Origin of the sequence: Bradyrhizobium sp. SZCCHNRI3043 (genome assembly GCF_032377735.1) — a bacterium.
GTDB lineage: Bacteria > Pseudomonadota > Alphaproteobacteria > Rhizobiales > Xanthobacteraceae > Bradyrhizobium.
In genome coordinates, this window is the sequence record NZ_JAUHID010000011.1 from 1 (window position 1) to 112,073 (window position 112,073).

The following is a 112,073-nucleotide window of genomic DNA, read 5'->3' on the forward strand; positions in this document are numbered from 1 at the left end:
CAACGCGGCCATCGCATCCCCACCTCGCGTGTCGTGACGATCGCGCGCTACGCCCCTCTGCGGTGAGGCGGGATGCGGGGAGATAATCATGATTTCCGATAAAGCGCAAGGTATTTATATTTTTCGGAAGCTAACCGCATTGCCTCTCGCCTTGTGGCCCAGTTCAAGAACGGGGCTGACGTGCTGCCTTCGATGGAGCAGCAGGAGACGCCGCTTGTGACGGCGTTCGACGCCAACGGTTGGATCTACCAAACCTGGACCTATAACAGGCACGACGTCGGCACCACGCCCGGCTTCGACGGCGACACCGCCAAGGCGCTGGCGTCGATCAAGGCCAAGACCCTGATCCTCACCGGTACCAAGGACCTGCGCAGTCCCGAGTTCGAGTCGATCGAGACGGGGCAGATCAATTTCTGGATGGTGTGGCCGAAGGCGGGCAAGCGCTTCCACTATCACGCGCGGATGCCGAAGGGGCGGACGTATTGAGTTGGGTGTCTCGCCGAATCAATTGAGGCGGCACGCAACGTGTCAAACGGTGAAACCCGTTTGTACGAAACAGCAAAGCACGATCGAGCACAGGACTCGACCGCCTTCCACGCAATTAGACTGCTTCCGGAAAACCCCGGGTCAGCTCGCTTCATCGGTTTCAGTATCGGTGCCAGCCAACAAGTCCAATAGCGCGAGAAAACTTACCGACCTCGATGTTAACTGATAGCGGAGTTTTTCCCCCTTGTGCTCGATCCGCTGGGCAAACTCAGGCACCGCCTTGAGAGCTCGATTTGTATTGTATTTTCGAACTGGAGCTCCGACTTTGCCGGTTAATTTGGAGATCTCCTCGCATGTTGCTGAAAGTCCGATCTTTTTGAGCGCGCGAAGCGTTCTATGTAGCTCGCTTAAGTTGTTCGCCGAGTTCGGTCGGCGTGCGCGGGGTGTAGTCGTGATCTGGTCAATTGCATCTCTGATTTTGCTGCAATACTGTTCTCGGCCACTGTCATTAGTAATAACGATTTCGGCGATATCGTTCGCAATACGCATAATCCCGAACTTCTTTTGATTCTCATCTTCATTTAGAAAAGCCTTTGACGTCGAAAAATCTCCATCGCGAGCTCTACGAATGTGTCGTTCAAAGCGAATCCTCGAGTCGGCGTCGATGAGTACGATGCGAGCCGCTGGAAAGCGCCGCTTTAGAAGCAAGAGTTCCTCTGGCGTCCGTAGTCCGGTGACTACGCTAAGTCTAGAGTCGTCCTTCTCAATATATTCAGCGATTTTGCGAGCAACAATGTCCCAGCCCATTTCACTCAGAAAAGCTAGAGCCTCATTTGAATCACTTGGTATGGCGCCCGATTCCTGGCCTATTCCTCGAAGTACCGTACTGGCCTCGTAGACCCGCACTGAGTCGTAATTTGCCATGTAGTCACTAAAGGTTGTCTTTCCGGAACATTTCGCGCCAACGACTAGTATGACGTGACGAGGAGTCTCCTCAATCAGAGAGAGCTGCTCCGGTCCAAAACTTACGGATTTTCGAGTCGTATAGAAGTTTGGTCTGAGATTGACCGCGGCGTTGAGTTGTTCCAGTGTTCGAAGGAGATCAGTCAAGGCTTTTGCGCGGAAATCATAATGGAGAGACTCTTCGAACTCCATTTCTCCCAAGCGCTTTTCCGAGCCGTGGGGGATGATCCAGCCGTTGAAGGTGTGAGGAGTCAGCCAAGGATATTGAACTGATACATCAAATCCCGGCGGACTATCGGCTATTTCTCCCGAAGTCTCGCCGTGAAAGAATAGCGGTGCTGGCAGTGTGGGAATATAAAAAGCAATGTCGGAGTTTACCTTAGCTCTTCGGTTATTGCCCTTCCTCCTCAACTCCCGATCGACCGCATCAAATGTTGTTTGCGGAAACCATTCCTTGACGCCAAGTCCAGGAAAGTCTTCGCTGCCACTGAAGGCGTCAATTCGAACCGAAGTGTCCTCCACAAAGAAAATCGATCGTACTCCAAATTCGGCCTTAACTTGATTTACGGCTCGAGTTAGTAAGCCAGTGGTACCTAGTTGATAATTTTCATCGTATGGCTCATTCTTCCCCCGGAAGTGCTTTAGCTCGTAACCGTGTCTCATAAAGAGTAGGCGCGCTTGCAGCAGCTTTTCTGTATTGGAGGTGTAGAAGAATACGTTGAGTACACGATCGTACTCGAAGGCATTCCCATAGTTGGGGCGTTGGCGTTTCATGATGACTCAATTGAGAAGCCGTCGTTGCTTCCTAAGAAGGTGCCAAGATATTCTGAGTTTGTTCGTTGGCAAATTTCTACTATGCTTTCGCGTGCGCCGTCGTCATGTTTCTCAGAAATGCAATAGATCAAAGGACCTAAGCTACTCAGGCCGACGGCGGCCCCGGGCAGAGCCTGAAGAGCGACGAATGTCTGAATTGTGCTTTTCGATTGGACGCCGAGTTCCTGGTACTTGAGACCAACGGAGTGCACTCCCTCAAGGGAGACTTTTAGTAGAGATAGATCGTTCATGCTAACAGCTGGAACGACTCCGTGGTACACGAAAGACATGGTCTGAAGCGCGTCATCTGCCGAGATCGGAGTCTTCGACTTAAAAAAATCGATCTCATTCGAGCCAGCGAAAGTGGTTGTGCCTGCCAAAACAAGACTTACTACCCACCGGTCCGGAAAGGACCATCGAGCAAGCATGGGAGGCGGCTGGTTGGGCTGTTGAACTGCTCCAGACGGTAAAAATGCTCGTGGCTGAATTGGTGGATGTCCTCCGTCCCAGGCGAATCCGCCGCAGAAGAAGAGATTTACGCCAATCCCAGATGCTCCGCCACGTCCTGATAGTTTCCGAATCTCAGTCGATGAAAGGCCGAGGTCCTTTAGTCTGTCTACCGCAGCAATAAGAGAGAGAAGGAGCGTCGTCTTAGTTCCAAGCCCGATATGTTGCTGTGGGACTTTCTCAAGCTCGGCCGTAAATCCTTCGGCGCCTCGCGCTACCAGTCGGCATATTGTTTCGTCTATGTCATGGAGCGCCCGAGCGTCGAGAGAGGATGTGCCAATCAACTGTATTCGATCCGAGTCTTCAACTAGCCAGCGTGTGACCGGGCCGGTGAGCGAGAAGCCTACGCCGCAATAACTTCTCGCGGAGATGCCTGCGAGATCGACTAGGCAAATATGAATTCGAGGGTGGGCGGTTATTCGCAAGCGCATCTTAGTCGGCGATTGGTCTGCTAAATTGATCGTTCTCCCAAAGATGGTCAAAATGTCCCCTGATCGAGTCGTAGAGGAAGCCCCCTTTTCTCACGAGCAGTGTTGGCATATTGCGACTTTGGCTTGCGATCAGATATGGTCCCCAAAACAAGTCGTCATCGACACGGAAGATGTTTATCGAGGGAAGAGCTCTTAGGAGCTTTACTTGAAACTTAGATCTGTTGAGATTCGTCGACCGTCGGATGGTTGTCGCGAACGCTTCTACATCTCTCTTTATCTCCCCGTCGTTGTTTCCTTCTTCCTTGTCCCTCAATGAGGCCAAGTTTATTTCGATTGACGGAAAGTCTGGGTCTAAGAGAAGTATTCGGAAGCTCGTGTGAGTTGAGAGCTCTTCGAATTTGCTTCCGTAGTCTTCGCGGAAACTGGCTAGTCCAAATCCCAAAATGTCGACTTCTTTGGCTCCGCGTAGTCTCGAATGATATTCTTCTCGAATGCTAATAGACCTTGTTGGAAAGATGCGGCGCAGGCCGGCGGCTGCTATTAGGTCGAGTCGGTCCTTCATGTCTTGAGAGACATACACGTAAAGAAACAGTACCTCTCCTGCGATGCCGCTTGCGATGAGCGACCCCCCAATTCCTAGTAAAATGTCCGGATGGTCAAATTGGCGCGAGACCACAGTAAGGAATATGCCGACGACCAATATTACGACATGGCTGAATATCCAGAACAGATTTGACGGAACTAACAACTTCATCGACATTTCTTCTCTAAGAAAATGCCTGAATATACTTGAAGTAGACGGGCTTGCTAGTGCGCGTTCTGGGCGATACGCCCGAAATCCCCATATTTAGCGATAATGGGGTAACCTAGATCCCCGTAAAATCACGGCTCATCGCTTCTTCCACCCGCCGCGCTTTCCCGGCGCGCCACCGGTCGAGCGCGGAGCCGGACCGAATTCGCGGCCGGACTCGCGGGAGTTGGTCGGCTGGATGATCTTGCTGCGGCCGCCGAACGGTTTGGGCGGCAGCTTGGCGTTGGGGCGGTAGGGCAGGGATTCCGGGCCGTGCATCTCGTCGAGATGGGCCTGGCGACTTGGCCTCCGCTCGATTGATCGTTTAACCCGTGACGTGAAGCTCTAGGCCGGCTTGCTTCTGCAGATAGCCGATCACACTAAAGAGGTTCCTGGCTTGCGGATTTCCTTGAGGTCCGAACATGCGGATCAAGCTCTTGGGCGGTGTATCGATCGCTTCGCCCAGTTTCTCGAAACCCACAGTTGCCTTGATGTAGTCCCGCAGGATGACCTTTCCTGTTTCCATGTCGCCGCTGAGCATCGCGTCGATCCCCTCGCGAAGCAGCGCTTCGGCAAAGGTCTTGTCTGCCTTGGCTTGGCTCTGAACCAACTCCTTGAAGCTTTTGGTCTTTACCATCACTCGTCTCCGCTCAGCGTCGTCCAAGTTTGCTCGACTTGTAGTCTCGCCAATATCCCCGCGCTGTGTCGATATCGCGTTGCTGTCGCTTCTTCGTACCGCTCGTCAAAAGGATCACCAGCGTTTCGCCATCGCGGCCGAAATAGACCCGATAACCCGGGCCGAAGTCGATTCGATATTCCAACACGCCTTCTCCGACGGATTTGACGTTGGAGAAGTTGCTCTGCTCCATGCGGGCGATTGCGCGGGCGACTTTGGCGCGGGCAACCGCATCTAAATCCGCAAACCAATCAGCGAATGGCTCACCGCCATTTGCACTGACGTAGTAGCGGATTTCGGTCATCTTCTATGGGTAACATATGTGTTACCCATGCGCAAGCTATGGCAGCTAGGACGACTTCCGGTATCACCGCTTCTTCCACCCACCGCGCTTGCCCGGCTGGCCGCCGGTCGAGCGGGGGGCGGGGCCGAATTCGGGGCCGGACTCGCGGGAGTTGGTCGGCTGGATGATCTTGCTGCTGCTGCCGAATGGCTTTGGCGGCAGCTTGGCGTTGGGGCGGTAGGGGAGGGATTCCGGGCCGTGCATCTCGTCGAGATGGGGCTTGTGGACCTTGGAGCCGCTGCGCGAGCCGCCGCTCATGATATCGTCGAGGGACGGCACGAGCGGGTCGCGGGGCTTCACCCCACCCCGGCCGCCTTTGGCGGCCGACCCTCCCCCTCCAGGGGAGGGTGAAGAGGAGCCGCCTCGCGAAGACGCGCCGCCGCGGCCCTTCATCGCTGCTGTCGGGAGGTTGGCGGCGTCGCCGTATTTCTTGGCGCCGGCGTAGGCGCCGGCCTTGCCCTGGACGGTGCGCTGCTTGGCGGTGGGGTCGTCGACGACGGCAAGCTCGGTGGCGCGCAGGCGCTTGACCTCGTCGCGCAGGCGGGCGGCTTCCTCGAAGTTCAAATCGGCGGCGGCTTCGCGCATGCGGGTTTCGAGATCGGCCAGCACCGCCTCGAAATTGTGGCCGATCGAGATGACGTCGTCGGTGGTGGTGCCGCCGCCGGTCTCGATCAGCACGTGGTCGCGCTCGTAGACCGAGTTGAGGATGTCGCCGATCGACTTCTTGACGCTCTCCGGCGTGATGCCATGGGCCGTGTTGTATTCGACCTGCTTCTCGCGGCGGCGGTTGGTCTCGGCGATGGCGCGCTCCATCGAGCCGGTCATCTGGTCGGCGTAGAGGATCACCTTGCCGTCGACGTTGCGCGCGGCGCGGCCGATGGTCTGGATCAGCGACGTCTCGCTGCGCAGAAAACCTTCCTTGTCGGCGTCGAGGATCGCGACCAGCGCGCATTCGGGAATGTCGAGGCCCTCGCGCAGCAGGTTGATGCCGACCAGCGCGTCGAACGCGCCGAGGCGCAAGTCCCGGATGATCTCGATGCGCTCGATGGTGTCGATGTCCGAATGCATGTAGCGGACGCGGATGCCCTGCTCGTGCAGATATTCGGTGAGATCCTCGGCCATGCGCTTGGTCAGCACCGTGATCAGCGAGCGATAGCCGGCCTGCGCGGTGGCGCGGACCTCGCCGAGGAGATCGTCGACCTGGGTGCGGGCGGGGCGGATGTTGACCGGCGGATCAATGAGCCCGGTCGGGCGGATGACCTGCTCGACGAACACGCCGCCGGCCTCGTTCAGCTCCCAGCCGCCGGGGGTCGCCGACACCGCCACCGTCTGCGGCCGCATCATGTCCCACTCCTCGAAGCGCAGCGGGCGGTTGTCCATGCAGGAGGGCAGGCGGAAGCCGTATTCGGCCAAGGTCGCCTTGCGGCGGAAGTCGCCGCGGAACATGCCGCCGATCTGCGGCACGGTGACGTGGCTCTCGTCGGCGAACACCAGCGCATTGTCGGGGACGTATTCGAACAGCGTCGGCGGCGGCTCGCCGGGCAGCCGGCCGGTGAGATAGCGTGAGTAGTTCTCGATGCCGGCGCAACTGCCGGTCGCCTCCATCATCTCGATGTCGAAGGTGGTGCGCTGCTCCAGCCGCTGCGCCTCGAGCAGGCGGCCCTGCGCGTGCAACTGGTCGAGCCGGATCTTCAGCTCCGACTTGATCGACTTCATCGCCTGCACCAAAGTCGGGCGCGGCGTCACATAATGCGAATTGGCGTAGACCTTGATGAACTCCAGCTCGTCCTGCTTGTGGCCGGTGAGCGGATCGAACTCCTCGATATTCTCGACGGTGTCGCCGAACAGGTTCACGCGCCAGGCGCGGTCCTCATAGTGCGCCGGGAAGATGTCGATGACGTCGCCCCGCACGCGAAAGGTGCCGCGGGTGAAATCGTGCTGGGTGCGCTTGTATTGCAGGGCGACGAGGTCGGCGATGAGCTGGCGCTGGTCGATGCGCTCGCCCTTCTTCAGCGCGAAGGTCATCGCGGTGTAGGTCTCGACCGAGCCGATACCGTAGATGCAGGACACCGAGGCGACGATGATGACGTCGTCGCGCTCGAGCAGCGCGCGCGTCGCCGCGTGGCGCATCCGGTCGATCTGCTCGTTGATCGAGGAATCCTTCTCGATATAGGTGTCGGTGCGCGGGACGTAGGCCTCGGGCTGGTAGTAGTCGTAGTACGAGACGAAGTACTCGACCGCGTTGTCGGGGAAGAAGCTCTTGAACTCGCCATAAAGCTGCGCGGCGAGCGTCTTGTTCGGCGCCAGGATGATGGCCGGGCGCTGCGTCGCCTCGATCACCTTCGCCATGGTGTAGGTCTTGCCGGAGCCGGTGACGCCGAGCAGCACCTGTGTGCGGTCGTTGCGTGCGATGCCCTCGACCAGCTCCTTGATCGCCTGCGGCTGGTCGCCCTTCGGCTCATAGGCCGACTTGATCTCGAAGCGGACGCCGCCTTCCGACTTCTCGGGGCGCGGCGGCCGGTGCGGCGTCCACACCTTGAGCGAGCCGTCGTCCTTGCGGAACTCGGGACGGCCGTCGCGGATCAGCGACTCCAGCGCTTCCGCCGTGGCCTTGACGCCGAGCGCCTCCATCTTGTTGCGCGGCGGGCGGGCGAGGGCCTCCTCGTCGTCCTCGGCCGTGGGCAGGCCAAGCTGCCGCGCCAGCTCGGGATCGAGCGTCGGGATGGTGGCGGCGGTGCCGTAATTGGCTTGCGGCGCTTCGGCGAGGCCTGACTCGCCAGCGTTGTCAAAGGGCGCGTCTGCATGCGCTGCGGCGCTCCCTCCCCCCTTGTGGGGGAGGGGTGGGGAGGGGGGTACTCCGGCACGAGCTGTGTCTGAGTCGTCGGCCAACGCGGGAGGGGACTCAGGTCGCGCCGCCACGCTCTCCTCCTCTCCCCCTTGGGGGGAGGAGGCGGGGGTGGATTCACGGGCAGTGTTGCTTGGGGCACCCCCCTCCCCAGCCCTCCCCCACAAGGGGGGAGGGAGCGCAGCGTCCTGCTGGGCTGAAGCTTGTGACGTGTCACGGACGGACGAACGCCCTCCCACCGGCTGCGGATTCGGCCGCAGCGGGATCGGGCGATCGGACGTGTCGCCGGTCGCAACCTCAGCGCTCTTGCCGCGCGTCGACGCCCGCGCGCGGTGCGCGGCGGCCTCGCCGCCGCTGCGGCGGTCCCAGGAATTGTCCGGCGGAGGCTTCAGTCCCGTTGAGGAACCGATGCCGCTCTCGCCGCGGTTGATGGCGGGATTGAGCAGCTCGGCGAGCGCGGGCGCGATCGGCTGCACGTCGGGCCGGTGCGCTTTCGATTTCGGAGTTCGGCCAGGCTTCTTGGGGGTGTCGGGGGTCTTCGCCATGGCCCGAATATGGGACGGATGACGCCGACTTGAAAGAGTGATCGGGCGCCGCGCAGCGGCCTTGCTGACAGCATGGTGGCAGCAGGACGGCCCGAGATGCGCCTGCACGCGGAAGGCCACACGAGATCAGCGAGCGACTCGCGAGCCGTGGCGCGCGCGATGGCGCTCCAGCGACCCCTCGCTGCGGTTCAATGCCGGGTCGGCTGCTCGACGATGTCGAGATGCACGCCGTGGCAGGCGACGCATTGCAGGGCCCAGTACTCGGAACCGCCGCGGCCGTTGATGACGCTCAGGACGCTCAGCTCGGCATCGCAGTCCGGGCATCGCGTACGCACCGAATAAGCGAGGAGTTTGACGGCAGGCTCAGCCATGAATTGCAGTCCGCATTACGAATACACTCGGCATTTCGAATTGGCGTTTGGATTGTTGGCTTGGAACCGTCTGGCCGCGCGGATGGACTCTCGGGGACTTCACTCTCGAAGATTGTTCCACGTCGCGCTATCCGTCTTTTCCCGGGGGGCGGTCGATATCCTCCGTTGCATGCTCGAAGCGACGGCCTATCAGTTGGCCGTCGTCAGTCCCACCGCTTGCGGAAGCGGTCGATGTGGCTCTTGGCATCGGCGATCGCCATGTCTGCATCGGACCAGGCAAAGCCGACTTCGAGAGACGGGAACGAAACACCATTGATCACCACCGGGGTCATGTCCGCGCGGCGGATCCGCGCGTGCCACAAGCCGCGTCCTGCTTCGAACGGCTCGATGGCGAAGTCTTCGTACAAGTACGTCATTGCGCAGTCCTGGATGTTCCAAACTGCAACAACAGCATGAGTTTGTCCGGGCATTTGTGAACAGGTTCACACGTCAGCGTCTTTTTTGATCGCGTCCCTCCGCTGAGAATTCCGGGTCGCGGGTTGCGACGCTGCGCGCATGATCCAGCGCCGGAACGCGGCGAAATCACGTTGGCCGGCCTGGAAATGGCGGTAGACAAGATACCAGCGCTCGCCTTTTGGGACGGTCAGTGCGAACGGTGCAACCAGCCGTCCTGCCGCGAGGTCATCGTCGATATAGGGACGGATGCCCATCGCGACGCCGAGCCCGTCGATCGCGGCCTGCAGCGCATGCCCGTAATACTGGAACTCGGTGCCGCGCGCGCTGACGCGGGTGACGCCCGCGGCCTTCAGCCACAGCGCCCAGTCCTCGGCCGCATGCGACACTCGCAGCAGGCTCGGGCCCTTGAGGTCGGCCGGTTTCTTCAAGGTCGCGGCCAGCCGTGGCGTGCACACCGGCACGAGATCGGCGGCGAACAGCGGCTCGGCGACGAGACCCGGCCAGGCGCCGTGGCCGAGCTTGATGCCGCAGCTCCAGTCGTCGCCGAACGGCACCGCCGCCCCGCCGGTGGTGATGCGGACCTCGATGTCCGGCTGCTCGGTGCTGAAATCGGCGAGCCGCGGGATCAGCCATTTCATCGCGAAGGTCGGACCGACGCCGAGCGTCAGCACGCGCATCGACGACGGCGCCATGATCTGCGCGGTCAGGCTCGACAGCGCATCGAAGATCGGCGTCAGCCCGCTCTGATAGGCGCGCCCCGGCGCGGTCAGCGCCAGGCGGTTGGCCTTGCGCTCGAACAGCACCACGCCGAGCCGCTGCTCGAGCAGGTTGACCATGCGGCTGATCGCGGCGGCGGAGACGTTGAGCTCGCTGCCGGCCGCGGCGAAGCTGCCGGTGCGCGCAGCCGCCTCGAATGCCTTGATGCCGTTGAGGAACAGCAGCCGTCTCATCGAGCCCTCAGGAAAACTGATGGAGGGCAAGATAACTCGGTTTGTGCGGCCGTCGCCAGTGCGACAATCTGCATGGCGAGGAGATCAGCCATGACACCAGCCCTGATTGCAGCGCTCGGATTGCTGATGGTGGCGACGGCGTTCCTGTCGGGCCTGTTCGGCATGGCGGGCGGGCTGATCCTGATCGGCGTGCTCTTGGCGATCATGCCGCTGCCGGCGGCGATGGTGCTGCACGCGGCGACGCAGATGGCGTCCAACGGCTGGCGCGCCGTGCTGTGGCGCCGGCACATCCGCTGGCGGCCGGTCGCGGTGTATCTCGTCGGTTGCGCGCTGGCGCTCGGCCTATGGTCCCTGGTGCGCTACGTGCCTGACAAGCCGGTCGCGCTCCTGCTGCTCGGCGTCACCCCGTTCATGGCGCGGCTGATGCCGGCCGGCCTCAGGCCCGATCCGGACAGCGTCTGGCAGGGCGCGATCTACGGCACGATCTGCATGGGGCTGATGCTGATGACCGGGGTGTCCGGGCCGCTGCTCGACACGTTCTTTCTCGGCGCGCGGTTCGACCGCCGCGCGATCGTCGCCACCAAGGCGACGTGCCAGGTCGCGAGCCACCTCACCAAGCTGATCTATTTCGGCGGCATCATCGATCAGGCCGCGGGCCTCGATCCCGTGCTCGCGCTCGTCGCCGTCGGAGCGTCGATGCTCGGCACGAGCCTGGCGCGGCGGCTGCTGGAGGCGATGAGCGAGCAGCAGTTCCGCACCTGGGCCCACCGCATCATCACGGCGGTGGCGAGCTACTACATCCTCTATGGCGGCTGGCTGCTGCTGGCCGCGCAGAGCTCGGCGGCGGCAGAGTGAGGCGAGCATGGCCGTATCGGCAGACCCCCTGGTGCTCGACTTCGTCGAATGGATCGCGCGCGCGCCGCGCAGCCATGCCGAGGTGGTGGCGACGTGGCGAACGAGCTGCCCGCGGCTGACGGTGTGGGAGGATGCCGCCGATCTGGGCTGTGTCACGCGCCAGGCGATCGCGGGCGTCGGCATCTTCGTCATCGTCACCGACGCCGGCGCGCAGCTGTTGCGCGACAACGGCCGCGTCGCGCGCTAGAACGGTCCGGACTTGGAGGAAAGACCGGGAATGGCAGTGAAGCTGTATGAACTCGTCGGGACCGATGCGGGCCGCCCATTCAGCCCCTATTGCTGGCGCACGCGGATGGCGCTGGCGCACAAGGGCCTGAGCGCAGAATCGATTCCGTGGCGCTTCACCGAGAAGAGCGCGATCGCGCCGCATGGATCGGAGAAGGTGCCGGTCATGCTCGACGGCGACCGCGCGGTGGCCGACTCCTGGGCGATCGCCAACTACCTCGAGGACACCTATCCGGACCGGCCGTCACTGTTCGGCGGCGCCGGCGGCCGCGCGATGGCCCGCTTCCTCAATGCCTGGGGTGACATCGCCATCGTCGGCGGCATCTTCCCGCTGATCATCGCCGACATTCCGAAGAACCTCGCCGCCGAGGATGCCGACTATTTCCGCAAATCGCGCGAGGCGCGGTTCGGCAAGAGCCTCGAAGAGGTCATGGCCTCGCGCGACCAGGCGGTCATCGGCTTCCGCAGGTCGCTGGAGCCGCTGCGGCAGACCTTGAAGACGCAGGCCTTCATCGGCGGCGATACGCCCGACTATGCCGACTACATCGTGTTCGGCGGCTTCCAATGGGCGCGCGTGGTGAGCCCGTTCCGGCTGCTGGAGGAGGGCGACAGCGTCCATGCCTGGCGCGAGCGGCTGCTCGATGCGTTCGACGGGCTGGCGCGCAAGTCGCCGGGCCACCCGGTCTAGAAACGCGGCGGCCGGCGCTCGCGCCAGGCCGCCAGCCCATCGGTGAGATCGCGGCTGCCGACCAGGCTCGCGAACTGCTCGCTCTCGACCTGCAGCCCTTCGCCGATCGCCATGTTGAGCCCGCGCGTCGCGGCGGTGATGATGCCGGCGATGGTGTCCGGCCCGTGGCGGATGATGCGCTGCGCCAGCGCGCGCGCCGCCGGCAACAGCTCGTCGTGCGGCACGACGGCGTTAACGAGGCCGATCTCCAGCGCGCGCTGCGCCGGGAAAGCGTCACCGGTCAGCAGCAGCTCGAGTCCGCGCTTGCGGCCGACCAGCCGCGGCAGCCGCTGCGTGCCGCCGAAGGTCGGCGGCATGCCGAGCCTGATCTCGGGCTTGGCGAAGCTGGCGCGCTCGCTCGCCACCGCAAGATGCACGGCCTCGGTGATCTCGCAGCCGCCGCCGAAGGCGAGCCCGTTCACGGCGGCGACGACCGGCTTGCGGAACGCCTCCAGCCGCGCCGTCATCGCCTGGCCGCGCCGCACGAAGTCGCGCAGCGCCGCGGCGCGCCCCTGGCGGACGCTTGCGGTGAATTCGTCGATGTCGGCGCCGGCCGAGAAGGCGCGTTGTCCCGCGCCGGTGAGGATCACGGCCCTGACGCCGGCATCGGTCTCGAAGCGGTCGAGCGCGGCCATCAATCGATCGATCAGCGCGTAGCTGAGCGCGTTCAGTCGCTCCGGCCGGTTCAGCGTGATCGTGGCGATGCGGTCGGAGATGTCGAGCAGGATGAGGTCGGTCATGGCGTCTCGCAGGCTGGCGGTTGGAGCAAGCGAAGACTAGGCGTCGCGGCAGCCGAGGTATATTCACTGGTTAGTATACATTGACCGAGACCGAGCGCCGCCATGCCCCGATCCTCCGATCCCACGCCCGCCCGCATCGTCGCCGCCGCGAGCAGGCTGTTCTATGCCGAAGGCATCCGCGCCGTCAGCGTCGATGCGGTGGCGGAAAAGGCCGGCGTCACCAAGAAGACGCTGTATTATCATTTCCGCAGCAAGGACGATCTCGTCGCGGCCTATCTCGCCGCGCGCGACCAGCCGAACCTGGAGCTGTTCAAGCGCTGGTTCGACGAGACCGAGGGCGCGCTGCCCGACAAGATCGCCGGGATATTCAATCAGCTTGCGCGCGCCGCGCGGCATCCGAAATGGCGCGGCTGCGGCTTCCTGCGCACCACCGCGGAGCTCGCCAATCTGCCCGGCCATCCCGCGATCAGGATCGGCGCCGTCCACAAGAAGAAGTTCGAGGCCTGGCTGCAGGCGATGTTCGAAGAGCAGGGAATTGCCGAAGCGGGCGAGCTCGCGCGGCAGATGCTGCTCCTGCTCGACGGCGCGTTCGCGGTCGTGCTGCTGCATCGTGACGCCAGCTACATGGAGACCGCGGGCGCGGCGGCACGGACGCTGGTCGCGGCGGCGCTGCCAAAGGGGAGGCGATATGCTTCCCGCAGGACCGTCAGCCTGCGCAGCCGCGTCCCCTGACCCGCTCGCCGCGAACGATCGTCGCGACCATCTGGCTGGCCATGCCGTCGAAATCGGACGGCTTGATGTAGCCGGCGGCGTAGGCTTCCTGGGTCAGGCGTTCGATCCGGCGATCCTCGGCGGTCGTCCAGACGCCGGCGATGTAGGCGGCGCCCGCCGGACCATAGGTCTCGGGATAGCGCTCGTTCTGATTCTGCCGATGATAGTAGTAGTGGTTGAGGCCGCTGATGAAGCTGTCGCGCTTGGCGCCGCAGCGGTCGCTCCACGCCAGATCGAGCGCCTTCAGCGCGTCCTGGCGCTGCGAGCGCCGGGCGTCCTCGGTGTATTTCTCGTGGTCCTGAAACTCCGCGCCCGTGACGGGCGGAAACGCAGCCGCCGCACTCGGCGCGTCGGTCAGGAACAGGCGTCCGCCAACCTGCCAGACGAGGATGGCTGCAATGATGAAGATGAGCCGGTTCATGGCAGCGCTCGTTTGCTATCGCCGGTCCCGTTGCGCCTGCCGGATACGGCACACCGACGATTCGTCGGACCAGAGACCGGGTCCGGCGAACATCGGGACGTCCTCGCGCACATCCGCCGGAAAGTCCGCCTTGGTGATCCCCTTCTCGTCGAAGGCTTCGAACAAGGCCTCCTTCACGCGCTGATCGAGCGGCGTGCCGACGCTGTCGGCCGCCTCCTGGAGCGATTTGTCCGTGCAGATTTTTGCACCCCAGAACTGCCGCTTGCAATCCAGCTTGGCGACATAGGCGCGAGTATAGGCCGTCAGTGCGTCCACCAGGTTCTGCTTCATGGTCTTGTCGCATGGCGACAGCTTGTAGGCCGTCGCGGCCTGCAGCGCGTCCATGCGCAACGCGTCGAGCTTGGGATTCTTGTCGCTCTGCGAGGTATGCTCCGCGAGCCACGCCTTGCGCTCGAACTCTTTTGCCTCCGGGCCGCCGAAGGTCCTGTCCACCAGGGGAGATAGAGGCGTCACAACGGCCCCGCTCTCGCGCAAGGGCGCAGCGAGATTTGCCGCGGTTTCAATCGAAGCCGTCCGAGTCATGCCCCGCCACGGTCCATCCGGAAGCGGAAAGCCTCTCACCGCCCAACTCACACCTGCGAACGCAACCAAAAATGCCGCACCTGCGGCGCCAATAAATCGCAACATGAAAGAAGCCCATCCGCCAACGCCTGTACGGTAGTGCGTGCGGGTTAATGCATCCGATAGGGCCGCCGGCGGCGCGCAACGACGTGAACCGATCGTGACCGTCTTCTGCCGCCTTTGAAGACAATGGCTGATGAATTAGCGGCATGGCCGGACGAGCCTGCCGACGTGACGTCATGTCTTGACGGGCAACACCGAACGGCGCGCGAGCAGCGCGATGGCGGCATCGAGATCCGGTAGCACGGCCGCCGCATTCGCCCGCGAATGATCGTTCGGCGGCACGATGTCCGGCACCATCAGGGTGATCGCGCCTGCGGCGTGCGCCGAGGCGACGCCGGGATTGGAATCCTCGATTGCGACGCAGGCCGGCGCGCGCGTCCGTAGCCGTTCCGCGGCGAGCAGATAGAGGTCCGGATGCGGTTTGGCGCGGGTCACATCGTCGCGCGTCAGGACCGCATCGAAGCGGTGGTCGATGCGGGCGAGGCGGAGATGCTCCGCGGCCGTGCTGCGCGAGGACGAGGTGACGACGGCCTTGGGCAGGCCGACCGCGTCGATCGCGTCAAGCAGCGCGAGGACGCCGCGCTTCAGCGGCATGCCTGCCTGCAGGATCTCGATCGTCTTGGCCGCGAACAGGCGGTTGACTTCGACCAGCGGAAAATCGTCGCCGAAATGGTCGCGCAGGGTCTGCTCGTTGTCGGGTCCGGGAATGCCGATCATCGCATGGCAGAGCTCGACGACGCCGTCGCTGTAGCCGAGCGCATTCAGCGCCGCGATCGCAGCTTCGAGATAGACCTTCTCGGTGTCGAGCAACGTTCCGTCCATGTCGAGCAGGACCGCTTCGACGTGCCAGCGCGTCACGATCCCGCCTCCGGTTCGCCGGCCAGCCTCTTGAGGCAGTTGACGCACAGGCAGTCCTTGAACCGGCTTTGTCCGCTCTTGGGCAGCGGCAGGCGCACGGCCTCTTCGAAGCACCAGCAGGAGCCGCCGGGATCGCAGCTGAACTCCGCGCCGCACGACTCGCAGGTGAGTTGCCGCGCGGTCATGTCCGCTAAACGATTTGTCACGTTCGGAGCCACGTCCGACCAGCCCCTTTTCATGTCCGGTTCATCTGCCGGGGCAAGTATAGTGCGTGACAATCTGCCGCGCCATCGCAGTCTGCGGTCGCGGCAACACAGCGTTTCGGGAGCTCCCGCGATGACAGGCTCGAGGATGTGGCATGGCGCGTGATGCTCGAGCGGCTCTTGTTGCATTGAATCGCTTCGGCTTCGGCGCGCGTGGCGGCGCCTCGGGCGATCTCGTCAATGCGGCGTCGGACCCGCGCGGCTTCGTCAAGGCCGAGCTCGGGCGTCCCAATGGAGCGCTCTTGGAAGCGCCGGGTCTGCAGCCGACGCCCGCACTCGCCGATGCCGTCTTCGCCTATCAGGACGAGGTCAAGCGGGCCCGCGAGGCCGCGAAGTCGGAGGCTGCGCCGCAGGAGCAGTCCAGCCCCACGCGCGGCCTGTCCACGAACGGCGCGGACAAAGCCACGGCCGCAACGCCATCGGCGGCCCCAGCAGCCGGCGCCGACCCTGCACCCGCGATGCAGGGAGCGCCGGCAAAGCCCGCGCAGGCTCAGCAGCCGCCCAACGTCGTCCAGAAGACGTTCCGTGCTGAGGCGCTGGCGCGGCTGCAGCGCGCCGTGCTCGCCGATTGCGGCTTCACCGAGCGGCTGGTGGCGTTCTGGTCGAATCATTTCTGCATCTCCGCAGGCAAGGGCGAGCTGGCGCGGATGTGGGCCGGTGCGTTCGAGCGCGAGGCGATCCGGCCGCACGTGCTCGGACGCTTCGCCGACATGCTGAAGGCGGTCGAGCAGCATCCGGCGATGCTGTTCTTCCTCGACAACCAGGAATCGCTCGGACCAGACTCGCGCGCCGGCCAGAACCGCAAGCGCGGCCTCAACGAGAACCTCGCCCGCGAGATCATGGAGCTGCACACGCTGGGTGTCGGCGGCGGCTACACCCAGGAGGACGTAACCTCGCTGGCGCGTATCATCACCGGCTGGAGCTTTGCCGGCCGCAACAACCGCAACGCGGCGCCCGGCAGCTTCGTGTTCAATGCCAATGCGCACCAGCCGGGGCCGCAGACCCTGCTCGGCAAGGTCTATCAGGATGACGGTCTCGCGCAGGGCGAGGCCGCGCTCGCGGACATCGCCCGCCATCCCTCGACGGCGAAGTTCATCGCCACCAGGCTCGCGCGCCATTTCGTCGCCGATGATCCGCCGCCCGCGCTCGTCGCCCGGCTCGAAGCCGTGTTCAAGAAGAGCGATGGCGACCTCAAGGCGCTGACCTTGGCGCTGGTCGACTCCGACGAGGCCTGGTCGGCGCCGCTGACCAAGATCCGTTCGCCCTATGAGTTCCTGGTCGCCGGCGGCCGGCTGCTGGCGCGCGTGCCGGAAGATCCCGGCTTCTATCTCAGTTCCCTGAACACGCTCGGCCAGCCGCTATGGGCGCCCGCAGGACCGAACGGATTTGCTGATATCAACGCGATGTGGGCTGCCCCTGAGGGCATGAAGCTGCGGCTGGACATTTCCGCGCAACTCGCCGCACGTCTCGGCAACAATCTCGATCCGCGCGACCTGCTCGATCTCGTCGCGGGCGATGCGACTTGGACGGAGACGCGGCGCACGATCGAGCGTGCGGAATCGCGCCAGCAGGCGCTGGCGTTGTTGCTGATGTCGCCGGAATTCCAGAGGAGATGACGATGGACCGGATCGCGACCTCGCTGTTGACCTCGCGACGCCATTTGCTGCTGGCAGGCGCGTCCTTTGCGGCCTGGGGCTATCTGCCGAAATTCGCGCGGGCCGCCGGCCAGCGCGACCCGCGGCTGATCGTCGTGATCCTGCGCGGCGCGCTCGATGGCCTCGCCACCGTCGCGCCGATCGGCGATCCCGACTACGCCGGACTGCATGGCGCGATCGCGCTGACGACGGCGGGACCAAATCCGGCGCTGCAGCTCGATTCGTTCTTTGCGCTGCATCCGTCGATGCCGGAATTGGCGCGCATGTATCGCGACAAGCAGGCTGCCGTGATTCACGCGGTCGCGACACCGTATCGCGAGCGCTCGCATTTCGATGGTCAGGACGTGCTCGAAAGCGGCTTCGCCGGTCCTGGCCGCGTGCAATCGGGCTGGCTGAACCGCGCAGTCGAGGCTCTGCCGCGCGGCCCCCGCGTCACGGGCGCGCTCGCGGTCGGTCCGACGGCGCCGCTGGTGCTGCGCGGCGCAGCGCCCACCGTTGGTTGGGCGCCGGTGACGCTGCCGCAGGCCGATGACGACACCGCGATGCGGCTGGTCGACCTCTATGCGCATCGCGATCCCGCGTTGGCGGCTGCATTGTCGCAAGGGCTCAAGCTCGAGAAGGTCGCGGTCGGTGACGACATGAAGCCGAAGCCGGGCGGCAACCAGATCGCGGCGATGCGCCAGGTCGCGCGCGGCGCGGCGAAGCTGATCGCCGCGGAGGATGGTCCGCGCATCGCCGCGCTGGCGTTCGACGGTTGGGACACGCATGCCAATGAAGGTGGTGCGGTCGGTCGGCTGGCGCAGCTCTTGTCGGGTCTCGACGGTGCGCTCGCCGAGTTCGAAAGCGGGCTTGGCCCGTGCTGGCGCGATACGGTCGTGGTGGTCGCAACCGAGTTCGGGCGCACGGCAAGGATCAACGGCACCCAGGGGACCGATCATGGGACCGGGACGATTGCGCTGCTTGCCGGCGGTGCGGTGAAGGGCGGACGGGTGATCGCCGACTGGCCGACGCTGAAGATGGCGAGCCTCTACCAGGGACGCGATCTTGCGCCGACGACGGATCTTCGCGCGGTGTTCAAGGGCGTACTCGCCGATCATCTCGGCATAGGCGAGCACGCGCTCGGCCGCGCGGTGTTTCCGGACAGCGCGGCCGTGAAGCCGATCAAGGGGCTCGTAGCGTAAGGCTCGCTTGCGCCATTTCCTGATCAGGCGTCCTGAAGCCTTTCACATTGCGGCATCAGCGGCCGTCGTCGCAGGCGCATTGCACCGCGAAGTCTGCTACTCCTCGACCTGCGGCATTCATCCCTCAGGAGATCAGCATGTTCATCGCCATGAATCGTTTTCGCGTCGCCAAGGGCTCGGAGGCCGCCTTCGAGCAGGTCTGGCTGTCGCGCGACAGCCATCTCGACAAGGTGCCGGGCTTCGTCGAGTTTCACCTGTTGAAGGGACCGGAAGCCGAGGACCATACGCTCTACGCCTCGCATACGATCTGGGCGTCGAAGACGATGTTCGAGGACTGGACCAAGTCCGAAGCATTCCGCGCCGCGCACCAGCGGGCCGGCGACACCAAGGTGCACTATCTCGGCCCGCCGCAGTTCGAGGGGTTCGAGGTCCGCCAAACGGTGGGCAGCAAGACGTAGGACAAAGCCCACCATTGCGATCCGTCTCCGCGACCCGTCTTGGCTGAGCACGGCCGAGCGGACGCTTGTTTTGCGCTGAAGCGACGCGGCGGCCGACAGGACCCGGACGGCCGCCGGTCGTGCGCCCTCGCAAGCCGCTCGCGCCGGGCCTGCTGGCGTCAACAAGGACGACGCCATAGCGAAGCTCCGGCTGATTCGAGCAGGTGCGACGGTGCGCCGAAGCTGAGCAGTCGTAGCCGTCGGCAGACGCGCAGGCGACGTCAGGCGCTCTCGGGAACTGGAGCCTCACGAGGCTGTTATCGCGTGTCTGAAACAGGAAGCCGAATGTCCGGCAGGGCGGGCAGCGCTGACCAGCGCCCTCGGTCGTTCTGTTCTAGCGAAGGCCGGGATGGTTGCTCGGATCGAGACGAACCTTCCGGCATATGACCACCGGTGCCGGCGACATCGTCAGAAGCTTCCCTCCGTTGCAACGTGCCGCCTTCGTCGACGTTGACAGCCTGACCGCATGAGCGACGTGCGCCGCCCTTCCTCGTTCGCAGAGAGATTCGATGATCATCAGACAGCCGCTCAAGGTCCGCACCCCGGAGGAAGTTCTTGGGCTGATCAGCGCGCTGGCCGTCGCCATTTTTGCGGTCATCATCATCGCGCTGCTGTATTTCGGTCGTGACATCCTGGTGCCCGTGGCCCTGGCCATCCTGCTCAGCTTCGTATTGGCGCCGTTGGTCGCGCAACTGCAGCGGCTTCGTGCCCCGCGCGGACTGGCCGTCGTCAGCGTGGTCGTTCTCGCGTTCGTCGTGATCTTTACGCTGGGCAGCCTGCTCGCCACCCAGCTCACCCAGCTTGCCAGTGAGTTGCCGAACTATCAATCGACGATGAGCAACAAGATCCAGTCGTTCCGCGACACCAAAGCCGGGAGAGGGACGCTCGAGCGTGCATCGGACATGCTCAAGGATCTGGGCAAGGAACTCGACAAACCGAAAGAGCCGGAAGCGGCTCGGCCGCCGAGCGGACTGCGAACGAATTCCTCAGTCCCTGTGACCCCGATCCCGGTGGAGGTCCGGCAGCCCGATCCTGGAGCGCTGGACAGTCTTCGCACGCTGATTTCGCCGCTCATTCATCCGCTGGCGACGACCGGCATCATCATCATCTTCGTGATCTTCATATTGCTTCAACGCGAGGACCTGCGGAATCGGCTCATCCGCCTTGCGGGCTCATCGGACCTGCAGCGCACCACGGCGGCGCTCGATGATGCGGCTTACAGGCTCAGCCGGCTGTTCCTCACTCAGCTCGCCCTGAACGGCGGATTCGGCGTCGTGATCGGCGTCGGCTTGTGGTTCATCGGCATCCCCAGCGCCCTCCTTTGGGGAATCCTCGCCGCAGCGCTTCGGTTCGTGCCCTATATCGGCGCCGTCATCGCCGCGGCGTTTCCGCTTGCTCTGGCGGCAGCGGTCGACCCTGGCTGGTCGATGCTGATTTGGACGCTGGCCCTGTTTCTCGTGGTCGAGCCGTTGCTCGGCCACGTCATCGAACCGATGGTCTATGGGCGCAGCACGGGCCTGTCCCCCGTGGCGGTGGTTGTTTCGGCCGCGTTCTGGACCGCGCTGTGGGGCCCGATCGGGTTGGTGCTCGCGACGCCGCTGACGGTCTGCCTGGTCGTCATCGGACGACATGTGGAGCGCCTGGAGTTCCTCGACGTCATGTTCGGTGATCGTCCAGCGCTGTCTCCTCCCGAGATCTTCTACCAGCGCATGCTTGCGAACGATCCGACGGAAGCAGCCGAGAAGGCAGAGGAGTTCTTGAAGGAGCGCTCGTTGATTGCCTATTGCGACGAGGTCGCGGTGAAGAGGCTGCAATTGGCCCAAGCCGACGCCGACCGGGGGGCGCTCGCCTATGATCGCCTTGCAACGATCCGTGACGCCGTCGCCGAGTTGACCGCCGATCTTTCCGATCAGAGTGATGGTCCGCTGGCGAAACGCGAGACCACCAGCGATCCGGAGGCGGCATCGGCCGTCGACAGCTCGGCCAGCAGTGGGGCCATCGACACGATACCCATCCTCAGCAAGGACAATCTCGCCGAAGGATGGCGGAGCGAGCAGCCGGTCCTGTGCGTGGCGGGGCGAACCCCGATCGACGAAGCGGCGGCGGTGATTCTCGCGCAACTGTCGTCGGCGCACGGGCTGGGCGCGAAGGTTTCAGGGGCGGAGGCGCTCTCGACGGCGAACGTCATCAAGCTCGAGCCCGCAGGTGTCGCGATTGCCTGCCTGATCTATATCGGCAATTCCGGCGTCGCACATATGCGCTACTCCGTTCGTCGCTTGAAGCGACGGCTCCCCAGAGCAAAAGTGATGTTGGTCTGCTGCGCGGCCGACGTCGATCAGGAGGCCGCGAAGGTGCTGCAAGAAGCCACCAAGGCCGATCTGGTCGCGGCGAGCATGGGCGAGGCTGTCAGAATGTGCATCGAAGCCGCGCAGGCGAAGGCTTCTCAGCTGGCACCATTGGAGCAGCAGGACACGACGACGAACGTGGCGTGAGACGCGCCACGTCCAACGACCAGGCCCGACAAAAAAATGCGGCCCCGGTCAGAGACGGCGACTGACGGGGACCGCTGAAACGCGTGACCGGTGACGGGGGGATGATCAGGCGCTCGATGGAGCGTAGGCCGGCCCCGTGACGGCGGCGTGACACCGCCCGCTTACAGCGCCTTGCGGTAGACGATGAAGCCCGAGCGCTCGGCGATCTTGTCGTAGAGCGCCTGTGCCGTCCTGTTGGTCTCGTGCGTCTGCCAATAGACCCGCGGCGCGCCGGCCTGACGCGCTTCGCGGTAGACCGCCTCGATCAGCGCCCGGCCGACGCCCTTGCCGCGGGCGGCCTCGCTCGTGAACAGGTCGTTGAGATAGCAGAGCGGCCCGATCGTGGTGGTGGCGCGATGAAACAGGTAATGCGCCAAGCCGATCAGCTCGCCACCGCTCTCGGCGACCAGGGCATGCACCGGCTCGTTGGCATCGAAGAAGCGCGACCATGTCATCGCGGTCACCTCGGCCGGCAGCGCCGTCGGCCCGGAACGGCCGTAGAAGGCGTTGTAGCCGTCCCAGAGCGGCAGCCAGCGATCATGGTCGTCGCGCGCGATGGCGCGCACAGTGAGTGCTTCGTGCATGAAGGATTCGTCGTCCGTTTGAAAATCTCGACGGACCTTCGATACGCGCAGCCGTGTTCGCGATCAATCAGGGATGGGCAGCACCGGTTCGGCGGTGGGCGGCCGCATCAGCTCGACGTAGACCGACCGATCCTCCTCGGTCAGCGGCGAGAGCGAGAGCTCGCCCCGTCGCTCGATCAGGATCAGCAGTGACGCCGCCAGCAGGATCGCGAGTGCCAGGGTCACGGCAACGATTACGACCGTTGATTTCATCGCCATTTTGTGTGCGAGACAATCATCGCCTGTTGTCGCGAAAACCGCGAAGGGTTGTCAAAATGGCTTCCTGCTAAGCGGGCATCGACAAGAGGGCGCGAATCGATACCACCGCAATGGTGACGCTGACACCCAATGAGAGCGTGCTGGCCGCGATCGTTGCGACCACGGCGGTGGTCAGGCCGGGCGAAAGGGTGAGCGTTGCGTGGTCGTGAAAGCCGCTGACGGGCGTGCGGAGCCCTCTACGGTGGTTCGACTCCTGCGGCGACGCGCGGCCGCGGACCCAACTGAACTTCGGAACGGAAGCACAACGCCACCGGGACATGAAGTCGAAATCCCTTACCCATACATCCGCGAGCGAATCACTCGCAGAGGTAAATTCTAAGGTAGCGCTGGGCAGGATTGCGGCGGCAAATCAGCAAAAAAGGCAAGAACATGGCGTTCGTGGTATTTGTTCCCGCCTAAACGTGTATTTTCCCCGCTGTTCTACGGGCGGTCGGTAGTTTTACGGTGAGCATGTCACCCGTAGTCGGCGGCGATGCCGGCTGAATCGATCAGTGCCGGCTGCCAATCCATCGCGACGAAACCGGGTGTCTGTTCGACGCGGCGCAGCCAGTTGCGGATCTTCGGGAAGGTCGACAGATCGAAGTCGCAGCGATCGGCGACGTGCGTGTAGCCGTAGAGCGCGATGTCGGCGACCGTCAGCTGTTTCGCGGCAAAGTAATCGTTGCTCTTGAGATGATTCTCCATCACCTGGAGCGCGGCATAGCCGCGCTCCATCCAGTCCTCCAGCGCATGGGTCTGAAGGTCGCGCCCGCCCTTGACCAGGAGCAGCCAGAAATAGGCGGCGCCGATGTTCGGCTCGAGCGCATGCTGCTCGAAGAACATCCACTGCAGCGCTTCGGCGCGCTCGATGCGCTGCTCCGGCACCAGCGGCGTGCCGCCGGCGACATACCAGAGGATCGCGTTCGATTCGGCGATGAAGCGGTCCTCGCCGACTTCCAGCAGCGGCACCTGGCCGCTCGGATTCTTGGCGAGAAAATCCGGCGTGCGGCTCTCGCCGCGCAGAATGTCGATCTCGATCGCCTGATAGGGCGCGTTCAGAAGCGCAAGCGCAAGGCGGACCTTGTAGCTGTTGCCTGACCGCTGCATCGAATAGAGCTTGTACATCCGGCCGATTTCGAGTTCGAGGAATCAAGGGTTGGACGCATCGCGCATCCGGACGCCAGATCGTCCCGCAATGCGGCCAGACAATGATGCCGATGAGCGCAGGCTGCAAGTGCCGGCGGATGGAAAAAGTCGAAATGCGCTACTGCACTGCACTCTCGAATAACAACTTTCCAATAGATTCAAACAATCGAGATCACGCTTGTGCGATGCGCGCGTGTCCACCGATCTCGACGGCGCGATCGGTGAGTGCGCGGCGCAGGGTCAGCGCGAACAGGGCCATCAGAATGATGAGGCCCAGCGGTATCGTCGTCAGCCCGGCGACGCTGCGCGAGAGTAGCGGCACGATCCAGGCGGCCGCGAGCACGCTGAGCTCGTAGTCGCGAAAGCCGTTCGCGAGGCCGTGCCGGACGAAGAAAATGATCGCAACCGCAACGACCACGAGGTCGTAGTCGAGCACGTAGGGCGTCGCCAGCAGGCTCGCGCTCGCCAGTGCCGAAGCCTTGAGATCGAACGCAGCCTCGCTCTGCCACAGCCAGGCAAGTCCGGCCGCGAGCGACAGCGCCAGCAGGCTTTGCAGCGCATAGGCGAACCTGACATCGGCGCCCCAATGGCGCGCGGCGGAGAATACCGACTGGATCTTCTCCCACCCGGTGCCGCCTTGCTCGAGCACGACGCTCTGTGTGAAAGTCATGGACTGGAAGAAGGCGTGCCAGACCTCGTTGCCGAGCGCGGCGAAGCTGATCGCGATCAGCGCGGCCACCGTGGCGGCTGCAGCAGCGATCGTCGGCCAGCGCGTGCCTGCGAGCAGCGCCACGGGAATGAGGACGCCGAATTGCGGCTTGTAGGCGAGCAGGCCGATCAGGATGCCGGCCGCCCACGGCCGGTCGCGCTCCATCAGCAACAGCGCGCCGCCGAGCAGCGCCGCGGTGAAGAACGCGTTCTGGCCGTGACCGATGTTGACGAACACGGCGGGAAAGGCGGTCGCCACCAGCAGGGTCTCGGAACGCGGCAGGATCGCGCGCATGACCGTGAGGTATGCGAGCAGGCTCGACACGACCCAGAGCGCGAGCCCTCCGGCATAGGGCAGCAGGGCGGTGATGGCGGCGATCGCGAAGAAGAAGGGCGGGTAGTGCCAGCCGAAGAACGGCACGTCGCGGCCATCGAACACGGCCTTTTCCATCGCATGCTGCAGCGGCGGATCGTAGGCATCCGCCGCCTTGCCGTGAAGGGTCAGCACGCCTGCCGCATAGACGTTGGAGAAGTCGGTCCCGATCGGCTTGCCGTTGCGGTCGATCAGCCCGTCGGACAGCGCGATCCAGCCGGCGATTGCCGCGATCGTGACCGCGAGCAGAATCCAGCTGTAGGACTTGATCCGCGTGGCCGTGAGCCAGTCGCCGGATCGCAGGGCGCACCCGATAGTGGTCATTTCGGCCTGAGACTCTGGACAATCGTGGGCCCACGCTAGCGGGGCGGTTTTAACGTTCCCTAAAGTCTTGGGAGCCATGTGCCCAAGCTTCTTGCGATGCCGCGCCGCGGGCCTTAAAAGCAGGCGTTTCCCTGACATGACTGGTCGTGGCCCCGAGGGGGTGATCCACGACGCCTGCATAGGAGCTGATGATGTCCTTTCTCGCCGCTGCGCTCGACCGTGTGAAGCCGTCCGCGACCATCGCGGTCACGGATAAAGCGCGCGTCCTCAAAGCGGCGGGCCGCAACGTCATCGGCCTCGGCGCCGGCGAGCCGGATTTCGACACCCCGGACAATATCAAGGAAGCTGCGATCCAGGCGATCCGGGCCGGCAAGACCAAGTACACCGCGGTCGACGGCATCCCCGAGCTGAAGGAAGCCATCATCGGCAAGTTCCAGCGCGAGAACGGCCTCACCTATAAGCCGAACCAGGTGATCGTCGGCGTCGGCGGCAAGCAGGTGCTGTACAATGCGCTGATGGCGACCATCAATCCCGGCGACCAGGTGATCATCCCGGCGCCGTATTGGGTCAGCTATCCGGAGATGGTGGCGCTCGCCGGCGGCGAGCCGGTGCCGGTGGTCTGCACCGCGGCGCATGGCTTCAAGCTGCAGCCGGAGGCGTTGGAGAAGGCGATCACGCCGAAGACCAAGTGGCTGATCCTGTGCTCGCCGTCGAATCCGACCGGCGCGGCCTATACCAAGGCCGAGTTGAAGGCGCTCACCGAGGTGCTGGTCAAGCATCCGCATGTCTGGATCATGACCGACGACATGTACGAGCACCTCGTCTATGACGACTTCGTGTTCACCACGCCGGCGCAGGTCGAGCCGTCGCTGTACGACCGCACGCTGACCGTGAACGGTGTCTCCAAGGCTTATTGCATGACCGGCTGGCGCATCGGCTATGCCGGTGGTCCGGCGCACCTGATCAAGGCGATGGCGACGATCCAGTCGCAGTCGACCTCGAACCCGTGCTCGATCGCGCAATGGGCGGCGGTGGAAGCCTTGAACGGTCCGCAGGACTTCATTCCCGCGAACAACAAGGTGTTCAAGGAGCGCCGCGACCTCGTGGTCTCGATGCTGAACCAGGCGAGCGGCATCGAATGCCCGCGGCCGGAAGGCGCCTTCTACGTCTATCCGTCCTGCGCCGGCACGATCGGCAAGACGGCGCCGTCGGGCAAGGTGATCGACAATGACGAGGCCTTCGTCACCGAGCTCTTGGAGACCGAGGGCGTCGCGGTGGTGCACGGCTCGGCGTTCGGCCTCGGCCCGGCGTTCCGCATCTCCTACGCGACCAAGACCTCCGACCTCGAGGACGCCTGCAAGCGCATCCAGCGCTTCTGCGGCAATCTGAGGTAATCGGGCAACATCCGTCTCGAAACTCCAGAAGCCAAGTTCCAGGCCGAAAGGCGCCATGCTTTGAACATGGCGCCTTTCTCTTGTCGGTCGATAAGTCTGGTGGCGTAGGGTTGGAGTTCGATGCGGCTGCTTCTGCTGTCGATCATGTTGCTTGTGTCGGTTGCTCCATTCGCGCAAGCCCACGCAAATCGCCCCATGCGCGCCGGTGTGCTTGAGTGCGCGGGACGAAAGACTTCCGGCAAGCTCGTGATGTCCCAGTCACGCCTCCGCTGCGTGTTTCGCAGCCAGGGCCGCCAGCCGGAGCGCTATGTCGCCAAGGTCCGGCGCTACGGCCTCGATGTCGGGCTGACGGATGAGACCAGGATGGCGTGGGCGGTCAGCGCACCGGTCAACGATTTCGGCCGCAGCGAGCTGCGCGGGCGCTACGGTGGATTGTCCGCCAACGCTGCGGCTCTGGTCGGCTTCGGCGGCAGCTTCCTGGTGCGCGACACCGATCGCGCCGCCGCCCTGCAGCCGATCAGCCTGCAGGGGCAGACCGGCCTGAACATCGCTGCCGGAATCACCGAGGTCGAGCTGGTGCCGCTGCTGCCGATCCACCCGAGCCCGAGCCGTTCATCGTCCTATTTCTCGCGCTTCTATCGCTGAGCCGCGGAAGCGTTCGGGCGAACGCGTCGCAATGGCCGGCGCGATGGCGCGTGCTGACGGCGCGGCGAATCTGGTGCGACTGTAAGGCTTGTGGCATAGATGTGATGCCCCGTGATCGTCAGTCCGATCGACGGGTCTGCATCACACGTTCATTTCAGCCGGAGTTTTTATTCATGCGCTCGACCATCCTCGCCGGGCTCGCTGCTGCGGTCGTCCTCTGCACCGGCGGCGCTGCCCAGGCGCAAGATCGCGTGCGGGTCGGCGTCCTCGAATGCCGCGGTGGCGCCAGCGTCGGCTTCATCGTCGGCTCGGTCACCCATCTCGGCTGCGTGCTGCGCGCCGACGGGCTGCCGGAGGATCGTTACGTCGCGACCATCCGCAAGGTCGGCCTCGATCTCGGCATCACCCAGGAATCGCTGCTGGCCTGGGTGGTCTATGCCCCGGTTGCACGGCTCGGGCCGGGCGATCTCTCCGGCGACTATGCCGGCGCCCAGGGCTCGGCCGCCGTCGGCGTCGGCCTTGGCGGCAATGTGCTGGTCGGCGGCTCCGCCAACTCGATCGCGCTGCAGCCACTCAGCGTCCAGGGCCAGGTCGGCCTCAGCGTCTCGGCGGGGCTGCAAAGCCTCGAATTGCGCCCGGGGCGGTGATCTTCCCTTTGCCGTGAATTGCGGGAAGACGGCGCGATCCCCCGCACTGCAGCAACGTTTTTCGCAGGCCGCCTGCTTGCCAAAGCGGCAGCCGAGGCAGAGCATTCGGCTTTGCCGACCCAATCAAGGGCCGAGCTCCACAACGAGGAGGCGGCGAATGGGACAAGACCTGAGAAGTCCCCGCGGTCCACGGTGCATTGCGCTGGTGGGCCCTTTCCAAAGCGGTAAAACCACTCTGTTGGAGGCGATCCTGGCGCGGACGGGCGTGATCCCACGCGCGGGCAGCGTCGACGCCGGCACATCCGTCGGCGATGCCAGCCCGGAGGCGCGTCAGCACAAGATGAGCGTCGCCATGACGGCGGCGACCACGACCTTCATGGGCGACAGCTACACCTTCCTCGATTGTCCCGGCTCGATCGAATTCATCCACGACATGCGCGCGGCGCTGCCGGCGGTCGATGCCGCCATCGTGGTCTGCGAGGCCGACGAGAAGAAGCTGCCGCAATTGCAGATCATCCTGCGCGAGCTCGAGGAGCTGCGCATCCCGCGCTTCCTGTTCCTCAACAAGATCGACCGCGCCAATGCGCGCATCAGGGAGACGCTTGCCACATTGCAGCCGGCCTCGCGCGTGCCGCTGGTGCTGCGCCAGATTCCGATCTGGAACGGCGAGCTGATCGAGGGCTTCGTCGACCTCGCGCTGGAGCGCGCCTTCATCTATCGCGAGCACAAGGCGTCGGAAGTTGTTGGGCTCGAAGGCGGCGATCTCGACCGCGAGAAGGAGGCGCGCTTCTCGATGCTGGAGAAGCTCGCCGATCACGATGACGCGCTCATGGAGCAACTGCTGGAGGACATCCCGCCGCCGCGCGACGCCGTGTTCGACGATCTCGCGCGCGAATTGCGCGAGGGGCTGATCTGCCCGGTGCTGCTCGGCTCGGCGCTGCGCGAGAACGGCGTGCTGAGGCTGATGAAGGCGCTGCGCCACGAGGCGCCCGGAATCGCCGAGACCGCGCAGCGGCTGGGCGTGAAGGACGCGAAGGAGGCGCTCGGCTACGTCTTCAAGACGTTGCACCTGCAGCATGGCGGCAAGCTGTCATTGACGCGCCTGCTTTCGGGCCATCTCGACGACGGCGCGACGCTGCATGCCGCTTCGGGCGAGGCGGCGCGCGTGTCCGGCATCCTGGCTGCGACCGGCGCCTATGACAGCAAGCGCGCGGGCGCCGAAGCCGGCGACACGGTCGCGCTCGGCAAGCTCGATGCGGTCAAGACCGGAGATACGGTTGCGACCGGCAAGACGGCGCCGCTGCCGCTGGCAAAGGTCGAGGCGTGTCCACCCGTGCTGGCGCTCTCGATCGCCGCCGTGGACCGCAAGGACGACGTCAAGCTCGGCCAAGCCTTGCAGCGGCTCCACGAGGAGGATCCATCGCTGACGATGGTACAGAACCCGCGCACCCACGACACGGTGCTGTGGGGGCAGGGCGAGATGCATCTGCGCGTCGCGCTGGAGCGGTTGCGCGACCGTTTCGGCGTCAACGTGAAATCGCATCAGCCTGCGATCGGCTATCAGGAGACCATCCGCAAGCCGATCACGCAGCGCGGCCGCCACAAGAAGCAGTCCGGCGGTCACGGCCAGTTCGGCGACGTCGTGCTCGACATCAGGCCGCTGCCGCGCGGCGAAGGCTTCCGCTTTGCCGAGAAGGTGGTCGGCGGCGCGGTGCCGCGCAACTACATCCCGGCGGTGGAGGAGGGCGTTGTCGACGCAATGGCCCGTGGCCCCCTGGGCTTTCCGGTGATCGACGTCGAGGTCACGCTGACCGACGGCTCCTATCACAGCGTGGATTCGTCCGACCTCGCGTTCCGCACCGCGGCGCGGGTCGGCGTCGGCGAGGGGCTGCCGCAATGCCAGCCGGTGCTGCTGGAGCCGATTCACACCGTTGAGATCGTCTGCCCCACGGAAGCGACCGCCAGAATCAACGCGATCCTGTCGGCGCGGCGCGGCCAGATCCTGTCGTTCGACACCCGCGACGGCTGGCCGGGCTGGGATTGCGTCCGCGCGATGATGCCGGAGGCCGAGATCGGCGAGCTGATCGTCGAATTGCGCTCGGCCACGGCCGGCGCCGGCAGCTTCACCCGCCAGTTCGACCACATGGCCGAGGTGACGGGCCGCGCCGCCGACCACATCATCGCCTCCCACCGCGACGCCGCCTGAGCCGAACGCTCCGCGCCGAGCAGCACCGGCCCGTCATCCTCTCTCGGGATGGCGGGCCGGATCGCGTCGGGACCTTTGCTCGGGCGCGCAGGGAACAGTGGGCGAGGGCCGGTTCCAGCTTGCCTCCGAAAGCAATTTATGATGTATTTTACATCATTGTCTTTGTCTCAGACATCATTTATGGTGTCTGCTACGTGAGGCCATCGTGATCACGTCGTTCCAGATGCGAGCAGCCCGTGCGCTGCTCGGGATAGATCAGAGAACCTTGGCCGAGCTGGCCGGCGTGTCGCTGCCGACGATCCAGCGGATGGAAGCCTCCACGGGCAACGTCCGCGGCGTGGTGGACTCGCTGACCAAGGTCGTCGATGCGCTCAATCGTGCGGGCGTGGATCTGATCGGTGAGCATTCCCGCAGCGAGAATGGCGGGCGTGGTGTTCGCCTGAAGGACCCGGGGCCGCCCCGCCGCATGGGCCGTCAAACTGACATTGTGCGCGATGACGCGAGCTAGGCTCATCGCGCGGCACGGGGCCCCTGGGCGCTTCGTGTGGGACGCATCGTCGGCTGCGCCGCGGCCCGATGAGGCGACGGGAGCGTGATGGGCATGAGCATCGCAAACGAACACCGTTCGCACGGGCGGGTCGGACATCATGAGCCGACCTTCGCCGAGCTTTATTCCCCCAAACTCCTGACGGTCTTGCGCGAGGGCTACGGCCTCAGCGACTTTCGCGCCGACGCGCTGGCGGGCCTGACCGTGGCGATCGTGGCGCTGCCGCTGTCGATGGCGATCGCGATCGCCTCCGGTGTCTCGCCGGGGCGTGGTCTCTACACCGCCGTGATCGGCGGCTTCCTGGTCTCGCTGCTCGGCGGCAGCCGCTTTCAGATCGGCGGTCCCGCGGGTGCCTTCATCGTGCTGGTCGCTGCGACGGTCGATCGCCAGGGTCTCGATGGCCTGCTGATCGCGACGATGATGTCCGGCGTGATCCTGGTGATCGCAGGATATTTGCGGCTCGGCACCTACATCAAGTTCATTCCCTATCCGGTCACGGTCGGCTTCACCGCGGGCATCGCCGTCATCATCTTTGCCAGCCAGCTGAAGGATCTGTTCGGTATCACGCTTGCGGGCAAGGAGCCGGGCGAGCTGCTTCCGAAGCTCACGGCGCTCGCGCATGGCGCGCCGACCGCGAGCATGTCTGCGGTCGTGACGGCCGCGCTGTCGATAGCGATCATCATCGGCCTCAAGCATCTGCGGCCGACTTGGCCCGGCATCCTGATCGCGGTCGTGGTCGCGGCCATCATCACCTTCGCGCTGCAGCTTCCGGTCGAGACCATTGGGACGAAATTCGGCGGTATCCCGCGCGAGCTGCCGGCGCCGGCGTTGCCGGCGTTCTCGCTCGCCAAGGTCCAGGCGGTGTTCCCCGACGCGATCGCCTTCGCACTGCTCGGCGCCATCGAATCGCTGCTGTCGGCCGTCGTCGCCGACGGCATGACCGGCCGTCGCCATCGCTCGAACTGCGAGCTGGTAGCGCAGGGCTTTGCCAATGTCGGCTCGGCGCTGTTCGGCGGCATCTGCGTCACCGGCACCATCGCGCGCACCGCCACCAACGTTCGCGCCGGCGCACGCGGGCCGGTGTCGGGCATGCTGCATTCGCTGTTCCTGCTGGTGTTCATGCTGATCGCGGCTCCGCTCGCGAGCTACATCCCGCTGTCGGCGCTCGCCGCGGTGCTGGTGGTGGTGGCCTGGAACATGGCCGAGAAGCACGAGTTCGCCACCCTGATCCGATCGTCCTGGGGCGATGCCACGGTGTTGCTCGCGACCTTCGGGCTGACGGTCTTCCGCGATCTCACCGAGGGCATCCTGGTCGGCTTTGCGCTCGGCGCCGTGCTGTTCATCAACCGCATGGCGCAGATGACCGGCGTCGAGGACAGCACGCCGCTGGTCGCGCAGGACCGTGCGGATTTCGAGGACAGCGCGCGGGTGCCCTACAATCCCAAGCTCAGCACCGACAAGGACGTGCTGGTCTATCGCATCACCGGGGCGTTCTTCTTCGGCGCCGCCTCGACCGTTGGCACCGTGCTCGACTCGATCGCCGACCGCCGCAAAGCCTTCGTGGTCGATTTCGCCGCCGTGCCGTTCCTGGATTCGACGGCCGCCAACGCCATGAGCCGCGTCGCCGCCAAGGCCAGGCGCCAGGGCATCCGCCTGTTCATCACGGGCGCGTCGCCGACCGTGCGCCGGGCGCTGCTGACCCACGGCGTGCGGCCGCCGCTGGTGCGCTATCGCGAGACAATCGAGCGCGCCGTGGCCGACATCAAGGGCAAGGAGACGGCGCCGGCGGACGTCGCCGATGGGCTCGCCGCGAGCTGACACGCGACCTCAACGCCGCGTCGTCGTTGGGGCCATGGCGCCTCTCGGCCGCTGCGACGCTTTCCCGGGGGGCGACTGCCGAGCCCCAGCATTGACTCCAGCCGGGGCTTGTCCGATGTCACGGCCATGACCCTCGCCGCCAAACCCCGCGCTGCGTGCCTGATCGGCTGGCCTGCCGCGCATTCGCGCTCGCCTTTGATCCATCATCATTGGCTGCACGAGCTTGGCATTGCCGGCGGCTACACCATCGAGGCGGTGCCGCCGGAAGAGCTGGCGGACTTCGTCATGCATCTCGACCGTCGCGGCTTCGTCGGCGCCAACGTCACGATCCCGCACAAGGAGCGCGTGCTGGAGCTGAGCGAGCCGGACGCGCGTGCCCGCGCGGTCGGCGCGGCCAACACGCTCTGGTACGAGGACCGCATCCTGCGGGCCACCAACACCGACGTCGAAGGCTTCATCGGCAATCTGGATGCCGCCGCCCCAGGCTGGGACCGCACCGACGAGGCGCTGGTGCTTGGCTCCGGCGGCTCGGCGCGGGCCGTCGTGTTCGGCCTGCTCGAGCGCGGCATCGGCCGCGTCCACGTCATCAATCGCACCGCGGCGCGCGCACAAGCACTGGCTGATCAGTTCGGCAGCCATGTCGTTGCCGAAGGCTGGGACCGCGTCGGCGCGCTGCTGCCGCGCGCGGGCCTGTTCGTGAACACCACCTCGCTCGGCATGCACGGCCAGCCGCCGCTCGAGCTCGACGTCGAGCTGTTGCCGCAGCAGGCTGTCGTCGCCGACATCGTCTACGTGCCGCTGGAGACGCAGTTGCTCGCGGCGGCGCGGGCGAGGGGGCTGCGCACTGCCGATGGGCTCGGCATGCTGCTGCACCAGGCCGTGCGTGGCTTCGAATTGTGGTTCGGCCGCCGTCCGCAGGTCACGCCCGAGTTGCGCGCGCTGGTCGAGGCCGATCTCACAAGGGCTTGAACGCGGAATAAGCGCAGATGGTCGGCGTCTCATTGATCGAGCGTCCGCGTAGCCCCGCATTGGACGCGGATGATCTTCTCTCGCCCTCGGAGCCCTGCATGTCCGCTCGTCTCGTCCTGATCCGTTCCGTCGCTTCACTCGCCATGGTTGCGGCTGTATCCGCGCTCGCCATTGCCCAGCAGGCGCCGGTGCCGACGCGCGTGCGCGGCGCCATCGAAAGCGTCGACGCCGACATGATGACGGTGAAAGCCCGCAGCGGCGAGATCTTCAAGCTGCGCATGGCCGGTGATCTGCGCGTTTCGGGTGTCGTCAAGGCGCAGCTTTCCGACATCAAGCTGGGCTCGTTCATCGGCGCCACCACGGTGCCCGGCCCGGACGGCGCGCCGAAGGCGGTCGAGATCCACATTTTTCCCGAGGACATGCGCGGCACGGGCGAAGGCTCGCGGTCGTGGGACCTGAAGCCGAATTCGAGCATGACCAACGCCACCGTATCCGAAAGCTCGGTCTCGACCGACGGTCACTCGCTGCTCGTCAAATACAAGGGCGGCGAGAAGCGGGTCGACATCGCGCCGGACACGCCGATCGTGACCTTCGTGCCCGGCGACAAGTCCGAGCTGACGGCCGGCGCCAAGGTGATCGCCACCGTCAAGCCGTTGCCTGACGGCTCGCTCGAGACCAGCCGCGTCAGCGTCGGCCGCGATGGGCTGACGCCGCCGATGTGACCCAGCTCATCTGGAGCGTATGCCGCATCCTGACAAAAGGTGTCGTCCCTGCGAACGCAGGGACCCATAACCCCAGGATGGAGTGTCGGGGCACGCCAGGGTGTCTTAGTCTGAGCAGATGCCCAAACGCACCATGCAGTGGCGCGACCGCCCGAAATAACTGACAGCGGTGGCTATGGGTCCCTGCGTTCGCAGGGACGACAGCTTTTGCTTGGCAAGCGCTTCGGATCATCACGGTGTGAGACCAGCGTCATGCTTTGTCCCAACCGGTTAAGTGTCGATCAATCCGCCAGCACCTTCCGGTCGATCTCGGCCACCGTGTTGATGCCGCACAGGCCCATCGTCGTCAGCAGCTCGTTGCGGATGATGTCGATCGCCTTGGCGACGCCGGCCTGGCCGCCGGCGCCGAGGCCGTAGGCATAGGCGCGGCCGAGCATGCACGACTTGGCGCCGAGCGCGAGCGCGCGCATCACGTCCTGGCCCGAGCGGATGCCGCCGTCGAACATGATCTCGATCTTGTCGCCGACCGCTTCCGCAATGCCGGGCAGCACGTGGATCGAGGACGGTGCGCCGTCGAGCTGGCGGCCGCCATGGTTGGAGACGACAAGCGCCTGCGCGCCGGTCGCGGCCGCGAGCTTCGCGTCCTCGATGTCGTGGATGCCCTTGATGATCAGCTTGCCCGGCCAGATCGAGCGGATCCAGTCGACGTCCTTCCAGTTCAGCGAAGTGTCGAACTGCGCCGCGGTCCAGGCCGAGAGCTTGGTGAGATCCTCGGTGTTCTTCACGTGGCCGGCGATGTTGCCGAAGGTGCGGCGCTTGCCCTGCAGCACGCCCTGCACCCAGGCCGGCTTGGTGGCGAAGTCGAACAGCTTCGACAGCGTCCATTCCGGCGGCACGCTCATGCCGTTCTTGATGTCCTGGTGGCGCTGGCCGATCACCTGCAGGTCGACGGTCAGGCATAGCGCGCTGCACTTCGCGGCGATCGCGCGCTCGACCAGGGCCTTGATGAAGCCGCGATCCTTCATGACGTAGAGCTGGAACCAGAACGGCTTCTCGACGCTGCCCGCGATGTCCTCGATCGAGCAGATCGACATCGTGCTCTGCGTGAACGGGATGCCGGCGGCCTGGGCGGCGCGGCAGGCGTGAATCTCGCCGTCGCCGTGCTGCATGCCCAGGAGGCCGACCGGCGCCAGGATCAGCGGCATCGATGACGGCTCGCCAAGGATCGTCGTCGACAGATCCCGCTTGGACACGTCGACCAGAATGCGCTGGCGGAATTTGATCTTCTGCAGATCGTCGCGGTTGGCCCGCAGCGTCTCCTCGGCATAGGAGCCGCGATCAGCGTAGTCGAAGAAGGCTTTGGGCACGCGGCGCTTGTGCAGCAGGCGCAGGTCTTCAATGCAGGTGACGTGTTTCATCGCGCTCTTCGACTCCCCACCGACGTCTCGTTTCTTGGGCTCGGCAGTCATCTAGCATCTTTGCGGCGCCTGCCAAATCCAACTTGGGAACCGCCACGGCGTCCGGGCAAGACACGCAAACTGCGAGCGTTCCGCAACAGGACGTCAGGGGCCGCCGGAGCGAGCACATTCCTGCTGCGGGGGCGCTCCGAGGGGGGCCCTCCGGAGCCGTCAGGTCGAGTGAAAAATTAGCCTTAACAATGACTTGCGGCGGCCGTGGCGGTTTCGTGGTAATGATTGATCACATTTTTTGAATCCATCTTAGCTTTAAGGCGACTATAACCCGCGGGCTGACCGGAGGGGCTTGCGATGTGATTCGCCCCCGCCGGTAACGAAATCCAGAAGCCGTTGCTGGGGGTCATATGAGCCGTAACTATTTCGGGACCGATGGGATTCGTGGCCGCGCCAACGGCCTGATCACGCCGGAACTCGCGCTCAAGGTCGGGCAGGCCGCAGGTCTTCTGTTTCAGCGCGGCGAGCATCGCCACCGGGTGGTGATCGGCAAGGATACCCGCCTGTCCGGCTACATGATCGAATACGCGATGGTGGCCGGCTTCACCTCGGTCGGCATGGACGTGCTGCTGGTCGGCCCGATGCCGACGCCGGCGGTCGCCATGCTCACCAAGTCGATGCGCGCCGATCTCGGCGTCATGATCTCGGCCTCGCACAATCTGTTCGAGGACAACGGCATCAAGCTGTTCGGGCCGCAGGGCTTCAAGCTGTCAGACGATGTCGAGAAGCAGATCGAGCAGCTGCTGGACGAGTCGCTCGACAAGAAGCTGGCGCAGAGCGCGAGCCTCGGCCGCGCCCGCCGCATCGACGGCGTGCATGATCGCTACATCGAATTCGCCAAACGCACCCTGCCGCGCGACCTCTCGCTCGACGGCCTGCGCGTCGTGGTCGATTGCGCCAATGGTGCGGCCTACAAGGTCGTGCCCGAGGCGCTGTGGGAGCTCGGTGCCGACGTGATCTCGATCGGCGTGGAGCCGGACGGCTTCAACATCAACAAGGAATGCGGCTCGACCTCGCCGGAGGCACTGTGCCGCAAGGTGCGTGAGATGCGCGCCGACATCGGCATTGCGCTCGACGGCGACGCGGATCGCGTGATCCTGGTCGACGAGCGCGGCCACATCGTCGATGGCGATCAGCTGCTCGCGGTCATCGCGCAGAGCTGGAAGGAAGACGGCCGCCTGGCGCGCGCCGGCATCGTCGCGACCGTGATGTCCAATCTCGGTCTCGAGCGCTTCCTGCAGGGGCAGGGGCTCGAGCTGGTGCGCACACCGGTCGGCGACCGCTATGTGCTCGAGCGCATGCTGGCCGACGGCTACAATCTCGGCGGCGAGCAGTCGGGCCATATCATTCTCTCGGACTACGCGACCACGGGGGACGGCTTCGTCGCCGCGCTGCAGGTGCTGGCGACGGTGCAGAGGCTGCGCCGTCCGGTCTCCGAGGTCTGCCATCGCTTCGATCCGCTGCCGCAGATCCTCAAGAACGTCCGCTATCGCAGCGGCAAGCCACTCGACGCGGACGAGGTGAAGTCGGCGATCGACACCGGACAGAAGCGCCTCAACGGCCATGGCCGACTGCTCGTGCGCTCCTCCGGAACCGAGCCGGTGATCCGCGTGATGGGCGAGGGTGACGACCGCGATCTGGTCGAGGAGGTCGTCGACGAGATCGTTGCTGCGGTCGGCAACGCGGCTGCGGCCGCCGCATAATCATCAACCGTCATATTCGGCCTTTGCGGCCTGCCATCATCGTCTGATGGCAGGCCGTTTTGTTGGCAGCTTGTCGTCCTGCGCGCGAGAGCGGTGGGCTCGGGTCTGCCGGCGCGATCCGCGGCTCGTCGTAAAGCGGGCAGGGGCCAGGACAGGGCGATGCATCGATGAAATCGGCCAATCGCGGCGGGCAAGTCTGCCAATCCGTTACGTCGTGCCCGGGCTTGACCCGGGCATCCACGACGTTCCTTCCGAGCGCAACAAGGACGGGGCTGGCCGAGACAGGCCGGCCACGACGATGTGGGAGCAGACGGCGCAAAACGCAGATCGCCATATGCGATCGCTCCGTCTGGAGAGAGGCGATGTCTACAATTTTAAGTTGAACTAATTAGTTGATGATTACTACAAAGACGAGACGGAGATGACGAATTGTTAGGAGGTGTTGCGCGGTCGTTAACGGTTCTTGTGCGCTCAGGAAATATCAACCTTAATAATTAGGGTTAAGCGCCGCTTAAGAATTTGGCGCGATTGTACGGTCGTCAGTTGTGATGTGGGGCCGGATTCTCGATCGCCTCACCGGCCAAAGGGACGAAGCCAATGCGTAGCGTTAAGTCTTTGATCGCCGCCGGAGCGGCCTCTCTGTTTTCAACTCTCGCCTTTGCGGCCGACATGCCCATCGCGCCTCCTCCGGTCTACGCGCCGCCGCCGGCGGCCGATTTCGGTGGCTGGTATCTGCGCGGCGACATCGGTTTCAGCAATCAAAAGGTCAAGGACGTTCATTACTCGCGCGAGTCCGCCTACACGCCGATGACGTCGTTCAACCAGACCTCGGCGTTCGACACCGCGGGCATCTACGGCGTCGGCGTCGGCTATCGCTTCAACAGCTGGTTCCGCGCCGACGTCACCGGCCAGTATCGCGGCAATTCGAACTTCAAGGCCACCGACCGCTTCAATGCAACGGCGGGCGGCGTGCCCTACAGCGGCATCGACAATTACAGCGGCAGCAAGTCCGAATGGCTGGTGCTCGCCAACGCCTACGTCGATCTCGGCACCTGGTGGTGCGTGACGCCGTTCATCGGCGCGGGTGTCGGCGGTGCGCGGGTGACGATTTCGAATTTCACCGACACGGGCATCAACAACCTGCCGTTCACGACCACGAGCTTCGCGACGGCGCCGACCTCCTCGAAATGGAATTTCGCTTGGGCGGCCCATGCGGGTCTTGCCTACAACGTCAATCCGAACCTGGTGTTGGAGCTGGCCTACAGCTACGTCGATCTCGGTCAAGGGCAGACCGGCGTCTTGTCCGACTATGTCGGCAACACCACCGGCAACGTCTTCAAGTTCAAGGACATCACCTCGCACGACCTGAAGCTCGGCGTGCGCTGGAATTTCGACCAGCCTCCGCCGCCCCCGATGATGCCGCCCTTGATCCGCAAGGGTTGAGCCGAGCGGTCCTCATCACTGTAGACAATCAAGCGGCGCGGGCCTCCCGCGCCGTTTGGTGTTTCTGATCCCGCTGTTCGAACGCCTCCGCGCTGAAAGAATTTCCGCGCAGAGCGCTGCGACAACGAATGATTAAGGTTAACGCGCGATGATCGGAACAGAGAGTCAAGTGTTGATTGGAGCGTTGCGATGCGTAGCCTGGTGGTGGCGGTTTCGGTGTGCGGCATGATCTCCGCGGCGCAGGCCGCGGATTTGTCCGACCTTCCGATCCTGCGGGGCGGCCTGACCGAGGGCCTGAACAATTCGCGGGTCAACTGGGACGGCTATTACGTCGGCGTCCAGGGCGGCTACGGCTCGTCCGATGAAAATTTCAACGGCTCGACCAAGAACATCACGGCGGCGGTGCTTGCCAACACGCTGATCGAGAGCCAGATGCAGGTATCGTCGTGGAACCCCAATCTCGGCAAGCAGTCCTCGCGCGCATCTGGCTTCGGCGCCTTCGTCGGCTACAACAGTCAGTGGGACGACGTCGTGCTCGGCGTCGAGGCGAGCTATCTGCATGGCAAGTATGGCGGCATGGCCTCTTCGAGCCGCACGCTTGTCAGCACGGCCGCACTGTCTGACGGCAACTTTCACGCCGTGACCTCGACGCAGTCCTCGCAGATCTCGATCACCGACATGGCAACGATCCGGGGGCGTGCCGGCTATGCAATGGGCTGTTTCCTGCCTTATGGGTTCTTCGGCCTTGCGCTCGGCAATGCAGATCTCGGCCAGTCCGTGACGGTTCAGGATCGGGTCAGCACCACTTTTCTGGGGACCTACACGCCGCTCGCGCCGCTCAGCGCCAACAACATTCAGCACAATCACCTGATCTATGGCTACAGCGCCGGTCTCGGCGTCGACGTCAATCTCGTCGGCGGACTGTTTGCGCGGGCCGAATACGAATACATCCGCTTCACCTCGACGGTCGACACCAGCATCAACACGGTGCGCGCGGGCCTCGGCTACAAGTTCTGAGCCGTCTGCAAGCCTGTCCTGAAAGCTCATGTCCATCAGCATTCGACCCGCGCAACGCGACGACGTCGGCGCCATTGTCGCCATGCTCGCCGACGATCATCTCGGCCGGGCGCGGGAGCGTGTCGAGCAGCCGTTGCCGCAGTCCTACTACGACGCATTCGAGGCGATCGTGCGGGACGCGAATATCACCCTGGTCGTCGCCGTGGAGGCGGACAGGGTGGTCGGCTGCCTGCAACTCTGCATCCTGCCCGGGCTCAGCTCGCAAGGCGCATCACGGGCGCTGGTCGAGGACGTTCGGGTCGCAACCGACCGCCGCAGCCGGGGCATCGGCGAGCAGCTGCTGCAATGGGCGATTGCCGAGGCCCGCAGCCGGCGCTGCAATCTGGTCGAGCTCATGACGCATCAGAGCCGCACCGACGCACAGCGCTTCTATGAGCGGCTCGGCTTCGCCAAGAGCCATTTCGGCATGGTGATGCGATTCTGATCTAATCAGAGCGGCAGGCGGTAGGCTGCGACGGCGTTGGGGCCGAAGGCCATGTCGCGGACCTCGGCACCGAGCCGGGCCAGGCAGTGCTGGAGCGCCTGCTTGATTTCGCCATAGCTGCCGGCGAGCAGGCACACCGGCCAGTCCGAGCCGAAGATCAGCCTGTCGGCGCCGAAGCAGCGTGCGACGTGCGCGACATAGGGAAACAGCCGCTCGGCATCCCAGTCGGTCCAGACGGCTTCCGTCGCCAGCCCCGACACCTTGCACCAGACATTGCCGCAGGCCCCGAGCTCGGCGATGCGATCGGCCCAGTCCTGATCGAACCCGGTTACGATCGGCGGCTTGGCGGCGTGGTCCAGCACGAAGCGTGCTCTTGGAAACGCGCGCACGGTCGCGATCGCCGCCGGCAGCTCGCGCGTGCGCACCAGCAGATCGTAGGTCAGGTCGTGCGCGAACACGATGTCGAGGCCGCGCCTGACATCGCCGCGATAGATCCACGCCGGATCGGCCTCGTCATGGACCTGGTGGCGGATGCCGACCAGCTTGTCGCCGCCGGGCAGGCCGCGCAGCCTGTGGATCGTCGACCCTACCGATGGATCGCTCAGGTCGACCCAGCCGACGACACCGGCAACGAACGGCGTCGCGTGCGCGACGCGCAGGAATTCCTCGGTCTCGTCGAGCGACGACCGGGTCTGCACCAGGATGCTGGCGTCGAGGCCATTTTCGGCGAGCAGCGGGGCGAGGTCGGCGGGACCATACGGACGGCGGATCGGCGCCAGCGCGTCGCCGGCCATCCACGGATAGTCGGCGCGGCCGGGATCCCAGAAATGCTGATGCGCATCGATGGCGCGGCTCATGGCGCCTCTCCCGGCAGCGGTGCGCGCGCATCGATCAGATTGCTGGCGCGCAGGTCGCGCCAGAACGTGTCGGGGATTCGCGCCTGCGCCAACGCGATGTTGTCGGCCGCCTCCTGCGCATTGCGCGCGCCCTGCAGGCCGACGGTGACGGCGGGATGGGCGAGACAGAACTGGATCGCGGCGGCCTTGAGCTCGGTGCCGTGTTGCTTGCACAGGGCGTCGAGCTGGCGCGCGCGGGCCACCAAGGCGGCATCGGCATCTTCGTAGTTGAACTTCGCCGGCCCGTAAGGATTGGCCAGGATGCCGCTGTTGTAGATCCCGCCGAGAATGATGGCGATGTTCTTCGCGCGGCAGATCGGAAACAGCGCCGTCAGCGCGCCCTGGTCGAGCAGCGTGTAGCGGCCGGCCAGGAGGAAGCAGTCGACCGGAACGGCCTCGGCGAAGCGCGCCAGCATCTCCGACTGGTTCATGCCGGCGCCGATCGCCTTGATGCTGCCGTCGTCGCGCAGCCGCTGCAGGGCACGGAAGGCGCCAGCCACGGCTTCGTCATAGTGGTCGTCGGGATCATGCACGAGCAGGATGTCGACGCGATCCAGGCCGAGCCGAACCAGGCTCTCCTCGACCGAACGCATCACGCCGTCGTAGGAATAGTCGAACTGCGGCCGCAGCGGCGGCGTGCCCTTATAGTGCGTATCTTCGCCCGACGCCGTCGGGTCCGGCCGCAGCAGCCGTCCGACCTTGGTCGAGATCACGTAGCTGTCGCGCGGCTGCCGGCGCAGAAACGCACCGAGCCTCTGCTCGGCGAGGCCGAAGCCGTAGAGCGGCGCGGTGTCGTAGAAGCGCACCCCGCGCGCCCACGCCGCAGCGATCGTGGCTTCGGCATCGCCATCGCTGACCGGCTCGAACAGGCCGCCGAGCGGCGCCGTGCCGAGGCCGAGGCGGGTGATGTCGAGCGGGCTCCTCCCGAGGCGGACGCGTTCCATTGTTCTGTCCTTGTTGTTTGGCGCGTACAGATCGCGTCATTGTGCATGGATGCGTTTGGCGAGACAATGACGTCGCTTGGTGCAGCACAACGAGGAGGAGGGGACGATGTCGGCGATCAATCCACTCACGGCCTTCGGTGTCGTCCTGGCGACTGCAGCGACCGACGCGGTCTACGTCATGTTCACTTCGGCGGTCGTTGCCAAGCGACGAGTGTCAGCGGCGACCTGGAGCTCGATCTGGTACATGCTCTCGTCCTTCGCCGTGATCAGCTACACCGAGAACTGGATCTACGTCGCGTTTGCGGCGGTCGGCTCCTGGATCGGCGCCTATGCCTCGATGACCTTCCTGCATCGTCCGCCGGCTGGTCAGGCACCGGTCGGTGCCGCACCGGAATGAATTGCATTCGCTTGCATGCCAGCACGACTGCGTGAACGCCGACAAGAGGGCGCGAAGTTCCTTGACGCGGAACGACCCTTCCCGTATTCACGCCGGCGGGACACCTCCCCCCAACGGGAGGCTTACTATCTGGAAGGATAGACGATGACTGCAGCGAAGCCCTCGCAGCGGCCTGCCGTGCCGCATTTCTCCTCCGGCCCCTGCGCCAAGCGCCCCGGATGGACCTCCGAAAATCTCAAGGACGCTCCCCTCGGCCGTTCGCATCGCGCGAAGATCGGCAAGGCCAAGCTCAAGCAGGCCATCGAGCTGACGCGCGACGTTCTCGAAGTGCCAGCCGACTACAAGATCGGCATCGTGCCCGCATCCGACACCGGCGCGGTCGAGATGGCGCTATGGTCGCTGCTCGGTGCGCGGCCCGTCACCACGATCGCCTGGGAATCCTTCGGCGAAGGCTGGGTCAGCGACATCGTCAAGGAGCTCAAGCTCAAGGACGTCACCAAGCTGCACGCCGGTTATGGCGAGATCCCCGATCTGTCGAAAGTCGATCCGGCAAGCGACGTGGTCTTCACCTGGAACGGCACCACGTCGGGCGTGCGTGTCCCGAATGCCGACTGGATCAGCGCGAGCCGTGAAGGCCTGACGATCTGCGACGCCACCTCGGCCGCATTCGCGCAGCCGCTCGACTGGCCGAAGCTCGACGTCGTCACCTTCTCCTGGCAGAAGGCGCTTGGCGGCGAGGCCGCGCATGGCATGCTCATCCTCTCGCCGCGCGCGGTGGAGCGTCTCGAGACCTACAAACCGGCCTGGCCGCTGCCGAAGATCTTCCGCCTCACCAAGGGCGGCAAGCTCAACGCCGGCATTTTCGAGGGCGAGACCATCAACACGCCATCGATGCTGTGCGTCGAGGACTATCTGGACGCGCTCAACTGGGGCAAGTCGATCGGCGGCCTCAAGGCGCTGATCGCCCGCGCCGACGCCAACACCAAGGTCCTGGCCGACTGGAAGGCGCGGACGCCGTGGATCGATTTTCTCGCCAAGGATCCCGCCATCCGCTCCAACACCTCAGTGTGCCTCAAGGTCGTCGATCCCGCGATCACATCGCTGTCGGCCGATGCCCAGGCGGAGTTCGCGAAGAAGCTGGTGTCGCTGGTCGAGAAGGAGAACGCCGGCTTCGACTTCGCGCACTACCGCGATGCGCCGGCCGGCCTGCGCATCTGGTGCGGCGCCACGGTGGAAGCCAGCGACGTCGCTCTGCTGACGCAGTGGATCGACTGGGCATTCACTCAAGCCAAGGCCGCGCTGCCCAAGGCGGCCTGACCCACGCTCGTCGTGCCGTCATTGCGAGCGCAGCGAAGCAATCCAGGGCCACGAAGAAAGTCTGGATTGCTTCGTCGCTGCGCTCCTCGCAATGACGAAATTCAAGACGCGTAGGGTGGGCAAAGGCGCAGCGCCGTGCCCACCATCAACGTCAACCGACGCGAAAGACGGTGGGCACGCTGCGCTTTGCCCACCCTACGATTCGATTGCTTCCACCCATTCCGGCGCCGATGCGCTGTCCCTCTCTCGCGAGAGGCGTGAAGGAACATCGTCATGTCCAAACCCAAAGTTCTCATTTCCGATGCGCTGTCGCCGGCGGCCGTGCAGATCTTCAAGGATCGCGGCATCGAGGTCGACTTCCAGCCCAATCTCGGCAAGGACAAGGACAAACTCGCTGACATCATCGGCGACTATGACGGCCTTGCGATCCGCTCCGCGACCAAGGCCACGGCCAAGATCATCGAGCGCGCCAAGCGGCTCAAGGTGATCGGCCGCGCCGGCATCGGCGTCGACAATGTCGAGATTCCCGCGGCGACCGCCAAGGGCATCATCGTGATGAACACGCCGTTCGGCAATTCGATCACGACCGCCGAGCACGCGATCACGATGATGCTGTCGCTGGCGCGCGAGATCCCGCAGGCTGATGCCTCGACGCAAGCCGGCAAGTGGGAGAAGAACCGCTTCATGGGCGTCGAGATCACCGGCAAGACGCTGGGCGTGATCGGCTGCGGCAATATCGGCTCGATCGTCTGCGACCGTGCGCAGGGCCTGCGCATGAAGGTGATCGGGTTCGATCCGTTCCTCACCGAGGAGCGCGCGCTCGATCTCGGTGTCGAGAAGGTCGAGCTCGAGGAGCTGCTGAAGCGCGCCGACTTCATCACGCTGCACACGCCGCTGACCGACAAGACCCGCAACATCATCGATGCCGCGGCGATCGCCAAGATGAAGCAGGGCGTGCGCATCATCAATTGCGCGCGCGGCGGCCTGATCGACGAGCAGGCGCTGCTCGAGGCCCTCGACAGCAAGCATGTCGCGGGTGCGGCGCTCGACGTGTTCGCCGAGGAGCCGGCGACCAGCAATCCGCTGTTCGGTCATGCCAATGTGATCTGCACGCCGCATCTCGGCGCTTCGACCACGGAAGCGCAGGAGAACGTCGCGCTGCAGATCGCAGAGCAGATGTCGGACTACCTGCTCACCGGCGCGATCTCGAACGCGATCAACTTCCCGTCGATCACCGCGGAAGAAGCGCCCAAGCTGAAGCCGTTCATCGCGCTCGCCGAGAAGCTCGGCTCGTTCGCGGGCCAGCTCACCGAAAGCAGCATCACCAAGATCCAGATCACCTATGAAGGCCACGTCGCCGAGATGAAGACCCGGGCGCTGACCTCGGCGGTGCTGGCCGGGCTGCTGCGGCCGATGCTGGGCGAGGTCAACGTCGTGTCGGCACCGGTGATCGCCAAGGAGCGCGGCATGATCGTCGACGAGGTGCTGCGCGCCGGCGAGAGCGACTATGAGAGCCTGATCACGGTCGCCGTCACCACCGAGCACCAGGAGCGCGCGGTGTCGGGCACGGTCTACGCCGACGGCAAGCCGCGTCTCGTCGACATCAAGGGCATCCGTGTCGACGCCGAGTTCGGCAAGTCGATGATCTACGTCACCAACGAGGACAAGCCGGGCTTCATCGGCAAGTTCGCAAGCCTCCTGGGCGACGCCAAGATCAACATCGCGACCTTCCATCTCGGCCGCGTGGCGCCGGGCAGCGACGCGATCGCGCTGGTCGAGGTCGACGGTGCGGTGCCGGCCGAGCTGCTCGGCAAGATCCAGGCATTGCCGCAGGTCAAGCAGGCCAAGGCGCTGGCGTTCTGATGACGCGCTAGAGCGCGCGGTGCTTCTTGGTTGAATCGACTTAGCCGCTGGCTCAGTTCACCTCTCTCGCTTGCGGGGGAGGTCGGCGCGAAGCGCCGGGTGGGGGCTCCCTCCACTCGGGCAGCCTCAATTGAGGAGACACCCCCACCCCAGCACTCCCCCGCAAGCGGGAGAGGGAGCGCACATCCTTCGCGGTTCGCAACCAGACCTCAACTCTTCACGCGCTGGGCCAAATTGACCGACCGGAAAGGGGCAGCACGGCACCGTGGCCGTGCTGCCTTTTTCTGTGCTCGTCTGTGCTCGGCGGAATTTCAACGGCAAGCTTTGCGGTCGCACGATTTGAACCCGCGGACCTCTCGTGGCGTCTAACGCCCCGCAAGGGACCGGCTCATCCGGTTCTCAGGGGCGCTGGGATACGGAGAGATCGATGGCAATGCGAACGACGTGGCTGGTTACGACAACTCTCGTTCTCGGTGCCTCGCTGGCGGCGGCGCCGGGCCATGCGGCAAGCCTCGACACGACGTCCACCGTCGATGCTGTCACCGTGTATCCCGACGGCGCGACCGTGACCCGGGTCATCTCGCTCGACCTTCCCGCCGGCGACACGACGGCGATTGCCAAGGACTTCCCGCTCGGACTCGATGCGTCCTCGCTTCGTGTGGAAGGCGAGGCCGGCGCCAAGCTCGTGATCGGCACCGTCGACGCCAAGCCGCCGCGTGCGGCGCCGCCGGTCAACCTGCCCGATATTGACAAGCGCATCGAAGCGCTGAAGGACGAGCGCGCCAATCTCGATGGCACGATCGCCGCGGCCCTGGCGCGCAAAAAGTTTGCCGAGCGTTTTGCCGAGGCGTCACCGGCCGGGCTCGGCGAGAAGGGCGAGGCGCGTCCGATCACAGAATGGCGTGCCGCGTTCGCCGCCGTTGCCGACGAGGTTGGACAGGCCGACGCGGCGATCCGTGATGCCGAGCGCAAGCAGCGCGAGATCGATCGCGAGATCGCGCGCCTGCAGGACAATCTTACGACGAAGCCCCCGAGCAAGCTGGAGGTGCGGATCGAATTGTCGGCTGCAGCTGCGACCAAGGCGACCTTGCGCGTGACCTACGCGGTGCGCAATGCCCGCTGGGTGCCGCTCTACGACGCGCGTCTCGACACGTCGGCGAAGGACCGCAAACCGGCTCTCGAACTGGTGCGACGCGCCGAGATCCAGCAGGCCACCGGGGAGGACTGGTCCGAGGTCGCGCTGACGGTTTCGACGGTGCGGACCGGACGCGGCGGCAGCGCGCCCGAGCTCAGGACGATCATCGCGCAATATCCGCCGCCGCCACAGCCAGCGCCGAAGCCGGCCGCCGTCAGCGCCGCGCGAGGACTCATGGAGAGCCGACAGGAGTTTCGCTTTGGCGGAGGGACGACGTTCGGAGATGTCGCGGACAAGGCCGTCGAGCAGCAGACGGTTGCGGAGATCAGCGCCTTTCAGACCGTCTTCCACCTCCCCGGACGCGTCAGCGTCGGTGCCAATGATGGCGCGAAGAGCCTGCGTATTTCCACCGCGACGATCACGCCCGAACTGACGATCCGTTCGGCGCCCGTCATCGATCCCACCGCCTATCTCGAAGCGAGCTTCCCCCAGAACGAGGAGGCACCGCTGCTGCCGGGCAAGGTCTCGATCTATCGCGACGGCATGTTCGTCGGCACCAGCAGACTGGCGTCGGCCGGCAAGGACGAGGTCGTTCATGTCGGCTTCGGGGCCGACGACAAGGTCAAGGTCGAGCGCAGTGTGGTCAAGCGCAACGAAGGCTCGGCCGGCCTGATCGTGACGACGGCGAAGATCGACGAGCGCACCTTCAAGACGACAGTCCGCAACGCTCACGACTTCCCGCTGAAGGTCGCGATCCAGGATCAGCTGCCGGTCAGCGAGAACGAGGAGATCGTGGTCGAGATGCTGCCCGCGACCACGCCGGCGACGTCGACGAACGTGCGCGATCGCCGCGGCGTCGTCGAATGGGTCATCGACGCCAAACCGGGCGAGGCCAAGGATATCGCCTTCGCCTGGCGGGTGCGCTGGCCGAAGGACAAGTCGATCGTGATGCAGCCGTCGGGTTGAAGCGGGGCGTGAGGCCACGGGCCGGCGCCGTTTGATCCATGACAAGCCGCCCGGTCCCGCTCCTGTTATGCGCGTGGGAACCCGTTCGATCACGTCCTGTCCGGCCGTGATCGAACTCGACCGAGAGCGCCGCCATGGAATCCGACCCGAACACCCGCAAGCAGGCCGTCGCCGTCGGCTACATCTTCCTCGCCGGCGTCGGCATGCTGCTGCTGCAATGGCTGCTGACGACCTACAACACGGTCGAAACCATTCCCTATAGCCAGTTCGAGCAGCTGATCGAGCAGGGCAAGATCACCGAAGTGGCGGTTGGCCAGGACACGATCCAGGGCAAGTTCAAGGACAAGCAGCCGGACGGCAAGACCTCGTTCATCACCACGCGTGTCGATCCGCCGTTGGCGGCGAAGCTTGCCGCGAAGGGCGTGACGGTGACCGGCGTACCCTCGGGCGGGCTGATTCAGGCGCTGCTGTCCTGGGTCGTGCCGGCGCTGATGTTCTATCTGATCTGGGTGTTCCTCGGCCGCAAGGTGATGGACCGCCAGGGCTTCGGCGGCCTGATGTCGATCGGCAAGTCGCGCGCCAAGGTCTATGTCGAGACCGACACCAAGGTGACCTTCGCCGATGTCGCTGGCGTCGACGAGGCCAAGTTCGAGCTGCAGGAGGTCGTGCAGTTCCTGAAGGATCCGAAGAGCTATGGCCGGCTCGGCGCACACGTGCCCAAGGGCATCCTGCTGGTCGGCCCGCCCGGCACCGGCAAGACCCTGCTAGCGCGTGCCGTCGCGGGCGAAGCGGGTGTGGCGTTCTTCTCCATCTCCGGATCCGAATTCGTCGAGATGTTCGTCGGCGTCGGCGCCGCGCGGGTGCGCGACCTGTTCGAGCAGGCGCGCAAGGCCGCGCCCTGCATCATCTTCATCGACGAGCTCGATGCCCTCGGGCGCAGCCGAAGCGGCGGCGGCCAGTTTGGCGGCTACGACGAGAAGGAGCAGACGCTCAATCAATTGCTGGCGGAGCTCGACGGCTTCGACCCAAGCTCCGGCGTCATCCTGCTCGCCGCGACCAACCGGCCGGAGATCCTCGATCCCGCACTCATGCGCGCTGGCCGCTTCGATCGCCAGGTGCTGGTCGACCGTCCCGACAGGGGCGGGCGGCTTGCCATTCTCAAGGTGCATGTCCGCAAGATCACGGTCGCCGACAGCGTCGATCTCGACAAGGTCGCGGCCCTGACGACCGGCTTCACCGGCGCCGACCTCGCCAACCTGATCAACGAGGCTGCGATCGCGGCGACGCGCCGCAAGGGCCACGAGGTGACGTTCGACGATTTCACGATGGCGATCGAGCGCATCGTCGCCGGCATCGAGAAGAAGAGCCGCGTGCTCAGTCCCGCCGAGCGCCGCCGCGTCGCCTATCACGAGATGGGGCACGCGCTGGTCGCAGCCAATCTCGTCGGCGTCGATCCGGTGCAGAAGGTCTCGATCATTCCGCGCGGCGTCGGCGCGCTCGGCTACACGATGCAGCGCCCGACAGAAGATCGCTTCCTGCTCGCGGTCAGCGAATTGAAGAACCGCATCGCCGTGCTGATGGGCGGACGGGCTTCCGAGCAGTTGATCTTCGACGGCGACGTCTCGACCGGTGCCGCCGACGATCTGCAGCGTGCGACCGAGATCGCGATCGAGATGGTCACCAAATACGGGATGGATGCGACCGTCGGGCAGCGCACATACGCGCCGCGTCCACAGGTCTCGTTCCTGCAGCCACAGGATCAGATCGTGTCGGCGGCGGAGGAGACCGGCCGCGAGATCGATCTCGCCGTGCGGGATCTGATCGCAGACGGCGGCACCCGCGCTCGCGCGATCCTCGAAAGCCATCGCCCGGACCTCGAGCGCGGCGTCACGCTCCTGATCGCCAAGGAGACGCTGACCGCCGAGGAGTTTGCGCCGTTGCGGCCGGCCTCCGCTGCGGTCCCGGTCCGGGATGCCGTTGTCTCGAGCTGATCCGGGTTTCTACGGGGGATGTTCGCAACCGAAATCTAACCATCGCCTGATCAGTTGACCAGCAGCTCACCTTGACAGATCGAGGTCGTCGATCGGGGACCGGGCGGAGTTCGTTACGTGCTGCTGAATAACCTGAAGATTGCCCCCAAGCTCGCCATCGTCGTCGGCGTGGCGATGCTGGGCCTTGCCGCGGCCGGTACGTTTGCCGGCACTCTGATGCAAAAGGAGATGGTCGACGCCCGCATCGAACAGTGCCGGGCGATCGTCGAGACCGCGCGTAACATGGCCATGGGCCTCATCAAGGAGGTCGAAGCCGGCAAGCTGACGAAGGAGGCCGCGCTCGACGAGTTCGTCAATCGCGCGAGAACGATGACCTTCGACAAGGGCATGGGTTATCTGTTCGCCTACACGATGGACGGCAACGTGGTGTTGTCCCAGGATCCGAAGCAGCGTGGCTCGAATGTGATCGATTTCGAGCTCAACGGCCGCAAGCTCGTCGTCGAGCTGCGCGACGGCGTTGCCAAGAACGGCGAAGTCACCTTGCACTACGAATATCTGCGTCCCGGTCAGGAGCAGCCGACCCGCAAGATCTCCTATGCGGTGATGATTCCCGGCTGGAATACGTTCGTGGGCACCGGCGTCTACGTCGACGATCTCGATGCGAAGATGAAGCCCCTGAAATGGCTGATCTGGATGGCCTGCGCGGGCATCGCGGTCATCGCCGGCGGGATCGCCTGGCTGATCAGCCGCAGCATCAGCGTGCCGCTCGATCGTCTCGGCATCCGCATGCGCGAGATCGCAGATGGCCGGCTCGATGGCGAGATTCCCGGTGTCGGCCGCGGCGACGAGATCGGCGGGATGGCCGCCACCGTCCAGATCTTCAAGGACAACGCGCTGCGGATGCGCGAGCTCGAGCAGGCCGAGGCCGCCACCCAGCAGCGCGCGGCCGCCGAGCGGACCGCGGCCATGCAGAACCTCGCCGCCGACTTCGAGCGCAGCGTCAACGGCATCGTCCGCTCGGTGGCGTCGGCGGCCGAGAGCATGCAGCACACCGCGCAATCGATGACCTCGACCGCGAGCGATGCCAGCTCGCGCGCCTCGACCGTCAGCGCCGCCACCCAGAGCGCCAATGACAATGTCGGCACGGTCGCGGCCGCGGCCGAAGAGCTGTCGAGCTCGGTCAATGAGATTTCGCGCCAGGTCGCCCGTTCCAGCGAGATTGCGAGCAAAGCCGTGGGCGATGCGGAGCGCACCAATGCGACCGTTCAGGTGCTGTCGACCGGCGCCGAGAAGATCGGCGAGGTCGTCAAGCTGATCCACTCGATCGCGGCGCAGACCAACCTGCTGGCGCTGAACGCCACCATCGAAGCCGCGCGCGCCGGCGAGTCCGGCAAGGGCTTTGCCGTCGTCGCCTCGGAGGTGAAGGCGCTCGCCAACCAGACGGCGAAGGCGACCGAGGAGATTTCGGCACAGGTCGCGGCGATGCAGACCTCGACCCAGGATGCGGTCACCGCCATCAGCGGCATCACCCAGACCATCGCGCAGATGAGCGAGATCACCAATTCGATCTCGACCTCGATCGCGCAGCAGGGCGACGCGACGCGCGAGATCGCCCGCAACATCCAGTCCGTCGCTGCAGGCTCCAACGAGATCAGCGCCCATATCGGCGGCGTCACCAAGGCGGCGGAAGCGACCGGCATGGCTGCCTCCGAAGTGCTGTCGAGCGCGCGCGAGCTCGACAGCCAGTCGGGCCTGCTGCAGCAGGCCGTCGATGGCTTCATGGCGAAGGTGCGAACGGCCTGATCAGGTCAGGGCGCGCCGTTGATCCGGGGCTCTCGGATCAACGGCGGCCGTCAAGTCGTAGGCGTGCCAGCCGTCACTTGGCTTTGAGGAAGTCGCCGACCTCCAGCAGCACGAACTCGTTGTCGTCGGCCTTGTTGGGATCCCGGCTGGACGAGAACGGCAGGTTGTTGTCGTTGCCGACGATGATGTGGGTGTCGTCGACGCGGTCGACATTCTCGATCGTGAAGAACGGGAAGGCGAGCACGCCGTCGTTGAGCGGCTTGCGCGCCTTGTTGTCCGGATCCTTGATCTTCATCAGGTCGATAGAGGCGATCTTGCGGAGCGGCTTGCCGACGTTGGCGTCGGAGAGTTCGATCTTGTAGACGCGCTTGAACTTGGCGAGATCGGGAAAGCAGTTGTCGCCGCGCGTGCCCTGCGGGCAGGCCTTGTCGCTGGTGCCCTCGCCATTGTCGCGCTCGATGATCAGACCCTGGGTCGGATCGATCATGTTGAAGTCGCCGATCGCGTTGCCGTTCTGCTCGAACACGTACTGCCAAAACCGGCCGGTGAACCGCTCCGCCGCGACGTCGAATTCGAGGATGCGCGAGGCTTCCTTGCCGTCGACCTTCTCCCAATCCTTCTTCTCGGCGTCCCACAGCGGGCCTTCGAGCAGGCCGTAGATGAACTTGCCGTCGACCGAGGACGCGAAGCCTTCGTAGCCCTTCGAGCGCCGCAGGTTGACGTTCGCATAGGTCGCGCCTGGCGCGCCCGGCGATTGCACCGCCCAATGGTCGGGCGAGCGCACCGGCTTGCCGTCGGCGACCGTGTCGAACACGGCCAGCACCTTGCCGGTCCTGTCCGCCTTGATGACGTAGGGACCGAACTCGTCGCCGATCCAGAGATTGTCGCCGATGATCTGGAAGCCCTCGGTATCGAAATCAGCACCGGTCAAATAGCGCTTGGCGGTGTCCTCATGGACGATGCGGAAGGGAACCTTCCTGTCGGGATCATGCAGGAAGATCGTCTCGAGCCGCTCGACCTTGCCGCTGGTCCAGTCGATCTTGTGGTGGTTCAGATAGAGCATCGAGTCGGGCGAGTTGTAGCGCGAGCCCATGCCGTTGTCGGTGAGGACCCAGAACGTGCCGTCGGCCATCTTCTTGATGCCGGAGTGGCCCTGGAGAGGTTGTCCCTTGAACGGGAGCGACACCCCGGTCGGACGCTCATAGGACTTGCCCATCACGCTGCCGATCGCGTCGATGCGCTTGCCGGTGGTGTATTTGCCGGAGGTCTTGAGATCGTTCGGGGCATCGGCCGGCGCCTCGACGAAGGACTCGGCCGGCATCACGGCATGGCCGGAGAGCGTCGCCGGGAATTCGCCTTCGCCCTGGGCGAATGCGGAGCCGGCGCTGAGGACCATCGCGGCCACGGTGGTAAGAAGATATCGATGCATGAAAAGCCTCCTGGGAGCTTGAACACGCGCCGTTCTGAACAGGAGGCCTGACGCGCCGCTGACATTTCGATGACAGCCGGATGATGCTCCCCGGTCTTCATGAGGCGTCTTGCCGCACGCTCACACCTTGAGCCGGTCACCCGTGCCGGGAGGCCGGATCGGGACCCGCGACGCGATGATCACTCCGGCAATGACCAGCGCGTAGCCCGCAAGGTGGAACAGCCTGAGCTCCTCGCCGAGGAGCAGGATCGCGAGCACCGAGCCGAACAATGGCACCAGATGGAGGAACGGCGCGGCGCGGTTCGGTCCGATCAGGCTGATGCCGCGATTGAAGAACAGGTAGGCCAGTGTCGACGCAAACACGACCACGTAGCCGAGCGTCAGGACCGACAGCAGATCGGGCTTGAGCACGAAGCCCGACGCGTATTCCCAAGCCGCGAACGGCAGCAGCAGCACGGCGCCGGCCGCCGTGCAGGCTGAGATCAGCGACAGCTGGTGCACCGCCGGCCGTCGCGTCATGGCGGCCGAGTAGAGCCCGAATACCATCAGCGCGCCCGCAAACATCAGGTCACCGCGGTTGAATTGGATGCCGGCGAGCGCACCGAGATCGCCGCGCAGCAGGATCACCAGCACGCCGATCAGCGACATCGCAATGCCGGCGAATTGGGCGATGGTCAGGCGCACACCGAACAAGGCCAGCGACCACAGCGCGACGAACAGCGGCGTCGAGGATTGGATCAGGAGACCGTTCAGCGCCTGGGTATATTGCATCGCCCAATAGGACAGCGCGTTGTTGATGGCAAAGCCCGTCAGCGACAACAGCAGGATCAGCGGCCAATGCGCGCGCAATGTTCGCCAGTCGCGGGCGAGATGCGCGCGGGCGAAAGGCCACAGCATCAGGAACGTTCCGACCCAGCGGATGCAGGACAAGGTCAGCGGCGGGACATGACCGGCCACATAGCGCGCGAGCACGATGTTGCCGGCCCAGAACAGCGAGGCCAGCGTGAGCAGCAGATAGGGCTGGTTGTTCAGCCAGGAGAGCGGATGACGGTGTTGGGCAGGCAAAGGCAGCCAAGCGTGCTTGGAGAGACGAGGCAATCTGGGCTGAATCGTATCCCCTCGCAAGCCGGCGCAGCGGATTGGTGCCATGCATCGGATAGCAAAGGGCCGCGGGGGCGCGCGCAGGACGTGGATATCAGGTCGCCTGCTTGCGCGACGCCACGAACACGCCGGCGAGCACCAGCGCGAAGCCGATCACGTGGAAGACCTCCGGCTGCTCGCCGAGGAACACGAAGGCCATGATCGAGCCGAACACCGGGACCACGTGAAAGAATGGCGCGGCGCGATTGGCGCCGATCAGGAGCACGCCGCGATTGAAGCAGAGATAGGCGATCGTCGAAGGAAAGATGGCGACGTAGAGCAGCGACAACAGGTTCTGCGCGTCGAGCGCCATGACCGGTCGCGCGTTGAGTTCCCAGATCAGCAGCGGAATGAGGCTGGCTGCGCCGCAACCGAAGGTGAAGGCGACCATCGACAGGCCGTGGATCTGCGGCCGCTTGATCGTCAGCACCGAGTAGAAGCCGAACACCGCCATCGCGAGCAGGAAGATCAGATCCCCTCTGTTGAAGCTGATGTCGGCCAGCGCGGTGGGGTGACCGCGCGTCAGGATGAGCAGCACGCCCACGAGCGACAGCACGATGCCGATGGCCTGCGCCAGGGTCAGGTGCACGCGCAACAGCAGCATCGACCAAATTGCCACGATCAGCGGACCAGCCGACTGCAGCAGCAGGGTGTTGAGTGCCTGCGTATATTCGAGCGACCAGTATTGCAGCGTGTTGAAGGCGCCGATGCCCGTCACGGACAACGCGATCATGATGCCGAGCCGCGACCGGATCGCGGGCCAGTCCTGGCGCAGCTGTTTCCAGGCGAGCGGCAGGATCAGCAGGAAGGCGAGCGACCAGCGCAGGAACGACAATGTCACCGGCGGGATGTGGCCGGCGGCAAGCCGCCCGACGATCGAGTTGCCGGCCCAGCACAGCGCCGTGATGCTGAGCAGCACATAGGGCTGGTTGGCGATCCAGGCGCGCGTGGGCGCGGCGGACGCGGTGGGATCGGCGGCGGACATGCGGCGGTGTTGGCCTGGTTCGATGCGCCGCGGCGCGCGGCCGGGATGTCCGGCCGCCGTTCCTCCCGGCGCTTTCGACAGACACCAATTGCAGCTGCCTATCAAGAGGGCAGATGCATCGCGACCATGCAGCTATGGTCGTCGTCAAGATCGCGCACGAGCGTGTCCCCGGTGCGGTCTCCGCGGTCCGGATCGCACCGCGAGCGATTTGAGGCCCTCCGCACTGACCAGATAGGCGACGACGAGGGCGGCGATGGCAGCCAAGACGGCGAGGGGCGGTGCAACGAAGCCGAACCATGCGCCGGCCGGTGTGAAGGGCACGACCAGTGCGACGGCGAGCGCAGTGAGCGACGAAGCCGTCAGCATCGGATCCGCCCGGTTGCTCCATGGCCGCCCATTGGTCCGGATGATGAAGATGACGAGAATCTGGGTTGCCATCGATTCGAGGAACCATGCGGTGCGGAACTCATCGGGCGTCGCATGGAACAAATACAGCAGCGCGCCGAAGGTGAGAAAGTCGAACAGGGACGACAGGGGCCCCATGATCGCGGCAAAGCGCATGAGCCGCTTCATATCCCAGCGCTGCGGCCGCGCGGTCGCCTGCCGGCTCACGCGGTCGAACGGAATGCCGAGCTCGGAGAGATCGTAGAGCAGATTGTTGAGCAGGATCTGCGTCGGCAGCATCGGCAGGAACGGCAGCACCATCGATGCGGCGGCCATCGACAGCATGTTGCCGACATTCGAGCTCGCGCCCATTCGGACATACTTCAGGATGTTGGCGAAGGTGCGTCGGCCTTCTTCGACGCCGTTGGCGACGACGTCGAGATCAGAGGCGAGCAGGATGATGTCGGCGGCCGATTGGGCGACGCCGGTGGCGCCTTCGACGGACAGGCCGATGTCGGCCGCCTTCAGCGCCGGCGCATCGTTGATGCCGTCCCCGAGGAAGCCAACGATCTCGCCGGAGGCCTGCAGCGCCTTGACGATGCGCGATTTCTGATCGGGCGCGAGACGGCCGAACGCATCGGCCGAGTGCACCTGCACCGCGAGCGCGTCGTCGCTGAGCTCGGCGATGTCGCTGCCGGACAGCACGCGATCCGCCTTCAGCCCGACCAGGCCGGCCAGCCGCTTGACCACGACGGGATCGTCGCCGGAGAGGATCTTCAGCGCGATGCCGGCGCGGGCAAGCTGCGCGATCGCTGCCGCCGCGGTCGGCTTGGGCGGATCGGCGAACGCGCACAGCCCTTCGAAGATCAGTTCCTGCTCGTCGTCGGTTTCGATCTCGCGCGGCGCGCCGTTCCACGGCCGTGACGCGATCGCGACCGTGCGCAAGCCCTCGCGTGCGAGCGCGTGAACGCGCTCGTACATCTCGGTGCGGCCGTTGTCGTCGAGCGGCGCGAACGTGCCGCCATGCCGCTGCTGCGTGCACAACTCGATCACCGCCTCAGGCGCGCCCTTCACGATCAGGATCCGATCCTGGCCGCGGATCGCCAGCACCGAGCCGAGCCGGCGCGAGAAGTCGAAGGTCTGCTGGCCGCCCAAGGACCATCCCTCGGCCGCATGATTGGCGCCTGCGACGAGCGCGCAATCGAGCGAGCCGCGATCACCGCCGAGTGCGGCCGCGATCGCGCCGAGCTCCGCAGCTCGCGGATGGTCGGTGCCGTCGGGCGCGACGCTGCGGGCGAGCGTGATCTCCGCGGATGTCAGTGTTCCCGTCTTGTCGGTGCACAGCACCGACATCGCGCCGAGATCATGAATCGCCGCAAGCCGCTTCACGATCACCTTGCGCTTGGCCATGCGCAGTGCGCCGCGCGACAGTGTCACCGTCGTGATCATCGGCAGCAGCTCGGGCGTCAATCCGACCGCGAGCGCGACCGAGAACAACAGCGAGTCGAGCACATCGCGTCCGAATACGACGCGAACCGTGAGCACGATCACGACCAGGGCCAGCGTAAGCCGCGCGATGACGAGGCCGAATTCATGCAGGTCGCGCTCGAACGGCGTGCGCGCCTGCCCCTCGGCGAGCGCCGCGGCGGCCGCGCCGAACATCGTGTTCGGTCCAGTGTTGACGACGATGGCGACGGCCTCGCCGGTCTGCGCCACCGAGCCGCGGAACAGCGCATTCGACGTGTCGTTCTCAACGGCCGGAATGCCGGCCTGTTTCGTCACGGGATAGGGCTCTCCCGTGAGCGCCGCCTCGCCGGCGGTGAACGCCTTGCTTTCGATGACCAGCGCATCGGCAGGAACGATGTCGCCCGCGCGTACGCGCAGGATGTCTCCGGGAACGACCGCCTCGACGTCGATCTGGCGATAGGCGCCATCCCGCTTGACCTCGGCCTTCAAGGCGACGGAGCGGCGGAGCTCCTCGGCCGCCTTGACGGCATGTCCCTCCTGAACCGTGTCGAGGCCGATCGACAGCGTCAGGATGAGAACGATGATGGCGCCGCCGATCACGTCTCCCGTCACCATCGAGATGATGCCCGCCACCAGCAGGATCAGCGACAGCGGCTCGAGTAGGCGGCGGAGCACGGCGCGCAATGGACCCACGACGTGCGAGGGCGCATCGGCGTTGTGGCCGTAGCGTTGCAGCCGCTGCTCGGCGTCGGCCGCGCCGAGACCGTTCAGGTCGCAGCCGAGCGTCGCGCCCGCCTGTGCGGGCGACAGGCGCCAAAATTGGTGCGGGCCGGAGGTCGTCTCAGTGCTCACGCGGGCCTGTCCAAGTTGGTGGATGAATAGTCGTGGTCATCATGGTTGATTTGCATGAAGCTCTCCGGGCGGCGGTTGACCTAGCGCAACATCCCGCTGCCGTGATGGCCTCGGTTGCCGCAATGCGCCGCATCGCCGCCGTGCTGATCGTCTCGGTGATCCAGCGCTCCAAGGAGATCGGGATCCTGCGTGCGATGGGCAGCTCGCGCGGACAGATTTTGCGTGTGTTTCTGCTGCAGGCGGACTGCTCGGCTTCGTCGGCTCGCTGGTCGATCGCGGCTTCCCCGGCCCCGAGATCGAGGCGCAGGCGTCGGAGCTGCTCGACCAGGTCGGGCTGGCGAAATTCGCCGACCATCTCGCGAGCAACATGTCGGGCGGCCAGCAGCAGCGCGTCGCGGTGGCGCGGGCGCTGGCGATGAACCCCGATCTGGTGCTGGCGGACGAGCCGACCGGCAACCTCGACACCAAGTCGGCCGAGGCGGTCTTTGGCCTGATGCGCGAGGTCAATCGGGAGGTCGGCACGAGCTTCCTGCTCGTCACCCACAACCTTGATCTGGCCCGGCGCTGCGATCGCATCATCGAGGTTGTCGACGGCCGCATCCAGAGCTGAGAGCGCGCCGCTTCGATCGTAGATTCGCCGCCGTTCGGGTGCTCAATGGAACCGCCCGGGTCGATGCGCCGCCAGAAGCGTACGGCCGGGTCGCCCGATCCGCAGCCGGGGCGGCATGAAATTTTGGGGCTTATCAAAGGCTTGGTGGCGCTCTTGTGTGCTCCGAAGGCCCGTTCTCGCTTGCCTAGCCCGGCGGCTTCCTTTATCCGGTGGGTCGCCTCGCAAGCGAGCGGTCCCGGCCGCGATTTGGGCTGGGCGCATGGTTGGCCAGGCTGGCCCCTCATCGGAAGCGATTTCGTCCGAACCGATCGTGCTGTTTTGGATCTTGGCAGAGGAAAGAGCTGCGAATGGCTAACGTGGTCGTCGTCGGCGCCCAATGGGGTGACGAGGGGAAGGGCAAGATCGTCGACTGGCTGTCGGAGCAGGCCGACATCGTCGTGCGCTTCCAGGGCGGCCACAATGCCGGCCATACCCTCGTCATCAACGGCGCCACCTACAAGCTCGCTTTGCTGCCGTCGGGCGTGCTGCGCACCGGCAAACTGTCGGTGATCGGCAATGGCGTCGTGTTCGATCCGCAGGCCTTCCTCGACGAGGTCGGCAAGCTCCAGTCGCAGGGCGTCGCCATCAGCCCGGACAATCTGCGCGTTGCCGAGAACGTCACGCTGATCCTGCCACTGCACCGCGAACTCGACGCGCTGCGCGAGTCCGCGAGCGCGGCGACCGCGATCGGCACCACCCGCCGCGGCATCGGCCCGGCCTATGAGGACAAGGTCGGCCGCCGCGCGATCCGCCTGATGGACCTCGCCGACCTCGATACGCTGCCGCACAAGATCGATCGGCTCCTCGCGCACCACAATGCGCTCCGCCGCGGCCTCGGCCTCGAGCCGATCGACGGCCAGCAGATCCTGCGCGAGCTGACGGCCTTTGCGCCGAAGCTGCTCCCCTATGCGGAGACGGTCTGGCGTCTGCTCGACATCAAGCGCCGCGAAGGCAAGCGGATGTTGTTCGAGGGCGCGCAGGGCGCGCTGCTCGACGTCGATCACGGCACCTATCCCTACGTGACCTCGTCCAACACGGTCGCGGCGCAGGCGGCCACGGGCGCGGGCCTCGGGCCGGGCGCGATCGGCTATGTGCTCGGCCTGTGCAAGGCCTACACGACCCGGGTCGGGCAGGGGCCGTTTCCCACCGAGCAGGACAACGAGACCGGCCGCAAGATCGGCGAGCGTGGCCGCGAATTCGGAACGAATACCGGCCGGCCGCGTCGTTGCGGCTGGTTCGATGCGGTCCTGGTCCGCCAGGCGGTGCGGACCTGCGGCATTAACGGTCTTGCGCTGACCAAGCTGGACATTCTCGATGGTTTCGACACCATCGATGTCTGTACCGGCTACAGGCTGGACGGCAAGGAGATCGATCATTTCCCGGCAGGTGAGGGCGCGCAGGCTCGGGTCGAACCGATCTACGAGACCATCGAAGGCTGGAAGCAGCCGACTGCAAACGCGCGCTCCTGGGCCGATCTGCCGGCACAGGCCATCAAATACGTCCGGCGGATCGAGGAACTGGTGGGTTGCCCGATCGCGCTGCTTTCCACCAGCCCCGAACGCGAGGATACTATTCTGGTCCAGAATCCCTTCGAGGCGTGACGGGACCCGACAGCTGAGCGCGCGAATTGAGTTGATATGGCCGACTACTACCCGCTGATAGCCCGTGCCATTGCCGGATTGGACCCCAACGCTCCCGGGGAAAGCCGGCGTGCGCTTTACGAGCGGGCGCGGGCGGCCTTGATCGCACAGTTGCGCAGCGTCCAGCCGCCGCTGAGCGAATCCGAGATCACGCGCGAGCGGCTGTCGCTCGAGGAAGCCGTGCGCAAGGTCGAGGCGGAAGCGGCCCAGCGCGCCCGCGAGGCACAGCGGGCGTCCAGCGGCGCGGCCCGCCCAGGTGATGCGCTCCGGCGGGCCGGTGCGCGCAATTCGGATGCTCCGGCCACCCCCGCGGCTCAGCCCGCTCCGACTCCAGATCAAGCCGCCACGACCGCCCCGCGGCCACGACCGGCGGCCCCGGCCGCTGCCCGGGCCGAGCGGCCGCCGCTCGGCGGCGAGACGGCCGAGCCGCGTCCGGCGCGCAATCCGCGACCGGAAGCGCCGCCGGCTGCCGCTGGCGCACCGGCTGTGCCGCCGCGGCCCCAGCCGCCTCAAACGCCTCCACAGGATGGGGCGGCGCCTCCAGTGCGCGAACGTCCGGCGGCCGCCCGCCGCGGTGCTCAGGACAACGGCAATCCGGCAACGCCGCCCGCCATGCGCGGCTTCCGCGACATCACCGCTGATGTCGACGATCTCGGCAAGGCCACTGCCCAGGCCAACCGTGCGGCGCGCAAGACCTACGCCAACGTTCCGACCACCGATCTCGATCGGCTCGAGGGCGACGACGATGACCGGCCGCCGCTGCCCGAGGCGCCATACTCCTATGACGAGTCGGTCCAGGAGGCCGAGCGCTACGCGCTGCCTGCCACCTCGACCCGCCAGCGCGGCGCCGCGCCGGATCGCGAGGGCAAGAAGAAGTCGGAGCGCAGCGGCTCGACCTTTCCGTTCAAGGCCGCCATCGCCGCAGGGATCGTGCTGATCCTGATCGGCGCCGGAATTCTGTGGGGCCGGCCGCTGGTCGGGATGGTCAATGGCCTGTTCAAATCTTCCTCGACGGTCGAGGCGCCCAAGGACACCGGCACGCCGCTGAGCAAGCCGAAGATCACCGACCGTGTCGGCCAGTCGCCGTCCTCGGACCAGATCGCGCCGGTCGCGCAACGCGTCGTGCTCTATGACGAGGATCCCGCCGATCCGAAGGGCAAGCAATACATCGGCTCGGTGGTCTGGCGCACCGAGCAGATCAAGGCGACGGGGACGCAGAAGGCCGACATCGCCGTGCGCGCCGACATCGAGATTCCCGATCGCAAGTTCAAGATGACGATGTCGTTCCGCCGCAACACCGACACGTCGCTGCCGGCGAGCCACACCGCGGAACTGACCTTCATCCTGCCGCAGGATTTCTCTGGCGGCGGCGTCGGCAACGTGCCGGGGATCCTGATGAAATCCAACGAGCAGGCGCGCGGGACGCCGCTGGCCGGCCTCGCAGTGAAGGTCACCGACGGCTTCTTCCTGGTCGGCCTGTCCAATGTCGACGCCGACCGGACCCGCAACGTGCAGCTCCTGAAGGAGCGCTCCTGGTTCGACGTTCCGCTGGTCTACAGCAATCAGCGCCGGGCCATCATCGCGATCGAGAAGGGCGCGCCGGGCGAGCGCGCCTTCAACGACGCCTTCGCGCTGTGGGGTGACTGAGCAGTCCGCACGCGCCTCGCGCGTTGGGCGAATCGGCGAGGCAGGAGATTGGGCATGAAGCGATATCTCATCTTCGTTGCCGTGGGCCCGGCGCTGGGCGGTTTCGCGCTGCTTCTGGTCACGACCTACATGTCCGGCTATTGGACCAACACCAATCCCGGCGAAGTGGCCAAGCTGTTCAAGGTCTTCGTCACCTCGCTGCAATACAGCTACCTGTTCGGCTTCCTGCCGGCACTGATGATGTGCGCGATCGACGACATCCTGTTCCACGTCAGGCGCATCGGACCGACCATGCGGATGCTGCTGGTGGGCGGCATCGCCTTCCTGCTCGCCGGCTTCAACTACGCTTCGCACGGCTCCGAATACGGTGCCCTGCAATGGGTCCTTTACGGACTGGTCGGCTTCATTCCCGCGACGGTGTCGTCGTGGCTGGTGCACAAATTCGTCGACGAAACCCCGCCCGAAGCGCCGGCGGCTCAGCCCAGCGAGCACAGCGCGTGACGGCGTGACGCAACTTGCGCCCTGCTGCCGCGTTTCTATGTGATGGGTATGCAAGAGCAGATGACCCCCTCGCCCCGCCGCGCCTCCGGACGCGCCTCGCAGGCACGCTTCAACGCCAATGAGGCGCGCGGACCGATCATCGACCAGGACGGACGTGAGATCCCGCAGGGATCCTTCCAGTCCTCGTTCAATGGCGCCTTCGTCGGCCCGGGCGGCGTGCGCTTCGATTTCAGCACCTCCAATCCATTCGGCAATCTGACCCGTGAGCAGCGGATCGCGCGGCTGGAGGCGGTGGCGAAGCTGCTCGACGTCGCCTTCGTCCTGCCCGGCACCAACATCCGCTATGGCATCGACGGCATCATCGGCCTGATCCCCGTGGTCGGTGACCTCATCGCGACCGCGCTGTCGCTGTGGCTGGTGCGCGAGGCCCGTGCGCTGGGCGCGCCCTGGCACGTCATCACCCGGATGCTCGGCAATGTCGCGGTCGAGGGGGTGATCGGCATGGTGCCGGTGGCGGGCGACGCCTTCGACGTGCTGTTCCGCGCCAATATGCGCAACGCCAAGATCTTGCGGCGGTGGCTCGATACCCAGCCGCGTTGACGCGCCGCGAGACCGGGCCAAAAGGCGCACAAACCGACCCCCATAAAAAAACTGCCCCGCACAAGGCGGGGCAGGGTGTTGGAGAATGGTCTGGCAGCCGTCAGGCCGCATCGGCGTCCGGCGCCTTGTCGACCACCCGGCGCGGCAGCGGAAACGCCTCGCTCTCATACAGGGTACGGATGCCGTTCTGGTCGAACCGGGCTTCCTCGACCTGCAGGTAGGCGCCATTCAGCGAATCCGCAGGCAACTCCTCCATGGCAAAGCGCACGGCTTCAGCCGCAGTGCCGAACCGCCGATAGGCAAACCCCGCCCGCTTCTTCTTGCGGATGGCGGCGGGAAACAGTTCGGCAGAGGTGTTGAAGTTGAACGGACGCAGTGGACGCATGGTCTGAGACCTCTTCTTGTCGGCTGGAAGCGCTGACGCGAGCTTTCAAAACATTCAGCTTGGCGATGACGCCAGCGATTGCGGGGGTGGAGGGCGGGATTTGCCGCTCCAGGCGGCCCGGCCCTGCATAGTCAGTTACGACGCCTAATATAGGCCGATTTGGCAGAAATGCGAATCCTGCACGCTCACATCGTAAATCCGGCCTGGTTCGGACCGCGCTGAAATGTCCTCTTTTTTCAATAGTTTAATCGATCTGCAACTTGTGAATGCAGGAGAGCCCGATCTGCACGGCTAAAATCTCACCCCTGGTGGCCGGTTTTGGCCGCCCACGCCTCGCCGGCCGCCAGCCCAGCGGCCCCATTACCGTCCGTGACGGAACCGGGGCCGATGGTGACGTCAGCGCGGCTTCAACTTCAGGGCCGCGGAATTGATGCAATAGCGCAGGCCGGTCGGCCCCGGACCGTCGGGAAAGACATGGCCGAGATGGCCCGAGCATTTCGAGCACAGCACCTCGGTGCGGACCATGCCGTGGGTATAGTCGGTCTCCTCGTCGACGTGGCTCTCCGTCGCCGGCTGGGTGAAGCTCGGCCAGCCGCAGCCGGAGTCGAATTTGGCGTCGGACTCGAACAGGGTCTGGCCGCAGCCGGCACACACATAGGTCCCGGCGCGATGCTCATGCTCGTATTCGCCCGAGAACGGGCGCTCGGTCGCCTTCTCGCGCAGCACGGCGTACTGCATCGGCGTCAGCTCCTCGCGCCATTCCGCCTCGCTCTTGATGACCTTGTCGCCGGTCTTGGTGTCGCTCATCTCTTTTCCTCCGGCGGACCTAGACTCGTCCGCCCCTGTCATTGCGCTGATCGGCCGCCGTCGCGGCCTCAACGTCGTGGCGGCAGGTCGTCGCCTCAGTTCGTCGCTTTGGCCTCGCCGACCAGCGTCGGCTTCTCGATGTAGTTCTCCGCGAAGATCTTCTTCAGGTTCTCGATCTTCGGCAGGTCGTTATAGGCAATATAGGGCTGGCTCGGGTGCAGCGTCAGATAGTCCTGATGATAGGCCTCGGCCGGATAGAACGCCTCGAGCTTGCCGATCTTAGTGACGATCGGCTTGCCGAACGCCTTGGCCTTGTCGAGCTGGGCGACATAGGCCTCCGCGACCTTCCTCTGCGCCTCCGAAGTGGTGAAGATCGCCGAGCGATATTGCGGGCCTGAGTCCGGGCCCTGGCGGTTCAACTGGGTCGGATCGTGCACGACCGAAAAGAAGATCTGCAGGATCTTGCCGTAGGAGATCTTCTTCGGGTCGTATTTGATCTGGACCGATTCCGCATGGCCCGTCGTGCCGCTCGACACCGTGCGGTAATCGGCCGTGGCCTTGGTGCCGCCGGCATAGCCGGACACCGCGCTGACCACGCCCGCCGTGTGCTGGTAGACGCCCTGGACGCCCCAGAAGCAGCCGCCGGCGACCACGGCGGTTTCCAGCCCGTCGGAGGCCGGCTGATCCTGGGCCGGCGGCGGGATCACGACGGCCACCTCGGCGGCGTGCAGCGGCTGCCAGGCCAGGATGCCGGCCGCCATGGCACCGAGCACGGCTGTCTTGACGAAAAGGGAGCGGGTGAGGCGCATCTTTGGATCCTCGTGAGGGGTGGCTCTTCTCGCCAGCCGGAAACACTGGCCCGGTCCGGCCTCTGCTGCAAGATACGTCGGTGCTCGGCCGGCGTTACGGGGGACGCGACACGACTGCGTGAACGGCCGGGGTGGCGCGAGGCGTGCACAATTGCGCACTGGGCGCCGGGAACGACACTGTGAGTTGTGGCGGGAGCGTTCCAGACATGGCGATTTGTTCTCGCGGCTCGAATGGCCCGAGGGATACCGGTTCATTGGCCCTCCGGAAGCGGAGGGCGCAGGGAAGGCCGGACCTCGGCTGAGGCCCGTGGCCCGCCTGCTCAAAAAAATGCAGGCGGCAGGTACCACAGGTGCAGCCAGACAGATCCGGCCTTCCCCGCGCGATGGTGTTAACGCTTATACGTGCTCTCCTCGGGGACCGGCTGTCTTGCCCCCGTCGCCGGCGGATCATCACCACCAGCTTGGCCTCAGCGTCGGGAGGCCAGGACCACACGCTTTCGCCGTCCGCGCCATGTCGTTCGTCCGCAGGCGCTTCGCCCGCTGCAACATGTCGCGTCCATCGCATTTCGCTGCCAACGTCCGTGACGATCGCGATACGTCCCCTGCCGTGCAACGAAACGCGGGCATCATAAGCCTGATTTGGGCAAACCGCGAAACGATTTATGTTTTTCAGAAGACCTTGACAGCTTCTGTCGTCGTTGGCCGATTTGCCCGACGGGCCATCTAGTCCGCAAGCTCACGATGACATCACACTTCGTCGATCTTCGAACCATGATGTGGTTCAGGTCTCGTGGTCGTGATGCCCGCGCGGCGGAGACGCCGCGAATATTTCGTTCTCTCTGCGGTCAATACAGAGGCGGACGCGTCTCGATCGTCAGACCCCTGACCAGACATCGAATGCGCGTACTCCGCATCTTGAGAACCTGGAGAACAATCATGACATCCTGGAAATCAAAGGCGGCAGCGGTGCTGCTGTCGATGGCGACTGCCGCGCCGGCATCGGCGCAGGGCTGGTTCTACGGCGAGCAGGAGCCGGGGGCGTTTCAGGCGATGTATCCCGATCGCGACGTGCTCAACGGCGGCGCACTGACGCCGGCGGGACGAATGGGCCTGGTGCGCGCCTCAGGCGCGGCGCCCGCGTTTCCGCCGTCCGCTCATCTCCGCCCGTATGATTGGCTGCCGCAGCGGCGATGACGGGTCGCCTGGAAGGCGTCCTACGATCTGCTGCCCGGACAGCGGCTGCAGCGCTACGTCTGAGAGATGGGCGCGATCACGAACGGCCGTCACCTCGCGCGGTCGTGATTGGGATGCCGCTTTCGCCTGCCTACATCATCGCCTGCGCGAATTGGTGCGCAACAGGGAAGACCAATCATGATCGCATTCAGGAGCCTGGCGGCAGCTCTGCTGATGTCGCCACTGGCGGCCACCGCGGCGTCGGCCCAATTCTCCGAGCCGGCGGCCTATGCGGCCATGCATCCCGACCGCGATGTGCTCAATGGCGGCGCGCTGACGCCGGCGGCGCAGGCGGAGCTGGCTCGCCGTGGCCCGCCGGCCTTTCCGAATGCAAATGCAGCGATGCCGCCAGCCGATCCCGTGAGGGCGCATCGGCGTCATCGGCGCTGAGCGCGTCGCCTCAGCTCGCGTGCTCCTCGCGCTCGTGGATGACGCTGGCGCGGCCGACGATGAGATCGTCGACCTGCCCGATGCGCGAGGCGTCCTTGCCGGCATAGGGCAGGGAGTGCAGCACGCAGCGCATCGCGTTCAGCCGCGCGCGCTTCTTGTCGTCCGACTTGATCACGGTCCACGGGCAGTCGGCAGTGTCGGTGGAGAAGAACATCGCCTCCTTGGCGCGGGTGTAGTCATCCCATTTGTCGAGCGAGGCGGTGTCGATCGGCGACAGCTTCCACTGCTTGAGCGGATGCGCCTCGCGCTCCTTGAAGCGGCGGCGCTGCTCCTCGCGGCTGACCGAGAACCAGAACTTGATGAGATGCATGCCGCTGCGCACGAGATTGCGCTCGAACTCCGGCACCTGGCGCAGGAACTCGTCATATTCGGCCTGCGAGCAGAAGCCCATCACGCGCTCGACGCCGGCGCGGTTGTACCATGAGCGATCGAACAGCACGATCTCGCCCGCGGTCGGCAGGTGCTCGACATAGCGCTGAAAATACCATTGGCCGCGCTCGACGTCGCTCGGCTTGTCCAGCGCGACGACGCGGGCGCCGCGCGGATTGAGATGCTCCATGAAGCGCTTGATGGTGCCGCCCTTGCCGGCGGCATCGCGGCCCTCGAACAGCAGCACCAGGCGCTGCCGCGCATCCTTCATCCAGTTCTGCAGCTTGAGCAGCTCGGTCTGCAGGATGAATTTCTGTTCCTCATAGTCCTTGCGGTACATGCGGAATTTGTAGGGGTAGCCGCCCTGGCGCCAGTTGTCGGCGAGCTCGTCGGAGGTGTGACGCTTGTCGGGCTTGGCCTTGCCCTCGATCAGCGCCTTCATCAGCTTGGCATCGTCGGGCGCGGCACCATCCAGCATCGCCTTGACCGGCGCAGAGTTGGCGTCGAGGGCCGGCGGTCCGTTGAGCACGGTCTCGAACGCCGACAGCCCGGTGATCTGCGCGGCCTGCATCTGTTCGTCGACCAGCGACTGCGCGATCGGATCGAGCCTGGCGGCGGACTGCCGGCGCGCGACACGCGCGGTGGCGGCTGCGCGCTTCATGCGTTGGCCGTTGGAGGCCTTGCCCTTCGTGGTCCTGGACTTTGCCATGCGATCCCGCCGCCTGCTGCTGGATTAACAGAGATGTGAATCGATCTCTATCCGCCAAGGACCCTGCGTCAGGTTGACGTGGATCAACCGGCCGCAGGCGGGTACCAGCGAGGCGGGCGAAATCGCCTCGCGCGGTAAAGCCGGCGTTACACCACGATCGACAGCCGCTTCGCGGCCCGTGTGATTCCGGTGTAGAGCCAGCGGGCGCGGCTCTCCTGGAAGGCAAAGCTCTCGTCGAACAGCACCACGTCGTCCCATTGCGAGCCCTGCGACTTGTGCACGGTCAGCACGTAGCCGTAGTCGAACTCGTCGTAGGGCTTGCGCTGCTCCCACGGGATGTCCTCGATGCCGCCGCCGAAGCATTCGCCGCGCACCGAGACTTTCGTTACCTTGCGTCCGAGATCCTCGTCGGGCGCGACCCGCATCGTCACGATCTTGGATTTCGAGGTCGCGCGCGACTTCACTCGCCATAGCCCGCCATTGAACAGGCCCTTCTTGCGGTTGTTGCGCAGGCAGACCAGCTTGTCGCCGGCGACGGGGAGGGCGTCCTCGATGTCGAGGCGCTGCCGAAAGCGGTTGTTGTAGGCGCGGCGGGTGGCGTTGCGGCCGACCAGCACCTGGTCGGCCTCCATCACGCGCGACGGATCGAGCTCGCGGCGCTCCACCACCTCGCTCTCGCCGTAGCGGCCGATGTCGAGCGTGTTGCCCTCGCGCACGTCCATCGACATCCGCACGATCGGATCGTCCTTGGCCTGGCGATGCACCTCGGTGAGCATCACGTCGGGCTCGCTCTCGGTGAAGAAGCCGCCGCCCTTGACCGGCGGCAGCTGCGCGGGATCGCCGAGCACCAGCAACGGGCAGTCGAAGGACAGGAGATCACGGCCGAGATCGGCGTCGACCATCGAGCATTCGTCGATGATGATCAGCTTGGCCTTGGACGCCGGCGCGTCGTCCCACAATTCGAAGTTCGGCTGCTCCTCGCCGCTCTCCTGCGCGCGATAGATCAGCGAGTGGATGGTGGAGGCATTGTCGCAGCCCTTGCTGCGCATCACCAGCGCCGCCTTGCCGGTGAAGGCCGCGAACTTGACCTCGCCGTCGACGTCTTCGGCGATGTGCCGGGCGAGCGTGGTCTTGCCGGTTCCGGCATAGCCGAACAGCCGGAACACCTGCGGCGTGCCGTTCCTGCCCGGCTTGGCTTTCAGCCAGTCGCCGACGGCCTTGAGCGCGGAATCCTGATGCGGGGAGAAGGTGGTCATGGCTCAACGGAATGGAGCCGCGCGGCGACTCGGGGACATTCCGTGAACCTAAGGGCTGCGGGCGGGAGATCAAGCGCTGATGCGAGTGGGTCCACGCCTCCCCCGGTTGCGGGGGAGGTCGCATCGCATCGGAAGATGCGATGCGGGTGGGGGAACGCTCCGGCGGGACTGTCCGTGTGGCGCCCCCACCCCAGCCCTCCCCCGCAAGCGGGGGAGGGGGCGCAGCGTGCCTGCGGCGATCGCTCGTTCCCCTCCAGAAGAAGCCTACTGCCAGCCCGGGACGCCGCGCATGTCCGGCAGATGGTGCGCGATGCCCTTGTGGCAGTCGATGCAGGTCTTCTCGCCGGTGAAGAGGAAGCGCTGGTGCGCTTCGACGGCGCGCGGCGACTGCTTGGTGATGTCCATCGACTGCGCGCTGTGGCAGTTGCGGCATTCGAGCGAATCATTGGCCTTGAAGCGCGCCCATTCGTGCAAGGCCAGCTCCAGCCTGCGGTCGGTGAACTTCTCGCGGGTGTTGATCGAGCCGAACAGATGGCCCCAGACCTCCTTGGAGGCCTGCATCTTGCGCGCGATCTTGTCGGTCCAGTTGTGCGGCACATGGCAGTCCGGGCAACTGGCGCGCACGCCGGAGCGGTTGGAGAAGTGGACGGTCGACTTCAGCTCGGCGAACACGTTGTCGCGCATCTCGTGACAGCCGGTGCAGAATTTTTCGGTGTTGGTGATCTCCAGCGCGGTGTTGAAGCCGCCCCAGAAGATGACGCCGGCGAGGAAGCCGGCGAGCACCAGCACGCCGAGCCCGAACACGGAGCTCGGCTTCAGCAGCACGTCGATGAGGTCGAGAATGAACTGCCAGGCGCGGCGGACAAGGCCGAGCCGCTTCTCGGGGACGGGCGCTTTGGCGCCCTCCGGGATGTCGGCGCTGCTCATCGCTTGCCACCCGGCCTGTCGTGCGCCAGCAGCGTGTCGATGTCGACGAAGTCGTTGCTGACCGGCGGGTTGGCGACGCTCTGCGGCACATGGCATTGGGTGCAGAAGAAGCGGCGCGGTGACACCGAGGCCAGGAACTGGCCGTCGCGATCCATGAAGTGCGTGATCGACAGCATCGGCGCCTTCGACTCCGCGGTGCGCGCGCGGGCATGGCAGGACAGGCATTTGTTGCCCTGCATGTCGACCTGATAGCCGTCGATGGCATGCGGAATCACCGGCGGCTGCTCCGGATAGTTGCGCACCTCCTTCTCGGCGGTGTTCTTCATCGGCTGCATCGGCGGCGCAGGACCCTCGTCGTTGAGCGGTGCGGGACCGCGCAGCGAGGACGAGACGCTCTGGGCGAGCAGGGCGCTCGATCCGGCCGCAACGCTGGCCGCGATCAGCATGACAGCAATTTTTCTCATCATGATCGTCACACCCGCTCGATGCGCACGGCGCATTTCTTGTAGTCGGTCTGCAGCGAGATCGGATCGGTGGCGTCGAGCGTCACCTTGTTGATCAGCTTCGACTCGTCGAACCACGGCACGAACACGAGCCCGCGCGGCGGCTTGTCGCGGCCGCGGGTCTCGACGCGGGCGCGGATAAAGCCGCGCCGCGACGCGACCTTGACCTCGTCGCCGCGCCTCAAGTTCGCGGCCTCGGCATCGTCCGGATGCATGAAGCAGACGGCTTCGGGGAAGGCCTTATAGAGCTCGGGCACGCGGCGCGTCATCGTGCCGGAATGCCAATGCTCGACCACGCGGCCCGTCGACAGCCAGAACGGGTAGTCCTTGTCGGGCGATTCCGCCGGCGGCTCGTAGGGCAAAGCGAAGATGCGAGCCTTGCCGTCGGGGAAGCCGTAGAACTGCACGCCGGTGCCAGCCTTGACGTAAGGATCGGAGCCCTCGCGGAAGCGCCAGCGCGTCTCCTTGCCGTCGACCACCGGCCAACGCAGGCCGCGCTCTTTGTGGTAGGCCTCGAACGGCGCCAGGTCATGGCCATGGCCGCGGCCGAACGAGGCGTATTCCTCGAACAGGCCCTTATGGACGTAGAAGCCGAACGCCTTGGATTCGTCGTTGGCATAGCCCGGCTCGATCTGGTCGAGCGGAAACTTGTCGACCTGGCCGTTCCTGTAGAGCACGTCGAACAGCGTCTTGCCGCGATATTCCGGCTTCTTAGCGATCAATTCCTCGGGCCAGACCTCCTCGATCTTGAAACGCCTGGAGAACTCCATCAACTGCCAGAGATCCGAGCGTGCCTCGCCCGGTGCCGACACGAGCTGGTGCCAGAACTGGGTGCGGCGCTCGGCATTGCCATAGGCGCCTTCCTTCTCCACCCACATCGCGGTCGGCAGGATCAGATCGGCGGCGAGCGCGGTCACCGACGGATAGGCGTCGGAAACGACGATGAAATTGTCCGGATTGCGGAAGCCCGGATAGGTTTCCTCGTTCGCGTTGGGGCCGGCCTGGAGGTTGTTGTTGACCTGTACCCAATAGGCGTTGAGCAGGCCGTCCTTCAGCATCCGGCTCTGCAGCACGGCGTGATAGCCTGGCTTGTCGGGGATCGTGCCCTCCGGCAACTGCCAGATGTGCTCGGCCTTGGTGCGGTGCTCCTTGTTGGTGACGACCATGTCGGCGGGCAGGCGGTGCGAGAAGGTGCCGACCTCGCGCGCGGTGCCGCAGGCCGAGGGCTGGCCCGTGAGCGAGAACGGGCTGTTGCCGGGCTCGCTGATCTTTCCCGTCAGGAGATGGATGTTGTAGACGAGGTTGTTGCACCAGACGCCGCGGGTGTGCTGGTTGAAGCCCATGGTCCAGAACGAGACCACCTTGGTCTTCGGATCGGCATAGAGCTCGGCCAGCGCCTCGAGCCGATTCAGCGGCACGCCGGACATCTCGGCGGCCTTCTCCAGCGTGTAGTCGGAGACGAACTTGGCATACTCGTCGAAGCTGATGTCGGTGGCATCGTTGGCCTTGGCCGCACCCGTCGCCTTCTTCTGCAGCGGATGCTCCGGGCGCAGGCCGTAGCCGATGTCGGTCTGGCCCTTCTTGAACACCGTATGCGCCTGGACGAACTCCTTGTTGACGCGGCCGGTCTTGATGATGTGGTTGGCGATCGCGTTGAGGAGATAGAGATCGGTCTGCGGCTTGAACACCATGCCGATGTCGGCGAGGTCGAACGAGCGGTGCTCGAAGGTCGAGAGCACGGCGACCTTGACATGCGGCGCCGACAGCCTGCGGTCGGTGACGCGGCTCCACAGGATCGGATGCATCTCCGCCATGTTGGAGCCCCACAGCACGAACGCGTCGGTGGCCTCGATGTCGTCGTAGCAGCCGGGCGGCTCGTCGATGCCGAAGGTGCGCATCATGCCGGCGACGGCCGAGGCCATGCAGTGCCGCGCATTCGGATCGATGTTGTTGGAGCGGAAGCCGGCCTTGAACAGTTTCGAGGCCGCATAGCCTTCCCAGATCGTCCACTGTCCGGAGCCGAACATGCCGACACCGGAAGGCCCGCGCTTCTTCAGCGCCTCCTTGTACTTCGCGGCCATGACGTCGAACGCTTCGTCCCAGGAGACGGGCGTGAACTCGCCGTTCTTGTCGTATTTGCCGTTGGTCTTGCGCAGCATCGGATGCGTCAGGCGATCATGGCCGTACATGATCTTCGAGAGAAAGTAGCCCTTGACGCAGTTCAGGCCGCGATTGACCTCGGCCTTGATGTCGCCATGGGTGGCGACGACGCGGTTGTCCTTGGTCGCGACCATCACGCTGCAGCCGGTGCCGCAGAAGCGGCAGGCGGCCTTGTCCCATTTCAACTCGGAGGCTTCGCGCTCGGTGACGAGGTTTGCCGCGAGCGAGGCGCTCGGCATGCCGGCGGCGGCCGCGGCAATCGCGGCGGCCTCCAGCTTCAGCATCTGGCGGCGATCGATCTTCATGTCGGTCATTGGAGTCTCGTGTGATTAGCCGGCGTCGATGGCGTGGAAGACGAGGCAGGCGGAGTGCACGTGCGGCAGCAGTCCGATCCGGTTCATGGTGGCGCCGAGCGCGCCGGCATCGGGCGCATCGACGACCACGATCAGCTTGCCGCGCTCGTCGCGGCCGTGGATCTCGCAGCCGGACAGCGCGAGGATGTCGGCTTCGACGCGATCGAGCTGCTCGGGGCGGGTCTGCACGATGATGCTGGCGATCTCGCCCTTGGCCGGCGCGACGACGGGATCGGCGGTGAGGACACGGCCGGTGATCAGCGCGCGGCGGTCGAGGGAGGTGCGGTGGGAGAGCATAGGCGTGGTCGTTCCAATCAATGCGCAGCAGGCGGGCCGGGCGGCCCGACCATCATCTGGTAGACCCACACCGTGAGCCCGTAGGAGCCGACGGTGGCGACCGCGAGCGCGGGCATCAGCACGGCGGTGAGAAACAGGAAGGCAAAAATTTCCATGCGTCTGCGACGCGCATGCGCGTTCGCATCGCTGCCAACGAGCGACATGAGAGAATTCTCTGCTAGGGGAGGTTCAGGAGGGATTGCGGCATCCGGGCCGCGCCTAATCTTATGTTTAAGAAAGCTCCGGAAACCGGCGTTGACCTGGATCAAGCGGGCGGAACCTCGCGCACACCGGCGCACCGCCAGAGCGGAGTCGCGCCGGTCCCACCGAGATCTTGGTTGATGGGCCGTGAAGACGCGTGATCGCATCTTTGCTTGCGAGAAATTCTCGCTGCTTTGCGTGGGGGCCTCGATACGATCATCCCCTCTGGTCGTGAGCCGAGAGGACCGGCATCACTATTTTCCAGGGGTGCTCGACACGCGTTTCGCCCGCCACCATCATCCTGTGCATCGCATCAACGTAGATGCGCAAGGGTGATCGGAGAGGGCAATGAAGCGGCGTGATTTTCTGAAACTGTCGTTGGCATCGGCTGCGGTGATGGCCTCAGCGGCGCCGCTGCGCGCCGAGGACAAGCCGAAGGAGATCCGGATCGGCACCCAGAAGGGCGGCTTCTTCCCGGCGGTGAAGGCGCGCCGCACCATCGAGGATACGTTCAAGCCTGTCGGCATCGAGATCGTCTGGGTCGACTTCCAGTTCGGTCCGCCGCTGCTGGAAGCCATCAATGTCGGCAGCGTCGACTTCGGCTATGTCGGCGACGCCCCGCCGATCTTCGCGCAGGCCGCAAGTGCCAAGATCCGCTACGCGGCGGCCGTCAAGCAGAACGGCAGCAGCCAGGCGATCATCGTGCCCAAGGACTCGCCGATCAAGTCGCTCGCCGATCTCAAGGGCAAGCGCGTCGCCTTCGGCAAGGGCTCCAGCGCGCACAACCTGCTGGTCGCCGCGCTGGAGAAGGCGGGGCTGGCCTGGAGCGACATCACGCCGGCGCCGCTCGCGCCCGCCGATGCCACCGCCGCCTTCGTCAAGGGCTCGGTCGACGCTTGGTCGATTTGGGATCCGTATCTCGCGCTCGCCGAGCTCAAGGAGAATGCGCGGGTGATCGCGTGGGACAAAGACGTGCACAAGCCGAACTCGTTCTACATCGTCGGCTCCGACTTCGTCGAAAAGTACCCGGCCGTGGTGGCCAGGCTGAACGCCGCCTTCGCCGCGGAGGGCGTGTGGGCCAACAGCCATCACGAGGAGGTCGCCAAGGCCCAGGCCGAGGCCACCGGCGTCGATCTCGAGGCGGTCAAGCGCTTCGTCGACCGCTCGGTCTATAGCGTCGTGCCGATCGACGACGAGGTGATCAAGAGCCAGCAGGCCGTCGCCGACCGCTTCGCCCGGGTTGGGCTCATCCCGAAACAAGTCAACGTCGCCGACATCGTCTGGAAGTGGACGCCGTCCACCTGACGCTCGCCTGCGACACGATCCGAAAGAGAACGACATGAGCAATGCTTCGAAGCCCAATGTGCTGTGGTTCCTGCCGACCCATGGCGACGGCCGCTATCTCGGCACCTCGCAAGGCGGCCGCGAGGTCAACTTCAACTATCTGCGCCAGGTCGCGCAGGCCGCCGACCAGCTCGGCTATTTCGGCGTGCTGATCCCGACGGGGCGCAGCTGCGAGGATTCCTGGATCGTGGCGTCGGCCGTGGCGCCTTTCACCGAGAAGCTGCGCTATCTCGTCGCGGTGCGTCCGGGTCTGCAATCGCCGGCCGTGGCCGCGCGCATGACTGCGACGCTGGACCGCGTCACCAACGGACGCCTGCTGGTCAACGTCGTCACCGGCGGCGATCCGGTCGAAAACAAGGGCGACGGCGTCTTCCTGTCGCATGAGGAGCGCTACGAGGTCACCCGCGAGTTTCTCACCGTCTACAACGCGCTGCTCGAAGGCGAAGCCGTCAACTTCGCCGGCAAGCACATCAAGGTCGAGGATGGCCGGCTGCTGTTCCCACCGGTGCAGTCGCCACGCCCGCCGCTGTTCTTCGGTGGCTCGTCGGATGCCGGCATCGACGTCGCCGTCGATACGGTCGAGAAGTATCTTACCTGGGGCGAGCCGCCGGCAGATGTCGCGGCGAAGATCGCCAAGGTGAGAGCCGTCGCCGACAGCCGTGGCCGCAAGCTGTCGTTCGGCATCCGCCTGCACGTGATCGTGCGCGAGACCAACGCGGAGGCGTGGGCGGCCGCCGACGACCTCATCAAGCACGTCACCGACGACACCATCGCCTCGGCACAGAAGATTTTTGCGCGGATGGATTCGGTCGGCCAGCAGCGCATGTCGCAGCTCCACGGCGGCCGCCGCGACAAGCTCGAGATCAGCCCGAACCTGTGGGCCGGCGTCGGCCTCGTCCGCGGCGGCGCCGGGACCGCGCTGGTCGGCGATCCCGACACGGTCGCGGTGCGCATCCGCGAGTACCAGGAGCTTGGCATCGACACCTTCATCCTGTCCGGCTACCCGCACCTCGAAGAAGCCTACCGCTTCGCCGAGCTGGTGTTTCCCAAGCTTGGGCTGAACGTGTCGGAGCAGGCCGGCAACGTGACCAAGCTGCGCACCAACACCGGCCCGTTCGGCGAGACCATCGCCAACGAGCATCATCCCCTGCAGCGGGCGTCGCAATCATGAGCCTGATCGAAAGCCTTCCCAAGGTTCGCAAGCTCAGGATGCCCAAGGCGGATGGATTTCTGCCCTGGCTGGTTCCGCTCGCGATCATTCTGATCTGGCAGGCGGCCTCGGTCGCCGGTCTCGTGTCGCCGCGGGTGCTGCCGGCGCCGAGCGACGTCGCGCGCGCCGGGTGGAAGCTGCTGTGGTCGGGTGAGCTCGGCCGTAACATCTGGGTCAGCTTCTGGCGCGCCTCGATCGGCTTTTTGATCGGTGGCGGCATCGGCTTCGCCTTCGGGCTCGCCAATGGCCTGTCGCAGCTGTCGGCGAAGCTGACGGACACCACGCTGCAAATGGTGCGCAACGTGCCACATCTGGCGCTGATCCCGCTGGTCATCCTGTGGTTCGGCATCGACGAGAGCGCAAAACTGTTCCTGGTGGCCCTCGGCGTGTTCTTCCCCGTCTACCTCAACACGCTGCACGGGATTCGCACCGTCGATCCGCAACTCATTGAAATGGGCCGCGTCTACGGCATGACCGACGGCGAGCTGTTTCGCCGCATGATCTTCCCCGGCGCGCTGCCGTCGATCTTCGTCGGCCTGCGCTTCGCGCTCGGCATCATGTGGCTCACCTTGATTGTCGCCGAGACGATCGCGGCCTCTTCAGGCCTCGGCTACATGGCGATGCAGGCGCGCGAGTTCATGCAGATCGACGTCGTCGTGCTCTCCATCCTGATCTACGCCCTGCTGGGCAAGGTCGCCGACAGCGCTTCGCGGGTGCTGGAACGGATGACGCTGTCCTGGCATCCGGCCTTCAGCAAACATTGAGGTTCGTAAATGCAGCAAGCGCTCCGAATTCCCGTGTCCGGCGCCGAGGCGATCGACGGCACTGACGTGATCGGGCAGGCTGAGGCCTTCCGCCGCGCGAGGAAGCCAGGCGTGACCCCGGCCAAACCCGAGACGCGCGGCCTGCCGCTGGTGATCCGCGACCTTCGCAAGGCGTTCGGCGACAACGAGGTGCTGCGCGGCATCGATCTCGAGATTCCGGCCGGTCAGTTCGTCGCGATCGTCGGTCAGAGTGGCTGCGGCAAGAGCACGCTGCTCCGCCTGATCGCAGGTCTGGACAAGCCGACGTCGGGCAGCATCAGCTTCGGTGAAGCCGCGGCGCGGCCCGAGGACGTCCGCGTCATGTTCCAGGAACCGCGGCTGCTGCCGTGGGCGCGGGTGCTCGGCAATGTCGAGGTCGGCCTCGGCCGCGAGCGCAAGGCCGCCGGCGCGCATGAGCGCGCGCGGCAGGCGCTGGAGGAAGTGGGTCTCGCCGACAAGCGCGACCAATGGCCGGCGGTGCTGTCCGGCGGCCAGAAGCAGCGCGTCGCGCTGGCGCGCGCGCTCGTCAGCGGTCCGCGCCTGCTGGCGTTCGACGAGCCGCTCGGCGCCCTCGATGCGTTGACGCGGATCGCGATGCAGCGGCTGCTGGAGCGGGTCTGGGCCGATCAAACCTTCACCGCAATCCTGGTCACCCATGACGTGGCGGAAGCCGTGGCCCTGGCCGACCGGGTTCTGGTCATCGAGAATGGCCGGATCGCCGAGGACATCAGGGTCGATCTGCCGCGCCCGCGCCAGCGCGGCTCTGCGGAGCTTGCGGCGCTGGAAGGCTCGATCCTGGGCCAGTTGCTCGGACCGGGCACGACGGGTTAGGAGATAATATCGCAATGAACTCCATCGTCCGCCTCATGCCCGACGTCACCGCGCTTCAGCCCGATTTCCGCTCCGCGATGCGCCAACTGGTCGGGGGCGTGAGCGTGATCACCGTGGGGCGGGGCGATGAGGTCACCGGCATGACGGTGAGTTCGCTGTCATCGCTCTCGATCGAGCCGGCGTCCGTGATCGTGAGCCTCAATCGGAACGCCTCGTCCTGGCCGATCCTGCAGCGGGAGCGTGTTTTCGGCGCCAATCTGCTCGCCGCGGACCAGATCGGCGTGGCCGAGCGGTTCTCGGGTAAAGGCGGTCTCAGAGGCGCCGAGCGGTTCGCCGGCGCCGAGTGGCGCAAGCACGTGACCGGCGTGCCGCTCCTGGTCGGGGCGCTCGCCGCGCTGGACTGCGAGGTCGAGGAGATCATCGAGCGGCATTCCCATGGCATCGTGATCGGCCGCGTGGTGCATGTCGAGGTGGCGCCGCAAGCGGCAGCCCTGGCGTATTGGCATGGCGGCTATGTGCACGTCGACCGCGACGCGGACATCGCCCGACTTGGCCCCCTCGGCGGGGCCGATCCGCAGGACGTGCCGTAGGGGGTGAGCGGCGGTTGGTCGCAGGGTGGCGTCCCGAAGCTGAACGCCGTAAAAGCACCGCGGCCTTGAGGCGGTGTTTGCGGCGGAGCTGATGAAACGGATCGGAACCTGGGCGCTCTACGTGATCGGCACCGTCGCGATCCTTTATCTCGCGCTCTATGCCTATGCCGTGCTGACGCAACGCGAGTTCACGCCCGGCGATCCCATTCACATTTTCCGCAATCCTGAGGCGCCGAACTATTCGTGAGGTGGTGCCCGGCGACGACGCGCCGGCGTGTTCTCGCGAACCCACGGATCCGGGGACTGCTGACAGTCCTGTAGCTGCATCCAATCGTCGGTCAGAAACTGCACGCGGCAGCGGCGCCACACTTTGATGCGCCCGCCATCCGGCGACGTCTCGGCATCGGACAACGAGAGGGTGGGCGGCCGCCAGCGATAGCTGCGTTCATTGTCCCAGCCGTCGCAGCCCTCCCTGCCACAGGCGATCGTTCGCGAGATCAGCTTGCCCTTGCCTGCGAAGCACCAGCTCTGGGCGCCCCATTCCTGACCCGACGACGGATTGACGAGCGGTGCGTGCGACGTCTGCTCCCAGCAGCTGGACAGCACGCCGCGCGTTGCGGCATCAGCCGGCGGAACGGCAAGCGGCGCGCCGAGGGCCAGCGCGCCGCCGAGAACGATCCGGATGGGCAGATTATACGGCGCTCGGCATGCGCGGCGTGTCGCCGGAGCCTGGCGGCGGGATCGGCACGCCGCCGTCGGCATATTCGTTGAGCTTGTTGCGCAACGTGCGGATCGAGATGCCCAAGATATTGGCCGCATGTGTCCGGTTGCCCAGGCAGTGCTTCAGGGTCTCCAGGATCAGGTCACGTTCGACATCGGCGACCGTGCGGCCGACCAAAGCGCGTGTGACCTGTTCCGCGGCCATCGTAGCATGCGCGACGGCAGGCTGGGTCTTGCCGATGTCGAGACGGGTGCCGTCCGGCGTGAGGATGGCATCCGGCCCGATCTCGTCGCCCTGCGCCATCAGCACCGCGCGATGCATCGTGTTCTCCAGCTCGCGCACGTTCCCCGGCCAGCGATTGGTGGTGAGGATGCGCTTGGCTTCCGCCGAGATCGGCCGCAGCGGCACGGCATTGGCATCGGAGTATTTGCGCGCGAAATGCTGCGCCAGCTCGAGAATGTCGGCGGGGCGTTCGCGCAGCGGCGGGATCTTCAGGTTGACGACGTTGAGGCGGAACAGCAGGTCCTCGCGGAACGTGCCCTCGCGAACGGCGTCGGCAAGGTTGCGGTTGGAGGTCGCGATGATGCGGATATCGACCGGCACCGGGCGGGTGCCGCCGACGCGGTCGATCACGCGCTCCTGGATGGCGCGCAGCAGCTTGGACTGCAGCCGCACGTCCATTTCCGAGATTTCGTCGAGCAGCAGGGTGCCGCCATTGGCCTCCTCGAACTTGCCGATGCGGCGGGCGACCGCGCCGGTGAAGGCGCCCTTCTCGTGGCCGAACAGCTCGGATTCCAGCAGATGCTCGGGGATCGCGGCGCAGTTGATCGAGATGAAGGGACGCTTGGCGCGGGCCGAGCGGGTGTGGACGTAGCGCGCCAGCACTTCTTTGCCGGTGCCGGACTCGCCGGTGATCATCACCGAGGCGTCGGAGCCGGCGATCTGTTGGGCAAGCTTGATCACCTTCGCCATCGCCTCGTCGCGATAGACGAGGTCGCGTGAATCGTTGGCGACGGCGGCGAGCACCGCCGCGATCAACTCGGGATCCGGCGGCAGCGGAATGTATTCCTTGGCGCCGGCATGGATGGCGGCGACCGCGGCGCGTGCATCGCTGGTGATGCCGCAGGCGACGATCGGCACGTGGATGTGCTCGGCGTCGAGCCGCATCACCAGGTCGCGGATGTCGAGCGCGACGTCGACCAGCAGCAGGTCGGCGCCCTTGCCGCCGCGCAGCACCCGCATCGCCTGCTCGTTGTCCTCGGCATGGGTGACGGTGGCGCCGTTCTCCATGGCGATCTTGGTGGCCGTCGTCAACTGGCCCTTCAGCGTTCCGACGATGAGAAGCCGCATGTTGGTCTCCTATTCGGTCGCGCCGCTCTCGATCGGCACGCAGGTCATGCCTGTCAGTTGCGGTCGGACTTGATGATTTCGGTCATCGTCACGCCGAGCTTGTCTTCGACCAGAACCACCTCGCCGCGTGCCACGAGCCGGTTGTTGACGTAGATGTCGATCGCCTCGCCGACCTTGCGGTCGAGCTCGAGCACAGTGCCGGGCCCGAGCTTCAGGAGCTCGCCAACGTCCATCTTCGAGCGGCCGAGCACGGCCGAGACCTGAACCGGGACGTCGAACACCGCCTCGAGGTCGGCCGCGATGCGCGCGGCATGCTCTTCTTCGTTGTAGCCGACGTCCCCGCCCAACGGAGGCGCGTCCGCGGAATTGAGGTCGGGAAGCGGGATCTCGTTGTCGCTCATGACTTAAACTCCTTCGGCCGCCACAGCGGCCTAGTTCTTCCTGGACGCCATGTAGCGTCCGACCAGCTCGTTGATCTTGGCGTCGATCGCAGCGCGCTCCAGCACCACGCCGCCATCGGCCCATTCGATGCGGCAGTCGCCGGTCGCGATCTCCGGCTCGGCGAGGATCACGAGGCGCCCCTCGAAGCCGCTCTGCTTGGCGAGCTTCTCGATCTTCTCGCGGGCGAGCTCGTACAGCGTCTCGTTGATGCGCAGCACGAGGTGCGGCGTGGCGACCAGATGCGCGAAGCAGTCGTGCACGAGGCCGATGATCTCGCCGAGCGGCTCCGCCTCGATCAGCGCCGCGCACAGCTTGCGGGCGACGGCGACCGCCACATCGACGGCCTCAGTTTCCATCCGCTGCTCGATGCCTTCGAAGCGGGCGGAGATGCCCTGCAATTGGATGTTGATCTGCTCCAGCGCCGACGCGACGCGGCGGTCGGCTTCGACCTTGGCTTCGCGCTGCGCCGCCTCGTAGCCGTTGCGGTAGGCGGCGGCTTCGGCGGCCGCGACCTTCTGTGCGATCTCGGCGGACGTGGCCGCACGCTCCCGCGTCGTCTTCTCCGGCGCGGCGAAGTCGGTATCGAACAGGAATTTCGCGGGCTGAGCCATCAATACACCAGTTCGTCGTCGGCGCGGTTCTTGCTGAGCATGATCTCGCCCTTGGCGGCGAGATCCTTGGCGAGATTGACGAGCAGGGCCTGCGCCTCGTCGACGTCGCGCAGCCGCACCGGTCCCATGGCGGCCATGTCGTCCTGCAGCATCTTGGCGGCGCGCGACGACATGTTGCCGAAGAAGAAGTTGCGCACCTCCTCGTTGGCGCTCTTGAGCGCCACGCCGAGCTTGTCCTTGTCGACATTGCGCAGCAGCGTCTGCGCCGAGGCGGAATCGAGCTTGATCAGGTCGTCGAAGGTGAACATCAGCGCCTTGATGCGCTCGGCTGACTCCCGGTTATCTTCCTCCAGCGAGGTGATGAAGCGGGTCTCGGTCTGGCGGTCGAAATTGTTGAAGATCTCGGCCATGACCTCGTGGGCGTCGCGGCGCCGGGTCTGCGACAGGTTCGACATGAATTCGGTGCGCAAGGTCTGCTCTACCCGCTCGATGACCTCCTTCTGGACCGCTTCCATGCGGAGCATGCGGCCGATCACGTCGAGCGCCATGTCCTCGGGCAGGATCGCGAGCACGCGCGCGGCATGCTCCGGCTTCAGCTTGGACAGCACGACCGCGATGGTCTGCGGATATTCGTTCTTGAGGTAGTTGGCGAGCACCTCTTCCTGGACGTTGGAGAGCTTCTCCCACATGTTGCGGCCGGCGGGGCCGCGGATCTCGTCCATGATGCCGTTGACGCGCTCCGGCGGCAGATATTGCTGCAGCAGCCGCTCGGTGGCGTCGAAATTGCCCATCAGCGCGCCGGAAGCAGACATGCGCGAGACGAATTCGAGCATCAGGTCCTCGACGACGTCGGCTTCGATGGTTCCCAGCGTCGACATCGCGAGCGACAGTTCACGCACCTCGTCGTCATCGAGCTGCTGCCAGATCTTGCCGCCATACTGCTCGCCGAGCGCGAGCATCATCACGGCAGCGCGCCGCGGGCCGCTCAAGGGCTCGGTCTTCGGGCGCTGCGCCTGGCGGCTCGCCAGCGTCGCGATCACCGTGGAAATGTCGTTGTTGTTGGCGTTGGCGTTCTGGGTCTGCGGCAGCGACATGGCGTCTACGTTCTTTTCAGTTCAGGCGGTTCACGTCGGTGGGATCAGTTCTGCTGCGGCTCGGCGAGCCACTGGCGGATGATGGCGGCGGCTTCGCCCGGGTTGCGGTCGGCCAGCTCGCCCACCCGGTGGACGGACTGGGCGTGGACCTGGCCCTGGACCTGGGCGACGTCGATCAGGCTGGCGGTCTGCTGGGCGTGAGCGGCTGCCTGGACGGTTTCGTCGGTGAGCGCCGGCAGGCCGCCGCCCAGGGCGGCGACCTCTTCGGTGGCAATGATCTTCTTCACCAGCGGCCGCACCACCATGAACACGACGACAATGCCGAGCAGCATCATCACCGCGAGCTCGATGACGTACATGACGTCATCCTTGGTGAAGTGGAGCATGCCGAGGAAGCCGGTGGGCTCGTTGATCTGCGGCACCGTGGGAGCGTCGGCGAATTTCAGGTTGACCACCTCGACCTGGTCGCCGCGCTTCTGGTCGAAGCCGATTGCGGAGCGGACCAGCGCGGCGATGCGGTCGAGCTCGTCCTTGCTGCGCTCCTGATAGACCAGCTCGCCCTTTTCGTTCTTGGAGTAGGCGCCGTCGACCAGCACCGCGACCGAGATGCGGTTGACCCGTCCGGCCTCGGTGACCTCCGTCTTGGTGGTCCGGGAGATCTCGTAATTGTTGGTCTCTTCGGTCTTCTTGCTCTGGTCCCGCGGCTGCTGCGGCGGCTGGTTCTGCTGGTTGCCCGGCAGCTCGTTGTTGACCGTAACCTGGCCGTTACTCTCGTTGGTCGCCGACTGCTCTTCGCGGGTCTGGCTCGAGCGCAGCACGCGGCCTTCCGGATCGTAGCGGTCGGAGGTCTGAGTGATGCGGTTGAAGTCGAAGTCGGCGGAGAGCTGGACGCGGGCGCGGCCCGCACCGACGACCGAGGAGACGATGTCCTCGACCTGCTTGCGCATCCGCTTCTCGAAGGCGTTGCGGCGCTCGTCGCCGACCTGCTGGTCGATGTCGGTCTGGGTGCCGTCGGCGAGCAGCTGTCCGGCCTCGTCGACGATCGACACCCGCTGCGGCTTCAGGCCGTTGACGGCGGAAGCGACGAGGTGGCGGATGGCGCGGATCTGCGCCGGCTCGAGGGTGCCGCGCACGCGCACGACGATCGAGGCGGACGGCTCCGGGGTCTCGCGCGAGAACAGCGGCCGCTCCGGCAGGACGAGATGGACGCGTGCCGCCTGGACGCGGTCGATGGCGCGGATGGTGCGGGCGAGCTCGCCCTCGAGCGCGCGGAGATGGTTGATGTTCTGGACGAAGCTCGTGGTGCCCAGCGCGTCCGACTTGTCGAAGATCTCGTAGCCGACGCCACCGCCCTTGGGCAGGCCGCCCTCGGCGAGCTTCATGCGCAGCCGGGTGACCTTGTCCTTCGGCACCAGGATCACGCTGCCTTCATTGCGGATCTCGAAGGCGATGCCCTGCCGCTCCAGATCCTTGATGATGCTGGAGGAGTCTTCCATGGTCAGGTCGGTGAAGAGGGTGGTCATCTGCGGCGCCGTCACGCGCATGATGACGAAACCGAAGAAGCCGATCAGAGCAGCGGTGACTGCGATCATGGCGGTGAGCCGCGCGGCGCCCAAACCCTTCAGAAAGTCCAAGAGACCTTGCAAGCAACTGCCCCATAGTTCGGCATTTCGACGGGTGGCTGCTGAAAGGTGATTTGAGCTTCGCGGGCCTTTACGGCCGGTTGCATAGATCGCGAAATTCAATCCTTAACCTTCACCAACACCCGCATTTCAGGTGGCGATCCGATGTCAGCCGCTGCCCCCGCCATTCGCGGGACGGGTTGCGGAGGTTGAAACGAACCACTGGGCAATTATTGCCTATGGGAAGGTTTCGATATGGTTAACGGTGGTTAAAGGGTCCTAACAAAGTGTAGACATGCAAAAAATCGGCTTGGCAGGGCCAAGCCGATTTTCGAAGAAGTCCAGTCGCGTCGGTAACGATCTATTGGCGATATTGCTGAATTCGGGTGGTGCGCAGGCCGGCCAGACCGTGCTGGTCGATCGAGAACTGCCACGACAGGAATTCGTCGACGGTCAGGGTGTAGCGGCTGCACGCTTCCTCGAGGGATAGCAAGCCGCCGCGAACGGCGGCAACGACTTCCGCCTTCCGGCGAATGACCCACCTCTTGGTGCCTGGGGCAGGCAAATCCGCGATGGTGAGCGGGCTGCCGTCAGGCCCGATGACGTATTTCACCCTCGGGCGATGGGGTTCTGTCATGGCGTACTCACAAACTCTTAACCACTGAACTCACGGTAAGACCCTACGCCGCCTCGCTTAAAATTTGCCTAAGCCAAGGGCGCGAATCCGGCGATGTGCGCGAACGCCGCCACTTCCGGTGGCGAGACGCCCCGGGAGCGGAATCGTGGTAAATGATTGGTTAAGAATTTCCGGCGCTTACGCTGACATGTCGCCGCGGCAGCTGAGCTTGATGTTCAAGCTCAGCTGCAGGCGCATCCGCGGTCTCAGGAGCCGGTTGCGGGCCGTGGGGGCTAGCCGACGATCTGCCGGATCTGGTTGACCGTGTAGGTCTGGCCGCCGATCGTCAGCAATGGCGGCTGCTGGGTCAGGTCGACCGAGGACACCGCGCCCTGGACCTGGGTCTTGATCGCAACCGGATTGCCGTTGGTGGCGTCGGTCGCCACCGTCGTGATCTTGTACTGTCCATCCGGCCATTGCGTGCCGTCATTGCCCTGACCATTCCAGCTGTAGGTCTGGTTGTCACCGGCGTTGGCCGTATATTTGCCGGTGAAGACGGTCTGCCCGGCCTTGTTGATGATGTTGACCGTCAGATTGCAGTTCTTGGGGATGGTGAGGCCCCAGCTCGCCTTTCCACTGGACAGGCTGGTGGTGTCGCCGGCGACGACCGCGGTCTTGCCGACGAAGGCCAGCGCCTGGGTCGCCTGTGCCGTCTGCTGCATCGTGAGCAGCGATGCGAGCTGGTCGTTGGTCTTGAGCTGCTGCTCGACGCCGGCAAACTGCACGAGCTGCTGGGTGAACTGGTTGGTGTCGAGCGGATCCAGCGGATTCTGGTTCTGCAGCTGCGTCGTCAGCAGCGTCAGGAAGGTCTGGAAGTTGCCTGCAATCGTCGAGCCCGCGCTCGAGCCGAGGTTGCTGTTTCCGGATGACGAATTGGTGTTGGTCGTGCCCGAGACTGGCGGGCTTGACGTGATTGCGTCGCCGATTGCCATGGAAGCCTCCTGTTAAACCCTGATATCCACGCCGCCTTGCGCGCCGAACATCCGTCCATAGGACCGGCCGGCGAGCTGGACCGGGACGTTTTCGTCCTCGGTCACGATCAGGCGTTGTGCGTTGCCATTCTGTTGATAATCGCCGCCGTTCTGGCCGGACGAGTTCTGGTCGCGGAGCGAGAACTGCAATCCGCTGTTGTTGCTCTTGAGGCCGGCGTCCTGCAGCGCCTGCTGCAGCTGCGGCGCTGTCTGCTGCAGCATCGCCAGCGTCTCCGGCTTCTCGACCCGCAGATGCGAGGTCACCTGGCCGTTGCGGTCGACGTCGATCCGGACGTCGATGCGGCCGAGCTCTGCCGGATCCAGCCTGATCTCGAAGCGGCTCTTGCCGTTGAGCGCGGAGGCTGCGATCTCGACGGCAAGCCCGTGCAGCGGCACAGCGGCCGCCGTGGCGGCTGTCGCGGTCAGGTTGGCCGAGGTGATCTGGCTGGTCGATGCGGCCGGCGTCGACAGCTGGGGCTGCACGGCGGCCGTGGCCTGTGCGCTCGGGTCGGGCGCCGGCGCGTTGGTCGGGCTGGTCGTCGGCGCGGCGTTGCGATCATGTGAGGCTGGTGCCTGCACGTTGCCATTCGCCTTCCCGTCGCCGGCCTCGACGGAGTCCGGCTTGGCTGCAACAGCGGGCTGTTGGGCGAGGGCGCCATGGCCCGGCTGCTGAGCGGCCTGGACGTCGCCATTGCCCGGTTCGGTGACCTTGCCGGCTGCGCCGTCGGCGAGCCCCGTCTTGGTCTGGGTGCCCGGCTTGCCCGTCGTCTTGGTGCCGCCGGGAACGGCCGCATCGAGCGCGGCGGTGAAGGTCTGATCGGCAGATGCGGCAGCGTCGCCGGAGGCCGCCGCTGCCGTCTCGGGCGCCGCCGCGGCGGATCCGGCTCCGTCGGCATCCTTGGCCGCGCCGGTGGATTTGGCTGCGGCCGCCAGCAGACCTGCTGCGGCATCGACCGAGCCCTGCAGGCCAACACCGGCCGCTCCGACGGGCGCGGTCGCGCCGGGTGCGTTGGATGTGCCGTCGCCGTCCGCCGTGCCATCGCCGGTGGCGGGGTTGGCGAGGGTGATGTCGGGCTGGATGGCGACGGCGACCGGCGTCGGCACGGCCACGGTCTGCTCGGCTATAGCGGTCGTTGCAGCGCTCGCATCCGTGCCGGCCTGATCGCCGTCCTTCTTGTCGCCCGTCTTGCCGTCGCTGGTCTTTCCGTCGGCGGTCCCGGCCGCATCGGTCTTGGTCGGCGTGCCGGTGGTCGCGTCGGCCGTGGTATCGGGACCGCTGGCGTCGGCGCCCGCACTGCTGCCGTCGGCCTTGTCCGCCGGCTTGTCCTGCGACCTGGCCTGGGTGGTGCGATCGGCGTCGCCGGCCCGCGCCGGCTCGCGGCTCGGGGTGGAGGCGCTGCCGGCGCGCGGTGACGGCGACGTGGAGGTGGGCGGCGACGCTGTCGACGGATCCGGAGTCGCGGCGTCGACCAGCGCCGAGAAGCTGTCGGACGGCTGCGGAGCATCCTGACGGGACTGTCTCGGCGCCGTGGTCTTGAGAGCCGTGCCGGCCTGGATGTCTGACGTGACGCTGAACACCTTGGAACCTCTCGCGATGAACTCGACGAAGCAGTTCAGCAAGGAGCGGGCCAAGCCAGTTCTGTCAAAAATAGTCAATAAATTCAAATTCTTATGGAATCGATCGAGGCGTGGATCCCCCGCCGCGTCCTCGCCATTTCTGCCCGGCCGGCAAGATTTGCCGCCGGCATCTGCGACCGGCGCAATTGCTTCGCAGGAAGTGCGCCTATATTAGAGACAGATGCTTTCGTGTTGTTTCCGATCAGGACATCCTGTCGGAGATCGCCGGAAGCAAGCCATCCGCAAAGACGGCGCATGCGAGGCGTTCCCGCGCCGGGAACCCGTTGCCTGACGCCGCGATCGCAGTGACCGGATCATGCTCAACAGTCTCGATCTCGAAGGCCGTCCTGAAGACACCAGGGTCGTCGTCGCCATGTCCGGCGGCGTGGACTCGTCGGTGACGGCCGCGCTGTTGAAGTCGGAAGGCTACGACGTCGTCGGCATCACCCTGCAGCTCTACGATCACGGCGCGGCGACGCACCGCAAGGGCGCGTGCTGCGCCGGCCAGGACATCCACGATGCCCGCAACGTCGCCGAGCGCCTCGGCATCCCGCATTACGTGCTGGACTACGAAGACCGCTTCCGCGAGTCGGTGATCGACAATTTCGCCGCCAGTTACGCTTCGGGCGAGACGCCGGTGCCGTGCATCGAGTGCAACCGCGCCATCAAGTTCGGCGATCTCCTGAAGACCGCGCGCGAGCTCGGCGCCTCCGTGCTCGCCACCGGCCACTACGTCGCCTCGCGCCGGCTGGCGGACGGATCGCGCGCGCTCACTTGCGCGGCGGACAGCGATCGCGACCAGAGCTACTTCCTGTTCGCGACCACGCGCGAGCAGCTCGATTATCTGCGCTTTCCGCTCGGCGACATGACCAAGCCGGAGGTGCGCGAGCTCGCGCGCCGCTTCGGCCTGGAGGTCGCCGACAAGCACGACAGCCAGGACATCTGCTTCGTGCCGACCGGCCGCTACACCGACATCATCGGCAAGCTGCGCCCGAACGCGATGGAGCCGGGCGAGATCGTCGATCTCCAGGGCCGCGTGCTCGGTGTGCATCACGGCATCGCGAACTACACGATCGGTCAGCGCAAGGGCCTCGGCATCGCTGCCGGCGCGCCGCTCTACGTCGTCAAGCTGGACGTCGCCACCCGCCGCGTCGTGGTCGGCCCGCGCGAGGCGCTGCGGACGCATCGCATCACGCTACGCGAGGTCAACTGGATCGGTGACGGCGCGCTCGACGCGGCCGCGCGCGAGGGCCTCGAATTGTTCGTGCGGGTGCGCTCGACGCGGCCGCCGCAGCCGGCCTGGCTGCGCGGTGCGGACGGCCATTACGAGGTCGAGCTCGTCGCCGGCGAAGAGGGCGTCTCGCCCGGCCAGGCCTGCGTGTTCTACGATGCCGCGTCCGGCCGCGCCCGCGTGCTCGGTGGCGGCTTCATCCAGAGCGCTGTTGCGGAAAGCAGCAGCTTGGGCGGCAACGTGATCAGGCCGCAGCGCGTGGCCGAGCCGGTCCGCGGCTGATCAGCATCCATCATTCGGGGCAGGGGCATGGGGGACATCGACCGCGCGGGGGTCGAAAAGGCCTATGAGCGCTGGGCGCCGATCTACGATCTGGTGTTCGGCAAGGTCTTCGATCAGGGCCGCCAATCGACCATCGCGGAAGCCGATCGCATCGGCGGCCGCATTCTCGACGTCGGCGTCGGCACCGGCCTGTCTTTGTCGGACTATGCCCGGACCACGAAGATCTGCGGCGTCGATATCTCCGAGCCGATGCTGCGGCGGGCGCAGGCCCGCGTGCGCGAGCTGAAGCTCTTCAACGTCGAGACGCTTGCGGTGATGGACGCGAAGCATCTCGCTTTTCCCGACAATTTCTTCGACGCGGTGGTCGCGCAATACGTCATCACCGCGGTGCCGGATCCCGAAGCGACGCTCGATGATTTCATCCGTGTGTTGAAGCCCGGCGGCGAGCTGATCCTGGTCAACCACATCGGCGCCGAGAGCGGCCCGCGCCGCCTCTTCGAGCTCGCCTTCGCGCCGATCGCGCGCCGGCTTGGCTGGCGGCCGGAGTTCCCCTGGGCCCGCCTCGTGAACTGGGCCGCGAAGCATGGCGGCGTCACGCTGTCCGAGCGCCGGCCGATGCCGCCGCTCGGACACTTCTCGCTCATTCGCTACCGCAAGGGCTGATCGCCAGATACTCTGGCAGCGCTTTGCCATGCCCTCCGCGCGGAACGCGAGCGCGGGGTTTGCGTTGCCCCGTCATGAGCATCAGGCAATCCTTGTTCCTCTCGTTCGCACTGGCCTCGGCCGCGGCTGCGGCCCACGCCCAGGCGCCCCCGACGCCGGCCACGCCGCCGCAGGCGACCGCGCCGGCGCCCGATGCGAATGCCGCCTGCGCGCCGAACGTTCGCGCGACGGCGACGCCCGACGGCATCACCATCGGCCGCGCCGGCGAGCCGCTCGGCGACAAGCTGGCGAAGACCAACGGCGTGTTGTGTCCGCCGAGCGGGGTCGATCCGGAGATGCACGCGCCGACCCCGGAGGGCGGCACGACGCCGGTGATTCCGCCGCCCGGCAGCCCCGGCGGCAATCCGAACGTGCAGCCGAAGTGAGCCTCTTGTGATCTGCATTGCCGAGCTGCCGCTCTCTCCCGCGCGCGTCGGCCCGTGCCCCTCGGCGAGTGGCGGATACATTCGCAAGGCCTTGGAGAGTCGCCTAGAATCCGCTGGTGCGAAAACCGCTGCGGCCCGCGAGCTTTGCTTGACAGGGGCGGAGACGCCTCCTTATATGCCGCCCGTTCACAAGGCCCGGCGCCCGCTTCGGCTGGTCTTGCCTTGATCGAACACCGTGGCGGGGTAGCTCAGCTGGTTAGAGCACGGGAATCATAATCCTGGGGTCGGGGGTTCGAGTCCCTCCCCCGCTACCACGCGTGACCCACTATTGTAGCGGGCCTCTGGAAACACATCTGCCCCGAGCAATGCTGCCAGCTTTCCCTTGACTTCAATCTCAAAGCCCTCCCGGGGTCCCTTCGGGTGAACCGTGACGCCATGCACGAGGGCCCGGAAATCGTCGATCAGGGTGCCTCGGTCGTCCTCCGCGCTGGCGTGGTACGCCATCGTTTCCGCTAGCGCGCCGACAGTCGCGACATAGCGGTCCAAGGTTGCCGGATGCAGGGCAACAGGGACGGGGGCTTCCTCGAGCGCGGCCAGTTCCGCCTCAACACGCTGTCGTTCCTCCTTCAGCTGGGCGATCCGCTGCCGGGCATCCTCCTCGGAGATGACGTAGCGAATCACAAGGTCGATGTTGCGCTGCCGCTCGCCCTCGATCCGATCGCGCTTCGCCTCCAGTCGCGTGCGCGTTGCGGCCGCGTCTCCGGTAAGCCGCTCTCTTTCACGATTGTAGTTGCGCACGTAGATTTCGATCAGCCGAGGATCCTTCAATCCTCGGCCATGCCGCTTAGGACCAGATTCTCGACGTCCCGAACGTACAAGATCCTGCGGTTCGAACAGCTGCCGCTTTCGCGCGCGGCCGAACAGCGGACCCGGGTCTTAGCAATCGCGCGATTTCCGGGTACGAACCTCCTTCGTGCGCAACAGCGCACGGACGCAACGGCGTAGTGCTCCATGCGCGGCGTCCACACGCATTGCGTTGCGTCGCGCCCAATCCTCAAGCCCAAGGGTCACGCACAATGTTGCTGCGCTGATTGTGGCTCTTGATGTGCAACTCATGCATTGCGACGGTGTACGAGATAAGTGACCTGTTACTTGGAGCGCGAACAAATTCAAACTTGCCACTCACCGCAGTGCCTTCGATGGACGTTAGCACCAATCGATGTCGATCTATTCGGTAGAGCACAGGCGTAGGAGATATCGTTCGCGATCGGCGATAGTGGGCATCGTTCTCAAATTGTAAGGCTTGGCCGCGCATCATAAATTTAGAATGAGGCATATTCGACTTGATGAAACTGATTGAGGTCAAGTCAACCATTCAAGACCGGTAAGCGGGCGCTGTGCCATTTCGAAAGAATGCGATCAGGCACCTCGGAGGCCGTTCCTGATCGGTCGACGGGGAGGCGCTTCGCGTCGATTGGGACGAACCCGATCGAAATGAAAGCCAGTAGCACCGTTGATCCAGATCAATAGCAGTCGGCTGTAACGGCGCGATCTTTTTACAAAAGAGGTGCACCATGTCCGTGCAGTCGCCTTTGACTGACTCACCGGGACCTTCGAGCCGAGACGAACGCACTCGCCAGATCGATTCAGCAGCCTGGGCGGTGTTCTTCATCTGGGTCGGTGTCGTCATGCTCGCCGACCTGCCCTGGGCTTGGTTCCTTGTAGGAGTCGGCGTCCTCATTGTAGGCGCGCAGATCGTGCGACAGCAACGGGGCCTGAAGGTCGAGATGTTTGGTGTAATCGTGGGGCTCATCATGCTCGCGGCCGGCATCTGGGATCTTGTTGCTCTGCCCTTGCCGCTTATGCCCATTATCTTGATCGTGCTCGGCGGCTATCTGCTTTGGAAGACGCTTTCGCGAAGGGCTGAATCTTCGTAGGCGCGTGGTAGTGCGCGGCGCAGGGAGGCCGGGATGACTTGGATGGAATGGTCTCATCATCACTGACGCCGGCACGTGCGATCGCACCTACAGCCTTCCCGTCCATATCGCAGGTGGACATGTGCTGTCCGGAGGAATGGCCGAGGTTGCTGGCAGTGTCCCTCGCAGCGGTGATCCCAGTCTCGCTGGTCCATCATTCGGTTCAGACGATGAGTGTCCTTTCGCCTACTTCATCTTTGGGTTCAGTCGAGAGTCCGCTAAACCATTGTGGGCGCAAGTTCCAGGCACATTGGGCCGGTCGTGACGATCGGCGTCTCGCACGCGACTATCTATGATACAGGCCGACCAGAGTGGCCTCGGCAAGGGTGACCTTGCGCGCCTCGCGTTCGACGTCGCGGCACGAAGCATTCGCCCGTAGATTCAGATGATCCGCCGAGAGCGCAAGGAGCCGGAAATGATAGTGGTGGACGCCACGTCCCGGCGGAGGACACGGTCCTCCATAGCCAATCTTCCGGAAATCGTTGGCGGCCTGCTTCAGCCCGGGCTTCTGTGCTGCGCCATCCACAAGGCCGGTTTGCGTGGGTGGGATGTCGTAGACCGCCCAATGATGCCAGGTGCCGCTTGGGGCATCGGGATCGTCACAGAGCAGGACATAACTGCGGGTTCCCTCGGGTGCGTTGGCCCACTGCAGGTGCGGGGACAGGTTTTCGCCGTCGCAGGTGAAGCGTCGCGGAATAGTCGATCGGTCGACAAAAGCGCCGGACAGGAGTTCCATGGTTCTCTCCTAGCTTGAGGTGGGGACAGGCGCTGGTGTGCGCAGATATCGCTCGAACCACTGGCTGGCATGGTCGATGACGGTGTTCATTGCGCCCGGCTCTGGAAACAGGTGCGTCGCGCCGGGAATGATTTCCAGTTCCGTTGGCCCACCAAGCCGGGTGAGCGCCTCCTCGTTCAGCTCGATCACGCCGGAGTCGGCGCCGCCCACGATCAGCAGGGTTGGCGCATGGACATGAGACAAGGCCTCGCCAGCCAAATCCGGACGGCCGCCGCGGGAGACTACGGCGGCAATTCGATGAGGCAATTGAGCCGCGGCAACAAGGGCGGCCGCGGCGCCGGTGCTGGCGCCGAACAATCCAACCGGGAGGCCGGCAATCGCCGGTTTAAGGCCTTGAAGCCAGTCGATGGCTGCGACCAGCCGCTTTCCAAGCATTCCGATATTGAAAACGTTCGAGCGGTCATGCTCTTCTTGCTGTGTGAGAAGATCGAATAGCAGCGTCGCAAAGCCGCGCTCATTCAGCCCCTGCGCGACCGCAATGTTCCGGATACTGAATCGGCTTGAGCCGCTGCCGTGTGCAAAGACGACCAGGCCGCGTGCATTTTCCGGCAGGGTCAGCGTTCCTGCCAGCCCGAATGGCGGAATGCGAACGTCGAACGCTTGATCGATCTTCATGACGCATCCGCTCTGGGTCAGCCCTTCTGGATCAGCCCTGGAGGTTTCTGAGTTGGGCCGGAAGATGGGCCATCAATTTCTCGAATTCGCCGGGATCCAGCTTTTCCCATAGCACTTCGTAGATTCCACGCGCGGCCGTGAGGGGATCGATGGGAAATTGCGGCGGAAGCTCTCGGCCAACATGCGCTACAAATTCGTCGATGTGCCGCTCCTTGGTCGGAGTCGCCGCCATATGCCAGCCCTCGTAGTAGATGCCGCGCACGATGATCGGTAGCTGCGCGCCGAGCTTGGCTGCGACCTCCGGCGGCAGACGGTCGCGCAGCGCGTGCAGGACGGCTCGCAACGCATTGTAGGCATGGTGGCGGCTTTCCAGGGCCAACTGCTCATCGATCGCTTTGAGCCAAACATTGGTTTCCTGAACCGAATGATCCAATGCAGTCACACCCGTTGTTGTGCTCATGGTCTCACTCCCAGGACAGAGACAGATGGTCAATTAGTCGCAGCCTGTCCTCGGCCTGCTTTGACCTGCCGCAAAGTTCCCCGAAGGAGGGCAACAAAATGAGCGCCGCCGGGCGTTCTGGACCGGCGGCTAGTTACCTGGTTGAGGGCGTCGGGCCGGGTTGATTTCGCGCAAGGCCGTGCGCGGGCGGCGTGCTCAGATCGGTCGCCTTTTCTGAGGAGCAAGATCATGCAAACCCCGGCTCAAATCGAATTCGAGAATCTGACGCCGTCTCCTGAGCTGCAAGCTGCGATCAGCCAGCACATTTCCGAGCTGGAAAAGCGCTTCGGTCGAGCGACCGCAGGGCGCGTCATCGTGCGAGGCCCTGGCGAGCGTCACAAGACGGGCGGTCAGTACCAGGTAAACATCCGGCTCGTTCTTCCCGACGGGCGCGAAGTCAACGTGGGCCGGACGCCCAAGGAGGATGAAAGGTATGCCGACCCGACCTTTGCAGTGGACGACGCTTTCAAGCGGGCGCGGCGGCAACTGCAGGATCAGGTGCTTGTGATGCACCGCGAGACGAAGCACCACCAAGGAGAGCCGGTTGGCACCGTGCTACGGATCGATCCTAGCGGCGAATTCGGATTCCTCGAGGCGGACGACGGCCACGAGGTTTATTTCAATTGCAACAGTGTTCTGGAAGGCCGCGCGAACATCGCCGTCGGCGCGCGTGTCGGCTATGTCGAGGAGCTCGGAGAAAAGGGGCCTCAGGCCAGCACGGTCAGGCTCCTGAGCAAACACGGCATGCGGACGTAGGTGGTTCCTCATCTCAATTGGTGGTGTGCTCACAATGGACAGTAGCTGGACGCCTCGTACCGCACGGACGCGGAGCGATCGGTTGCGCCTTTTTGCCTTGAATGGCAGCACGGAGCTGGGCGAGCGGATTGCGTCCTCATTGGGCTGCAAGCTGGCGGCCCACGAAGAGCGCAGCTTTGAAGACGGCGAGCACAAGGTCCGGCCACTCGATACGGTTGCCGGGTGCGATGTCTTTGTCGTTCACAGTCTTCATGGAGGTCCGATTGAGAGTCCGAACGACAAGCTTTGTCGTCTGTTGTTCATGATCGGCGCACTGAAAGACGCAGGTGCCACGAGCGTGACCGCAGTCACGCCATATCTTTGCTACGCGCGAAAGGATCGCAGAACGAAAGAGAATGACCCCGTGACGATCCGCTACCTGGCGTCGTTGTTCGAGGCGGTCGGCACGGCCAGGATGGTGACGCTCGATGTGCATAACGAGGCTGCCTTCGAGAATGCATTCCGCTGTCCTTCGATTGCACTCACCACGGCGCCGCTGCTGATCGGAAGGATAAAATCAATCGCCGGCGACAGGCCGATCAGCGTCGTCTCTCCCGATCTCGGTGGTGGCAAGCGGGCCGATCTGTTGCGGGAGGCATTGCAAAAGGCCTTGCAGAGACCCATAGGCAAGGCCTTCGTCGAGAAACATCGCAGCTCCGGCCGGGTGTCCGGCGACCTCTTTGCCGGCGACGTGGCTGATGCGTTCTGCGTCGTCGTCGACGATCTCATCAGCAGTGGCGGAACCCTGGTGCGTGCGGCGAAAGCGGCGCGCGCGCACGGCGCAGGAAGTGTCATTGCGTGCGTCGCTCACGGCCTGTTCATGCCGGGGGCGGAAACGGCACTTGCGGACGCGTCTATCGATCACATTATCGCGACGGACACCGTTCCGCCGTTTCGGCTGCGCCCGGGTCAGGTTCTTGCCAAGCTTGAGGTGATCTCGGCGGCTCCGCTGCTGGCAGAAGCCATCAGACGGCTGCATCAGAACGAGTCGCTGGCCGATTTGATGATGTATCAGGCTTGACGAAGCCTTGCTCGATTCATCGGGCGAGCAGCCGTTCAAGCCACTTTGCATCGGCTTCGGCAAGGGCGAGATAGTGGTGCGCGACGCGGGGCCATTTTTCCGGCGTGCGCGGCCGGGCATCGAGCAAATGCGCGATGGACAAGCGCGCCCGTAGCATCGCGCGACCAACTCGATAAAACAGGAATACGCCGCTTGCCGGATCATCGTGCAGCGTGCGTGCCAGCCCTTGTCGGATCGTGTCGCCGAACCATCGGCTGCCAAGCCGTTCGCATTCCAGGTGCAGAAACGCGATCTCGTCCAGTGCATCGCTGGCCCGCAAACGCGAATTGAACTCGAGACAGTCGATGATCGGATGGGCAGGCGTGAGCCAGATGTGCTCTGGTCTCAGGTCGCCGTGACCATCGACGATAAGCCTTTGCGAGACCCGATCGATGAGGATCCGGGCGTTCTGCTTGAGAAATCGTCTTTGAACGGACGCAACGCGCAAGATCGTGCCGTGCGGCAGGGCGAAGCGTCGATTCAGCAGGACTTGCAAATCGAGGACGGCGGCTTCGTGCAACGAAGCCAAATAGGTCTCTGGGTCGATCAGGACCCGCGAAGCATGCGAATAGAACCCGGCGAGAACGGCTGCGAGCTGGTCGGCATCGGTCTGGCGAGCCGTGCCGTTGCGCAGCATGGCCTCGAGCGTTTCGTCCTCGTTCAGCCGGCGCATGACGACGAGCCAGTCAGCCACCGGACCGGAGCCGCCGATCGCGTACCCCGAAGCAGTCTCGGTCAGCGGAACGACGCCGAGATAGACGTCGGGTGCCAGCCGGTGGTTGAGGCTGGCTTCTGCCAGGCAGGCCGTCCTGCGGCGAGCCAGAGTCGAAAAATCGAGATAGGCAAAACGGACCGGCTTCTTGAGCTTGTAGACCCGCCCGCCATTCATGAAGACCCAGGACATGTGGGTCTCGCGCGTCTGAAGGCGGTCGGGAACGGGAGTGTAGCCCTCGGGGCGGCTCAGGAATGCGACCTTGCCGGAAAGGGCAGAAACGCTGACGTTCTCGGCACCGTCCGTCGTGAGTTCGTTCTGGCGGTCCAGCATGACAATCACTTGCCAAACGAAGACCGAGACAGTTTGACACCGATCAACGATCCCGGGCGCCGGAGCAATAATCTGGCAAAAATTCAAGCGGATCTGCCGACATGTTGTTTCAGGACCGGGAAGACGCCGGCCGTCAGCTGGCAAAAACCTTGCTGAAGTACAAGAGCCGCCATCCCGTGATTCTGGCGTTGCCTCGCGGCGGCGTTCCCGTGGCGGCTGAGGTGGCCGAACGGTTGGAAGCGCCGCTCGATCTGGTTCTGGTGCGCAAGATCGGCGCGCCCATGCAGCCGGAGCTCGCGATCGGGGCGGTGGTGGACGGAGACGATCCGATCATTGTTCGCAATCAGGACGTCATCGATCTGACCGGCGTGAGCGAGAAGACGTTCGACGCCATCTGCGCCGGTGAGCTTGCCGAGATCGACAGGCGGCGCGAACTTTATCTTGGCGGTCGCCTGCGGTCCGACGTCAAAGGGCAGGTCGCGATCATCGTCGACGACGGCATTGCGACGGGGGCGACGACGCTCGCAGCGATCCGCGCGCTGCGAAGACGAGAGCCGAAGGAGTTGGTCCTAGCCGTCCCGGTCGCGCCGCTCGAGACCTTGCAGCGGTTGCACACGGAGGTCGATGCAGTCGTTTGCCTGGACACGCCGCGAGACTTTGGCGCGATCGGCTACTATTATCGTGACTTCGGCCAAGTCAGCGATGACGAGGTCATCGCAACCTTAAAGCGGTTCCCGGCGAAGACGACGACGACACCGGCCTCCTGATCTCGGGGTTGCTCATGAATACGTCGTCAAGCGCGCTCCTGACGGACCTGTACCAACTGAACATGGTGCAGGCGTATCTGGAAGCGGGCCAGACGCAGACCGCCGTCTTCGAATTCTTCGTCCGGAAGCTGCCGCCCCAGCGCAACTTCCTGGTGGCGGCCGGTCTGGAGCAGGCGCTCGAGTTCCTGCGAGGTCTGCGCTTTTCCGACGACGAACTGAGCTGGCTGGTACGAAGCGGCCGGTTCAGCGCGAGCCTGATCCGTTATATCGCGGATTTCCGCTTCAGCGGTGACGTCCACGCCATGCCGGAGGGCACGGTATTTTTCGCCAACGAACCTATCCTCCGCGTCACGGCGCCTCTCCCCGAGGCTCAGCTCGTCGAGACCCGCTTGATCAATCTGTTGCATTTCCAGTCGCTGATCGCGTCCAAGGCCGCCCGCATGGCGCTGCTCGCGCCGAACAAGCTGTTGGTCGATTTCGGGCTGCGCCGGGCTCATGGCGCGGAAGCCGGTCTTTTGGCAGCCCGCGCCAGCTATATCGGGGGCTTTGCCGGGACTGCGACCGTTCTCGCCGAGAAATGCTTTGGAATCCCTTCCTATGGCACGATGGCGCATTCGTTCGTCCAATCGTTCGATGACGAGACGGCAGCGTTTGAAGCTTTTGCGCGGGCAAGACCGAAGGATCTCGTACTGTTGATCGACACCTACGACACGGAGATGGCGGCCAGAAAGGTGGTGGCCTTGGCTCCCCGGCTGCGGGCCCTTGGCATTTCCATCCGTGGAGTACGGATCGACAGCGGTGACCTGGTGGCGCTCTCGAGAAGCGTCCGGCGGATCCTTGATGAGGGCGATCTCGAGGACGTGACCATTTTCGTCAGCGGCGGCATCGACGAAGAAGCACTGTCTTCCTTTGCTTGCGAGGCCGCCCCCATCGACGGTGTCGGGATCGGCACCAGCCTGGCGACATCCTCCGATGCCCCCGCCCTCGACTGCGCCTATAAGCTACAAGAGTATGCAGGCACGCCGCGGCGAAAGCGTTCGACCGGAAAGGCGACTTGGCCGGGCCGCAAGCAGGTGTGGCGTCGCTATGATCCCGACGGCCACATGACATCCGACGTGCTCTCGACGGAAGATGATGTCCGAGAGGGAGAAGCCCTGATCGTCCCTGTCTTGCAACAAGGGCGTCCGGTCACGCATCAGCCCTCGCTCCAGGATATCCGCGCCTACGCCCGGACTCAATTGGGGCGACTGCCGAGAGCCCTTGAGGGACTCCAGGTCGGCTCGTCCTATCCGGTCCATGTGGCGGCACGGCTCCGAGAATTGGCCGCTGTTGTCGACTTGAAGACGAAGTAGGTTGCTGCGGCTAATTCTCGTCATCTGTATCAAGAGCGGAACGCCCGGTGTGCGCCTAGAAGGCGTGGAGAGCGCCTATGCCGGTTCAGAATGCCGAAATTGCCAAGATGTTCGACCAGGCCGCGGAGCTCCTGGAGATCAAGGGCCGTTCTCGCGCGTATCGTAACGCAGCCCGCCTGATCGAGTGCCTGCCCAAGAGCATCACCGGCCTGCTGAAGGCAGGCGAGGATCTCTCCGAGCTACCTGGGATCGGCAAGGACCTCGCGGGCAAGATCGAGGCCATCGTAACGTCGCACAAGTTCGATGTGCTTGACCGGCTCAGGCGCGAGCTGCCGGGGGACCTCGGTGAGATCGCGGCGCTTCCCGGGGCTCGGGCCCAAGCGGGTCAAACTGCTCTACGACAAGCTGGGCGTCCGCTCACTCGAGGATGTGCGACGCGCGATCAGATCGGGGCGACTGCGCGAGCTGAAAGGGGGCGGGGTCAAGAGCGAGCAGAAGCTCTTGCTCAACGAAGCGCCGCATCAGCTTCCCCGCAGAGAGAATCATCAAATCCGGCTGTTGCCGGTCGGGTGATGGTACAGACGGTGTACCTCCAGCTTCGGAAATACGCCCTCCATTCGGGGGACCGACGTTTCGTGCCATAAGCGGACCAACCACTTGCCGCTAGATCGTACGCGCTGTTGATGGACCAGCTGCGGGGGCAGTGACAGTGCAATCAATTGACAAACGGCACCGCCAAGGAGCGCCATTGTTGCTCTGCGAGTTCAGTACGCATTCAACGTAGTCCGCTAGAAGCGATAGTTGATGCCCACGCGAACGATCTGGAGTTTCGTGCTCACCGTATGGTTGGCTACTTGTCCAGGGGGGCCAAATCCGGGTGCGTTATTGAAAGTCGAATAGGAGAAGTTGCCGAGGTCGGCGTAGAGATACTCAGCCTTCGCGGACCAATGGTCTCGGAATGCCCATTCGACGCCACCGCCGGCTGTCCAGCCGACACGGGTGCTGCTGCGGCCGCCGACATGACATTCATTCAAGCCGTTCACGATCGGGCAGCCGTCGGCAAAATCCCACGCAAATCTCTTTGATGCGTCGACATTGGCGATCGCCGCGCCGCCCGTGCCATAGATCATGAATCGGTCAAAGGCCCAGCCAATGCGCCCTCGGACCGTGGCGAACCAATTCATGCCAATGTCGTCGACTGATGCAACCGTTCTCCCCGATACCGGCTCGACAACATTGCCGGTGTTTCGCGACACTTTGCCGTCAATGCCGTTGAAATCGCCCTCGATACCCAAGACCAGGTGCGACCAGCCTCCGGTTGTTGGCTGCCAGTTGCACCCGACCTGTCCGCCACCGGTAATGCCGGTGTGACTAAGGTTCGCCAGACCGGCATTGTTGATTGCCGTTCTTGCAATGCCATTGATGAGATTGGGCGGGAACGGAGGCGCGTCGGTCGTCAGGTTGTGTTTCACCTGGCCCCCGCCGAGGTTCGCGCCGACATAGCATCCCGTCCAACTAAACACGGCGAGCGGCGCAGCGCGGGGCGGGGCCTTCAGCGGCAGATCGGCCGCCGACGCGGCCTGCGCAAATGGAAGGATTGAAACAGCAGAAATGATTGCGACGGATGCGTTACGCATCGTTGCCTCCCACCACCAGACCCGAGCCATGCTATTCGGTGCGCGGGTCCGTGGGCAATAACGTCGGGTTGTTTCATTTATAAGTTTCAACCCAGTGTGATGTTTTAACCACAGGTTGTATGTTGCAAAATATGAAGCTCATCGCGCAGTCTTGGATTGGGGATGCATCGCTCACCTAACAACGCCGAGATGCAGGGAGCCGCAGTCCATTGCTGGGGATCACCGTGGTTTCGGGGGCGCCTATCGCGCCGGCGGCGGGGACTTTGTGGCGTGTGCCGGGGCAACTTTCCCCGCGCTCCCTTTGCTCGGCTCGAGAGGCCTGTCCGCTGATCGGCGGGTTGAGATGATGAGACCGTGTCCGTTTCCACCAGGTCTGGGTTGCTTCTGATGGCTCTGAAAATCATGCTTGCCGGCCTTGCCGTGTTTCCTTTGGTGCAGCTCTGGTTCGGAGGTCCGATCGTCTGGACTGCCCTGCGAACTGGGCGGCTGCTTGGTCGTGGCGCCGTCTACGATCGTGACGTGCAGCCCAAGATGTACTTTTTTGGCTTGGTGTTCTGGCTTTGCATATTTCTCGTTGTGGCAGGGAATAGCGTATTAGTGCTCATGCATGTCGACGATTGGCTGTTCAATTGAACGCCACCTGCGCCATTCCACCGCGCTATCGCGCTTCGCCCTGGAATGGCAGCGAGGGGCCGACAAAAAAACGGCGGCCGGGGGGCCGCCGTTGGAGTCGAGACCACGCGAAGCGCGGCGTGGTGCTCAGGAGGTTCGGAGCTGGACGCGCTGGATGTTGCCGACGATCAGCAAGTAGGCACACGCCGCGACCAGGGCATTGAGGCCGACGAACACCAGCGCGCCGTTGAACGAGCCGGTGGCCGACAGGATGTAGCCGATCACGATCGGGGTGGTGATGCTGGAGAGGTTGCCGAAGGTGTTGAACAGGCCGCCGGAGACGCCGCCGGCTTCCTTCGGCGAGGTGTCGGAGACGACCGCCCAGCCGAGCGCGCCGATACCCTTGCCGAAGAAGGCCAGCGCCATCAGGCCGACCACCAGCGCCTGGCCGTCGACATAGTTGCAGCCGATGATCGCCATCGACAGCAGCATGCCGCCGACGATCGGGATCTTGCGGGCGAGCGTCAGCGATCCCGTCTTGCGTAGGATGGCGTCGGAGATGAAACCGCCGAGCACGCCGCCGATGAAGCCGCACAGCGCCGGCAGGGTGGCGACGAAGCCGGCCTGCAGGATCGACAGGCCGCGCTCCTTGACCAGATAGACCGGGAACCAGGTCAGGAAGAAATAGGTCAGCGTGTTGATGCAGTACTGGCCGATATAGACGCCGAGCATCATGCGGTTCGACAGCAACTGTCCGATGTGCGACCAGGTCGGACCACCGGAGGCGGCCTTGGCGTCTTTCGCGCCCTCCATGTCGACCAGCGCGCCGCCGTCCTTGATGTAGTCGAGCTCGGCCTGGTTGACGCTCGCGTGCTCCTTCGGTCCGTACATGGTCCTGATCCAGATCAGGCCCATGAGGATGCCGAGCGCGCCCATCACGGTGAAGACGTGGCGCCAGCCGAACGCGTGCGCGATCCAGCCCATCAGCGGCGCGAAGATCACGGTCGCGAAATACTGCCCCGAGTTGAAGAAGGCCGACGCCGTGCCGCGTTCGCTGCTCGGAAACCAGGCGGCGACGATGCGGGCATTGGCCGGGAAGCTCGGTGCCTCGGCGAGACCGACCATGAAGCGCAGCGTGAACAGCGCGGTGACGGCGGCGGCGCCGGAGAAGAAGCCGATCCAGCCCTGCATCATGGTGAAGATCGACCAGATCACGATGCTGCAGGCATAGACCCACCGCGAACCGAAGCGATCGAGCAGCCAGCCGCCCGGCACCTGCGCGAGCACATAGGACCAGCCGAAGGCGGAGAACACATAGCCCATCGCCACGGGATCGAGATGCAGCTCCTTGGACAGCGAAGGTCCTGCGATCGACAAGGTCGCGCGGTCGGCATAGTTCACGGTCGTGACCAGGAACAGCATGGTCACGATAAACAGCCGCACGCGCGATCGGCGCAGTTCGGCCGTGGTTACGATTGCGCTCATGCGCGCCACCTCTCTTGTCACGTTCCTCGAGAACTGTCCTAGAGGAGAGGGAGGGCCGCGGTCCAAACCGAAGCCTGTATCGATCGATCCAAATTTTGGATCAATCTCGGGGTCTCCATGCCGGGCAAAGGCTTCTCTCCTGACCATACGCGCAGGAGCCGATCAGGATTGCCCGTCGAGTTTTTCAGATTTCGTGGCGCATTCCGACGGCCGTCGCGGCAACCGCCAGCATGGCGGGCGGATCTCTCCCACCGCGCCTCACGCGCCGGATCGCCTGGATCCCGGCAAATTCGCTGCCGACAAGATGCGAAGCGCAGCGGTCCGTTCCGCCGGTTGGAAGCCGCCCACGGACCAATGGACGTGCGAACCATCTGTGCTTGTATCGGCTGCTACTGCGTGCACAATCGTCGGTGCAAGCGAACAGGAGCCATTGCGCGTGAAGGCCGTCTACACCGAGCTGCATCGCAGCCATGATCCGCAATTCTATCTGGTGCGCGGCGTCGTCAAGCGCACCACCGAGCAGCCCGAGCGGGCGGATCGTCTGCTTGCGGGATTGAAGGCCGGCCATCACGAGTTGGTCGCGCCGATTCATTTCGGCCAGGAAGCTCGCGCGCGCGTGCACAGTCCGGAATACCTCCATTTCCTGGAAGAGGCGTGGGACGCGTGGGCCGCGCTCGGCGATGCCGGTGCGGAGATGATTCCGAACATCCATCCCGTTCGCAATGCCGCCACCTATCCGACGCACATCGTCGGGCGGCTCGGCTGGCACACGACCGACACCTCGGCGCCGATCGGGCCGGGGACGTGGGAAGGCGCCTGCGCCGCGACCGACGTGGCTGCGACCGCGGCGCAACTGCTGCTCGATGGCGAGGATGCGGCGTATGCGCTGTGCCGGCCGCCGGGCCACCATGCCTATCGGGACATGGCCTCGGGCTTCTGCTTCATGAACAACTCCGCCATTGCAGCCGCGCATCTGCGTCAGCGCCACGAGCGGGTCGCCATCCTCGACGTCGACGTCCACCACGGCAACGGCACGCAGGGCATCTTCTATGAGCGGCCCGACGTGCTCACCATCTCGATCCACGCCGACCCCACGCACTACTACCCGTTCGTCTGGGGCTATGCGCATGAGCGCGGCGCCGGCGCGGGCCTTGGCGCCAACCTCAACATTCCGCTGCCGCTGAAGAGCGGCGACGACACCTATCTCAAGGCGTTCGAGACCGCGGCCAAGACGATCCATGCGTTCGCGCCCGGCGCGCTCGTGGTCGCGCTCGGTCTCGATGCCTCCGAGCACGATCCGCTCAAGGGGCTCTCCGTGACGACGCCGGGTTTCCGCCGCATCGGCGGCGCGGTCGCGCGGCTCGGCCTGCCCACGGTGTTCGTGCAGGAGGGGGGCTACCTCTCGGACATTCTCGGGCAGAACCTGACCGCAGTGCTCGGAGGTTTCGAAGCGGCGCGGTAAGCCTTCATCTCCTCCTCGTGATCTCTTCCTGGTGTGCGCCGAGAACGCCATCGCAAATCATTCGCATGGCTGCGCTTGACGTGCGGAGGCGAGCCGCGACGCGGCCGCTTCAGGCTCGACAGTGCGGCCGACTGTCGAAACATTCAGGTCCGATTGCTGCACCATTTAACAAGTGCTAGGCTTTGCGAACTACCCTCGGCTGTAGTCGGCTCGGAGGGACGTGATGAAGCGGCGAATGATCGGCCTGGATACCCTGGTCGCGGGACCCGAAGAGGCGTTGGCCCGGCCGATGGCCAAACTGACCGGGCCGGAGTTCGGCTCTGCAGCCTTGGCCGGCCGGCCATCCCGCCGAAGGCTGCTGGCCTCAGCCGGCCTCGGCGCTGCGGCCGTATCGTTCTCAGCCGGCCCGGCGATCGCGCAACCACGTGACGGCGCAAGCCTCGGCCGGCCGGTGCGCGTCAGCAAGGACCGGCTCGATGCGCTCGCAGCGAAGCTCCACGCCGTCTTCAATGAGCACAATATCTTGCCGCCATTCTCGGCCGAGAAGCACGGGGCGCGGGTCGACGTCGAACTGCGCCGGCTGACGACCTACACGCGCGTCCCCGAGACCGTTGAGCGCGTCAAGGTTAGCGGCCTGCTCGCGCTGCCCGCCGATCACAAGGGCGCACTGCCGGTCGTGTCGTGGCAGCACGGCACCATCCTGTCGTTCGATCAGGTCCCGTCCAATCTCGTCAGACTGGCTGATCCGAACTACGAACCGCGCGACAATGTCGATTCGATCGAGACGTTGTTCAACGTCCAGCGCCTGGTCGGCAACGGCTTTGCATTGATCGCGGCCGACTATCTCGGCAAGGGACCGTATCGCCAGGGGCGAGGCGAGGCCTATGCGGTGAAGGACGCGACCGTGCAGTGCTGCCTGGACGTGCTGAACGCGGGCCTGCTCGCGCTCGATCATCTCGGCCTGCGAAAGACCGAGCTGTTCCTGAACGGCTGGTCGCAGGGTGCCTTGAACACGCAATGGCTCGGCCAGGAGCTGCAGCGGCGGCGCGTCGCGGTGGCGGCGAGCGCAACGCAAAGTCCGTTCAATAATCTTGCGGATTCGATGCGCTATTGGGTGTCGGCCGAACCGGGCAGCGCGTCGACCGACAGCACCTATCCGAAGCAGCCGATTTGGATCACGCCGTGCGTCATCGTCCTCCTGGGCAGCTATCGCCAGTATTACCGGCTCGGCGACCTGTTCAAGACCGCGATCAAGCCGCAACACCTGGCGCTGGCCGAGAAATACTGGGCCGACTACAGCATGGACGAGACGTTCAGCAAGTCGGTGCCGCAGCCCTCGGACCTGCTGGTCGACGGCTTCTTCGAGCGCTTCACCCACGAGACCAACAGCCGCTTCCTCCGCCGCCTGGCCGGCAACAGCTCGACCTATTGGGATTATGACGCCCCGATGCGGTTCTACTACGGCCTTCTCGACGAGGCGCTGCCGCCGAGCCTGGTCAAGATGCCGCTGGCGGCCGACGGCCGCTTTGCGCAAGGCACAGCGGTCACCGGCGCCAGCCATCGCGGCACGTTCTTGGCAAGCCTCTATGGCGGCGGCGACGTCATGGGCGGCGCTTCGACCGTGCTGGACTTCTTCAAGACCAGCTCTTGAGCTTCGGCCATGATCAGCTCGCCAGCGCCTGCGGCGTGCGCGAGGCAAGCTCCCGCTCCGCAGTGCGGACGATCTCCATGGTGCGCACGACGCTCGCCGGATTGACGCTGATCGAATCGATGCCGAGTTCGGCCAGATAGCGCGCCACTTCGGGATAGTTGGCCGGCGCCTCGCCGCAGATGCCGACATGGCGACGGTTGCGATGCGCGCCTTCGACCGCCATCCTCAGCATCGCCAGCATGCCGGGATCGCGCTCGTCGAAATCGAACGCGACGATGTCGGAATCGCGGTCGACGCCGAGCGTGAGCTGGGTGAGATCATTGGAGCCGATCGAGAAGCCGTCGAAATGTTTGGCGAACTCGTCGATCAGGATCACGTTGTTCGGGATCTCGCACATCATGTAGATCTCGAGCCCGTTCTCGCCACGCACCAAGCCGTGCCCGGCCATCGCCGCGATCACCTTGCGCGCCTCCTCGACGCGGCGGCAGAACGGGATCATGATCTTCAGATTGGCGAGCCCCATCGTGTCGCGCACGCGCTTCAACGCCGCGCATTCCAGCGCGAAGCCGGCGGCGTAGGCGGGATGCGCATAGCGCGAGGCGCCGCGGAAGCCGAGCATGGGGTTCTCTTCCTTCGGCTCGAAATCGGAGCCACCGATCAGGCTGGCATATTCGTTGGTCTTGAAGTCTGAGAGGCGCACGATCACCGGTCGTGGGTAGAACGCCGCGGCGATGGTGCCGACGCCTTCCGACAGCCGCTCGACGAAGAAGTCGGCGGGCTTCTTGTAGCGCGCAGTCAGGCGCTTGATCGTCGCGCGGTCCTTTGCCGCGGTCACCTTTGCGGGCGTCGCCAGCGCCATCGGGTGGATGCCGATCGCCTGGTTGATGATGAACTCCATGCGGGCGAGGCCGACGCCATCGTTCGGCAGCAGCGCGGTCTTGAAGGCCAGTTCGGGATTGCCGAGATTGACCATGATCTCCGTGCGCGGCTTCTCCAGGCTGTCGATCGCCAGGCGCTCGACATCGAACGGCAGTGCGCCGTCGTAGACATGGCCGGCATCGCCCTCCGCACAGCAGACGGTGACGGTCGTTCCGGTCTTCGCGTGCTTGCTGAAATCCTCCGTGCCGACCACGGCCGGCACGCCGAGCTCGCGGGCGATGATCGCGGCATGGCAGGTGCGGCCGCCATGATCGGTGACGATCGCCGCCGCGGTCTTCATCACCGGCTCCCAGTCCGGACTGGTCGATGCGGCGACCAGCACCTCGCCGGGGCGGAACGCGTTCAGATCCTTGGGAGTGCGGATCAGGCGGATCTTGCCGGTGGCGATCCTTTCGCCCACGGCGCGGCCGGTTGCCAGCGCCTTGCCGGTCTTCTTCAGAACGTAGGTCTCGATCGCCTCGGGCCGCCGCTGCGAGGCCACCGTCTCCGGCCGCGCCTGGATGATGTAGAGCGCGCCGTCGCGGCCGTCCTTGGCCCATTCGACGTCCATCGGTGTCGGCCTGCCGGCCTTCTGCGAGTAGTGCTCCTCGACGACGATGGTGGCCTGCGCGAGCTCCAGCACGTCGGCATCGCTGATGCAGAATTTCGCCCTGTCAGCCGGCGGCGTCGCCTCGGTGCGCGTCGTGGGGCCACGACTGCGCGCGCCGGGCTTTGCGCCGGCTTTGGCATAGACCATCCGTTTGTCCTTGGCGCCGAGCCGGCGCGACAGCACGCTGCGGAAGCCGGCCGCGAAGGTCGGCTTGTGGACGTAGAATTCGTCCGGATCGACCGTGCCCTGCACGATGGTCTCGCCGAGGCCGTAGACCCCGGTGATGAAGGCGACATCGCGAAAGCCGCTTTCGGTGTCGAGTGAGAACATCACGCCGCTCGCGGCGCGGTCCGAGCGCACCATCTTCATCACGGCGACCGACAACGCGACCTTGTCGTGGTCGAAGCCGTTGTCGATGCGGTAGGAGATCGCGCGGTCCGTATAGAGCGAGGCGAAACAGCGGCGGCACGCCTCGAACAGATCCTTCGCGCCGCGAATGTTGAGAAAGCTCTCGTGCTGGCCTGCGAAGCTCGCATTCGGCAGGTCCTCGGCGGTGGCCGAGCTGCGCACGGCAACCGCGACGCCGCGGCCATACTCCTGCTCCAACTGCTTGTAGGCCTCTGCGACCTCGTGGCGCAGGTCGTCACGGTCGGTCGCCGCGATCACGATCGCGCGGGCCTTCGCCGCGCGCTTGGCGAGGTCGGCAATGCGGCGCTTGTCGAGGCCGGCGAGCAGCTTCCGTAGCTCGTCGTCGGCTCCGGCCGCGCGCAGCGCATCGCGATAGGCGGCCGCCGTCAGTGCGAAGCCGTTGGGCACGCGCACGCCGTGCGACGCCAGCGCCGAATACAGCTCGCCGAGCGACGCCGTCTTGCCGCCGACGCCGGGCACGTCCTCGATGCGGAGATCCTTGAACCAGCGGATGTAGCTAGGTGCCGTCATCGGTCATCTCCCGCATCGCAGCGCGAATCTCAGTTTGTCGCGGCGGGCGGCGGCTGCCTTGCGCAAGATCAAGCAGGGCGCTCCGCGAGCCCCTTAAATCGCGGGATGACAACGGTTCCACCATAGGCGAGGATGTTTGCTAAAACCCATCGATCACCTCCATCCGGATCACCGATGATCTCCGACGACCAGAACGAGGACGGTAATCGCGAATGGTCGCGATTCTGGCTCACGGCGCGGCAATTCTGGCTCGGATCGACGGCATGGCGGGTCTGGCTGCTTTGCGTCGCCCTGGTCGTCCTCGTGGTGCTCCAGCTCTACGTGCAGTTCCGCTTCAATTACTGGAACAGGGATTTCTTCGACGCGCTGGAGGGCCGCGATCCGACGCGGCTGCGGCAGCAGGCCGCTCTGCTCATTCCGCTTTGTCTGGCGAGCGTCGTGCTGGCGATCGTCTCGGTGTGGGGCCGCATGGTGATGCAACGCAGCTGGCGGCAATGGTTGAGCGCCAAGGTGATCAATTACTGGGTCGAGAACGACCGCTATGCGCGGCTCGCGACGGTGCAGGGCGATCTGAAGATTCCGGAGTATCGCATTGCCGAGGACGTCCGCATCGCCACCGATGCGCCGATCGACTTCGTGGTCAGTGTGATCTCCTCGCTGCTGACGGCGGTCGTGTTCGTCCAGGTGCTGTGGCAGGTCGGCGGATCCATCGGCTTCGTCGTGGCCGGGCAGCAGTTGTGGATTCCAGGCTACCTGGTGGTCAGCGTCGTCATCTATTCCGGGCTGGTGACCGGGGCCATGCTGTGGGTCGGTTCGCCGCTCACGCGCGTCATCCAGACCAAGAACCAGGCCGAGTCGGAGCTGATCACCGCGGCCCATCACTTGCGCGACATCGGCGAAGGCATCGCGCCGAAGCAGGAGGAACGCAGCGTCATTGCCGGGCTGTGGATGGCGCTCGACCGCACGATCCAGCAATGGAAGCGGCTGTGCTGGCAATTGATGCGCAACACCCTGGTGTCGCATCTGAATACGCTGCTGGCGCCGATCATCGGCCTCGTGCTGTGCGCGCCGAAGTTCCTCGGCGATCAGATGACGCTGGGCGAACTCACCCAGGCTGCCGCGGCGTTCACGCTGGTGCAGGGGTCGTTCAACTGGATGGTGGACAATTTCAACCGCCTCGCCGAGTGGATGTCGTCGATGGAGCGCGTCGGCGGGTTGCTGCTCTCGCTCGATCGGCTCAACGGCGATGCGAAGGCCGATGTCACGCCGTCTGAAGCTTCACGTCAGCAAGCAGGCGGCTGATGTCGGCGGGGTCGCACAGCGCGGTGCCGGTGCGCAGCAGCGCGGCGGCGCCGGCCGCAACCGCAAAGCGGAACGCGTCTTCGAGCGATGCGGCCGCCGCGAGCTTTGCCACCAGCGCGCCGAGAAAGCTGTCGCCGGCACCGACCGCGTTGACCGGCACCATCGTCAGCGGCTGGGCCCGCAGCACCCGATCGCGCGTGACGAGCAGCGCGCCGAGATGACCCATGGTCAGCGCGACCGTTCGGACCTTGCCGGTCGCGACCAGCGTGCGGGCTGCCTGCTCCCACGCCGCCGCATCCGGCAGCTCGCCGCCGACGAGCTCCTGCATCTCCCGCAATGACGGCTTGATCAGGTCGACGCCGCCGGCGACCGCCGCGGCCAGGGCAGGGCCCGATGTGTCGAGCACGACCTGCGCGCCGCGTGACCGTGCGAGCAGCGCGACGCGCGCGTAGAAGTCCGCCGGCACGCCGCGCGGCAGGCTGCCGCTGCCGATCACGAAGCGCGGAAACGGCTCCAGACCGGCGAGCAGGGCGAGGCCCGCCTGCCATTCCGATTCGGTGAGCGTCGGTCCCGGCAGGATGAAGCGGTAGGGCTGGCCGCTGGCGCGCTCCTGGACGAAGAAGTCCTCGCGGGTATCCTCGATCGTCGTCCAGGTCTGGCTGGTGACGCCTTCACTCGCCACCAGCTGCTGCAGCAGCAGTCCGGTCGGACCGCCCACGGGATAGAGCGCGGCGACGTCGCCGCCGAGCCGGGTGATGACCCGCGCGACATTGATGCCGCCGCCGCCGGGATCGCGGCGTTGCGTCGTGCCGCGCAGCTTGGCGACGGGCACGATCTTCTCGACGCTGGTCGAGACGTCGACGGCCGGGTTTGGCGTAATCGTGGCGATGTCGCTCATCTGTCAGTGCGCGGAAGAGCCGCCGCCCGCGGTGAGGCCGGACTCGTGGAAGGATCTGAGGCCGAGGAAGCTGATGTCGGGCTTGGTGACGATGTGCACCGGGATCGGCCGCAGATAGCTGTCATAGCGTCCCTTGCTCTCGAACTGCCGGCGGAAATCGGATCGTGCAAAGTAGTCGGGAAATCGCGGCGGGATGCCGCCGGCGATGTAGACGCCGCCGCGGGCGCAGAAGGTGAGCGTCAGATTGCCGGCGACGGCGCCGAGCCAGGCGCAGAACATGTCGAGCGTGGCGCGGCTGGTGGCGCAGCTGCCGTCGAGCGCGGCGCTGGTGATGGCGGCCGCGTCGCGCTTCGGCACCGAGGCTCCGTCGACGGCCGCGATGGCATGATAGACGTTTTCGAGACCCCTGCCGGACAGCGCGCGCTCGATCGAGACATGGCCGAAGTGCTCACGCATCTTGGCCAGCACCGCGGCCTCGCGCGCGGTGGTGGCCGGCAAGGTGGCGTGACCCGCCTCGGTGACGGCAACCGTGGGACGGCCGCCGCCAGGCAGATAGCAGGCCGCTCCGAACCCGGTGCCCGGGCCGATCACCAGCATCGGCGCGCCGGCGACCGCCGCGTTGCCGCCGAGCGGATACAGATCATCCGGCCGGAGCGCCGGCAGCGACCAGCCGACGGCCTCGAAATCGTTCAGCAGCTTCGCCGAGCGGAGATTGAATTGCGCGGCCAGCTCGGCGCCGTCGATGGCCCAGGTGCTGTTGGTCAGCATGCCGCGATTGCGCTCGATCGGCCCGGCAATATCGAGCACGGCCGCGGAGGGCGCGCCGCCTTCTGCGTGCCGCGACAGGAAGGCGGTGATCGCATCGGCAATGGTGGCGAAGTCCGCGACCTTCAGGTGCTCGACCTCGCCGATCGCGCCATTGTCGAGCAGCGCGAAGCGCGCATTGGTGCCGCCGATATCGCCCAGAAGAACGCGATCGCTCATGCCTCAGTCTTCCGCCCGGTTGTACGGCCCGTCGGAGGTCCGGTGGGCCGCGATCATGTCCGCATACCATCGCGCAGACGCCTTGGGAATGCGACGCTGCGTGGTGTGGTCGACATAGACAATGCCGAAACGCTGCGAATAGCCCGCCCCCCATTCAAAATTATCCAGCAGCGACCACACGAAATAGCCGCGGACGTCGGCGCCTTCTTTCATCGCCTGTTCCATGGCGGCAGTGTAGGCCTTGAGATAGGCGATCCGGTCCACGTCATGAACCTGGCCATCATTGCCGAGGACGTCGGCAGCTGCGGTGCCGTTTTCAAGCACGTAGATCGGAAGCTGGAACCGCTGGTGGATATCCAGGAGCGTGTCGTGGAACGCACCGGGCACGACCGGCCAGCCGATCGCGCTGCGCGGCACGGTGTCGGGCGCCGGCCCGAAGCTCGCCCCGATCAGGTTGGTGTCAGCCCTCACGTAATGCGGCGAGTAGTGGTTGAGCCCGAACCAGTCGACGGGCCGTGCGATCTGCGCCATGTCGCCGGGCGCAACATATGGCGCGACGGCCTCCGCCAGCTCCGGCGGGTAGCTGGCAAACGCTTGCGGGAACGGGAAAGCGTCGTTCCAATAGGCTGCGAGCCGCAGTGCCGCTGCAGCGTCCGCCGGCTTGCTGGTGCAGGGATAGCAGGGCTGGCGGTTGTGGATCGCGCCGATCGAGGCGCCGGCAACGTCTTTGCGCAGCACGTCGACGGCGCGGCCATGGCTGAGATTGACGTGATGGATCGCCTTGTGCAGCGCCGTCTTGTCGGCCAAGCCAGGGGCATGCCAGCCGAGGCCGTAGCCGAACAGCGTGAACACGCAGGGCTCGTTGAAGGTGGCGAAGCGCTTGACCCGGTCGCCATAGCGCCGCGCGACCAGCGCGGTATAGTCGGCGAACCAGCCGGCGATGT

General features: G+C 65.1%; 107 protein-coding genes, 1 tRNA gene and 4 pseudogenes (1 of these 112 running past the window's edge). 57 read left to right on the top strand and 55 right to left on the bottom strand.

What is annotated here, in order from left to right; translation table 11 throughout:
- Positions 1-180 precede the first annotated feature (180 nt).
- A complete protein-coding gene (locus QX124_RS20880; protein WP_315798143.1) occupies positions 181-486 on the top strand; it encodes a hypothetical protein in 306 nt (101 codons plus the stop codon).
- Between the two features lie 141 nt (positions 487-627).
- On the opposite strand, the gene QX124_RS20885 is transcribed toward QX124_RS20880, so the two are convergent.
- From QX124_RS20885 to QX124_RS20925, 10 genes and pseudogenes are all read right to left on the bottom strand, one after another.
- Positions 628-2,223 (bottom strand): non-canonical purine NTP pyrophosphatase, encoded by a 1,596-nt coding sequence (locus QX124_RS20885; RefSeq protein WP_315798144.1) that lies wholly within the window; start codon positions 2,221-2,223, stop codon positions 628-630.
- Positions 2,220-3,200, bottom strand: a complete 981-nt coding sequence (locus QX124_RS31905; protein ID WP_409997728.1) for a beta-ribofuranosylaminobenzene 5'-phosphate synthase family protein — start codon at positions 3,198-3,200, stop codon at positions 2,220-2,222. The genes QX124_RS20885 and QX124_RS31905 overlap by 4 nt, the downstream gene beginning before the upstream one ends.
- Before the next feature lies 1 nt (position 3,201).
- Positions 3,202-3,960 (bottom strand): hypothetical protein, encoded by a 759-nt coding sequence (locus QX124_RS20890; protein WP_315798145.1) that lies wholly within the window; start codon positions 3,958-3,960, stop codon positions 3,202-3,204.
- A gap of 129 nt (positions 3,961-4,089) precedes the next feature.
- A pseudogene (locus QX124_RS20895) lies at positions 4,090-4,281 on the bottom strand (hypothetical protein); the annotation flags it as partial.
- 34 nt (positions 4,282-4,315) lie between these two features.
- Positions 4,316-4,627 carry a transcriptional regulator gene (locus QX124_RS20900; protein WP_315798147.1) on the bottom strand — a complete coding sequence of 104 codons (312 nt, stop codon included), beginning with the start codon at positions 4,625-4,627 and terminating at the stop codon, positions 4,316-4,318.
- 13 nt (positions 4,628-4,640) lie between these two features.
- On the bottom strand, positions 4,641-4,970 hold the full coding sequence (locus QX124_RS20905; RefSeq protein WP_315798148.1) for a type II toxin-antitoxin system RelE/ParE family toxin: 330 nt from the start codon (positions 4,968-4,970) through the stop codon (positions 4,641-4,643).
- 63 nt (positions 4,971-5,033) lie between these two features.
- Positions 5,034-8,399, bottom strand: a complete 3,366-nt coding sequence (gene uvrB / locus QX124_RS20910; RefSeq protein WP_315798149.1) for an excinuclease ABC subunit UvrB — start codon at positions 8,397-8,399, stop codon at positions 5,034-5,036.
- A gap of 188 nt (positions 8,400-8,587) precedes the next feature.
- Positions 8,588-8,770: a hypothetical protein gene (locus QX124_RS20915; RefSeq protein WP_315798150.1), complete on the bottom strand. Its 183-nt coding sequence runs from the start codon at positions 8,768-8,770 to the stop codon at positions 8,588-8,590.
- A gap of 203 nt (positions 8,771-8,973) precedes the next feature.
- On the bottom strand, positions 8,974-9,186 hold the full coding sequence (locus tag QX124_RS20920) for a hypothetical protein (protein ID WP_315733961.1): 213 nt from the start codon (positions 9,184-9,186) through the stop codon (positions 8,974-8,976).
- A 66-nt stretch (positions 9,187-9,252) separates the two neighbouring features.
- On the bottom strand, positions 9,253-10,176 hold the full coding sequence (locus QX124_RS20925; RefSeq protein ID WP_315778037.1) for a LysR substrate-binding domain-containing protein: 924 nt from the start codon (positions 10,174-10,176) through the stop codon (positions 9,253-9,255).
- Positions 10,177-10,266: 90 nt separating this feature from the next.
- On the opposite strand from QX124_RS20925, the gene QX124_RS20930 reads away from it, so the two are divergent.
- Genes QX124_RS20930 through QX124_RS20940 form a run of 3 tightly spaced genes read left to right on the top strand, consistent with a single transcriptional unit; the run spans position 10,267 to position 12,004 of the window.
- Complete coding sequence (locus tag QX124_RS20930) at positions 10,267-11,031, top strand: sulfite exporter TauE/SafE family protein (protein ID WP_315771858.1); 765 nt, start codon at positions 10,267-10,269, stop codon at positions 11,029-11,031.
- Between the two features lie 7 nt (positions 11,032-11,038).
- Entirely contained in the window at positions 11,039-11,278 is a 240-nt protein-coding gene (locus tag QX124_RS20935; RefSeq protein WP_315798151.1) for a hypothetical protein, read from the top strand.
- A 30-nt stretch (positions 11,279-11,308) separates the two neighbouring features.
- Entirely contained in the window at positions 11,309-12,004 is a 696-nt protein-coding gene (locus QX124_RS20940) for a glutathione S-transferase family protein (protein WP_315778041.1), read from the top strand.
- Here QX124_RS20940 and QX124_RS20945 read toward each other — a convergent pair.
- A complete protein-coding gene (locus QX124_RS20945; protein ID WP_315798152.1) occupies positions 12,001-12,783 on the bottom strand; it encodes a crotonase/enoyl-CoA hydratase family protein in 783 nt (260 codons plus the stop codon). The two genes, QX124_RS20940 and QX124_RS20945, sit on opposite strands and share 4 nt — an antisense overlap.
- A 102-nt stretch (positions 12,784-12,885) precedes the next feature.
- Between QX124_RS20945 and QX124_RS20950 the strand changes: the two genes are divergently transcribed.
- Positions 12,886-13,515 (top strand): helix-turn-helix domain-containing protein, encoded by a 630-nt coding sequence (locus tag QX124_RS20950; protein WP_315798153.1) that lies wholly within the window; start codon positions 12,886-12,888, stop codon positions 13,513-13,515.
- Here the strand turns inward: QX124_RS20950 and QX124_RS20955 are convergent.
- The 4 genes from QX124_RS20955 to QX124_RS20970 form a co-directional block, all read right to left on the bottom strand.
- Entirely contained in the window at positions 13,490-13,975 is a 486-nt protein-coding gene (locus QX124_RS20955; protein WP_315778044.1) for a hypothetical protein, read from the bottom strand. The two genes, QX124_RS20950 and QX124_RS20955, sit on opposite strands and share 26 nt — an antisense overlap.
- Positions 13,976-13,990: 15 nt before the next feature.
- Positions 13,991-14,557: a hypothetical protein gene (locus tag QX124_RS20960; RefSeq protein WP_315778045.1), complete on the bottom strand. Its 567-nt coding sequence runs from the start codon at positions 14,555-14,557 to the stop codon at positions 13,991-13,993.
- A 276-nt stretch (positions 14,558-14,833) separates the two neighbouring features.
- A complete protein-coding gene (locus QX124_RS20965) occupies positions 14,834-15,517 on the bottom strand; it encodes an HAD family phosphatase (protein ID WP_315798154.1) in 684 nt (227 codons plus the stop codon).
- Positions 15,514-15,735 carry a cysteine-rich CWC family protein gene (locus QX124_RS20970; RefSeq protein ID WP_315784232.1) on the bottom strand — a complete coding sequence of 74 codons (222 nt, stop codon included), beginning with the start codon at positions 15,733-15,735 and terminating at the stop codon, positions 15,514-15,516. The genes QX124_RS20965 and QX124_RS20970 overlap by 4 nt, the downstream gene beginning before the upstream one ends.
- 140 nt (positions 15,736-15,875) lie before the next feature.
- Here QX124_RS20970 and QX124_RS20975 point away from each other — a divergent pair, with 140 nt between their 5' ends.
- The 4 genes from QX124_RS20975 to QX124_RS20990 all read left to right on the top strand — a co-directional run bounded on the left by QX124_RS20975 (position 15,876) and on the right by QX124_RS20990 (position 21,605).
- The gene (locus tag QX124_RS20975) at positions 15,876-17,396 is read left to right on the top strand and encodes a DUF1800 domain-containing protein (protein ID WP_315798155.1); all 1,521 of its coding nucleotides are present in this window, start codon (positions 15,876-15,878) and stop codon (positions 17,394-17,396) included.
- Complete coding sequence (locus tag QX124_RS20980) at positions 17,393-18,616, top strand: DUF1501 domain-containing protein (RefSeq protein ID WP_315798156.1); 1,224 nt, start codon at positions 17,393-17,395, stop codon at positions 18,614-18,616. The genes QX124_RS20975 and QX124_RS20980 overlap by 4 nt, the downstream gene beginning before the upstream one ends.
- Before the next feature lie 137 nt (positions 18,617-18,753).
- Positions 18,754-19,074, top strand: a complete 321-nt coding sequence (locus tag QX124_RS20985; RefSeq protein ID WP_315784129.1) for an antibiotic biosynthesis monooxygenase — start codon at positions 18,754-18,756, stop codon at positions 19,072-19,074.
- Positions 19,075-19,622: 548 nt separating this feature from the next.
- Positions 19,623-21,605 (top strand): AI-2E family transporter, encoded by a 1,983-nt coding sequence (locus tag QX124_RS20990; RefSeq protein WP_315798157.1) that lies wholly within the window; start codon positions 19,623-19,625, stop codon positions 21,603-21,605.
- 161 nt (positions 21,606-21,766) lie between these two features.
- On the opposite strand, the gene QX124_RS20995 is transcribed toward QX124_RS20990, so the two are convergent.
- From QX124_RS20995 to QX124_RS21010, 4 genes are all read right to left on the bottom strand, one after another.
- Positions 21,767-22,228, bottom strand: coding sequence for a GNAT family N-acetyltransferase (locus QX124_RS20995; protein WP_315733937.1), 462 nt, complete (start codon positions 22,226-22,228; stop codon positions 21,767-21,769).
- 63 nt (positions 22,229-22,291) lie between these two features.
- Positions 22,292-22,486: a hypothetical protein gene (locus QX124_RS21000; protein ID WP_315733936.1), complete on the bottom strand. Its 195-nt coding sequence runs from the start codon at positions 22,484-22,486 to the stop codon at positions 22,292-22,294.
- A 513-nt stretch (positions 22,487-22,999) separates the two neighbouring features.
- Positions 23,000-23,650: a glutathione S-transferase family protein gene (locus tag QX124_RS21005; RefSeq protein WP_315714112.1), complete on the bottom strand. Its 651-nt coding sequence runs from the start codon at positions 23,648-23,650 to the stop codon at positions 23,000-23,002.
- A 193-nt stretch (positions 23,651-23,843) separates the two neighbouring features.
- Positions 23,844-25,076, bottom strand: a complete 1,233-nt coding sequence (locus tag QX124_RS21010) for a glycosyltransferase family 87 protein (RefSeq protein ID WP_315798158.1) — start codon at positions 25,074-25,076, stop codon at positions 23,844-23,846.
- A 191-nt stretch (positions 25,077-25,267) separates the two neighbouring features.
- On the opposite strand from QX124_RS21010, the gene QX124_RS21015 reads away from it, so the two are divergent.
- The 8 genes from QX124_RS21015 to QX124_RS21050 all read left to right on the top strand — a co-directional run bounded on the left by QX124_RS21015 (position 25,268) and on the right by QX124_RS21050 (position 34,024).
- The gene (locus QX124_RS21015) at positions 25,268-26,470 is read left to right on the top strand and encodes a pyridoxal phosphate-dependent aminotransferase (RefSeq protein ID WP_315757337.1); all 1,203 of its coding nucleotides are present in this window, start codon (positions 25,268-25,270) and stop codon (positions 26,468-26,470) included.
- Positions 26,471-26,590: 120 nt separating this feature from the next.
- Positions 26,591-27,115 carry a DUF992 domain-containing protein gene (locus tag QX124_RS21020; RefSeq protein ID WP_315733932.1) on the top strand — a complete coding sequence of 175 codons (525 nt, stop codon included), beginning with the start codon at positions 26,591-26,593 and terminating at the stop codon, positions 27,113-27,115.
- Between the two features lie 173 nt (positions 27,116-27,288).
- Positions 27,289-27,762, top strand: coding sequence for a DUF992 domain-containing protein (locus QX124_RS21025; RefSeq protein WP_315733931.1), 474 nt, complete (start codon positions 27,289-27,291; stop codon positions 27,760-27,762).
- 157 nt (positions 27,763-27,919) lie between these two features.
- Positions 27,920-29,968, top strand: a complete 2,049-nt coding sequence (locus QX124_RS21030; protein WP_315771870.1) for an elongation factor G — start codon at positions 27,920-27,922, stop codon at positions 29,966-29,968.
- 205 nt (positions 29,969-30,173) lie between these two features.
- On the top strand, positions 30,174-30,476 hold the full coding sequence (locus QX124_RS21035) for a helix-turn-helix transcriptional regulator (protein WP_315757334.1): 303 nt from the start codon (positions 30,174-30,176) through the stop codon (positions 30,474-30,476).
- A gap of 93 nt (positions 30,477-30,569) precedes the next feature.
- Positions 30,570-32,333, top strand: a complete 1,764-nt coding sequence (locus QX124_RS21040) for a SulP family inorganic anion transporter (RefSeq protein WP_315784136.1) — start codon at positions 30,570-30,572, stop codon at positions 32,331-32,333.
- 126 nt (positions 32,334-32,459) lie between these two features.
- The gene (locus QX124_RS21045) at positions 32,460-33,302 is read left to right on the top strand and encodes a shikimate dehydrogenase (RefSeq protein WP_315771871.1); all 843 of its coding nucleotides are present in this window, start codon (positions 32,460-32,462) and stop codon (positions 33,300-33,302) included.
- Positions 33,303-33,445: 143 nt separating this feature from the next.
- Positions 33,446-34,024: a hypothetical protein gene (locus QX124_RS21050; protein WP_315798235.1), complete on the top strand. Its 579-nt coding sequence runs from the start codon at positions 33,446-33,448 to the stop codon at positions 34,022-34,024.
- A gap of 281 nt (positions 34,025-34,305) precedes the next feature.
- Here the strand turns inward: QX124_RS21050 and QX124_RS21055 are convergent, their stop codons facing one another.
- On the bottom strand, positions 34,306-35,442 hold the full coding sequence (locus tag QX124_RS21055) for an alpha-hydroxy acid oxidase (RefSeq protein ID WP_315733926.1): 1,137 nt from the start codon (positions 35,440-35,442) through the stop codon (positions 34,306-34,308).
- Between the two features lie 401 nt (positions 35,443-35,843).
- On the opposite strand from QX124_RS21055, the gene glmM reads away from it, so the two are divergent.
- The 4 genes from glmM (at position 35,844) to QX124_RS21075 (ending at position 40,140) form a co-directional block, all read left to right on the top strand.
- Positions 35,844-37,196, top strand: coding sequence for a phosphoglucosamine mutase (glmM, locus tag QX124_RS21060; RefSeq protein WP_315733925.1), 1,353 nt, complete (start codon positions 35,844-35,846; stop codon positions 37,194-37,196).
- 597 nt (positions 37,197-37,793) lie between these two features.
- Positions 37,794-38,639 (top strand): outer membrane protein, encoded by an 846-nt coding sequence (locus QX124_RS21065; RefSeq protein ID WP_315778051.1) that lies wholly within the window; start codon positions 37,794-37,796, stop codon positions 38,637-38,639.
- A 189-nt stretch (positions 38,640-38,828) separates the two neighbouring features.
- Positions 38,829-39,656: an outer membrane protein gene (locus tag QX124_RS21070; protein WP_315733923.1), complete on the top strand. Its 828-nt coding sequence runs from the start codon at positions 38,829-38,831 to the stop codon at positions 39,654-39,656.
- A gap of 28 nt (positions 39,657-39,684) precedes the next feature.
- Positions 39,685-40,140 (top strand): GNAT family N-acetyltransferase, encoded by a 456-nt coding sequence (locus tag QX124_RS21075; protein WP_315798159.1) that lies wholly within the window; start codon positions 39,685-39,687, stop codon positions 40,138-40,140.
- A 5-nt stretch (positions 40,141-40,145) separates the two neighbouring features.
- Here QX124_RS21075 and QX124_RS21080 read toward each other — a convergent pair whose 3' ends face one another.
- Positions 40,146-40,997 carry an amidohydrolase family protein gene (locus QX124_RS21080; RefSeq protein ID WP_315798160.1) on the bottom strand — a complete coding sequence of 284 codons (852 nt, stop codon included), beginning with the start codon at positions 40,995-40,997 and terminating at the stop codon, positions 40,146-40,148.
- Positions 40,994-41,980, bottom strand: a complete 987-nt coding sequence (locus tag QX124_RS21085) for an aldo/keto reductase (protein ID WP_315798161.1) — start codon at positions 41,978-41,980, stop codon at positions 40,994-40,996. The genes QX124_RS21080 and QX124_RS21085 overlap by 4 nt, the downstream gene beginning before the upstream one ends.
- 106 nt (positions 41,981-42,086) lie before the next feature.
- Here QX124_RS21085 and QX124_RS21090 point away from each other — a divergent pair, with 106 nt between their 5' ends.
- From QX124_RS21090 to QX124_RS21115, 6 genes are all read left to right on the top strand, one after another.
- On the top strand, positions 42,087-42,377 hold the full coding sequence (locus tag QX124_RS21090) for a hypothetical protein (RefSeq protein ID WP_315733919.1): 291 nt from the start codon (positions 42,087-42,089) through the stop codon (positions 42,375-42,377).
- A 144-nt stretch (positions 42,378-42,521) separates the two neighbouring features.
- Complete coding sequence (locus QX124_RS21095) at positions 42,522-43,694, top strand: phosphoserine transaminase (RefSeq protein ID WP_315798162.1); 1,173 nt, start codon at positions 42,522-42,524, stop codon at positions 43,692-43,694.
- A 273-nt stretch (positions 43,695-43,967) separates the two neighbouring features.
- Positions 43,968-45,557 carry a phosphoglycerate dehydrogenase gene (gene serA, locus QX124_RS21100; RefSeq protein ID WP_315733917.1) on the top strand — a complete coding sequence of 530 codons (1,590 nt, stop codon included), beginning with the start codon at positions 43,968-43,970 and terminating at the stop codon, positions 45,555-45,557.
- Between the two features lie 433 nt (positions 45,558-45,990).
- Positions 45,991-47,658, top strand: a complete 1,668-nt coding sequence (locus QX124_RS21105) for a mucoidy inhibitor MuiA family protein (protein ID WP_315798236.1) — start codon at positions 45,991-45,993, stop codon at positions 47,656-47,658.
- Between the two features lie 134 nt (positions 47,659-47,792).
- Positions 47,793-49,649, top strand: coding sequence for an ATP-dependent zinc metalloprotease FtsH (gene ftsH / locus QX124_RS21110; protein WP_315798163.1), 1,857 nt, complete (start codon positions 47,793-47,795; stop codon positions 49,647-49,649).
- Between the two features lie 117 nt (positions 49,650-49,766).
- Positions 49,767-51,452: a methyl-accepting chemotaxis protein gene (locus tag QX124_RS21115; protein WP_315733915.1), complete on the top strand. Its 1,686-nt coding sequence runs from the start codon at positions 49,767-49,769 to the stop codon at positions 51,450-51,452.
- A gap of 73 nt (positions 51,453-51,525) precedes the next feature.
- Here the strand turns inward: QX124_RS21115 and QX124_RS21120 are convergent, their stop codons facing one another.
- From QX124_RS21120 to mgtA, 4 genes are all read right to left on the bottom strand, one after another.
- Positions 51,526-52,881 (bottom strand): esterase-like activity of phytase family protein, encoded by a 1,356-nt coding sequence (locus QX124_RS21120; RefSeq protein ID WP_315798164.1) that lies wholly within the window; start codon positions 52,879-52,881, stop codon positions 51,526-51,528.
- Positions 52,882-53,001: 120 nt separating this feature from the next.
- Positions 53,002-53,946: a DMT family transporter gene (locus QX124_RS21125; protein WP_315798165.1), complete on the bottom strand. Its 945-nt coding sequence runs from the start codon at positions 53,944-53,946 to the stop codon at positions 53,002-53,004.
- A gap of 130 nt (positions 53,947-54,076) precedes the next feature.
- Positions 54,077-55,006 (bottom strand): DMT family transporter, encoded by a 930-nt coding sequence (locus QX124_RS21130; protein ID WP_315798166.1) that lies wholly within the window; start codon positions 55,004-55,006, stop codon positions 54,077-54,079.
- A gap of 144 nt (positions 55,007-55,150) precedes the next feature.
- The gene (mgtA, locus tag QX124_RS21135) at positions 55,151-57,709 is read right to left on the bottom strand and encodes a magnesium-translocating P-type ATPase (protein WP_315798167.1); all 2,559 of its coding nucleotides are present in this window, start codon (positions 57,707-57,709) and stop codon (positions 55,151-55,153) included.
- 128 nt (positions 57,710-57,837) lie between these two features.
- Here mgtA and QX124_RS21140 point away from each other — a divergent pair.
- The 6 genes and pseudogenes from QX124_RS21140 to QX124_RS21165 all read left to right on the top strand — a co-directional run.
- Positions 57,838-57,977: pseudogene (locus QX124_RS21140) on the top strand (FtsX-like permease family protein); the annotation flags it as partial.
- Positions 57,975-58,319, top strand: a pseudogene (locus QX124_RS21145) (ABC transporter ATP-binding protein); the annotation flags it as partial. The pseudogenes QX124_RS21140 and QX124_RS21145, both read left to right, overlap by 3 nt.
- Positions 58,320-58,666: 347 nt before the next feature.
- Positions 58,667-59,959, top strand: coding sequence for an adenylosuccinate synthase (locus tag QX124_RS21150; protein ID WP_315733910.1), 1,293 nt, complete (start codon positions 58,667-58,669; stop codon positions 59,957-59,959).
- Between the two features lie 36 nt (positions 59,960-59,995).
- Positions 59,996-61,645 (top strand): hypothetical protein, encoded by a 1,650-nt coding sequence (locus QX124_RS21155; RefSeq protein ID WP_315784161.1) that lies wholly within the window; start codon positions 59,996-59,998, stop codon positions 61,643-61,645.
- 54 nt (positions 61,646-61,699) lie between these two features.
- Positions 61,700-62,146, top strand: coding sequence for a DUF5413 family protein (locus tag QX124_RS21160; RefSeq protein ID WP_315798168.1), 447 nt, complete (start codon positions 61,700-61,702; stop codon positions 62,144-62,146).
- Between the two features lie 48 nt (positions 62,147-62,194).
- Positions 62,195-62,746: a DUF4112 domain-containing protein gene (locus tag QX124_RS21165; protein WP_409997726.1), complete on the top strand. Its 552-nt coding sequence runs from the start codon at positions 62,195-62,197 to the stop codon at positions 62,744-62,746.
- Between the two features lie 100 nt (positions 62,747-62,846).
- On the opposite strand, the gene QX124_RS21170 is transcribed toward QX124_RS21165, so the two are convergent.
- From QX124_RS21170 to msrA, 3 genes are all read right to left on the bottom strand, one after another.
- Positions 62,847-63,131: a hypothetical protein gene (locus QX124_RS21170; RefSeq protein ID WP_315733902.1), complete on the bottom strand. Its 285-nt coding sequence runs from the start codon at positions 63,129-63,131 to the stop codon at positions 62,847-62,849.
- A 396-nt stretch (positions 63,132-63,527) separates the two neighbouring features.
- Positions 63,528-63,938, bottom strand: coding sequence for a peptide-methionine (R)-S-oxide reductase MsrB (gene msrB, locus QX124_RS21175; RefSeq protein ID WP_315798169.1), 411 nt, complete (start codon positions 63,936-63,938; stop codon positions 63,528-63,530).
- A 95-nt stretch (positions 63,939-64,033) separates the two neighbouring features.
- The gene (msrA, locus tag QX124_RS21180) at positions 64,034-64,747 is read right to left on the bottom strand and encodes a peptide-methionine (S)-S-oxide reductase MsrA (RefSeq protein ID WP_315798170.1); all 714 of its coding nucleotides are present in this window, start codon (positions 64,745-64,747) and stop codon (positions 64,034-64,036) included.
- A gap of 936 nt (positions 64,748-65,683) precedes the next feature.
- On the opposite strand from msrA, the gene QX124_RS21185 reads away from it, so the two are divergent.
- On the top strand, positions 65,684-65,941 hold the full coding sequence (locus tag QX124_RS21185) for a hypothetical protein (protein WP_315798171.1): 258 nt from the start codon (positions 65,684-65,686) through the stop codon (positions 65,939-65,941).
- A 177-nt stretch (positions 65,942-66,118) separates the two neighbouring features.
- The gene (locus QX124_RS21190; protein ID WP_315733896.1) at positions 66,119-66,370 is read left to right on the top strand and encodes a hypothetical protein; all 252 of its coding nucleotides are present in this window, start codon (positions 66,119-66,121) and stop codon (positions 66,368-66,370) included.
- A 10-nt stretch (positions 66,371-66,380) separates the two neighbouring features.
- Here the strand turns inward: QX124_RS21190 and ppk2 are convergent, their stop codons facing one another.
- The 7 genes from ppk2 to napE form a co-directional block, all read right to left on the bottom strand.
- The gene (gene ppk2 / locus QX124_RS21195) at positions 66,381-67,508 is read right to left on the bottom strand and encodes a polyphosphate kinase 2 (RefSeq protein ID WP_315733894.1); all 1,128 of its coding nucleotides are present in this window, start codon (positions 67,506-67,508) and stop codon (positions 66,381-66,383) included.
- A 146-nt stretch (positions 67,509-67,654) separates the two neighbouring features.
- Positions 67,655-68,764, bottom strand: coding sequence for an ATP-dependent RecD-like DNA helicase (locus QX124_RS21200; RefSeq protein WP_315798172.1), 1,110 nt, complete (start codon positions 68,762-68,764; stop codon positions 67,655-67,657).
- Positions 68,765-69,028: 264 nt separating this feature from the next.
- A complete protein-coding gene (locus QX124_RS21205; protein WP_315733889.1) occupies positions 69,029-69,691 on the bottom strand; it encodes a NapC/NirT family cytochrome c in 663 nt (220 codons plus the stop codon).
- Complete coding sequence (locus QX124_RS21210) at positions 69,688-70,158, bottom strand: nitrate reductase cytochrome c-type subunit (protein ID WP_315757311.1); 471 nt, start codon at positions 70,156-70,158, stop codon at positions 69,688-69,690. The genes QX124_RS21205 and QX124_RS21210 overlap by 4 nt, the downstream gene beginning before the upstream one ends.
- A gap of 5 nt (positions 70,159-70,163) precedes the next feature.
- Complete coding sequence (gene napA, locus QX124_RS21215) at positions 70,164-72,668, bottom strand: nitrate reductase catalytic subunit NapA (protein ID WP_315798173.1); 2,505 nt, start codon at positions 72,666-72,668, stop codon at positions 70,164-70,166.
- 15 nt (positions 72,669-72,683) lie between these two features.
- Complete coding sequence (locus tag QX124_RS21220) at positions 72,684-73,004, bottom strand: chaperone NapD (RefSeq protein ID WP_315733883.1); 321 nt, start codon at positions 73,002-73,004, stop codon at positions 72,684-72,686.
- Positions 73,005-73,021: 17 nt separating this feature from the next.
- Entirely contained in the window at positions 73,022-73,207 is a 186-nt protein-coding gene (gene napE, locus QX124_RS21225; protein WP_315733882.1) for a periplasmic nitrate reductase, NapE protein, read from the bottom strand.
- Positions 73,208-73,592: 385 nt separating this feature from the next.
- Here napE and QX124_RS21230 point away from each other — a divergent pair, with 385 nt between their 5' ends.
- The 6 genes from QX124_RS21230 (at position 73,593) to QX124_RS21255 (ending at position 78,269) form a co-directional block, all read left to right on the top strand.
- Entirely contained in the window at positions 73,593-74,549 is a 957-nt protein-coding gene (locus tag QX124_RS21230; RefSeq protein WP_315798174.1) for an aliphatic sulfonate ABC transporter substrate-binding protein, read from the top strand.
- A gap of 34 nt (positions 74,550-74,583) precedes the next feature.
- Positions 74,584-75,759 carry an FMNH2-dependent alkanesulfonate monooxygenase gene (ssuD, locus tag QX124_RS21235; RefSeq protein ID WP_315798175.1) on the top strand — a complete coding sequence of 392 codons (1,176 nt, stop codon included), beginning with the start codon at positions 74,584-74,586 and terminating at the stop codon, positions 75,757-75,759.
- Positions 75,756-76,562, top strand: coding sequence for an ABC transporter permease subunit (locus QX124_RS21240; protein WP_315798176.1), 807 nt, complete (start codon positions 75,756-75,758; stop codon positions 76,560-76,562). Before ssuD ends, QX124_RS21240 begins: the two co-directional genes overlap by 4 nt.
- A 9-nt stretch (positions 76,563-76,571) precedes the next feature.
- Entirely contained in the window at positions 76,572-77,432 is an 861-nt protein-coding gene (locus QX124_RS21245; protein WP_315798177.1) for an ATP-binding cassette domain-containing protein, read from the top strand.
- Positions 77,433-77,446: 14 nt separating this feature from the next.
- Positions 77,447-78,022 (top strand): flavin reductase family protein, encoded by a 576-nt coding sequence (locus tag QX124_RS21250; RefSeq protein ID WP_315733872.1) that lies wholly within the window; start codon positions 77,447-77,449, stop codon positions 78,020-78,022.
- 91 nt (positions 78,023-78,113) lie between these two features.
- The gene (locus tag QX124_RS21255; protein WP_315733870.1) at positions 78,114-78,269 is read left to right on the top strand and encodes a hypothetical protein; all 156 of its coding nucleotides are present in this window, start codon (positions 78,114-78,116) and stop codon (positions 78,267-78,269) included.
- On the opposite strand, the gene QX124_RS21260 is transcribed toward QX124_RS21255, so the two are convergent.
- The 9 genes from QX124_RS21260 to QX124_RS21300 form a co-directional block, all read right to left on the bottom strand.
- Positions 78,260-78,784, bottom strand: coding sequence for a hypothetical protein (locus tag QX124_RS21260; protein WP_315798178.1), 525 nt, complete (start codon positions 78,782-78,784; stop codon positions 78,260-78,262). The genes QX124_RS21255 and QX124_RS21260 overlap by 10 nt on opposite strands.
- Complete coding sequence (locus QX124_RS21265) at positions 78,714-80,093, bottom strand: sigma-54 dependent transcriptional regulator (protein ID WP_315798179.1); 1,380 nt, start codon at positions 80,091-80,093, stop codon at positions 78,714-78,716. The genes QX124_RS21260 and QX124_RS21265 overlap by 71 nt, the downstream gene beginning before the upstream one ends.
- A gap of 53 nt (positions 80,094-80,146) precedes the next feature.
- The gene (gene fliN, locus QX124_RS21270) at positions 80,147-80,494 is read right to left on the bottom strand and encodes a flagellar motor switch protein FliN (protein WP_315733864.1); all 348 of its coding nucleotides are present in this window, start codon (positions 80,492-80,494) and stop codon (positions 80,147-80,149) included.
- 30 nt (positions 80,495-80,524) lie between these two features.
- A complete protein-coding gene (locus QX124_RS21275; protein ID WP_315757304.1) occupies positions 80,525-81,145 on the bottom strand; it encodes a FliH/SctL family protein in 621 nt (206 codons plus the stop codon).
- Entirely contained in the window at positions 81,145-82,239 is a 1,095-nt protein-coding gene (gene fliG / locus QX124_RS21280) for a flagellar motor switch protein FliG (RefSeq protein ID WP_315733860.1), read from the bottom strand. Before fliG ends, QX124_RS21275 begins: the two co-directional genes overlap by 1 nt.
- A 44-nt stretch (positions 82,240-82,283) precedes the next feature.
- The gene (gene fliF, locus QX124_RS21285) at positions 82,284-83,885 is read right to left on the bottom strand and encodes a flagellar basal-body MS-ring/collar protein FliF (RefSeq protein ID WP_315733858.1); all 1,602 of its coding nucleotides are present in this window, start codon (positions 83,883-83,885) and stop codon (positions 82,284-82,286) included.
- Between the two features lie 337 nt (positions 83,886-84,222).
- A complete protein-coding gene (locus QX124_RS21290; RefSeq protein WP_002714638.1) occupies positions 84,223-84,498 on the bottom strand; it encodes a DUF1153 domain-containing protein in 276 nt (91 codons plus the stop codon).
- Positions 84,499-84,770: 272 nt separating this feature from the next.
- The gene (locus tag QX124_RS21295) at positions 84,771-85,469 is read right to left on the bottom strand and encodes a flagellar hook assembly protein FlgD (RefSeq protein WP_315733856.1); all 699 of its coding nucleotides are present in this window, start codon (positions 85,467-85,469) and stop codon (positions 84,771-84,773) included.
- A gap of 12 nt (positions 85,470-85,481) precedes the next feature.
- The gene (locus QX124_RS21300; RefSeq protein WP_409997729.1) at positions 85,482-87,086 is read right to left on the bottom strand and encodes a flagellar hook-length control protein FliK; all 1,605 of its coding nucleotides are present in this window, start codon (positions 87,084-87,086) and stop codon (positions 85,482-85,484) included.
- A gap of 355 nt (positions 87,087-87,441) precedes the next feature.
- Here QX124_RS21300 and mnmA point away from each other — a divergent pair, with 355 nt between their 5' ends.
- The 6 genes from mnmA (at position 87,442) to QX124_RS21330 (ending at position 91,663) form a co-directional block, all read left to right on the top strand.
- Positions 87,442-88,638, top strand: a complete 1,197-nt coding sequence (gene mnmA, locus QX124_RS21305; protein WP_315733852.1) for a tRNA 2-thiouridine(34) synthase MnmA — start codon at positions 87,442-87,444, stop codon at positions 88,636-88,638.
- A gap of 27 nt (positions 88,639-88,665) precedes the next feature.
- Complete coding sequence (locus tag QX124_RS21310) at positions 88,666-89,301, top strand: class I SAM-dependent methyltransferase (protein WP_315798181.1); 636 nt, start codon at positions 88,666-88,668, stop codon at positions 89,299-89,301.
- 74 nt (positions 89,302-89,375) lie between these two features.
- Positions 89,376-89,726 (top strand): hypothetical protein, encoded by a 351-nt coding sequence (locus QX124_RS21315; RefSeq protein ID WP_315798182.1) that lies wholly within the window; start codon positions 89,376-89,378, stop codon positions 89,724-89,726.
- A 237-nt stretch (positions 89,727-89,963) separates the two neighbouring features.
- Positions 89,964-90,040 (top strand) — tRNA-Met (locus QX124_RS21320).
- Positions 90,041-90,281: 241 nt separating this feature from the next.
- Entirely contained in the window at positions 90,282-90,731 is a 450-nt protein-coding gene (locus QX124_RS21325; RefSeq protein ID WP_315798183.1) for a hypothetical protein, read from the top strand.
- Between the two features lie 569 nt (positions 90,732-91,300).
- Entirely contained in the window at positions 91,301-91,663 is a 363-nt protein-coding gene (locus QX124_RS21330) for a hypothetical protein (protein ID WP_315785461.1), read from the top strand.
- Positions 91,664-91,988: 325 nt separating this feature from the next.
- Here QX124_RS21330 and QX124_RS21335 read toward each other — a convergent pair whose 3' ends face one another.
- The 3 genes from QX124_RS21335 to QX124_RS21345 are packed head-to-tail and all read right to left on the bottom strand — an operon-like array spanning position 91,989 to position 93,573.
- On the bottom strand, positions 91,989-92,438 hold the full coding sequence (locus QX124_RS21335; RefSeq protein WP_315798184.1) for a YbhB/YbcL family Raf kinase inhibitor-like protein: 450 nt from the start codon (positions 92,436-92,438) through the stop codon (positions 91,989-91,991).
- Positions 92,439-92,447: 9 nt separating this feature from the next.
- Positions 92,448-93,113: a dienelactone hydrolase family protein gene (locus QX124_RS21340; RefSeq protein WP_315798185.1), complete on the bottom strand. Its 666-nt coding sequence runs from the start codon at positions 93,111-93,113 to the stop codon at positions 92,448-92,450.
- 31 nt (positions 93,114-93,144) lie between these two features.
- On the bottom strand, positions 93,145-93,573 hold the full coding sequence (locus QX124_RS21345; RefSeq protein ID WP_315733835.1) for a DUF2267 domain-containing protein: 429 nt from the start codon (positions 93,571-93,573) through the stop codon (positions 93,145-93,147).
- A gap of 228 nt (positions 93,574-93,801) precedes the next feature.
- Between QX124_RS21345 and QX124_RS21350 the strand changes: the two genes are divergently transcribed.
- Together QX124_RS21350 and QX124_RS21355 are read left to right on the top strand one after the other, a co-directional pair.
- Entirely contained in the window at positions 93,802-94,368 is a 567-nt protein-coding gene (locus tag QX124_RS21350; protein ID WP_315778083.1) for an HPF/RaiA family ribosome-associated protein, read from the top strand.
- Positions 94,369-94,450: 82 nt separating this feature from the next.
- Positions 94,451-95,428: a ribose-phosphate diphosphokinase gene (locus QX124_RS21355; protein WP_315798186.1), complete on the top strand. Its 978-nt coding sequence runs from the start codon at positions 94,451-94,453 to the stop codon at positions 95,426-95,428.
- A 16-nt stretch (positions 95,429-95,444) separates the two neighbouring features.
- On the opposite strand, the gene QX124_RS21360 is transcribed toward QX124_RS21355, so the two are convergent.
- Positions 95,445-96,512: a hypothetical protein gene (locus QX124_RS21360; RefSeq protein ID WP_315798187.1), complete on the bottom strand. Its 1,068-nt coding sequence runs from the start codon at positions 96,510-96,512 to the stop codon at positions 95,445-95,447.
- A 101-nt stretch (positions 96,513-96,613) separates the two neighbouring features.
- Between QX124_RS21360 and QX124_RS21365 the strand changes: the two genes are divergently transcribed.
- The 4 genes and pseudogenes from QX124_RS21365 to QX124_RS31915 all read left to right on the top strand — a co-directional run bounded on the left by QX124_RS21365 (position 96,614) and on the right by QX124_RS31915 (position 99,204).
- Positions 96,614-97,279, top strand: a complete 666-nt coding sequence (locus QX124_RS21365; protein ID WP_315733827.1) for a phosphoribosyltransferase — start codon at positions 96,614-96,616, stop codon at positions 97,277-97,279.
- Between the two features lie 14 nt (positions 97,280-97,293).
- The gene (locus QX124_RS21370; RefSeq protein ID WP_315798188.1) at positions 97,294-98,631 is read left to right on the top strand and encodes a nicotinate phosphoribosyltransferase; all 1,338 of its coding nucleotides are present in this window, start codon (positions 97,294-97,296) and stop codon (positions 98,629-98,631) included.
- A gap of 77 nt (positions 98,632-98,708) precedes the next feature.
- Positions 98,709-98,909, top strand: a pseudogene (locus QX124_RS31910) (DNA polymerase III); the annotation flags it as partial.
- A 25-nt stretch (positions 98,910-98,934) separates the two neighbouring features.
- Positions 98,935-99,204 (top strand): helix-hairpin-helix domain-containing protein, encoded by a 270-nt coding sequence (locus QX124_RS31915; protein ID WP_409997730.1) that lies wholly within the window; start codon positions 98,935-98,937, stop codon positions 99,202-99,204.
- 215 nt (positions 99,205-99,419) lie between these two features.
- Here QX124_RS31915 and QX124_RS21380 read toward each other — a convergent pair whose 3' ends face one another.
- Positions 99,420-100,268, bottom strand: a complete 849-nt coding sequence (locus QX124_RS21380) for an outer membrane protein (protein WP_315798190.1) — start codon at positions 100,266-100,268, stop codon at positions 99,420-99,422.
- Between the two features lie 387 nt (positions 100,269-100,655).
- On the opposite strand from QX124_RS21380, the gene QX124_RS21385 reads away from it, so the two are divergent.
- Entirely contained in the window at positions 100,656-100,901 is a 246-nt protein-coding gene (locus QX124_RS21385; protein ID WP_315798191.1) for a hypothetical protein, read from the top strand.
- Between the two features lie 126 nt (positions 100,902-101,027).
- On the opposite strand, the gene QX124_RS21390 is transcribed toward QX124_RS21385, so the two are convergent.
- Positions 101,028-102,365 (bottom strand): MFS transporter, encoded by a 1,338-nt coding sequence (locus tag QX124_RS21390; protein ID WP_315798192.1) that lies wholly within the window; start codon positions 102,363-102,365, stop codon positions 101,028-101,030.
- Between the two features lie 436 nt (positions 102,366-102,801).
- Between QX124_RS21390 and QX124_RS21395 the strand changes: the two genes are divergently transcribed.
- Together QX124_RS21395 and QX124_RS21400 are read left to right on the top strand one after the other, a co-directional pair.
- Positions 102,802-103,827: a histone deacetylase family protein gene (locus QX124_RS21395; RefSeq protein WP_315778091.1), complete on the top strand. Its 1,026-nt coding sequence runs from the start codon at positions 102,802-102,804 to the stop codon at positions 103,825-103,827.
- Positions 103,828-104,050: 223 nt separating this feature from the next.
- Positions 104,051-105,478 (top strand): lysophospholipase, encoded by a 1,428-nt coding sequence (locus QX124_RS21400; protein ID WP_315798193.1) that lies wholly within the window; start codon positions 104,051-104,053, stop codon positions 105,476-105,478.
- 13 nt (positions 105,479-105,491) lie between these two features.
- Here the strand turns inward: QX124_RS21400 and ppsA are convergent, their stop codons facing one another.
- A complete protein-coding gene (ppsA, locus tag QX124_RS21405) occupies positions 105,492-107,945 on the bottom strand; it encodes a phosphoenolpyruvate synthase (protein ID WP_315798194.1) in 2,454 nt (817 codons plus the stop codon).
- A 174-nt stretch (positions 107,946-108,119) separates the two neighbouring features.
- Here ppsA and QX124_RS21410 point away from each other — a divergent pair, with 174 nt between their 5' ends.
- Complete coding sequence (locus tag QX124_RS21410; protein WP_315798195.1) at positions 108,120-109,247, top strand: SbmA/BacA-like family transporter; 1,128 nt, start codon at positions 108,120-108,122, stop codon at positions 109,245-109,247.
- Here the strand turns inward: QX124_RS21410 and QX124_RS21415 are convergent.
- The 3 genes in view from QX124_RS21415 to QX124_RS21425 are tightly spaced (at most 3 nt apart) and all read right to left on the bottom strand, a layout consistent with a single transcriptional unit that may run on beyond the window.
- Positions 109,207-110,145: a hexose kinase gene (locus QX124_RS21415; protein WP_315798196.1), complete on the bottom strand. Its 939-nt coding sequence runs from the start codon at positions 110,143-110,145 to the stop codon at positions 109,207-109,209. The two genes, QX124_RS21410 and QX124_RS21415, sit on opposite strands and share 41 nt — an antisense overlap.
- A gap of 3 nt (positions 110,146-110,148) precedes the next feature.
- Positions 110,149-111,129, bottom strand: coding sequence for a glucokinase (gene glk / locus QX124_RS21420; protein WP_315798197.1), 981 nt, complete (start codon positions 111,127-111,129; stop codon positions 110,149-110,151).
- Between the two features lie 3 nt (positions 111,130-111,132).
- Positions 111,133-112,073 carry the 3' portion of a GH1 family beta-glucosidase gene (locus QX124_RS21425; protein ID WP_315785601.1) on the bottom strand. Its footprint extends 403 nt past the window's final position, so only the last 941 of its 1,344 coding nucleotides appear in the window; its start codon lies beyond the right edge, outside the window; the stop codon is at positions 111,133-111,135.

What these genes read in the sequence shown, in the direction of transcription:
- QX124_RS21130 (WP_315798166.1), bottom strand. Translation starts at nt 55,006, where the DNA reads ATGTCCGCCGCCGATCCCACCGCGTCCGCCGCGCCCACGCGCGCCTGG.
- QX124_RS21340 (WP_315798185.1), bottom strand. Translation starts at nt 93,113, where the DNA reads ATGAAGATCGATCAAGCGTTCGACGTTCGCATTCCGCCATTCGGGCTG.
- QX124_RS21335 (WP_315798184.1), bottom strand. Translation starts at nt 92,438, where the DNA reads ATGGAACTCCTGTCCGGCGCTTTTGTCGACCGATCGACTATTCCGCGA.
- QX124_RS21370 (WP_315798188.1), top strand. Translation starts at nt 97,294, where the DNA reads ATGAATACGTCGTCAAGCGCGCTCCTGACGGACCTGTACCAACTGAAC.
- QX124_RS20930 (WP_315771858.1), top strand. Translation starts at nt 10,267, where the DNA reads ATGACACCAGCCCTGATTGCAGCGCTCGGATTGCTGATGGTGGCGACG.
- QX124_RS21025 (WP_315733931.1), top strand. Translation starts at nt 27,289, where the DNA reads ATGCGCTCGACCATCCTCGCCGGGCTCGCTGCTGCGGTCGTCCTCTGC.
- fliN (WP_315733864.1), bottom strand. Translation starts at nt 80,494, where the DNA reads ATGAGCGACAACGAGATCCCGCTTCCCGACCTCAATTCCGCGGACGCG.
- napE (WP_315733882.1), bottom strand. Translation starts at nt 73,207, where the DNA reads ATGTCGCTCGTTGGCAGCGATGCGAACGCGCATGCGCGTCGCAGACGC.
- uvrB (WP_315798149.1), bottom strand. Translation starts at nt 8,399, where the DNA reads ATGGCGAAGACCCCCGACACCCCCAAGAAGCCTGGCCGAACTCCGAAA.
- QX124_RS21325 (WP_315798183.1), top strand. Translation starts at nt 90,282, where the DNA reads ATGCAGGGCAACAGGGACGGGGGCTTCCTCGAGCGCGGCCAGTTCCGC.
- QX124_RS21045 (WP_315771871.1), top strand. Translation starts at nt 32,460, where the DNA reads ATGACCCTCGCCGCCAAACCCCGCGCTGCGTGCCTGATCGGCTGGCCT.
- QX124_RS21040 (WP_315784136.1), top strand. Translation starts at nt 30,570, where the DNA reads ATGAGCATCGCAAACGAACACCGTTCGCACGGGCGGGTCGGACATCAT.
- QX124_RS21245 (WP_315798177.1), top strand. Translation starts at nt 76,572, where the DNA reads ATGCAGCAAGCGCTCCGAATTCCCGTGTCCGGCGCCGAGGCGATCGAC.
- QX124_RS21015 (WP_315757337.1), top strand. Translation starts at nt 25,268, where the DNA reads ATGTCCTTTCTCGCCGCTGCGCTCGACCGTGTGAAGCCGTCCGCGACC.
- QX124_RS31915 (WP_409997730.1), top strand. Translation starts at nt 98,935, where the DNA reads ATGTGCTTGACCGGCTCAGGCGCGAGCTGCCGGGGGACCTCGGTGAGA.
- QX124_RS20940 (WP_315778041.1), top strand. Translation starts at nt 11,309, where the DNA reads ATGGCAGTGAAGCTGTATGAACTCGTCGGGACCGATGCGGGCCGCCCA.
- QX124_RS21105 (WP_315798236.1), top strand. Translation starts at nt 45,991, where the DNA reads ATGCGAACGACGTGGCTGGTTACGACAACTCTCGTTCTCGGTGCCTCG.
- QX124_RS21155 (WP_315784161.1), top strand. Translation starts at nt 59,996, where the DNA reads ATGGCCGACTACTACCCGCTGATAGCCCGTGCCATTGCCGGATTGGAC.
- QX124_RS20975 (WP_315798155.1), top strand. Translation starts at nt 15,876, where the DNA reads ATGGCGCGTGATGCTCGAGCGGCTCTTGTTGCATTGAATCGCTTCGGC.
- QX124_RS20925 (WP_315778037.1), bottom strand. Translation starts at nt 10,176, where the DNA reads ATGAGACGGCTGCTGTTCCTCAACGGCATCAAGGCATTCGAGGCGGCT.
- QX124_RS20945 (WP_315798152.1), bottom strand. Translation starts at nt 12,783, where the DNA reads ATGACCGACCTCATCCTGCTCGACATCTCCGACCGCATCGCCACGATC.
- QX124_RS21160 (WP_315798168.1), top strand. Translation starts at nt 61,700, where the DNA reads ATGAAGCGATATCTCATCTTCGTTGCCGTGGGCCCGGCGCTGGGCGGT.
- glmM (WP_315733925.1), top strand. Translation starts at nt 35,844, where the DNA reads ATGAGCCGTAACTATTTCGGGACCGATGGGATTCGTGGCCGCGCCAAC.
- QX124_RS21295 (WP_315733856.1), bottom strand. Translation starts at nt 85,469, where the DNA reads ATGGCAATCGGCGACGCAATCACGTCAAGCCCGCCAGTCTCGGGCACG.
- QX124_RS21030 (WP_315771870.1), top strand. Translation starts at nt 27,920, where the DNA reads ATGGGACAAGACCTGAGAAGTCCCCGCGGTCCACGGTGCATTGCGCTG.
- ppk2 (WP_315733894.1), bottom strand. Translation starts at nt 67,508, where the DNA reads ATGGCAAAGTCCAGGACCACGAAGGGCAAGGCCTCCAACGGCCAACGC.
- QX124_RS20995 (WP_315733937.1), bottom strand. Translation starts at nt 22,228, where the DNA reads ATGCACGAAGCACTCACTGTGCGCGCCATCGCGCGCGACGACCATGAT.
- QX124_RS21330 (WP_315785461.1), top strand. Translation starts at nt 91,301, where the DNA reads ATGTCCGTGCAGTCGCCTTTGACTGACTCACCGGGACCTTCGAGCCGA.
- QX124_RS21150 (WP_315733910.1), top strand. Translation starts at nt 58,667, where the DNA reads ATGGCTAACGTGGTCGTCGTCGGCGCCCAATGGGGTGACGAGGGGAAG.
- QX124_RS21010 (WP_315798158.1), bottom strand. Translation starts at nt 25,076, where the DNA reads ATGACCACTATCGGGTGCGCCCTGCGATCCGGCGACTGGCTCACGGCC.
- QX124_RS20905 (WP_315798148.1), bottom strand. Translation starts at nt 4,970, where the DNA reads ATGACCGAAATCCGCTACTACGTCAGTGCAAATGGCGGTGAGCCATTC.
- QX124_RS20960 (WP_315778045.1), bottom strand. Translation starts at nt 14,557, where the DNA reads ATGACTCGGACGGCTTCGATTGAAACCGCGGCAAATCTCGCTGCGCCC.
- QX124_RS21415 (WP_315798196.1), bottom strand. Translation starts at nt 110,145, where the DNA reads ATGAGCGACATCGCCACGATTACGCCAAACCCGGCCGTCGACGTCTCG.
- QX124_RS21070 (WP_315733923.1), top strand. Translation starts at nt 38,829, where the DNA reads ATGCGTAGCCTGGTGGTGGCGGTTTCGGTGTGCGGCATGATCTCCGCG.
- QX124_RS21120 (WP_315798164.1), bottom strand. Translation starts at nt 52,881, where the DNA reads ATGCATCGATATCTTCTTACCACCGTGGCCGCGATGGTCCTCAGCGCC.
- QX124_RS21005 (WP_315714112.1), bottom strand. Translation starts at nt 23,650, where the DNA reads ATGTACAAGCTCTATTCGATGCAGCGGTCAGGCAACAGCTACAAGGTC.
- QX124_RS21380 (WP_315798190.1), bottom strand. Translation starts at nt 100,268, where the DNA reads ATGCGTAACGCATCCGTCGCAATCATTTCTGCTGTTTCAATCCTTCCA.
- QX124_RS21095 (WP_315798162.1), top strand. Translation starts at nt 42,522, where the DNA reads ATGACTGCAGCGAAGCCCTCGCAGCGGCCTGCCGTGCCGCATTTCTCC.
- QX124_RS20885 (WP_315798144.1), bottom strand. Translation starts at nt 2,223, where the DNA reads ATGAAACGCCAACGCCCCAACTATGGGAATGCCTTCGAGTACGATCGT.
- QX124_RS21290 (WP_002714638.1), bottom strand. Translation starts at nt 84,498, where the DNA reads ATGACAGAACCCCATCGCCCGAGGGTGAAATACGTCATCGGGCCTGAC.
- QX124_RS21200 (WP_315798172.1), bottom strand. Translation starts at nt 68,764, where the DNA reads ATGACCACCTTCTCCCCGCATCAGGATTCCGCGCTCAAGGCCGTCGGC.
- QX124_RS20935 (WP_315798151.1), top strand. Translation starts at nt 11,039, where the DNA reads ATGGCCGTATCGGCAGACCCCCTGGTGCTCGACTTCGTCGAATGGATC.
- QX124_RS21255 (WP_315733870.1), top strand. Translation starts at nt 78,114, where the DNA reads ATGAAACGGATCGGAACCTGGGCGCTCTACGTGATCGGCACCGTCGCG.
- QX124_RS20915 (WP_315798150.1), bottom strand. Translation starts at nt 8,770, where the DNA reads ATGGCTGAGCCTGCCGTCAAACTCCTCGCTTATTCGGTGCGTACGCGA.
- QX124_RS20890 (WP_315798145.1), bottom strand. Translation starts at nt 3,960, where the DNA reads ATGTCGATGAAGTTGTTAGTTCCGTCAAATCTGTTCTGGATATTCAGC.
- QX124_RS20950 (WP_315798153.1), top strand. Translation starts at nt 12,886, where the DNA reads ATGCCCCGATCCTCCGATCCCACGCCCGCCCGCATCGTCGCCGCCGCG.
- QX124_RS21265 (WP_315798179.1), bottom strand. Translation starts at nt 80,093, where the DNA reads ATGCGGCTTCTCATCGTCGGAACGCTGAAGGGCCAGTTGACGACGGCC.
- QX124_RS21345 (WP_315733835.1), bottom strand. Translation starts at nt 93,573, where the DNA reads ATGAGCACAACAACGGGTGTGACTGCATTGGATCATTCGGTTCAGGAA.
- QX124_RS21410 (WP_315798195.1), top strand. Translation starts at nt 108,120, where the DNA reads ATGATCTCCGACGACCAGAACGAGGACGGTAATCGCGAATGGTCGCGA.
- QX124_RS21360 (WP_315798187.1), bottom strand. Translation starts at nt 96,512, where the DNA reads ATGCTGGACCGCCAGAACGAACTCACGACGGACGGTGCCGAGAACGTC.
- msrB (WP_315798169.1), bottom strand. Translation starts at nt 63,938, where the DNA reads ATGAGCGACACCAAGACCGGCGACAAGGTCATCAAGAGCGAGGCGGAA.
- QX124_RS20955 (WP_315778044.1), bottom strand. Translation starts at nt 13,975, where the DNA reads ATGAACCGGCTCATCTTCATCATTGCAGCCATCCTCGTCTGGCAGGTT.
- QX124_RS21170 (WP_315733902.1), bottom strand. Translation starts at nt 63,131, where the DNA reads ATGCGTCCACTGCGTCCGTTCAACTTCAACACCTCTGCCGAACTGTTT.
- QX124_RS20980 (WP_315798156.1), top strand. Translation starts at nt 17,393, where the DNA reads ATGACGATGGACCGGATCGCGACCTCGCTGTTGACCTCGCGACGCCAT.
- QX124_RS21275 (WP_315757304.1), bottom strand. Translation starts at nt 81,145, where the DNA reads ATGGCTCAGCCCGCGAAATTCCTGTTCGATACCGACTTCGCCGCGCCG.
- QX124_RS21020 (WP_315733932.1), top strand. Translation starts at nt 26,591, where the DNA reads ATGCGGCTGCTTCTGCTGTCGATCATGTTGCTTGTGTCGGTTGCTCCA.
- QX124_RS21310 (WP_315798181.1), top strand. Translation starts at nt 88,666, where the DNA reads ATGGGGGACATCGACCGCGCGGGGGTCGAAAAGGCCTATGAGCGCTGG.
- fliG (WP_315733860.1), bottom strand. Translation starts at nt 82,239, where the DNA reads ATGTCGCTGCCGCAGACCCAGAACGCCAACGCCAACAACAACGACATT.
- ftsH (WP_315798163.1), top strand. Translation starts at nt 47,793, where the DNA reads ATGGAATCCGACCCGAACACCCGCAAGCAGGCCGTCGCCGTCGGCTAC.
- QX124_RS21000 (WP_315733936.1), bottom strand. Translation starts at nt 22,486, where the DNA reads ATGGCGATGAAATCAACGGTCGTAATCGTTGCCGTGACCCTGGCACTC.
- QX124_RS20900 (WP_315798147.1), bottom strand. Translation starts at nt 4,627, where the DNA reads ATGGTAAAGACCAAAAGCTTCAAGGAGTTGGTTCAGAGCCAAGCCAAG.
- QX124_RS21260 (WP_315798178.1), bottom strand. Translation starts at nt 78,784, where the DNA reads ATGCCGACGGCGGCGTGCCGATCCCGCCGCCAGGCTCCGGCGACACGC.
- QX124_RS21350 (WP_315778083.1), top strand. Translation starts at nt 93,802, where the DNA reads ATGCAAACCCCGGCTCAAATCGAATTCGAGAATCTGACGCCGTCTCCT.
- QX124_RS21205 (WP_315733889.1), bottom strand. Translation starts at nt 69,691, where the DNA reads ATGAGCAGCGCCGACATCCCGGAGGGCGCCAAAGCGCCCGTCCCCGAG.
- QX124_RS21065 (WP_315778051.1), top strand. Translation starts at nt 37,794, where the DNA reads ATGCGTAGCGTTAAGTCTTTGATCGCCGCCGGAGCGGCCTCTCTGTTT.
- serA (WP_315733917.1), top strand. Translation starts at nt 43,968, where the DNA reads ATGTCCAAACCCAAAGTTCTCATTTCCGATGCGCTGTCGCCGGCGGCC.
- QX124_RS20990 (WP_315798157.1), top strand. Translation starts at nt 19,623, where the DNA reads ATGATCATCAGACAGCCGCTCAAGGTCCGCACCCCGGAGGAAGTTCTT.
- QX124_RS21085 (WP_315798161.1), bottom strand. Translation starts at nt 41,980, where the DNA reads ATGGAACGCGTCCGCCTCGGGAGGAGCCCGCTCGACATCACCCGCCTC.
- QX124_RS20985 (WP_315784129.1), top strand. Translation starts at nt 18,754, where the DNA reads ATGTTCATCGCCATGAATCGTTTTCGCGTCGCCAAGGGCTCGGAGGCC.
- QX124_RS21210 (WP_315757311.1), bottom strand. Translation starts at nt 70,158, where the DNA reads ATGATGAGAAAAATTGCTGTCATGCTGATCGCGGCCAGCGTTGCGGCC.
- QX124_RS21220 (WP_315733883.1), bottom strand. Translation starts at nt 73,004, where the DNA reads ATGCTCTCCCACCGCACCTCCCTCGACCGCCGCGCGCTGATCACCGGC.
- QX124_RS21315 (WP_315798182.1), top strand. Translation starts at nt 89,376, where the DNA reads ATGAGCATCAGGCAATCCTTGTTCCTCTCGTTCGCACTGGCCTCGGCC.
- ppsA (WP_315798194.1), bottom strand. Translation starts at nt 107,945, where the DNA reads ATGACGGCACCTAGCTACATCCGCTGGTTCAAGGATCTCCGCATCGAG.
- QX124_RS21090 (WP_315733919.1), top strand. Translation starts at nt 42,087, where the DNA reads ATGTCGGCGATCAATCCACTCACGGCCTTCGGTGTCGTCCTGGCGACT.
- msrA (WP_315798170.1), bottom strand. Translation starts at nt 64,747, where the DNA reads ATGCGCCTCACCCGCTCCCTTTTCGTCAAGACAGCCGTGCTCGGTGCC.
- QX124_RS21250 (WP_315733872.1), top strand. Translation starts at nt 77,447, where the DNA reads ATGAACTCCATCGTCCGCCTCATGCCCGACGTCACCGCGCTTCAGCCC.
- QX124_RS31905 (WP_409997728.1), bottom strand. Translation starts at nt 3,200, where the DNA reads ATGCGCTTGCGAATAACCGCCCACCCTCGAATTCATATTTGCCTAGTC.
- QX124_RS21055 (WP_315733926.1), bottom strand. Translation starts at nt 35,442, where the DNA reads ATGAAACACGTCACCTGCATTGAAGACCTGCGCCTGCTGCACAAGCGC.
- QX124_RS21165 (WP_409997726.1), top strand. Translation starts at nt 62,195, where the DNA reads ATGCAAGAGCAGATGACCCCCTCGCCCCGCCGCGCCTCCGGACGCGCC.
- napA (WP_315798173.1), bottom strand. Translation starts at nt 72,668, where the DNA reads ATGACCGACATGAAGATCGATCGCCGCCAGATGCTGAAGCTGGAGGCC.
- QX124_RS21400 (WP_315798193.1), top strand. Translation starts at nt 104,051, where the DNA reads ATGAAGCGGCGAATGATCGGCCTGGATACCCTGGTCGCGGGACCCGAA.
- QX124_RS21190 (WP_315733896.1), top strand. Translation starts at nt 66,119, where the DNA reads ATGATCGCATTCAGGAGCCTGGCGGCAGCTCTGCTGATGTCGCCACTG.
- QX124_RS21075 (WP_315798159.1), top strand. Translation starts at nt 39,685, where the DNA reads ATGTCCATCAGCATTCGACCCGCGCAACGCGACGACGTCGGCGCCATT.
- QX124_RS21050 (WP_315798235.1), top strand. Translation starts at nt 33,446, where the DNA reads ATGGTTGCGGCTGTATCCGCGCTCGCCATTGCCCAGCAGGCGCCGGTG.
- mnmA (WP_315733852.1), top strand. Translation starts at nt 87,442, where the DNA reads ATGCTCAACAGTCTCGATCTCGAAGGCCGTCCTGAAGACACCAGGGTC.
- QX124_RS20920 (WP_315733961.1), bottom strand. Translation starts at nt 9,186, where the DNA reads ATGACGTACTTGTACGAAGACTTCGCCATCGAGCCGTTCGAAGCAGGA.
- glk (WP_315798197.1), bottom strand. Translation starts at nt 111,129, where the DNA reads ATGAGCGATCGCGTTCTTCTGGGCGATATCGGCGGCACCAATGCGCGC.
- QX124_RS21365 (WP_315733827.1), top strand. Translation starts at nt 96,614, where the DNA reads ATGTTGTTTCAGGACCGGGAAGACGCCGGCCGTCAGCTGGCAAAAACC.
- ssuD (WP_315798175.1), top strand. Translation starts at nt 74,584, where the DNA reads ATGAGCAATGCTTCGAAGCCCAATGTGCTGTGGTTCCTGCCGACCCAT.
- QX124_RS21385 (WP_315798191.1), top strand. Translation starts at nt 100,656, where the DNA reads ATGGCTCTGAAAATCATGCTTGCCGGCCTTGCCGTGTTTCCTTTGGTG.
- QX124_RS21080 (WP_315798160.1), bottom strand. Translation starts at nt 40,997, where the DNA reads ATGAGCCGCGCCATCGATGCGCATCAGCATTTCTGGGATCCCGGCCGC.
- QX124_RS21230 (WP_315798174.1), top strand. Translation starts at nt 73,593, where the DNA reads ATGAAGCGGCGTGATTTTCTGAAACTGTCGTTGGCATCGGCTGCGGTG.
- QX124_RS21185 (WP_315798171.1), top strand. Translation starts at nt 65,684, where the DNA reads ATGACATCCTGGAAATCAAAGGCGGCAGCGGTGCTGCTGTCGATGGCG.
- QX124_RS21390 (WP_315798192.1), bottom strand. Translation starts at nt 102,365, where the DNA reads ATGAGCGCAATCGTAACCACGGCCGAACTGCGCCGATCGCGCGTGCGG.
- QX124_RS21240 (WP_315798176.1), top strand. Translation starts at nt 75,756, where the DNA reads ATGAGCCTGATCGAAAGCCTTCCCAAGGTTCGCAAGCTCAGGATGCCC.